Raw genomic sequence first — 113,245 nt, 5'->3', positions numbered from 1 at the left:
AGGAAGACGCCGAAGCCGGCGGGCGGCTGGGCGAGCCGGTCGACCTCTTCCTTGAGGGCCACGATTTGATCGCGGGCCTCGCGGAGGGTGTTGGCCAGCCGTTCGTTCTGGGCGGACACGCCGGCCAGGTTGGTCTGCAGCTCGACGATCCGCTCTTCGAGAATCCTCGTGTGTCGCGGAGAGTCGGCGAGCTTGCGTCGCAGGACGGCGATCTCCTGCTCAAGGTAGGCGATCTGCCCGGCCGGGTCGTCGGACCCTCGTCCCGGGCGGATGCCGCGGTTCATGTCGTCGTCGTGGGCTGCCACGGTCCTCACCTCCTCCAAGGGGAGCTGGACGCTTCCAGACCCTACCTGGGTGGGTGTCGATTGAAACCCCTAGATCACCAAGACTGTCAAGGTGTGTCGTCGGTCACCCGGTGCGCTCTCCCTCGCACGGAGGGGATACCCACTCAACGTGATGGGGAAGCAGCTTGTTCCGGGCATTGCGTGGTCAAAACCCTTCAGGACTGGCTGGAGTTGTCCGGTCGGGCCGGTGGGGCCTGTGCGCGGGCAGCACTCGGTGCGCTCGTACGATCGTTACGCAGAGCGACGGTTCGGGCGGGCGGTGTCACGGCCGGCTCGGCTTGATGTGGTGGGTGCCGGGACGGGGACGCCGTTGTTCTGGTCGGGCGCTGGTACCCGAGGGGGCGGGGGTGGAAACCCGTGGCGGTGGAGCGCGGGTGGAAGGCGGGCGGAGGTAGGGTCGGGGGTGTTCAACAGCCGCTGGTGCGGACCCGGCTGGCCCGTGCGGTGCCGGTTCCGTCCGGCGCATCGACGGCAGGAGAGGTGACCGTGCAGCAGGAGGCCCCGGGCGGGGAGGCGCTGGAGGTCTGGATCGATCAGGATCTGTGTACCGGTGACGGGATCTGCGCCCAGTACGCCCCTGAGGTGTTCGAGCTGGACATCGACGGGCTGGCCTATGTGAAGGGCGCGGACGAGGAGCTGTTGCAGGCTGCGGGGGCGACGGTGCCCGTGCCGTTGCCGCTGCTGGCGGATGTGGTGGATTCGGCGAGGGAGTGTCCCGGCGAGTGCATTCATGTGCGCCGGGTCGCGGACGGGGTCGAGGTGTACGGGCCCGACGCGGAGTGAGTCCCGGCCGGGCCCGGTGTCAGACGCTGTGGGCGTCGGCGGGGGTGGAGCGGATGAACGTGCTGCCGTTCCAGTGCCATGTGACCGGGGTCTTGAGGTCGGGGCAGCAGTTGGGGACGGCGTCGGAGGAGTAGCCGAGGAGGGTGGCGCCGACCGTCCGTGCGTGGAGGGAGAGGTCGGTGACGGTGAGCCGGTTCCCGGGGTCGACGAGGGTGGCGACGATGCGTGGTGTGCCGTTGCCGGTGGAGCGGGTGAGGACGTAGACGCCGTCGGGTGGGGTGCCCATGGCGGAGTCGCAGTGGACGACGGCGACGGTTTCCGGTGTGCCGTCGCCGTCGAGGTCTCCGGTGGCTTTCTTGGCGACCACGGCTTTGACGGGTCCGCACTGGAGCGGGAAGTCCACGCCGGTGGTGCTGGGCGGTGCGACGGCGGTGGTGGCGGATTTGGTGTGTGTGCCGGTGGCGGGCTGGGCGGCCGTGGCCGATCCGGGCTGTACGACGGAGGAGAGGGCCACGACGCCGGCGACTGCTGTGGCGGTGGCGACCCAGTGGATGGGCCGGGTGTGGGTGTGGGCGAGCTCCGGAACGGCGGATTGCTGCACTAGGAGTGTCTCCTGTGAGGGGGGCTGTGCCGGTGGGGTGGCCAGCATGGTGCCACACGTCACAGTGCGGGGGAACGGCGGGGTCCGGGGTTCCCGCAGGCGGGGGGCTCGCGGGCGGGGGGTGTTGGAGCCGTCGGGGGTGTGCGGTGTCCTGGTGTGGTGTCAACGTGCGGGCGCCGTGCCCGGGTTCCCGTGTGTGCGGGGGAACTCGGGCACGGCGCCCGTGCGTTGTGCTCTGTGTGGTGTGTGCGGTGGCGGGCCGGTCAGCGGCCGGTGCCGCCGTCGGCGTTGGGTCCGGCGTAGTCCTCGCCGTAGGCGCCCTTGGCGGGGCGGCGGCGGCGCATGGGGGGCTCGACTCCGTCGGCGAGGCGGCGGGCGGTGAGCAGGAAGCCGGTGTGGCCGATCATGCGGTGGTCGGGGCGGACGGCCAGGCCCTCGATGTGCCAGTTGCGGATCATGGTTTCCCAGGCGGTCGGCTCGTTGAAGCAGCCGATCTCGCGGATGGATTCCACGGTCCGGGCGAGCTGGGTGGTGGTGGCCACGTAGCAGCACAGGATGCCGCCGGGGACGAGCGCCTTGGAGACGGCCTCCAGGCATTCCCAGGGGGCGAGCATGTCGAGGATGACGCGGTCGACGTCGGTGTCGGACAGGTTGTCCTGGAGGTCGCCGACGGTGAGCTGCCAGGCGGGGTGCGGGCCGCCGAAGTAGCGCTCGACGTTCTGCTTGGCGATCTCGGCGAAGTCCTCGCGGCGCTCGTAGGAGTGCAGCATGCCCTGGTCGCCGATGGCGCGCAGCAGGAAGCTGCTGAGGGAGCCGGAGCCGACGCCGGCTTCGACGACGCGTGCGCCGGGGAAGATGTCGGCGAAGGCGAGGATCTGCCCCGCGTCCTTGGGGTAGACGACGGCTGCCCCGCGGGGCATGGACAGGACGTAGTCGGGGAGCAGGGGGCGCAGCGCGAGGTAGGCGACGTTGCCGGTGGTGCGGACAACGCTGCCCTCGGGAGCGCCGATCAGTTCGTCGTGCGGGAAGGAGCCCTTGTGGGTGTGGAAGTTCTTCCCGGCTTCGAGCGTGAACGTGTAGTGGCGGCCCTTGGGGTCGGTCAGCTGTACCTGGTCCCCGACCTTGAAGGGCCCGCGCCTGCGGGCGGCACCGGTCGGTTCGGACATGTGACCAGACTACCGGCAGCTGCGGGGGGCGCCGACCACTAGTGCCTGTCTGACAATTCCCGTCTGCCGCGCGACGCCATGCACGCTCCCCCGCTGCCTCAAGGGCGCGGGAGGTGCCCCCACTCGCCGCACCGGCCCCAGACCCAAGTACGTCCAGTACGAGGGTCTGGGGCCGGCACTCCCCCAGCCTTCGGCCGGGGGGACCCCCAGAGCACGCACCTGACGCCGCGCGGCCGCCCTTCGGGCGACGACGCGAATTGTCAGACAGGCCCTAGGCGGGCGGGCGGGCCATGGCCTTGACGAAGGCGCGTTCGACGTCTGCTGCGGACAGGACGCCGTAGATCTCGCCGGTTTCCTCGATGACGAGGTATTCGGTGGCGGGGGTGGCGCGCAGGACGTCGAGGAGTTCTTCTCCGGCGAGCTCGGCGGAGACGCGCATGCCGTCGGTCAGGTCCTGGGCGAGGCCGCTGACGGGGACCCAGGGGCGGCGGTGTTCGGGTACGCCGACGATGGCGGACTCGCGGACCAGGGAGAGGGGGTTGCCGTGGGCGTCGACGACGACGAGGGCGCGGGCTCCGGCGGCGTTGGCGCGGCGCAGGGCTTCGGAGAGCGGGGTGTCGGTCTGGACGGGCACGGCGCGCCGGGTGAGGGTGCGGGCGCGCAGGTCGGGGAGGTGTTCGCGCAGGCGGGCCATGCGCAGGCTGTTGCCGGCGCCGGTCCAGATGATCGCGGCGAGGATGGCGGCGAGCAGGGCGTCGGTGACGGTGTCCATGCCGCTCGTGTCGGTGCTGTCGCCGCCGAGGGCGCCGGACTGGTTGAGCAGGGGCAGGCCGATGAGAACGGCGACGGCGAGGGCGCGGCCGACCCAGGCGGCGGCGATGGTGCCGCTCATGGGTTTGCCGGTGATCTTCCAGACGACGGCGCGGAGCATGCGGCCGCCGTCGAGGGGCAGGCCGGGGAGGAGGTTGAAGATCGCCACGATGAGGTTGGAGATCATCAGGCCGGCCAGCAGGACGCCGGTGACGGTGCCGGGGTCGACGGGTTTCATGGCGAGGTAGAACAGTCCGGCGAGGACCAGGGAGAGCAGGGGGCCGACGAAGGCGAGGACGAATTCCCGGCCGGGGGTCTCGGCCTCTTTCTCGATTTCGGAGACGCCGCCGAAGAACTGCAGCTGGATGCGGCGGACCGGGAGCTTGAAGCGGATCGCGGCGACCGTGTGGGCCAGTTCGTGGACCAGGACGGACGCGTAGAAGGCGACGGCGAAGAACAGGGAGACCAGGTAGCGGGCGGCGCCCAGTTCGGGCAGGACGCGGTCGAGCTGGCCGCCGAAGACCCAGGTGATCAGGGCGGCGACGAGGAACCAGCTCGGCGCGACGTACACCGGCACGCCGAACGGCCGGCCCATGAGGATGCCCCCTCCGGGTTCCCTGGGGCGTGGCTGCGGCGGTTCGCCCTTGGCGATGCCGGAGGGGGCGGGCGACCTGTGCTCGGGCTCGGCACCGCCGCTGGTTGCGTCGGCGTCCGCGTCGGCGGTCCCGTCGCCGGTGTTCTCGGTGCCGGGCTCGGCGGCTGGGGGTGCCGGGGGTTCTCGGCGCTCCGGGCCGGCGGGGCGGGTGGGGCCGGTGGCCGGGGCCGTTGGACCCGCGGGGTGCTCGGCCGGCTCGTCGTTGCCGGACCCCGGTTGCCCGCTCCCGCCGCTCACGTCCACGGTGTCCCCTCGTTCGAAGCGTCTTCCGCACCTGCCGGACGGAAGGGTCTCCGGTCGATGGTATGCGGCCGTGGGGGCGTGTTCCGCCCCGGCTACCCGTTGTGTTCGCCGCGTGATCGCGCGGCCGGGCCGGGCGGCGGCTGGGTGACTGTCAGTGGCGGGCCGTAAGGTCTGTGGGCATGGACAGCAGCATCGAGGACGCGGGAGCCCTGCCGGACCGCGCCGAGCAGACGGATCCGGGCGAGGCACCGGCGACGGCGCCCCTGTCGGCTCCCGTGCCGGTGCCGAGCCCGTCGACGGCTGTGGAGGCGACCGGGGCGCCACCTCGCTCCGCGGACGCGTCCTCCGCTTCGGAGGCGTCCCCGGTGGTCGCGGAATGCCCCGGTTCCGAGGCGTCCTCGGCCTTGGAGGCGTCCCCCGAGTCCGGTGTGGTGCCCGTGGGGGCGGTCGCCGCCGGAGCTGGTGGTGAGCGTGTCGCCATGGCGCCCACGTCCCTGTCGCCTTCCCGGGCCGGCGATTTCATGCAGTGTCCGCTGTTGTACCGGTTCCGGGTGATCGACCGGCTGCCGGAGAAGCCGAGCGCGGCGGCGACGCGGGGCACGCTGGTGCACGCGGTGCTGGAGCGGCTGTTCGACGCGCCGGCGGCGGAGCGGACCGCGCCGCGGGCCAAGGCGCTGATCCCGGGTCAGTGGGACCGGCTGCGGGAGAGCAGGCCGGAGGTCACGGAGCTGTTCGCCGACGACCCGGAGGGGGAGCGGCTGGCCGGGTGGCTGGCGGAGGCCGAGCGGCTGGTCGAGCGCTGGTTCACGCTGGAGGATCCGACGCGTCTGGAGCCGGCCGAGCGGGAGTTGTTCGTGGAGACCGAGCTGGAGTCGGGGCTGCGGCTGCGCGGGATCATCGACCGGGTGGATGTGGCGCCGACGGGTGAGGTGCGGATCGTCGACTACAAGACGGGGAAGGCGCCGAGGCCGGAGTACTCGGAGGGGGCGCTGTTCCAGATGAAGTTCTACGCCCTGGTGGTGTGGCGGTTGAAGCGGGTCGTGCCGCGCCGGCTCCAGCTGGTCTATCTCGGCAGCGGGGATGTGCTGACCTACGACCCGGTCCTCGCCGATCTGGAGCGGGTCGAGCGCAAGCTGCACGCGTTGTGGGACGCCATCAGACAGGCCACGGAGACCGGGGAGTGGCGGCCGCGGCCGACGAAGTTGTGCGGCTGGTGCGACCATCAGGCGCACTGCCCGGAGTTCGGGGGCACTCCGCCGCCGTATCCGCTGCCGGTGCGGGCGCCCGAGTCCGGGACGGTGTGAGGCGGAGAGGCCGGGCAGGGCAGAATGGGCCGTGACTAGCGAAGGAGTGTCACGTGGCCATCCGTGTCCTACTTGTCGACGACCAGCCCCTGCTGCGTACGGGTTTCCGGATGATCCTGGAGGCCGAGCAGGACATCGCGGTCGTGGGCGAGGCCGGTGACGGCCTGCAGGCCCTCGATCAGGTGCGGGCTCTGCAGCCGGACGTCGTGCTGATGGACATCCGTATGCCGCGGATGGACGGGGTGGAGGCGACCCGGCAGATCACCGGGCCGGGCCGGGACGGTCCGGCGAAGGTGCTGGTGCTGACGACGTTCGATCTGGACGAGTATGTGGTGGAGGCGCTGCGGGCCGGGGCCAGCGGCTTTCTGCTGAAGGACGCGCCGGCCGACGAGCTGGTGCAGGCGATCCGGGTGGTCGCGGCCGGTGAGGCGATGCTGGCGCCGAGCATCACGCGCCGGCTGCTGGACAAGTACGCCACGCACCTGCCCTCCGGTGAGGAGCCGGTACCGGACACGCTGAACACGCTCACCGACCGTGAGGTGGAGGTGCTGAAGCTGGTGGCGCGCGGCCTGTCGAACGCGGAGATCGCGGCCGACCTGTTCGTCAGTGAGACGACGGTGAAGACGCATGTGGGGCATGTGCTGACCAAGTTGGGTCTGCGGGACCGGGTGCAGGCGGCGGTGTACGCGTACGAGAGCGGGCTGGTGCGTCCCGGCGCGCAGTAGGCGGACGGTTCGGTGACGACGCCGAAGGGCGCCCTTCCCGCGGGGAGAAGGGCGCCCTTCGGTGTCTGCGGCGGCCGCGCTGACCGCGGTGTCAGCTCTTGCTGAGTTCCCAGAACCGGAACACGGTGGAGGCGTCCAGGCAGTACTCCAGGCCGTAGACGCCGTCACGGACGACCGCGTACTGCTTGGCCTGCCAGACGGGCAGGACGGGCAGTTCGGTGGCGACGATCTGCTGCAGCCGGCTGAAGTCCTTGTCGGTGGCGGCCCGGTCGCTCTGCGCGGCGGTGTCCGGGATGAGGGTGCCGGAGATGGTGCGGTTGCTGTAGTTGTTGTCCAGCACGTTGCCCTTGCCGAAGAACGGCGCGGTGAAGTTGTCGGCGTCCGGGTAGTCGGGCACCCAGCCCTTGACGTAGACGCCGTACTTGCCGGCGGTGATGTCCTTCTCGTACTGGTCGAAGGCGACGGACTTGACGTCGGCGTCGAACAGGCCGCTGGCGTTGAGCTGTCCGGCGATGGCCTTCAGTTCCTCGTCGGTGGCGGGGCCGTAACGCGACGGCGTGGACCACAGGGTGAGCTTGACCTTGCCGGTGATGCCGTCGGCGCGCAGTGCGGCGGCAGCCTTGGCCCGGGAGGGGCGGGCGCCGTAGGTGTCGAAGAAGGCGGTGTTGTGGCCGACGATGCCCGCCGGGATGATCGAGTACAGCGGGGTGGCGGTGCCCTGGTAGACGTTCTTGATGAGGGCGTCGCGGTCGATGAGGTAGGCCATGGCCTTGCGGACGCCGAGTTTTCCGGCGACCGGGTCCTTCACGTTGAAGACCAGGTGCTGGACTTCGGCGCTGGTTCCCTCGATGACGTCGATGCCCTTGCTGCCGTCCTGCCGGTCGAGGCCGGCGACGTCGGAGGCGGACAGGCCTCGGTAGGCGAGGTCGATGTCGCCGTCGGTCAGGGCCTTCTTCAGGGCGGTGCGGTCGCCGTGGAAGAACTTCAGGGTGACGCCGGAGTTCTTGACCTTGGCGGTGCCCTGGTAGTTGTCGTTGACGGAGAAGACCGCCTGGTCCTTGTCGAAGGAGTCCAGCTTGTAGGGGCCGGAGCCGACGGCCTGGTGGTCGGTGCGCAGGCCGCCCGCGTCGTACTGGCGGTGGTCGACGATGGAGCCGGCACCGGAGGCGATCTTGCTGGGGAAGGTGGCGTCGGAGGTCTTCAGGTGGAAGACGACCGTCTTCGCGTCGGGGGTGTCGACGCTGCCGAGCATCGGGAACATGATCGCGGGCCCGGCGGGGTCGTTGATCTTCAGCATGCGGTCGAAGGAGAACTTCACGTCCTTCGAGGTGAGGGCGTCACCGTTGCTGAATTTCAGGCCGTTCTTGAGGACGCACCGGTACTCCGTGGCGCGGGAGTCGGTGAAGGAGCACTCCTTCGCCAGTTCCGGCTGGGGCTGGGTGCCGCCCTTGGGGAAGCTGAGCAGCGACTGGAAGACGTTGTCGAACAACAGCCAGGAGCCGGGGTCGTAGCCGGATGCCGGGTCCGTGGCGAGGACGTCGTCGGACATCCCCATCACCACGGAGGAGCCGGTACCCCCGGAATCACCGGTCTCCGAGCCGCAGCCGGTCAACAGGCCGGAGGCCAGACCCGCCACGATGGGCAGGACTGGCCACTGGTTGCGCATGTTCACTTGAAATGTGCCTTGTCGTCGGTTCGTCATCCCGGGGCCGCCGTCCTGGTCCCGGGTTGTCCCGGAGGCAGTGGTTCCTGGCCCCCGGATGAGAGAGCCGTCAGCCGCTCACACCGCGGCCGAGCTCCCACAGCTGAAGCGTCGAGGAGGAGTTGAGGGCGTAGGCGACACCGGTGATGTCGCTGCGCGCGGCGACGTACTGCTTGCCCTGCCACAGCGGCAGCACGGGGACGTCGTCGGCGACCGTGTCCTGGATCTCCGTCAGGCTCTTGGCGGCGTTGAGCCGGTTGGCCTCGCGGCGGGACTGAGGGATCAGGGTGTGCTGGATGGTGCCGTTGGAGTACGGCGAGCCGAGGAAGTTGTCCTTGTCGAGGAAGGGCGCGAGGAAGTTGTCGGCGTCCGGGAAGTCGGGGAACCAGCCCATGCCGTAGACGTCGTACTGGCCCTTCTTCTCCGCCGGGCGGAAGGTGTCCCAGGTGTGGCCCTGGATGGAGACGTCGAACAGGCCGCTGCTGTTGAGCTGCTGCTGCAGGACCTCGAACTCCTTCTTGGTGGCGGAGCCGTAGTGGTCGGTGGTGTAGTGCAGGGTCAGCTTGACCGGGGTGGTGATGCCGGCCCCGGTCAGCAGGCCCTTGGCCTTGGCGACGCTGGGGTTGCCGTACTTGTTGAAGAACGAGTTGGAGTGGCCGGTGACGGTGGCCGGGACCAGCGAGTACAGCGGCTCGGCCTGGGTGCCGTAGACCTTGGAGACGAGGGCCGCGCGGTCGATGAGCTGGGCCATGGCCTGGCGTACGGCCTTGGACTTCACCGTCGGCGCGTTGGTGTTGAAGGCCAGGTAGCGGATCTCCAGGCCCGGCATGTCGACCAGGTCGGCCTTGTCGTCGCTGCCGGCGTCCAGCTTCTGGATCTGGGCGGGCGACATGGTGCGGGTCATGACGTCGATGTCACCCTTGTCGATGGCGGCGCCCATGGCGTCGGCGTCGCTGAAGGAACGCAGTTCGACCTTGTCGTTGTTCACCGCCACGGCACCCTTGTAGGTGGGGTTCTTGGTGAAGGTGGCGGTGGTGATCGCGTTGCCGCTGACGTCGGCCTGGAAGGTGTAGGGGCCCGAGCCGTCGACGTCGAATCCGTCGCGCAGCTTGTCCTTCTTGTAGTCCTTCGGGTTGATGATGCCCGCGACCGGGGTGGACAGCTTGTACGGAAACGTGGCGTCGGCCGTCTTGAGGTGGAAGATGACCTCGCGGTCGCCCTGCGTCTCGATGGTGTCGATGGTGTTCAGCAGGGCGGACACGCCGCTGTCGGACTTGATGCGCAGGGCGCGCTCGATGGAGAACTTGACGTCCTGGGCGGTCACCGGGTCGCCGCTGGCGAACTTCAGGCCGTCGCGGAGCTTGCAGGCGTAGCGTTCGCTGCCGCTGTCGGTGAAGGAGCAGCTCTCGGCGGCGTCCGGGACGGGGTCTCCCTCACCCTTGGGCTGCGCCATCAGCGTCTGCACGGTCTGGCGCAGGATGTTCCAGGTGCCGACGTCGTAGGCGTAGGCGGGGTCGAGGGGCGCCGGGGCGTCGCTGGTGGCGGTGAACCGGTCCGTGGTGCCGACGACGATGGCGTCGCCGCTCTTGCTCCCGCTGTCGGATCCGCCGCACGCGGCGAGAACCGGGGTGAGCAGGCCGGCCACCGCCGGCAGCACCAAAGTCTTGCGGTTCATCGGGGAGTTTCTCCAGAGCTGTTCGTGTCCGTGTATCCGGCATGCATGGGTGGTGCGGCGGTCACGGGGGGTTGCGGCGATGTTCTCGCGACGAGATTAGTCCGCGCCCGCAGGGGGGTTCACAGCCGCGTGAGTTGACCCGCCATCACGCAGGGGAACCAGGTGCGGACACACCGAAAACCCGACAGCGGCAGGATTAGTGCAGCTTCCCACCAATCGGGACACAAAGACCCGACAGCCGGGCCCTAGCAAGGGTGATCAGCACACTTGGTCAGGATTGTCGAGCCCTTAGAGGGTGGCGAACGTCACAGTTCCAACTGTGTGACGAGTCAGCAGAATTTCGGCCGCACGGCCGACCGGAATTCCACTCGGGTGTACTTCCCCGGAAATTTGTCCAACCGGGCCAATGGACATGGCACCCAGTGTGAAGGGCTAGCGCATTTCCGTCATCAGGCCGCGTAGAAATGCCAGGTCGACCTGTTCCAGAGAGGTCACGACGGTGCGTCCCTCGGCCGGGGTGATGGGGGCGACGGAGGGTACGGCGACCACGCGGCAGCCCGCGGCCTCGGCGGCGGCGACGCCGGTCGCGGTGTCCTCGACCACCGCGCATCTCTCCGGCTCCGCACCGAGGCCGGCGGCGGCGAGCAGGTAGGGGTCGGGGAAGGGCTTGGTGCGGGTGACCTCGTCGCCGGCGATGGACAGGGCGAAGTGGTGGGGGCCCAGCACGCTCAGCACGCGGTCGATGATGCGCCGGTGGGAGGCCGAGACCAGGGCCGTGGGGATGGCGTGCTCGTGGAGTTCGGCCAGCAGGCGGGCGGCGCCCGGCATCATCGGCAGGGCACGGTCGATGCGGTCCTCGAAGCCCTCGTTGAGCAGCACGGTGAGTTCGTCGAGGGTGATGTCGGCGCCGGTGGCTTCCAGGAGGAAGCCCGCGCTGCGGGTCATGGGTCCGCCGACGACGACGTGCCGCCAGGAGTCGTCCAGGGGGTGGCCGAGGCCGGCGAAGACCTCGACCTCGACGTCCCACCAGAAGCCCTCGGTGTCCACCAGGGTGCCGTCCATGTCCAGGAGCACGGCCTGCAGGGCTGAGCCTTCCGCCGTACGGGTTCCGAGCGCGGGGACCGTGCTGGTCATCCGGGCGCACCTCCTTGAGGGACGAGCAGGCCGGTTCCCGGACAGGGAACCGGCCTGTAGTGGGCCGACAAGTGTACGCCGCCGACGCCGGAAACGCCTCGTATATCACTCGTGGCGTGTGGCACCCCGGCGCGAGGGCGCCCTCGGCCGACCCCCGGGAGGGCTCAGCGGGCGTTGAAGTACTTCGCCTCCGGATGATGGATCACGATGGCGTCCGTGGACTGCTCGGGGTGCAGCTGGAACTCCTCGGACAGGTGGACGCCGATCCGCTCCGGCCGGAGCAGGTCCGCGATCTTGGCGCGGTCCTCCAGGTCGGGGCAGGCGCCGTAGCCCAGGGAGAAGCGGGCACCCCGGTACTTGAGGGCGAACATGTCCTCGATGTCGGCCGGGTCCTCACCGGCGAAGCCGAGTTCGGAGCGGACCCGGGCGTGCCAGTACTCGGCGAGCGCCTCGGCCAACTGGACGGACAGACCGTGCAGTTCGAGGTAGTCGCGGTAGGAGTTGGCCTCGAAGAGCTTCGCGGTCTCCTCGCCGATGCGCGAGCCGACGGTGACGACCTGGAGGCCGACGACGTCGGTCTCCCCCGACTCCTGCGGGCGGAAGAAGTCGGCCAGGCACAGCCGGCGCCCGCGGCGCTGGCGCGGGAAGGTGAACCGGGTGCGTTCGTTGCCGTGCTCGTCGAGGATGATCAGGTCGTCGTCCTTGGAGACGCAGGGGAAGTAGCCGTAGACGACGGCCGCTTCGAGCAGGTTCTCCGTCTGCAGCCGGTCCAGGAGGCCGCGCAGCCGGGGCCGGCCCTCGCTCTCCACCAGTTCCTCGTACGTCGGTCCCTCGCCGGTGCGGGCCTGCTTCAGCCCCCACTGGCCCTTGAACAGCGCGCCCTCGTCGAGCCAGCTCGCGTACTCCTTGAGCTGGATGCCCTTGACGATCCGGGTGTCCCAGAAGGGCGGGGTCGGCACCGGGTTGTCGGTGGCCACGTCGGAGCGGACGTGCCCCTCCTCCGGGCGCTCCTCGACCACGCTGGCGGCCGTCGCGCGGACCCTGCGCTGCCTGAGTTCGGGCAGCTTGGCACCGGGCAGGCCGCGCTTGACGCCGATGAGGGCGTCCATCAGGCGCAGGCCCTCGAAGGCGTCGCGGGCGTAGCGGACCTCGCCCTCGTAGACCTCGTGCAGGTCCTGTTCGACGTAGGCGCGGGTCAGGGCGGCGCCGCCGAGGATGACGGGGAAGCGGGCGGCCAGGCCGCGCTGGTTCAGCTCCTCCAGGTTCTCCTTCATGATCACGGTGGACTTCACCAGCAGCCCGGACATGCCGATGACGTCGGCCCGGTGCTCCTCGGCGGCTTCCAGGATCGCGGAGACGGGCTGCTTGATGCCCAGGTTGACGACGTTGTAGCCGTTGTTGGACAGGATGATGTCGACGAGGTTCTTGCCGATGTCGTGCACGTCGCCGCGGACGGTCGCGAGGACGATGGTGCCCTTGCCCTCGGCGTCCGACTTCTCCATGTGCGGTTCGAGGTGGGCGACGGCCGCCTTCATGACCTCGGCGGACTGCAGCACGAACGGCAGCTGCATCTGCCCGGAGCCGAACAGGTCACCGACGACCTTCATGCCGTCCAGCAGGGTCTCGTTGACGATGTCCAGGGCGGGCCGCTCGGCGAGAGCGAGATCCAGGTCGGCCTCCAGGCCGTTGCGCTCGCCGTCGATGATGCGCCGCTTGAGGCGCTCCTCCAGCGGCAGCGCGGCCAGCTCCTCGGCCTTGCCGGCCTTGAGGGACTTGGCGGTGGCGCCCTCGAAGAGCTGCATGAGCTTCTGGAGGGGGTCGTAGCCCTCACTGCGGCGGTCGTGGATCAGGTCGAGGGCCGTCTGCACCTCTTCCTCGGTGAACCGGGCGATCGGCAGGATCTTGGAGGCGTGGACGATCGCCGAGTCCAGGCCCGCCTTGACGCACTCGTCGAGGAAGACGGAGTTGAGCAGGATGCGGGCCGCGGGGTTCAGGCCGAAGGAGATGTTGGACAGACCGAGGGTGGTCTGTACGGCCGGGTGGCGCCGCTTCAGCTCGCGGATGGCCTCGATGGTGGCGATGCCGTCCTTGCGGGACTCCTCCTGACCGGTGCAGATGGTGAAGGTCAGGGTGTCGATGAGGATGTCCTCCTCACGGATGCCCCAGTTCCCGGTCAGGTCGGCGATCAGCCGTTCGGCGATCTCGACCTTCTTCTCGGGGGTGCGGGCCTGGCCCTCCTCGTCGATGGTCAGCGCGATCAGCGCGGCGCCGTGCTCACGGGCCAGCCGGGTGACGCGCGCGAAGCGGGAGTCGGGGCCGTCGCCGTCCTCGTAGTTCACGGAGTTGATGACCGCGCGGCCGCCGAGCTTCTCCAGGCCCGCCTGGATGACGTCGACCTCGGTGGAGTCCAGCACGATCGGCAGGGTGGAGGCGGTGGCGAAGCGGCCGGCGAGTTCCTCCATGTCGGCGACGCCGTCGCGGCCGACGTAGTCCACGCACAGGTCGAGCATGTGCGCGCCCTCGCGGATCTGCTCCCGCGCCATCTCCACGCAGTCGTCCCAGCGGCCCTGGAGCATGGCCTCGCGGAACTTCTTGGAGCCGTTGGCGTTGGTGCGCTCGCCGATGGCCAGGTAGGAGGTGTCCTGGCGGAACGGCACCGACTGGTACAGCGATGCCGCGCCCGGCTCGGGACGCGGGTCACGGGCGGGCGGGGTGAGGTCCCTGACGCGGTCGACGACCTGGCGCAGGTGCTCGGGGGTGGTGCCGCAGCAGCCGCCGACGAGCGAGAGGCCGTACTCGCGGACGAAGGTCTCCTGGGCGTCGGCCAGCTCGGGCGCGCTCAGCGGGTAGTGGGCGCCGTCCTTGCCGAGGACGGGCAGGCCCGCGTTGGGCATGCAGGACAGCGGGATACGGGCGTTGCGGGCGAGGTAGCGCAGGTGCTCGCTCATCTCGGCCGGGCCGGTGGCGCAGTTCAGGCCGATCATGTCGATGCCGAGCGGCTCCAGCGCGGTGAGGGCCGCGCCGATCTCGGAGCCCAGCAGCATGGTGCCGGTGGTCTCGACGGTGACGGACACGATGACCGGAAGGTCCAGGCCGAGGGCATCGAGGCCACGCCGGGCGCCGAGGACGGCGGCCTTGGTCTGCAGCAGGTCCTGGGTGGTCTCCACGAGCAGTGCGTCGGCGCCGCCGGTGACCAGGCCCTCGGCGTTGCGCTGGTAGGCGTCGCGCAGGGTGGTGTACGGGGCGTGGCCGAGGGTCGGCAGCTTGGTGCCGGGGCCGATCGAGCCGAGGACCCAGCGGGGGCGGCCGTCCTGGGCGGTGAAGTCGTCGGCGACCTCGCGGGCGACCCGGGCGCCGGCCTCGGACAGCTCGTACACGCGCTCGGAGATGTCGTACTCGCCGAGGGCGGAGTGGTTGGCCCCGAAGGTGTTGGTCTCGACGCAGTCGACGCCCACGGCGAAGTACGCCTCGTGGACGGAGCGGACGATGTCGGGGCGGGTGAGGTTGAGGATCTCGTTGCAGCCTTCGAGCTGCTGGAAGTCCTCAAGCGTGGGTTCCTGGGCCTGGAGCATGGTGCCCATGGCTCCGTCGGCGACCACCACCCGGGTGGCGAGCGCCTGGCGGAGCGCGGACGCACGGGTCCGGCTGTCGGCGGAAGGGGACGGTGGCAACGAGGCCATGAAGGGGCTCCCTAGGTGCGACGGCTGTCGGCTATGCGGCTTCCCCGGCGGGCGGGGATGCCGCACGGCGCCAGAGTAACCGGCAGTGGGCTTGGATGGGCAGCGGCGTCCACAGGCCGGACGCGGGTGGCCCGTGTGCCACGGCCAGGTCACGTGTGATGTAACAGGTGGCGTCCGACCATTAGCGGGAGGTCGGCATGGACCGGTAGTGTTCGACATTGCCGAACGGCGGGTAACGGAACGGATGACGGTGCACGACAGGTCGTCACCGGCGGACGGTACGGCCGCGTTGGGCGGCAGTCGAAGGGGACGGAGGCAGGACGGCGATGGCACGGAACATCCAGTCGCTCGAACGGGCGGCCGCGATGCTGCGGCTGCTCGCGGGCGGCGAGCGACGGCTCGGCCTGTCGGACATCGCCTCGTCACTGGGTCTCGCCAAGGGCACCGCCCACGGCATCCTGCGCACCCTCCAGCAGGAGGGGTTCGTGGAGCAGGACGACGCCTCCGGGCGCTACCAGCTGGGCGCGGAGCTGCTGCGCCTGGGGACCACCTATCTGGACGTGCACGAGCTGCGGGCGCGGGCCCTGGTGTGGACGGACGATCTGGCCCGGTCCAGCGGCGAGAGCGTGTACCTGGGAGTGCTGCACCAGCAGGGCGTGCTGATCGTGCACCACGTCTTCCGGCCGGACGACAGCCGGCAGGTGCTGGAGATCGGCGCGATGCAGCCGCTGCACTCCACCGCGCTGGGCAAGGTGCTCTCGGCCTACGACCCGGTCGCGCACAGCGAGGCGCTGGAGGCCGACCGCAAGCCCTTCACGGACCGCACGGTGTGCGACATGGACGACTTCGAGCACCTTCTCGACATGACGCGCGCGCGTGGCTACGCGGCCGATGTGGAGGAGACCTGGGAGGGCGTGGCGTCGGTCGCCGCGCCCGTCCACGACCGGCGCCGTATGCCCGTGGGCGCGGTCGGTATCACCGGTGCCGTGGAACGGCTGTGCCGGGACGGTGAGCTGCGTTCCGAGCTGATCGCCGCGGTGCGCGACTGCGCCCGCGCGGTGTCCAGGGACCTGGGCGCGGGGCGGTTCTGAGGGGCTGAGCACTCCCCTGGGGGGTGAACCGGGACGCCGGGCGGCGTTCCGGTTGTCGCCATACCCTGAAAGTGGACATATCGGACCAAACCGTACGTCAGCGCGCGAAGAGTGATAACCGGCAGCGATCAATAACGATCCTGTTTTCGATAACAGAACCCTTGACGCATGCGTAACGCCGAAGCAGACTCCCGTCCATCGGTCGGCATTGTCGAACACCTACCGGCAATACGCGCTAGAGTGTGACAACGCCAAGGGCCGGCATCGCTCTCACCCCCGAGGGCGCCAGAACCCCCGGTGGGACCCGGGGTTCGGCGAACCCTGGACGAAGGACAAAGGAGTCGCGGGTGTCCAGCTCCGACATCTTCATCGGCGAGACCATCGGTACCGCCATACTCATCCTGCTCGGCGGCGGCGTCTGCGCGGCCGTCACGCTGAAGGCCTCCAAGGCCCGTAACGCCGGTTGGCTCGCCATCACCTTCGGGTGGGGCTTCGCCGTCCTGACGGCCGTGTACATCTCCGGACCGCTCTCCGGTGCGCACCTGAACCCGGCCGTCACCGTCGCCCTGGCCATCAAGGACGGCGACTGGACCAACGTTCCGACCTATCTCGCCGGCCAGCTGCTCGGCGCGATGATCGGCGCGACCCTGGTGTGGGTCGCCTACTACGGACAGTTCCACGCGCACCTGACCGACAAGGAGATCGTCGGCGGCCCGGGCGCGCAGGCCACCACGGCCAAGGCGGTCGAGGCCCAGGAGAAGGGCGCAGGACCGGTCCTCGGCATCTTCTCCACCGGTCCGGAGATCCGGAACGTGGCGCAGAACCTCGCCACGGAGATCATCGGCACCGTCGTGCTGATCCTGGCGGTCCTCACGCAGGGCCTGAACGACAAGGGCAACGGCCTCGGCACCCTCGGCGGTCTGATCACCGCGCTCGTGGTGGTGTCGATCGGTCTCTCCCTCGGCGGCCCGACGGGCTACGCGATCAACCCGGCCCGTGACCTGGGCCCGCGCATCGTGCACGCCCTGCTGCCGCTGCCCAACAAGGGCGGTTCCGACTGGGCCTACGCCTGGATCCCGGTGGTCGGTCCGCTGATCGGCGGCGCGATCGCCGCAGGCATATACAACGTCGCCTTCGCTTAGGAATCACCTCGAAGCACGCGCTGTACGTACCGCCCCCTCACCACGGATCTTTCAGGAGCACACAGTGACCGACGCCCACACCGCAGGCCCGTTCATCGCGGCGATCGACCAGGGCACGACCTCCTCGCGCTGCATCGTCTTCGACCGGGACGGCCGTATCGTCTCCGTCGACCAGAAGGAGCACGAGCAGATCTTCCCGAAGCCGGGCTGGGTCGAGCACAACGCGAACGAGATCTGGACCAACGTCCAGGAAGTCGTCGCCGGGGCCATCCAGAAGGCCGGCATCACCCGTGACGACATCAAGGCCATCGGCATCACCAACCAGCGCGAGACCACCGTGCTGTGGGACAAGAACACCGGTGAGCCCGTCTACAACGCCCTCGTCTGGCAGGACACCCGCACCGACGCCCTCTGCCGGGAGCTGGGCCGCAACGTCGGCCAGGACCGCTTCCGCCGCGAGACCGGCCTGCCGCTGGCCTCGTACTTCTCCGGCCCCAAGGCCCGCTGGCTGCTCGACAACGTCGACGGCCTGCGCGAGCGCGCCGAGGCGGGCGACATCCTCTTCGGCACCATGGACACCTGGGTCATCTGGAACCTGACCGGTGGTGTCAACGGCGGCAAGCACGTCACCGACGTGACCAACGCCTCCCGCACCCTGCTGATGAACCTGCACACCACGCAGTGGGACGAGAAGATCGCCGAGTCGATCGGCGTGCCGCTGCAGATCCTGCCGGAGATCCGCTCCTCGGCCGAGGTCTACGGCGAGGTCACCGGCGGCAAGCTGGGCGACCTGCTCGGCGGCATCCCGGTCGCCTCCGCGCTCGGCGACCAGCAGGCGGCCCTGTTCGGCCAGACCTGCTTCTCCGAGGGCGAGACCAAGTCCACCTACGGCACCGGCACCTTCATGGTGATGAACACCGGTGACAAGATCATCAACTCCTACGCCGGTCTGCTGACCACGGTCGGCTACAAGATCGGCGACCAGCCGACGGTCTACGCCCTGGAGGGCTCGATCGCCGTCACCGGCTCCCTGGTGCAGTGGATGCGCGACCAGATGGGCCTGATCTCCACCGCCGCCGAGATCGAGACGCTCGCGCTCTCGGTCGAGGACAACGGCGGTGCCTACTTCGTACCGGCCTTCTCCGGTCTGTTCGCCCCGCACTGGCGTTCCGACGCCCGTGGTGTGATCGCCGGTCTGACCCGGTACGTCACCAAGGCGCACCTCGCGCGCGCCGTCCTTGAGGCCACCGCCTGGCAGACGCGGGAGATCGCCGACGCCATGGTCAAGGACTCCGGCGACGAGCTGGTGACCCTCAAGGTCGACGGCGGCATGACCGCCAACAACCTGCTGATGCAGACCCTTTCGGACGTCCTGGACGCACCCGTGGTGCGCCCGATGGTCGCCGAGACCACCTGCCTCGGCGCCGCCTACGCCGCCGGCCTCGCCGTCGGCTTCTGGTCCAGCACCGACGAACTGCGCGCCAACTGGCGCCGGGCCGCCGAATGGACCCCCCGCATGGACGCGGCCACCCGCGACCGTGAGTACAAGAACTGGCTCAAGGCCGTCGACCGGACCATGGGCTGGATCGAGGACGAGAGCTGAGCGGCTCCCCCAGCTCAGCCATCTCTGACGAGGAGTAAGTACCCGACATGACCAGTCAGTCCACCCTGCAGACCGTGCCTGCCCTGGGGACGCACCCGGCCTCCGGCTCCAACCCGAGCCGCGCCGAGACCAGGGAGCAGCTCGCCAAGGCGTCGTACGACCTTCTGGTGATCGGCGGCGGCATCCTGGGCATCTCCACCGCCTGGCACGCCGCGCAGTCCGGCCTGAGGGTGGCTCTGGTCGACGCCGGCGACTTCGCCGGCGCCACCTCCTCCGCCTCCTCCAAGCTGCTCCACGGCGGTCTGCGCTACCTGCAGACCGGCGCGGTGAAGCTGGTGGCGGAGAACCACTTCGAGCGCCGTGCGGTCTCCCGCCAGGTGGCCCCCCACCTGGCGAACCCGCTCACCTTCTACCTCCCCGTGTACAAGGGGGGCCCGCACGGGGCGGCGAAGCTCGGCGCGGGCGTGTTCGCCTACTCCGCGCTCTCCGCGTTCGGTGACGGCGTCGGCCACCTGCTCTCGCCCGCCAAGGCGGCGCAGGACGTGCCCGAGCTGCGCACCGAGAACCTCAAGGCCGTGGCCGTGTACGGCGACGACCAGATGAACGACGCGCGCATGGCGCTGATGACGGTCCGCGCGGCCGTCGAGGCGGGCGCGGTCGTCCTCAACCACGCCGAGGTCACCGGCCTGCGCTTCACCAACGGCCGGGTCACCGGCGCCGACCTCAAGGACCGCACCTCGGGTGACGAGTTCGGGGTCAACGCCCGTCTGGTGCTGAACGCGACCGGCCCGTGGGTGGACCACCTGCGCAAGATGGAGGACCCGAACGCGGCGCCGTCCATCCGCCTGTCCAAGGGCGCGCACCTGGTCCTGAAGCGGACCTCTCCGTGGAAGGCCGCGCTGGCGACCCCGATCGACAAGTACCGCATCACCTTCGCCCTCCCCTGGGAGGACATGCTGCTGCTCGGCACCACGGACGAGGAGTTCGAGGGCGACCCGGCGGACGTGTCCGTCAACGAGAAGGACATAGCCCAGATCCTGGACGAGGCCGCGTTCTCCGTCCGGGACCAGCAGCTCAAGCGCGACCTGATCACCTACGCCTTCGCCGGCCTGCGGGTGCTGCCGGGCGGCCCCGGTGACACCGCCAAGGCCAAGCGCGAGACGGTCGTGACCGAGGGCAAGGGCGGCATGCTGTCCGTCGCGGGCGGCAAGTGGACGACGTTCCGCCACATCGGCCGTACGATCATGAAGAAGCTGGAGTCGCTGCCGGGCCACCCGCTCGGCGACGACTTCGAGCCGATCTCCTCGCTGCCGAAGAAGCTGCCGCTGCCCGGTGTCGCCAACCCGCGCGCCGTCGCGCACCGCCTGCTGGTGGACGGCCCGGCTCCCGGCCCGCGCATGGCCGCCGACACCGCCAAGCACCTGGCCACCCACTACGGCTCCCTGGCCTTCGACATCGCCCGCCTGGCCAACGAGAACCCGGAGCTGGCCGAGCGCGTCCACCCCGACGCCCCGGAGATCTGGGCGCAGGTCGTGTGGGCCCGCGACCACGAGTGGGCCGAGACGCCGGACGACGTGCTGCGCCGCCGTACGACGCTGACCATCCGGGGCCTGGCCACGGACGAGGTCCGGGCGAAGGTGCAGGACGTGCTGGACAAGAAGTAGACGTCGGTGTGGCCGGTCCGCCGTCCCGACCGGGACCGGCCACACCGAAGCGCCGGACCGCCGCACCGGGTCCGGACGACCGGGAGGGGCGGCCCCACGCCGATGGGGCCGCCCCTCCCGCCTGCCCGGGGGCGTTGCGCGCCGACCGCATAATGTGCTGAGACATCCGATGTCTGGGGCATGGGGCGGGCGACAGGAGGCCGGGCATGGCAGTCACCGACGAGGCGATCGAGAAGATCAAGGGCATGATCGTCTCCGGTGCGCTGCGGCCCGGGGACCGGTTGCCCAGGGAGAGCGAGCTGGCCGCCGAGCTCGGGTTGTCGCGGAACTCGCTGCGGGAGGCCGTGCGGGCCCTGTCGCTGATCCGGATCCTGGACGTGCGCCAGGGCGACGGCACGTACGTCACCAGCCTCGACCCGCAACTGCTGCTGGAGGCGATGAGTTTCGTCGTGGACTTCCACCGCGACGACACCGTGCTGGAGTTCCTGGAGGTGCGCAGGATCCTGGAGCCGGCCGCGACGGCGATGGCGGCCTTGCGGATCAGCGAGCAGCAACTGGACGCCCTGGCCGCTCAGTTGGACGCGCTGGGTGACGAACCCTCGGTGGAGGAACTGGTCGCCGCCGACCTGGAGTTCCATCGCGGCATCGTGCGCGGCGCCGGCAACTCGGTGCTGTGCTCGCTGCTGGACGGGCTGTCGGGGCCGACCACGCGGGCCCGGATCTGGCGGGGCCTCACCCAGGAGGACGCCGTCGGCCGCACCCTGCGCGAGCACCGGGCGATCGTCGCCGCGCTGCGCGACCGGGACGCGGAGGCGGCCCGCTCCTGGGCCACCGTGCACATCGCGAGCGTGGAACAGTGGTTGCGCAGCACCCTGTGAAAAGCCTGTGCGCAGCGGCCCCGGCTCCCTGTTGACGGGGGGTGTTCCCCGGTGGCGAACGGGGCAGTGATCCGTTCACTCCCCCACGCAGGGGGCTGCGGGCGCCCCCGCCGGACGCCGTAAGGTTGGTGAGTCAAGCGAGGGCACGTCGGAAGGAGGCACTGGGTGATCGAGCTGGAGGGGGTTCCCGAGCTGATCGACCCAGTCATGGTGGCCGCGTTCGAGGGCTGGAACGATGCCGGCGACGCCGCCTCCACGGCGGTCGCGCACCTGGAACGCGAGTGGAAGGGCGAGGTGTTCGCGGCGCTGGACGCCGAGGACTACTACGACTTCCAGGTGAACCGGCCCACGGTGTTCATGGACGGCGGAGTGCGAAAGATCACTTGGCCGACGACCCGGCTGTCGGTGGTCCGCGTCGGCGGCGAGAAGCCGCGCGACCTGGTGCTGGTCCGCGGCATCGAACCGTCCATGCGCTGGCGCTCGTTCTGCAACGAGCTGCTCGGCTTCGCGCACGAGCTGGGCGTGGAGCTGGTGGTCATCCTGGGCGCGCTGCTCGGTGACACCCCGCACACGCGTCCGGTGCCGGTCAGCGGGGTGACGTCGGACCCGGACCTGGCGCAGCGCATGGACCTGGAGGAGACCAAGTACGAGGGTCCGACGGGCATCGTCGGCGTCCTGCAGGAGGCGTGCACGCACGCCGGCGTCCCGGCGGTGTCGCTGTGGGCGGCCGTACCGCACTACGTCTCCCAGCCGCCCAACCCGAAGGCCACGCTGGCGCTGCTGAACCGGCTGGAGGACCTGCTGGACCTGCGGATCCCGCAGGGTGAGCTGCCCGAGGACGCGCGGGCCTGGCAGGTCGGTGTGGACCAGCTGGCGGCGGAGGACAGCGAGGTCGCCGAGTACGTCCAGACGCTGGAGGAGGCCCGGGACACCGCGGAGCTGCCGGAGGCGTCGGGTGAGGCGATCGCCCGCGAGTTCGAGCGGTATCTGCGGCGCCGGGACGGGGGTCCTCCGGGCGGTAAGCAGAGGCCTCCGGCGGGTGGCGGCGGGCCCAGGGAGGATGACGAGGACGGCTCGGAGGACTGAGCGTACGCAGAAGGGGCGGTTCCCCTGTCCGGGAACCGCCCCTTCTGCCTGTTGCCGATGCGCCAGGGGGTGGCCCTTCGGGCCGTGGCACGGCCGCGGGCCCGTCGTGGCCGGTCGCGCCGTTCCCCGCGCCCTACGGGGCGCTCCCCCTCGCGGTGCTCAGAGCGCCACCCCGAGCAGCGCGTCCACCGCGCGCGTCACGAGGCCCGGCGCCCCGGTGTCCGTGCCGCCCTCCTGCTCCTGCCGGGCCGCCCAGCGGTCCACCGCAGCAAGCGCGGCCGGGGCGTCCAGGTCGTGGGACAGGGCCTCGCGGATCTCCTCGACCAGGGCGTCGGCGGAGGGGCCGTCGGGGCGGGAGACGGCCGCGCGCCAGCGGCCGAGGCGGCTGACGGCGTCCTGGAGGACCTGGTCGGTCCACTCCCAGTCAGCGCGGTAGTGGTGGGCCAGCAGGGAAAGGCGGATGGCGGCGGGGTCGACGCCGTCCCGGCGGAGCCGGGAGACGAAGACCAGGTTGCCCTTGGACTTGGACATCTTCTCGCCGTGCAGGGCGACCATGCCGGCGTGGACGTAGGCCTTGGCCATGGGGAACTCGCCGGTGAGCACCTGGGCGTGCGAGGCGCCCATCTCGTGGTGCGGGAAGGCGAGGTCGGAGCCGCCGCCCTGGACGTCGAAGCCCATGCCGAAGTGGTCCAGGGCGATGGCCACGCACTCGATGTGCCAGCCGGGGCGGCCGGGGCCGAGGGAGGCGCCGTCCCAGCTGGGCTCGCCCTCGCGGGCCGCCATCCACAGCATCGGGTCCAGCGGGTTCTTCTTGCCCGGGCGGTCCGGGTCGCCGCCGCGCTCGGCGGACAGCAGCCGCATGGCGGCCGCGTCCAGGTTCGAGACCTTGCCGAAGTTCGGGTCGGACTCGACGGAGAAGTAGATGTCGCCCTCCAGCTCGTAGGCCGCGCCGAGGTCGCGCAGCCGCTCCACGAGCGGGACGATGCCGGGTATCGCCTCGACGGCGCCTATGTAGTGCTGGGGCGGGAGCAGCCGCAGGGCGGTCATGTCCTCGCGGAAGAGGGCCGTCTGCTGCTCCGCGAGGGCGACCCAGTCGACGCCGTCCCGCTCCGCGCGCTCCAGCAGCGGATCGTCGACGTCGGTGACGTTCTGGACGTAGTGAACCTGCCGCTTGGTGTCGAGCCACACGCGCTGAACGAGGTCGAACGCGTTGTAGGTCGCCGCGTGACCCAGGTGGGTCGCGTCGTACGGGGTGATGCCGCAGACGTAGATACGGGCGACGGGACCGGGGTCGAGGGTGACGAGGCCGCCGGTCGCGGTGTCGTGGATCCTCAGGTCGCGGCCCTGACCAGGCAGGGCGGGGACCTCGGAAGCGGGCCAGGCATGCATGTACATGAGCCTAACCGGCCGACAGCCGCGTATACGAATGGGATCGCGTCGGATGGCCGGTTCTGCGCTCTTGTACATCCGCGGCCGATGTGCTGCTGCCTACACGGGCGGCCAGGGGACGGCCGGCCACTCCCCGCTGGGCTCCGGGTGCACTCCCGTGGTGAGCAGTGCGCCGACACGCGCGCGGGTGGCGTCGACCTCGGCGGGGGTGATCAGTCCGCTCAACCGCTCGCCCAGCGGCCCGCCGAGGGCTTCCCGCAGCTCCTGGAGGACGTCGACGGCCTCGGCGGTCAGTGGCTCCCCGGCCCAGCCCCACAACAGGGTGCGCAGCTTGTTCTCGATGTTGAAGGTGACGCCGTGGTCGATGCCGTAGAGCCGGCCGTCGGTGGTGGGCAGCAGATGGCCGCCCTTGCGGTCGGCGTTGTTGATCACCGCGTCGAGGACGGCGAGCCGGCGCAGCCGCTCGTCGTCGGCGTGCACGAGGAGCGCGGTGCGGCCCTCGCCGACGTCGGCGAGGCCGATCGCCTTCCAGCCCGGCTCCGGTTCCTCCGCGTCGACGAGGGCGAGCAGTTCCGCGTCGGCCTGCACGTCGATCCACAGCTGGCACATGCCCTCGCCGTAGGGCCCGTCGCGCAGCACGGTCGGGGGGACGAGCCCCCAGCCGGTGGCCTCGGAGACCTCGTAGGCGGCCACCTCGCGGCCGGCCAGGGTGCCGTCGGGGAAGTCCCACAGCGGGCGCTCCCCGGCCACCGGCTTGTAGATGCAGGAGGCTTCCTGTCCGTCGAGGGCGACGGTGCAGAACAGCGCGGCGTTGGACGCCTCGCGGATCCGGCCGCGTACGGTCAGCTCACCCCGTACGAGCAGCTCGGCGACGGCCGAGTCGGCTGCGGCGTCGGTGGGCGTCACGCTCCGCGGCGGTATCCGTTCTGGCGCGGACATACGTGTCCTTCCGGATCGAGCGGGAGGCTGCACAGCGGGCACGGCGGCCGCCCGGCGTTGACGACGTCGAGGGCGCGCTTGGCGAAGGCCCTGGCCTGCGCGCCGGTCAGCCGGACCCGCAGCATCGGGGGCCCGTTCTCCTCGTCCTGGAGCAGCCGCTCCTCGGCCTCGGCGAGGTCTTCCTCGGTGTCGGCGTCCAGCTCCACGAGAGCCTGCGCCTCGACGATCATGCGCTGTTCCTCGCCGTCCCAGGCCAGCGCCATGGTGCCGACGCGGAACTCCTCCTCGATGGGGGTTTCCAGCGGGGCGGTGTCGGCGATCTCGGTGGGTGCCACGGCGGGGACGGCGGCGCTGCCGCCACTACGCCGTACGACCTCGTCGAGCAGTTCGTCCATGCGCTCGGCGAGCGCGGCCACCTGGGTCTTCTCCAGAGCCACGCTGGTCACCCGGGAGCCTGCGGTGGCCTGGAGGAAGAACGTACGGCGTCCGGGCAGTCCGACCGTGCCGGCCACGAAGCGGTCCGGCGGGTCGTAGAGGAACACCTGACGGGACACGTCCTGTCTCCATTGAGAGTGAGTTCGGCGAATGGGGGTCGAGGGTTGCGGCGGTGCGGGCCGTCACGTGAGGGGCGACGGTGCGGACCGCTTCACCCTACTGCGGCCGACGATCACGGTGCGCCCGCACCACCCCCGACCGGTGCGTCACCCTCACCAGGATCCTCGCGTGGGGCGAGCGAAGCGAAATCGCCGGTGTCGCCGAGGCGAACGAGAAACGGCCGCAGGCGGGTGTAGCGGATCGCGGTGACGGAACACGGTTCCACGGAGATGCGCTGGAAGAGGTCGAGATGGAGTCCGAGGGCATCGGCGACCAGGGATTTGATGATGTCACCGTGGGAGCACATGAGGTAGACGGCGTCGGCGCCGTGATCGCGCTCCACGCGCGCGTTCCACTCGCGTACGGCCTCGGCCGCGCGGGTCTGCATGGCGCGCAGGGACTCACCGCCGGGGAAGGCGGCGGCCGACGGGTGGGCCTGCACTACCTCCATCAGCGGCTCGTCCTTCAGCTCGGCCAGCTTGCGGCCGGACCAGTCGCCGTAGTGGCACTCCCCGATCCGCTCTTCGGTGTGGACGCGCAGGCCCGGGCGGGCCTCCAGCAGCGGCCGTACGGTCTCCTGGCAGCGCTGGAGGGGACTGGTGACGACCTCTGAGACCGGCAGTGCGGCGAGCCGTGCGGGCAGCGCGGCGGCCTGGGCGGCGCCGCGCTCGTCCAGGGCGACGCCTGGCGTCCACCCGGCGAGCACCCCGGAAGTGTTGGCGGTGGAACGTCCGTGCCTGACGAGGATCAGCGTGGGCATGCGGCCCAGGGTAGGCGTATCAGCACATGCACCGGGGACCGGACGAAGGGAGAATGCGCTCCGTGATCGTCGACTGCGCCATCTACCGGCACGGGCTGCGCACCGAGGGCCCGGAGGACCTGTCCGACGCGCTCGCCGAGGCGCGGGCCGAGGGCGGGTTCGTGTGGATCGGCCTGTACGAGCCGTCCGAGCGGGAGTTCGACCTGGTCACCCAGGAGTTCGCGCTGCATCCGCTGGCGGTCGAGGACGCCCTGAACGCGCATCAGCGACCCAAGCTGGAGGTGTACGACGACTCGCTGTTCATGGTGCTGAAACCGGTTGCGTACGAGACGAAGAGCGACACCGTCTCGGCCGGCGAGATCATGGTCTTCATCGGCGACTGTTTCGTGGTCACCGTCCGCCACGGCGAGATCTCGCCGCTGGCGGCCGTGCGGCGCCGGCTGGAGGAGGAGCCGGAGATGCTCGACAAGGGCCCGACCGCCGTGCTGTACGCGGTCGCCGACGCCGTCGTCGACCACTATCTGGAGGTGGCGACGGAGCTGGGCACCGATCTGGAGGAGCTGGAGGCGGAGGTGTTCCGGCCGGAGGGCGGCGGCTCGCGCCACACCGCGTCCCGGATCTACGGCTTCAAACGGCAGGTCCTGGAGTTCCGCCGGGCCACCGGTCCGCTGGCGCTGCCGCTGACCCGGCTGGCGGCCACGGGACAGTTCGGCGGCGGGGTGCCCTTCGTGCACGACAAGGCCCGCCCGTTCTTCCGCGACGTGGGCGACCACCTCATGCGGGTGAACGAGTCCGTGGAGGCCCTGGACCGGCTGGTGTCCGACGTCCTGTCGGCTCATCTGGCGCAGATGAGCGTGCGGCAGAACGACGACATGCGGAAGATCTCCGCCTGGGCGGCGATGGCCGCGGTCCCCACGATGATCGCGGGGATCTACGGCATGAACTTCGACCACATGCCGGAGCTGCACTGGATGTGGTCGTATCCGGCGGTGATCCTGGTGATGGCCGCACTGGAGGTGCTGCTGTACCGGCTGTTCAAGGGGCGCGGCTGGCTGTGAGGCCGTCTTCCGCGGCTCAGGCGAACTCGGGGGCGGGGGTGGCGGGGCCGCCGAGGGCGTCGCGGCGCTCGGGCATGCGCAGGCTGACCATGCGCCGCCAGCCGCCGAGGCGCTCATAGGCGTACGCCGCCCGCATGCCGGCCGCGAGCAGCGCGCGCTTGGCCCTGGACCAGCCCAGGATGCGGCCCATGCGGGCCATCACGGCGAGGCCGACGTCCCGGTGGACGCGGATCTCGGCCAGGGCGCACGTGCGCAGGGTGCGCCGGATCAGCCGGCCGTGCCCGGCGGCGGCGAACCGCAGCAGTTCCTCGTGGGTGTAGGCGAGGTGGTTGTCCTCGTCGTGGGAGATCATGCGGACGGCCCTGCCGATCTCCGGGTGGTCGGCGAAGTCCCGGAGGAGCATCACCATCTGGTCGGCGGCCCGCTGTTCGGTGACCCGGCTGTGGGCGAGGTAGACGATGATGTCCGGCACGGTGAGCGGCTCGTCCCGCCTGAGCCTGTCGTGGGCGAGGCCGATGCCGCGCCGCTCCAGGAGCATGGTGTAGTCCGTCTCGGGCGGTACGGCGACGGGGGTGAGCCCGCGCTTCTTGAGCAGGGCGGTGAAGATGCGTCCGTGCTTGTCCTCGTCGGCGCCGTGGCGGGCGATCTTCGGGGCCAGCGCGCGTTCGCTCCGCGGTACCAGCGCGGCGATCCGTCCGTTCTCCCAGCCGCCCTGGGACTCCCCGCCGGCGGCGATGGAACAGAAGAGCCGGAACGACTCGTCGTTGTCGAGGATCTCCTGGAACAGACTCTTGGCCGAAAGCATGAAACGAGTCAAGTGCGAACGGAAAAGGGTCGCAACAGCTGTCGGCCTCCGCTCGACCGGAAGACGGAACACGAGCGTCGTAACCGCGCGGCGCCGGGCGCGTTGTTCCCGGTGACGGCCGTGGCGGGGAAGACCCCCCGAGCCCCCACCACGGCCGCTGGAATCCCCTAGGCCAGACCGGCGCGTTCCAGGGCCTCGCTGCCGGCCCGCAGGGAGGCGATCCGTTCCTCCAGGGTGAACCCGGCCGGGTTCAGGCTGAGCGTGGTGACACCGGCGGCGGCGTAGGCCCGCATCCGGTCGGCGATACGGTCCACGGAGCCCAGCAGTGTCGTCTTGTCGATGAGGTCCTGCGGGACCGCGGCCGCGGCGCCCTGCTTGTCGCCGGACAGGTACTTCTGCTGGATCTCGGCGGCTTCCTTCTCGTATCCCATGCGCTGGGCGAGCTGGTTGTAGAAGTTCTGCTTGGCGCTGCCCATGCCGCCGACGTACAGCGCGGTGTAGGGGCGGAAGGTGTCCGCGAGGCGGGCCACGTCCTTGTCGTCGCCGACGGCGATCGGCAGGGTCGGGCACACGTCGAACCCGTCGAGGGTGCGGCCGGCCTTCTCGCGCCCCGCGCGCAGGTACTTCAGGGTGGTCTCCTCCAGGTGTTCGGCGGCGGGGAAGATCAGCAGGGCGCCGTCGGCGATCTCACCGGTCTGCTCCAGGTTCTTCGGGCCGATCGCGGCGATGTACAGCGGGATGTGCTCGCGCTGCGGGTGCACGGTCAGCTTGATCGGCTTGCCCGGGCCGCCGGGCAGCGGCAGCGTCCAGTGCTCGCCCTCGTACGTCAGCCGCTCCCGCGTCATGGCCTTCCGTACGATCTCCACGTACTCACGGGTGCGGGCCAGCGGCTTGTCGAACTTGACGCCGTACCAGCCCTCGGAGACCTGTGGGCCGGACACCCCGAGCCCGAGCCGGAAGCGGCCGCCGGACAGCGAGTCGAGCGTCGCGGCCGTCATCGCGGTCATCGCGGGCTGGCGGGCCGGGATCTGGAAGATGGCCGAGCCGACGTCGATGCGGTCGGTCTGGGCGGCGACCCAGGACAGCACCGTCGCCGCGTCGGAGCCGTAGGCCTCGGCGGCCCAGCACACGGAGAAGCCCAGCCGGTCGGCCTCCTGGGCCACGGCCAGATTGTCCCCGTCCATTCCGGCACCCCAGTAACCGAGGTTGATCCCGAGCTGCATGGCCGAATCCCCTTACCCGTGAGTAACGTCGCTGTCGGGGTGACCTTAGCGTGGATACGCAGCAGCGGCACCGGGCGCCGGCGTCCAGGTCGGTTGTCCACAGGCAACCCACCGCAGCGGTCATGGCCAGTAATCTCGCCCGCATGGAGCAGAGGCATCTCGGCCGTACCGGCCTGCGCGTGTCCCGCATCGGGCTCGGCACCCTCACCTGGGGCCGGGACACCGACGAGCACGACGCCGCGGACATGCTGAAGACGTTCTGGGAAGCCGGCGGAAGCCTCGTCGACACCGCCGACGTGTACGGCGACGGAGAGGCGGAGTATCTGCTCGGGCAGCTGATGGACGGCCTGGTGCCACGCCGGGACCTGGTGATCTCCACCAAGGCGGGCAGCGTCCCCGACCCCGACCGCCGCTTCGACGGTTCCCGCGGCCATCTGCTCGCCGCACTCGACGCGTCCCTGGCCCGCCTGGGCACGGACCACGTCGACCTGTGGCACGTCCACGCCTACGACCCCGGCACCCCGCTGGAGGAGACGCTCCAGGCCCTCGACCTTGCGGTGAGCAGCGGCCGCGCCCGCTACGCCGGCGTCTCCAACTTCTGCGGCTGGCAGCTGGCGAAGGCGGCCACCTGGCAGCTCGCGGCGCCCGGCACGAGAACCCGGCTGGCCAGCACGCAGATGGAGTACTCGCTGCTGCAGCGGGGCGTGGAGCGCGAGGTGCTGCCCGCCGCGCTGGACCTCGGCGTGGGCCTGCTGCCCTCCTCCCCCCTCGGCCGGGGCGTGCTCACCGGCAAGTACCGGCACACCACTCCCCCGGACTCGCGCGGCGCCTCCGAGCACCTGGCCCCGTTCGTGGAGCCGTATCTGGACGACACGGCCACCCGCATCGTGGACGCGGTGACGACCGCCGCCGACGGGCTCGCCGTCACCCCGCTCCAGGTGGCCCTCGCCTGGGTCCGGGACCGGCCCGGTGTGGCCGCGCCGATCGTCGGAGCGCGCACCGCGCAGCAGCTCACGGCCGCATTGTCAGTGGAGGCCCTTAGTCTTCCTGACGAGATCTGCAGGGCGCTGGACGATGTGTCGGCGCCCGTGCACCGCTATCCCGATCACGACTGGAGCACGCTGTGAGCACGGAGCCGGAGACCACGGAGGAAGCCGGGCCGGGGACGCCGGACACACCCGAGACCCCGGACCGGGACACCGCGCCCGCGGAAAGCCGTGCGGACGGCGACGGCGGTGCGGACGGCGCGGACGCGGCCCGGTTGTCCGAGGCGGAGGCCGAGTTGGCCGCGCAGCGGATCGAGCGGGAGCGGATCGAGCGGCGCAAGGCCGAGAAGAAGGGCCCGGTCCAGAGCGGCACGAAGCTCAGCGGCAAGGCCGCCGACCTGCTCGCGGCGGTGCGGGCCGTGGAGAGCGGCGAGAAGCCGGTGGCCACGGTGTTCGCCGAGCCCGCGCCGGCCCCGCGCCGACCCGCCCCGGAGCCCGTGCACCGGCCGCGGCCCGCGCCCGCCCCGGCCGCCGCCGCGCCCGCCGCTCCGGCACCGCACACGGTGGAGGGAGTCCGCCGGGTGCTGGCCGAGGGCGGTGCGCCCGAGGCTCTCGCCGCGCAGGTGGCCGCGGCGCTCGGCGAGGGAGCCGACGCGGTACTCCGCGCGGACCCCTGGCAGTTGCTGCGGATCAGCGGGGTACGGCCCGAGCAGGCCGACGGCTTCGCCCGCGCGCTGCTCGGCGCCGCCTGCGGCCCCGGCGACGAGCGGCGGGGCCGTGCGGTCACGGTGTGGCTGCTGGAGCAGGCGGCCCTGGCCGGGCACACCGCGCTGGACCTGCCCGCGCTCACCGCGGCGCTGGGCCGGCAGGGCGTGCCGGACCCGGACGCGGCGGTGCAGGGCACGCTCGCGGAGGGCGAGGCGCTGGCGTTCCAGGACGCCCTGGAGGGAGAGGCCGGCGCCCCGGCGCCCCAGGAGACCGAGGAGGAGGAGCAGGAGCGGCCGGTGCGGGTCCTCGTCGGCCTGGAGCGGTACGCGCTGGCCGAGGAGAGCCTCGCCGACGGTCTGGCCCGACTGGTCAACTCGTTGTCCAAGGAGACCGAGCAGGCCTGGCGGACCGCCGCCGAGTCGGTCTCCGGCGGGGCTGCCGAGCTGGTCCGCGCTGCCGCCGGGCACGGCCTGGTGCTGCACACCGGCGGGGAGGCGGCCCGCGCCGAACCGGCCGCGCTGCTCGGTGCGGCCCGCGCCGCGGGCCTGCGGGCGTTCGCCGTCTGTCACACGCCCTGCGGCCGCCGCCACCTCGCCGCCGCCCCGTCCGGCGCGGACCCGGCACAGCACCGCGCGGAGACGGACGCCGGCGCCACGCCCGACGGCCCCCACCGGCCCGCCGCCCATCCCGGCACGGACCCGGCGGAGCAGGGCGTGGGCACGGTCGCCGGTCTGCTGTCCGGCGCCGAGGGACCGGGCCGGGACGCGGACGGCGCGCTGGAACTGGACCTGCTGATCGTGCTGGACGCCCCGCAACTCGACGTGGAGAGCGCCGCGATGCTGGTGGAGTCGCTGCCCGACGGGGCCCGGCTGGTGCTCAGCGGCGACCCGGCGGTGCTGTGGTCGGCCGGTCCGGGGCGGGTCTTCGCCGATCTGCTCGCCGCCCGTGTCTGCCCGCAGATCGTCTCCCGTGTCCCCGACCCGGGACCGATCGGCGAGCTGGTCTCGGGCATCGGCATCGGCGAGCTGAACCAGGTGGCCGCTCCGGGCAAGGAGATCGTCATCGTGCCGGTGCGGGACGCGGGGGAGGCCGTGCACCGGACGGTCCAGCTGGTCGCGGACTCGGTGCCGCGGGTGATCGGTGTCCCGGCCGACCAGACCGTGGTCATCACCCCGGGACACGGCGGCGCCGCAGGCACCCGCGCCCTCAACTCCGCGCTGAAGGAACGCCTCAACCCCGGACCCGGCCGCTTCGGCGGCTTCGACCCCGGCGACCGGATCGCCTACTCCCCCGCTCCGGGCCGTACGGTCCCGGGCGTGGTCGTGAAGGCCGACGCGGACGGGCTGCACCTGTCGTGTGCGCAAGCCCCGGTGGTCGTACCGCGCGAACAGGTGGAGGGCACCGTACGGCACGGCTGGGCACTGACCGCGCACCAGGCGGTGGGCGCCCGCTGGCCGGCGGCGGTCGTGGTGCTGCCCGGCGATGCGGCGCAGGCCCTCAGCAGGCCCTGGGTGTACACGGCGTTCGGCCGGGCGGAGCGGCATCTGTCCGTGGTCCACGGTGTGGAACAGGCCCTGCCGAAGGCGGTGGCGGAAACCCCGGCCAAGCCCCGGACGACCCGCCTGCAGACACTTCTGCGCACGCAGGTACCGACGAGCTGAGCACCCTGGCGGTGCCGGCCCCAGGCGCCACGGCACCGCCGGCCCCGCTCACTTCTCGGTGTCCAGCGGCTCCAGACCCTCGTCCTCGACCTCGTCCTCGACGTACTCCAGCTCCTCGTCCTCGTCCGCGTCCTCGTCGTCCTCTTCGTCCTCGTCGAAGACGGCGCTGACATCGAACCGGCACACGACCTGCTGCGGATCGACGTGCTCGAACGGCGTCTCCAGCCACTCCCCGGCCTCGGGCGTCTCGTCCGCGGCGGTGACCCAGAGCGTGGAGTCGCCCTCCTCCAGGCCGAACTCCTTGTGCCGGGACGCGATCTCGTCCGGCTCGAACTCGCCGAACAGGATGCCGAGCGCCCCCGGAACCGTACCGGCGGCATCCTCGGCCAGACCACCGGCGGCCGAGTACTCCGCCGCCTCGACCCGCTGGGCCTGCGCCAGCAGCCGCTGGGGTTCCGCCACGGCGTAGTCGCGGCGGATCAGCACGCTGATCGCGTGGGGTTCCTCGGGGCCCGCGTACGGCGGCAGCTCCTCCGCACCGGGGATCTCGAAGGGCGTGACCTCGTCGTAGCGGTCGTAGAGCAGCTCGTCGTACGCCTCGGCGGCCGCGGCCAGCTGGTTGAACGCCTCCAGGACGGCCGGGTCGTCGTCTCCCGACCTGCGTTCGACCGCGGCCAGATGACGGTCGAGCGCGGTCTTGACCGCCTCGGCGGCGGCGCGTACCTCGGCAGCGGTGGGCTGCGCAGCATCAGACATAGTGCAGACGCTATCCGTACCGGGCCCCAGCCCGCACAATAGATGCGATGCCGGAATACGAATTTGTCGACGTGTACGTACCTCGCGGGGTGTCCCGCAAGGAGGCGACGCGTCTGCTGACCGACCATGCCGAGTACGGACACTGGGAGTTGGACCGACTGAGCCTGTTGCGCGACGGCAGCCGCAGGGTGCGGTTGCGCCGGCGGATCATCCGCCAGGTGCGTGCCACGTGGTGATGCCGGCGACCTGAACCGGAGCGGGCCCCGTCTGACATGGCGGGGCCCGCTCCGTTCACTGCATCCCCGGCCGGGGCTTCCGGCTACGCCGTGGCCCGCGCCTTGCGGTAGAGCACCGCGCCCGCGAGCAGGGCGCCCGCGCCGACCGGCAGCACGAGGTCCAGCGGCAGCTCACTGCCGGTGTGCGCGAGCTGGTCGTTGGTCAGCGGCTGACCGGAGCGGCCGCCGTGCTGCGTGACCTGGGTGGACCCGTGAGGCCCGTGGGGCGTGTGACCGCCCTTGCCGGGCGGGGTCGTCGGGCTTCCCGGATGGCCCGGCTGACCGGGGTGTCCCGGGTGACCGGGGTGGCCGGGGTGTCCCGGGTGACCGGGGTGGCCCGGGTGACCGGGGTGGCCCGGGTGACCGGGGTGGCCCGGGTGACCGGGGTGGCCCGGCTGACCCGGCTGTCCGGGCGGCTGGGTGTGGTCGCCGCCACCGCCGTTGGCGCAGTCGTTGCCCGCGGCGTCGTTGCCGACTCCGACGACGTTCACGCTGTTGCCGCACACGTTCACCGGGACGTCGATCGGCACCTGCACCGTGTTGCCGGAACCGACGCCCGGAGAACCGCCGGTGTGGCCGCCCGCGTGCGAGCCGCCGTGTACACCGGAGCCGCCGCCCTCGTTGACGCAGGTGTTGCCCGCGGCGTCGTTGCCGACTCCGACGACGTTCACGGTGTTGCCGCAGACGTTCACCGGGGCGTCGATCGGCGCCTGCACCGTGTTACCGGACCCGACACCGGGCGAGCCGACGGAACGGCCGCTCGCGTGCGAGCCGCCGGAGCCGCCGTGTCCCCCGGAAGCGCCGCCGTGGTTGGCGCATGAGTTGCCCGCGGCCGGGTTGAGCAGCCCGATGACGTTCACGGTGTTGCCGCAGACGTTCACCGGCGCGTGCACCGGCACCTGCACCGTGTTGCCGGACAGTACGCCGGGTGAGCCGGCGGCGGCGCCGGCCGCGCCCGCGTCGGCGTGGGCATAGCCGCTCGCGGCGGCGATCACACCGGTGGCCGCAGCCATCGTCATCAGGCCCTTGCGGGTGCCCTGTCGCATTCTGATTTTCCCCTGCCTTCGATCCTGCTGTGCCTCGCGATTGCGACCTCGCGGATGATGACTCCGCGCAAGAGGCCGGTCGGCCCCGGAGCGCATGGCGCGCGCTCCGGGGCCGACGGCTCGAAAATGACGCCCCCCTCAGGAGGTCGTCGTCACTTGTTGATGCAGGTGTTGCCGAAGGCGGGGTTCAGGAGCCCGATCACGTTGACCGTGTTGCCGCAGACGTTCACCGGGACGTGCACGGGCACCTGAACGACGTTGCCGGAGACGACACCCGGGGAGTGCACGGCGGCACCCTGGGCTCCGGCGTCGGCGACAGCGAGGCCCGCGCCCGCGAGAACCAGCCCACCGGTGGCAGCCGCAGCAGCGACGACCTTCTTGATCATTATTCCTCCTTGTTGGCAAAGCGACTCCAAGGTGCGGAGTCACATCACCTGTAACGAGGAGGAACTAATGAAGCTACGAACCGATCGTCGCATTCACCCGTTCCAGTCGGTCTCGTACGGGAGGCCGAATACCTCGGCCCAGGACCTCACGACGCGTCGATGAACCGGTCCAGCACGCGCACCCCGAACCGCAGCCCGTCGACCGGCACCCGCTCGTCCACGCCGTGGAACATGCCGGCGAAGTCCAGCTCCGGCGGCAGCTTCAGCGGGGCGAAGCCGAAGCCGCGGATGCCGAGGTCGTCGAAGGACTTGGCGTCGGTGCCGCCGGAGAGCATGTAGGGGATCGCCTTGGCGGTCGGGTCCTCGGCGAGCAGCGCGGACTGCATGGCCTCGACCAGCGCCCCGTCGAAGCCGGTCTCGACGGCCTTGTCCGCGTGCACGTCCTCGCGGCGGACGTTCGGTCCGAGCAGCCGGTCGAGGTCGGCGAGGAACTCCTCCTCGTAGCCCGGCAGGAACCGTCCGTCGATGTGCGCGGTGGCCTCGCCCGGGATGACGTTGACCTTGTATCCGGCGTTCAGCTGGGTGGGGTTGGCGGTGTTGCTCAGCGTCGCGCCGATCAGCTTGGCGATGCCGCCGAGCTTGGCGAGGGTGGACTCCATGTCCTCCGGGTCCAGCTCGGTGCCGAGCGCGTCGCCCAGTTCGTCGAGGAAGGCCCGGGTGGTCTTGGTGACCCGTACCGGGAACCTGTGCCGGCCGACCCGGGCCACGGCCTCGGACAGCTCGGTGATGGCGTTGTCCCGGTGGATCATGGAGCCGTGCCCGGCGGTGCCGGCCACGGTCAGCTTCATCCAGTGCATGCCCTTCTCGGCCGTCTGGATCAGGTAGAGCCGGCGCTGCTCGTTCACCGTGAAGGAGAAGCCGCCGACCTCGCTGATCGCCTCGGTGACGCCCTCGAACAGCCCGGGGTGACGGTCGACCAGGTGGCGGGCGCCGTAGGTGCCGCCGGCCTCCTCGTCGGCGAGGAAGGCGACCACGATATCCCGCGGGGGCCGCCGCCCGCTCCTGAGCCGGTCCCGCACGACCGCGAGGGTCATGGCGTCCATGTCCTTCATGTCGACGGCCCCGCGCCCCCACACGCACCCGTCGGCCACCTCGCCGGAGAACGGGTGGTGGGTCCAGTCGTCCGCGTTGGCCGGCACGACGTCCAGGTGGCCGTGGATCAGCAGCGCGGGCCGGGACGGGTCCTCGCCCTCGATGCGGGCGACCGTCGAGGCGCGGCCCGGGTGCGACTCGTAGATCTTCGGCTCCAGCCCGACCTCGGCGAGCTTCTCGGCCACCCACTCGGCGGCGTGCCGCTCGCCGGGTCCGGAGTGGTCGCCGTAGTTGCTGGTGTCGAACCGGATCAGCTCGCGGCAGAGGTCCACGACCTCGTCCTCGCCGGTGACGCCCCTGGCCGTGTCCGTCTCGCTCACGTGCTTCCTCCCGCGCTGTCGCTGCTGGTGGTCCTCCTCATCCTCCCTCTCCCCCGCCCGCGGCCCAAGACCGGTCCCGGCCCGTCACAGACCGTTCACGCGCGACCGGCCGCACGGCCGGGGGGTGATCAGACACCCCGGAAAGCCTGGTAATGTTTCCTTCGTCGCCGCGAGGGAAACCCCGCCGAAAGGGCTCCCCCGCACGACAGACACCTTGTCCGGGTGGCGGAATGGCAGACGCGCTAGCTTGAGGTGCTAGTGCCCTTTATCGGGCGTGGGGGTTCAAGTCCCCCCTCGGACACCAGCGAGGCCCCTGCTCAGCAGGGGCCTTTTGCTTCTCCACGCGGCCGGGTTCCACACTTGAGGGGTGGCCCGGCCCAATGAGGAGGTCGAGGCGCTCCTTCAGGAGTACGCGGACCTCATCGCGATCACGGGAGGCGACGCCTTCAAGGCGCGCGCCTACGAGAAGGCGGCGCGTGCCATCGGCGGGTATCCGGCCGACATCGCGAAGCTGGACGCGAGCGGGCTGAGGGAGATCCCGAACGTGGGCCGGTCGATCGCCGACAAGGTGGCCGAGTACCTGCGCACCGGGAAGATGGCGGTGGTCGAGGAGCGCCGGGCGAAGATCCCCGCCGGGGTCCGGGAGCTGATCACGATCCCCACGCTGGGCCCGAAGAAGGCGCTGCGGCTCTACGAGGACCTGCACATCTCGTCGGTGAGCGAGCTGGCCGCGGCGATCGAGGCGGACGCGCTGGCCGATCTGAAGGGCTTCGGCGAGAAGACGCAGGACAACATCCGGCACGGTATCGAGCTGCTGCAGCGGGCGGGCGCCCGGGTGCCGCTGTCGCTGGCCCTGGACACCGCCGAGCAGATCGTCGCCGAGCTGTCGGGGGTGACCGGCTGCAAGCGCTGCGGCTACGCCGGTTCGCTGCGCCGGATGCGGGAGACCGTCGGCGACCTGGACGTCCTGGTCGCGGCGAAGCGGTCGGAGCCCTTCATGGCGGCGCTGTGCGAGCTGCCGGCCACCGCGGAGGTCGTCGCACGGGGCTCGAAGAAGACGTCGGTGCGCACGGCCAAGGGACTCCAGGTGGATCTGCGGGTGGTGCCGCCGGAGTCGTGGGGTGCCGCGATGCAGTACTTCACCGGCTCCAAGGGGCACAACATCCGCACCCGCACCATCGCCGTGCACCAGGGCCTGAAGCTCTCCGAGTACGGCCTGTTCGACGCGGAGCGCGGGGACTCGCTGGCCTCCCGTACCGAGGAGGAGGTGTACGCCCGGCTCGGGCTGCCGTGGATCGCGCCGACGCTGCGGGAGGACCGCGGGGAGGTCGAGGCGGCCCTGCACGGCGAGCTGCCCGAGGTGGTGACCGAGAAGGACGTCCGCGGCGACCTGCACACCCACACCGACCTCACGGACGGCCTGGCCCCGCTGGAGGAGATGGTGGCGGCGGCGGCCGAGCGCGGTTACGCGTACTACGCGGTCACCGACCACGCGCCCAACCTGTACATGCAGCGCATGACCGAGGAGAAGATCCTCGCCCAGCGGGAGCGGCTGCGGGAGCTGGACGGCGCCCACCGCCGGATGCGGCTGCTGCACGGCACGGAACTCAACATCGACCCCGAGGGCGACGTGGACTGGCCGGGCGAGTTCCTGGCCGGTTTCGACCTGTGCGTGGCCTCGCTGCACTCGCACTTCGACCTGGGCCGGGAGGCGATGACCCGGCGGCTGGTGCGGGCCTGCGAGAACCCGTACGTCAATGTCATCGGGCACCCGACGACCCGGCTGATCGGCAAGCGGCCGGGCGTCGACGCCGACTGGGACGAGGTGTTCGCGGCGTGCGCGCGCACCGGCACCGCGCTGGAGGTCAACGCCCAGCCGGACCGCCTCGACCTGCGCGACGAGGACATCCTGCGCGCCAGGGAGCACGGGGTGAAGTTCGCGGTGAACACCGACGCGCACTCCATCCCGCACCTGGCGCAGCTGCGCTACGGGGTGGGCACCGCGCAGCGCGGCTGGCTCACCCGGGACGATGTGATCAACACCTGGCCGCTGACGAGGCTGCGCCGCTTCCTGCGCAAGGGGCGGTGAGGGGCGTCATTCCCGGTCCATCCACAGGGGTGACAGGTCCTCCTCCGTGTCGGCCGCTCCCACCGCCTTGATGTCCCCGTCGGCGGCGCGCAGCAGCCTCCGGCCCATCGCGATGAGCGCCCGGCCGGCGGCGAGTTCGTCGCCGATGTCCGGCACATCCGGGTCGTACGGGTTCCTGCGGGCCTCCGCGTGGCTCTCCAGGACGTTGTCGCCGGTGTCCAGGATGATCCGGGCGGTGGTGTCGGGGTCGTGCTCGGAGAGGTACAGGTTCAGCCGCCATTCCTTGATGGCCGGGGGATGGCTGGCGGGACGTCGGTTCATCGTGCGCCTCCCTGGGCTGCGCTGCCCTTCCACTGTGCACCCGGCCCCCCGTCGACGCCTCCCCTGGTACGGGCAGAATGTGGGCCATGACCTCGCGCGCCTGCCCCTGCGGACTCCCCCGGCCCTACGACGCCTGCTGCGGCCGTTTCCATGCGGGGACCGCCGCCGCGCCGACCGCCGAGGTGCTGATGCGGTCGCGGTACAGCGCGTTCGTGACGGGGGACGCGGGGTATCTGCTGCGCACCTGGCATCCGCGGACCCGGCCCGAGCAGCTGGACCTGGACCCCCGCATGAAGTGGACGGGCCTGGAGATCCTGGATGCCACCGGCGGGTCCGCCTTCCACACCACGGGCACGGTGACCTTCCGGGCGTCCTACCGGGGCGGTTCGCTGCATGAGCGGAGCCGCTTCGAGCGGGTCGACGGCGCGTGGGTGTACGTGGACGGGGACTTCCTGGAGTGATCCTGCTAGGGCGCCAGGATGTCCAGTTCCTGGAGGGCGCCCACGGTGATCTCCCTGGTCAGTTCCTCCGCGCGGACCGCGTCGCCCGCGCGGACCGCCTCCGCGACCCGCACGTGCAGGGTGACGGCCGCCGGGTCGGGGTCCTCGAACATGACCTCGTGATGGGTGCGGCCGGCGAGGACCTCCGCGACGACGTCGCCGAGCCGGGCGAACATCTCGTTGCCCGAGGCGGCGAGGACGACCCGGTGGAAGGCGATGTCGTGGACCAGGTACTCCTGCAGCCTGTGGCCGCGCGAGTTGGCCACCATGCCGAGCGCGCACTCGGTGAGCCGCGCACACTGCTCCGCCGTCGCGTGCCGGGCGGCGAGGCCGGCCGCGACCGGTTCGACGGCCGAGCGCAGCACGGTCAGCGAGCGGAGCTGGTGCGGACGGTCGGCGCCCGCCAGACGCCAGCGGATGACCTGGGGGTCGTAGACGTTCCACTCGGCCTTCGGCCGGACGGTCACGCCGACCCTGCGGCGGGACTCGACGAGGTGCATGGACTCCAGCACACGGACCGCCTCGCGCATCACGGAGCGTGACACCTCGAAGTGCTGTGCGAGTTCGTCCGTGCGCAGCACGCTGCCCGGCGGGTACTCGCCCGCGGTGATCGCGGGGCCGAGGGTGTCCAGTACATGGCCGTGCAGCCCCCGGCCCGGTGTGGTCATGCACTCAGCGTACGGCGTGGATCACGGAGCCATAAAGTCAGACTTATATGTCACAGGCTCTTGAATTCGTCGTACCTAATGGGTTTCAGTGTGGCGACGCCGCCGTGGCGTCGGATGTCGAGGAAGACAGCGAGGCAGTACATGCGAACCCCCCAGGTCGTCGTCGTGATGGGCGTCGCGGGGACGGGCAAGACCACGATCGGTCCGCTGCTCGCCGCGCGGCTGGGCGTCCCGTACGCCGAGGGCGACGACTTCCACCCCCAGGCCAGCATCGACAAGATGTCGGCCGGCATCCCGCTCGACGACGCCGACCGGTGGCCCTGGCTGGACGCCATCGGCCACTGGGCGCACGGGCGGGCGGGGCTGGGCGGGGTGGTCAGCAGCTCGGCGCTGAAGCGGTCGTACCGCGACCGGCTCAGGGCCGCCGCGCCCGGAGTCGTGTTCGTGCACCTGACGGGCGACCGGAAGCTGATCGAGGACCGGATGACGCAGCGCCGGGGGCACTTCATGCCGACCGCGCTGCTGGACTCCCAGTTCGCCACCCTGCAGCCGCTGGAGCCGGACGAGGCGGGAGTCGCCGTGGACGTCAGCGGCAGCCCGCAGGAGATCACCGAGCGTGCCGTGCGGGCGCTGGACTCGCTTGCCCTCGCATCCGAGTAACACCTCATCCCCGTCCCCCGTCACCACAAGGGAATCCCCGTGACCAGACTCAGCGTCGAGATGCTGGCAGCGGACGCGCCTCCGCCGATCACCTCCGCCGGACACGCCCAGCTGGGCCTCGCCGTCCTGGTGGGCATCGCCGTGATCGTCCTGCTCATCACCAAGTTCAAGCTCCACGCCTTCCTGGCGCTGACCGTCGGGTCGCTGGCGCTCGGGGCGGCCGCGGGGGCGCCGCTCGACAAGGCCATCACCAGTTTCACCACCGGGCTCGGCTCCACCGTGGCCGGCGTGGGTGTCCTGATCGCGCTCGGGGCGATCCTGGGCAAGCTGCTCGCCGACTCCGGTGGTGCGGACCAGATCGTCGACACGATCCTCGCCAGGGCCGGGGGCCGTGCGATGCCCTGGGCGATGGTGCTGATCGCGTCCGTGATCGGTCTGCCGCTGTTCTTCGAGGTCGGCATCGTGCTGCTGATCCCGGTCGTGCTGATGGTCGCCAAGCGCGGCAACTACTCCCTGATGCGCATCGGCGTCCCGGCCCTGGCCGGTCTGTCCGTGATGCACGGTCTGATCCCGCCGCATCCGGGCCCGCTGGTCGCGATCGACGCGGTCAAGGCGAACCTGGGCGTGACCCTGGCGCTCGGCATCCTGGTCGCCATACCGACGGTGGTCATCGCGGGTCCGCTGTTCTCCAGGGTCGCCGCCCGCTGGGTGGACGTCCCCGCCCCCGACCGGATGCTGCCGCAGCGCGCGTCGGACGAGCTGGAGCGCCGCCCCCGCTTCGGCACGACGCTGGCGACGGTGCTGCTGCCGGTGGTGCTGATGCTGGCGAAGGCGCTGGTGGACATCGTCGTCGACGACCCGGCCGACAAGACCCAGCGGGTCTTCGACGTCGTCGGCTCCCCGCTGATCGCGCTGCTCGCCGCAGTGATCGTCGGCTTCTTCACGCTGGGCCGGCCGGCCGGCTTCAGCAAGGAGCGGCTCCAGCAGACCGTCGAGAAGGGCCTGGTGCCCATCGCCGGCATCCTGTTGATCGTCGGCGCGGGCGGCGGCTTCAAGCAGACGCTGATCGACTGCGGCGTGGGCCGGATGATCCTGGACATCTCCAGGGACTGGTCGATACCGGCGCTGCTGCTGGCCTGGCTGATCGCGGTCGCGATCCGGCTGGCGACCGGTTCGGCGACGGTGGCGACGGTCTCGGCGGCGGGCCTGGTCGCTCCGCTCGCGGCCGACATGTCGACCACGCACACCGCCCTGCTGGTCCTCGCGATCGGTGCCGGCTCGCTCTTCTTCAGCCATGTCAACGACGCCGGTTTCTGGCTGGTGAAGGAGTACTTCGGGCTGAGTGTCGGGCAGACGGTCAAGACCTGGTCGGTGCTGGAGACGATCATCTCGGTGGTCGCCGGCGGCCTGGTCCTGCTTCTCTCCCTGGTCGTCTAGGGCGTCTGCGGCCGGCATGTCCCGGTGACCCGGGCCGGGTCACCCACGCCACAAGGGGTGTTCCCGTTCGGCCCACTCCCTGCTCACCGTTCCCGTGCGCAGGCCCCGTCTCGCCTCCGGGTCGCCCAGGGCCATGCCGATGTGGCCGGCCAGGACCACGCCGATGGTCAGGGCGAGCCAGTCGTGCACGAAGGTCGCCGACGTGCGCCACATCAGGGGCGTGAGGTGGGTGAACCACATCATCAGGCCGGTGCCGAGCATGACCAGCGCGGCGCCGGCGATCCACGCGGCGTAGATCTTCTGGCCGGCGTTGAACTTGCCCGCCGGACGGGAGGAGCGGCGCTTGTCCCGGCTCAGCGCGGCCCACAGCCACACGCGGTCGTGCGGGCCGAACCGGTTGAGGAAGCGCAGGTCGGCGCGGAAGGCGCGGGAGGCGAGGCCGAGCAGCACCGGCACCGGGAGGGCGATCCCGGCGCACTCGTGGACGCGGACGACCAGTTCACGGCGGCCGACCATGATCGCCAGCTGGGGGATGTAGAGGACGGCCGCCGTGACCACGCAGACGCCCATCAGCGCGGCCGTCGTGCGGTGCACCCAGCGCTGGGCCGGGCCGAAGCGGCGGATGCGGGCGCCGGGCGGGGCCGGGGTGTCAGCTCGTAGGCTCATCGGTCCGTCCGTTCGACCGGCCCACCCAGGCGTCGACGTCGTAGCCGAGGTGCTCCCAGTAGCCGGGTTCGACCCGGTCGGTGACCGTGATGCCGGAGAGCCACTTGGCCGACTTGTAGAAGTACATGGGGGCGACGTAGAGGCGGACCGGGCCGCCGTGATCGTGGGAGATGTCCTTGTCCTGCATGCGCAGCGCGACCAGGATGTCGGGGCGGCGGGCCTGGGCGAGGGTGAGGCTCTCGGTGTAGGTGCCGTCGAAGCAGGTGAAGCGGATCGCCTTCGCGGTGCCGCGCACCCCGGCCAGGTCCAGCAGACGGGAGAGGCGGACGCCTTCGAAGGGGGTGCCGGGGACCCGCCAGCCGGTGACGCACTGGACGTCCTTGACCAGCCGGGTCTGCGGCAGGGCACGCAGGTCGGCGAGGGTGTAGGTGCGCGGCCGGTCCACCAGTCCGTCGATCCTCAGCTGGTAGTCCGCGGCGTTCTTGCGGGGTACGGAGGCGGCGACGGAGTAGTAGCGGAAGCCGCCGCCGTTGGGCAGCAGGCCGGTCAGGCCGGTGGGGTCCTTGCCGGCGACGGCGCCGAGGAAGCCCTCCATGCCGCGTTGCAGCGCGGGCGCGGCGACGATGCCGAGCGCGCCCAGGCCGAGGGTGCCGAGGAAGACGCGGCGGCCGACGGGTGTGCCGTGCTGGTCCTCGGACTGTTCAGGGTTCACGTTGTCATTCGAGCACTCGGGGCCTTGTGGGGCCAGGGAACCGGGTCACTGGTCAGACTTCCGTAATCAGTTCTCACGTCGGTCTCGGAAAGCCATACGGCTGGGCCGGCCCGGCTGTTCAGTGCCCCAGTGCGCGGGTGCGGGCCGCCCGGAAGGCCGCCAGGGGGTCGCTGTGGACGAAGGACCAGGGGGCCGGGGTGGCGTGCCGGCCGATGCGCTGGAACAGGGCCGCCGCCTCGGCCGGGCGGCCGGCGCAGGACAGGGCGAAGGCGAGGTGGTTGAGGTCGATGTGGCGGCGGGGGTGTTCGTCGTGCTCCCACTCCAGCCACCAGTCGAAGCCGGCGCGCAGGATGCGGCGGGCCCTCGGGCCGGACCAGTGTCCGCAGGCGGCGGGGGCCGGGCCGGCGGCGGCTGGTGCCCCGGCAGGCAGCGGTTGCCCGTCGGGGAGCGGCGCCCGGTGCGTGGTTCCGGCGTGCCGGCTGGAAGTCCTCGTACCCGACGTGCTCGGGCTTCCGGCCGGTGCGGCGGGAGGGCGTGCCGGCCGTCGCGACGGGGCGGGCGTTGCCCGGTGGGGCACCAGCACCCGGTGCCGCTCGGCGAGTGCGACGACCGGCAGGAGGGCGAGCGGGGAGTCGGCCGGGGCCTCGGCGGCGGCCAGCTCGGCGAGGTCGTACACCTCGTGGTCCTCGGCCGCCCGGCCTCCGGAGGGCCGTTCGGCCAGGCGGGCCAGGAGCAGATGGTGGGCGTGGTGGTGTTCGGGGTGGCGGCGGCTCAGCTCGGCGAAGGCGCCGAGCACCTCGCGCTCCGGGCCGAGGGCGCGGGCCAGCTGGAGCAACCCCAGCCAGGGGGTGGGGTCGGCGGGGGCGAGCGCGGCCGCTTCGGCGCAGGCGTCGCGCGCCCGGTCGGGATCCTCCTTGCCGCGCAGGGCGCGCTGGACCTGGGCGAGGGCGTAGAGCGTGGCAGCGTCGGCGGAGCCGGGTTCGGCGTGCAGCCACTCGCCGGCCCAGGCCACGGCGTACGGTTCCCGGGCGAGTACGGTGAGGCGGTGGCCGCGGCGGTCCCAGTCGTCACCGGTGTGCAGCAGCAGGGAGCGGGCGGCCTGGCGTCGGCCCTGGGCCAGGGCGGCGCGCGCGGTGTGCAGCTCGGCGTCGTCGAGGGCGTCGTCGAAGGCGCCGGAGCCGTCCGGGGCGGTGTCACCGGACTGGTCCGAGCGGGTACGGCGAACGCCGAGCACAGGGGGGAGAGAGGGCACCGCGGGACTTCCTGTTTCTCGGGCTGCCATCGACCGATCACGCACAGCAAACCCCCAGCCAAGGGTCGCGTCAAGCGGAACGAGACGATTGACCCCTTCAACTACCTTTGAGGGCTGGGTACTTGGCGGACTCCGCGCAGGTGGGCCGTTGCGTCGCCCGGGTCCAGGCGGACGGCTGTGGCGTACGCCATGGCGCCGGGCGGACGGCTGTGGCGTACGCCATGGCGCCGGGCCGCTCCCCCACGGACCATGGCGAGTCAACCGCCCGGTTCCGGGCACTTCCGGGTACATGTGGTCCCGGGAGCGCTACAGTCGGCCACTACGCACCCGTGGTCCGGCCGGATGATCGAGGTACGCAGCGTGTCCGTTCTGGTTCTCCTTCTCGCCGTGAGTGCGGCCTGCTGTCTGGGCTTCGGATTCGTCCTCCAGCAGAACGCCGCGGAGAAGGCGCCGCTCAGCGACTTCCTGTCCTTCCGGCTGCTGCTCGACCTGATGCGGGTGCCGCGCTGGCTGGGCGGGCTCGGCCTGATGGTGGCCGGCATGGTGCTCGGCGCGATCGCCCTCGGCGAGGGCGAGATCTCCCTGGTCGAACCGCTGCTCGCGACCAACCTGCTGTTCGCGCTGGCCCTCTCCCGGCACCAGACCAGACAGCCCCTGGGCCGCCAGGGCTGGGCGGGGCTGCTGCTGCTCGCGGGCGGGGTGAGCGCGTTCATCATGGCGGGCGAGCCGCGCGGCGGCCATGCGATCGCCGATCCACTGCGGCACTGGCTGATCATCGGCGCGATGGTGGGCGCGGCCCTGGTGCTCACGACGTACGGCAAGCGCTCACGGCTGAGCTGGGGCCCGGTGCTGCTGGCCACCGCCGCCGGGCTGCTGTACGGCGTCCAGGACGCGTTGACCCGGGTGAGCGGCACCCGTTTCTCCGAGGGCGGCTTCACCGAGCTGTTCACCGGCTGGCAGCCGTACGGCGTGCTGGCCTGCGGGGTCACCGGGCTGGTGCTGGTGCAGAGCGCGTTCGAGACGGCCCCGCTGCGCATGTCGCTGCCCGCGCTGACGGCCGCCGAGCCGCTCGCCGGGATCCTGTGCGGCGTCGGATTCCTCGGCGACCGGCTGCGCACCGACACGGGGGCGCTGGCCTGGGAGGCGGCCGGGCTCGCGGCGGTGGTGGCGGGGATCATGCTGCTCGGGCTGCACCCGGCCATGCCGTGCGGCACGACGGAGGCGGAGGCGTCGGCCCGGGACCTGCAGCGGCGCTGAGCGGGCCCCTGGTTGGATGGGCGTCATGAACCCCGCTGAGGAAATCCTCGACGTCGTCGACGAGAACGACCAGGTGGTCGGCCGGTACCCGCGCGGTGAGGTGTACGCGAAGGGCCTGCGCCACCGCTGTGTGTTCATCCAGGCCCGGGACGCGGCCGGCCGGCTCTTCGTGCACCGGCGCACGGCCACCAAGCTGGTCTTCCCGGCCCTGTACGACATGTTCGTCGGCGGGGTCGTCGGGGCGGGCGAGTCCTACGACGAGGCGGCGCTGCGGGAGGCCGAGGAGGAGCTGGGCGTGCGCGGGCTGCCGCAGCCGGCCTTCCTCTTCAAGTTCCTGTACGACGACGGGGCCGGGAACAGCTGGTGGTCGGCGGTGTACGAGGTGCGCTGCGAGCTTCCCGTGCGCCCCCAGGTGGAGGAGGTCCAGTGGCACGGCTTCCTGCCCGAGGAGGAGGTCGAGCGGCGGCTCGGCGCATGGGAGTGGGTGCCGGACGGGCTGGCGGCGTACGAGCGGCTGAAGGCGTTCCGGGCGGGCCGGTGACCGCCCGGTAGGGTCGGCCGCGTGAGCGAATTCGTACGGAACATCCGGCTGTGGTTCGCGCCGGAGCAGGTGCGCGAGGAGGGCGGCACGCCCGACTACCGGTTCTCGCTGGCCAACGAGCGCACCTTCCTGGCCTGGCTGCGCACGGCGCTCGCGCTGATCGGCGGCGGATTCGCGGTGGACCAGTTCCTGCCGGACCTGCGCTGGGCGTGGCGGGCCGGTCTCGCGCTCGCGCTGCTCGGGGCCGGGGTGCTGTGCTCGCTGCGCGCGGTGAACCACTGGGTGCGCTGCGAGCGGGCGATCCGGCGCGGCGAGGACCTGCCCGCCTCCCGGTTCCCGGTGCTGCTGAGCCTGGTCGTCGCGGTGGTGGCCGTGTCGATGGTCGTGGTGGTGCTGGTCGGATGGGAGGGGTGAGCACGGCCGGGCGTGACCCGGGGCTGCAACCGGAGCGGACCCGGCTGGCCTGGCGCCGTACCACCCTGTCCGCCGCCGCGGCCGCCGTGCTCGCCGTGCGGGCAGCGCTGCACGGCGGGCCCTCGGCCGGCCGGGTCGTCGTGTGCGCGGTGTGCTGCGCCCTGTGGCTGGGCTTCCTGCGCGTGGCCCACCTCCGCATCCGGGCCCTGGCCTCCGGGGCCCGGCCGCCCGCGCTCGCTCCCCGGCACGCGACGGCGGCGGTGCTGTACGCGGTGGCACTGGCGCTCTGCGCCGCCGTACTCGTCGCCTAGGCCCTGCCGTCACCTCCCCGCCTGCGCCGCGACGCCTTGCAGGCACTCCCCCGCAGGGGGCACCCCCGGCCGCGTTGCCGACGGGACCTAGCCGTGTGCCTCCTCCCGGGTCTCCCAGTCCACCGTGACCACGATCTTCCCCCGGGTGCGGCCCTCCTGGTTCAGCCGGTGCGCGTCGGCCGTCCGCTCCAGCGGGAAGGTCTCCTGGACGTGCACGGAGACCGCCCCCGCCTCCGCCAGGCGGGTCAGTTCGGTGAGGTCCTCGGCGTCGGGGCGGACGAAGCAGTAGCGGCCGCCGTGGCCGACCACCTCCGGGTCGGCGATCGAGGCCAGCCGGCCCGCCGGCGCGAGCAGCTCGGCCGAGGCCGTCAGGGTGTCGCCGCCGATGGTGTCGAAGACCGCGTCCACGCCCTCCGGGACGAGCCCGCGCACCCGCTCGACCAGGCCCTGGCCGTAGGTCACCGGCTCGCCGCCGAGGCCGCGCACATAGTCGTGGTTGGACTCGCTCGCCGTGCCGATGACCCGGGCGCCGAGGTGGGCGGCGATCTGGACGGCCACGGAGCCGACCCCGCCGGCCGCCGCGTGCACCAGCACGGTCTCGCCGCGCTTGACCTCCAGCGCCCCGACGAGCACCTGGTAGGCGGTGAGCCCGGCGAGCGGGAGTCCGGCGGCCTCCTCGAAGGAGAGGGTGCGCGGCTTGCGGGCCAGCGTGCGCACGGGCGCGGCGACGTACTCGGCGAAGGTGCCGCGGGAGAGGAAGTCCTCGCGGCAGTAGCCGATGACCTCGTCGCCGACGGCGAACTCCGTGACCGCGGCGCCGGGCTGGACGACCACCCCGCTGACGTCCCAGCCGGGGACCACCGGGAAGACGGCGTCGAGGACCGCGTCGAGATGGCCCTCGCGGCACTTCCAGTCGACCGGATTGACGGCCGCCGCACGGACCTTGACCAGCACCTGGTCGGGGCCGACCTTCGGGTCGCGCACCTCGCCGTACTCCAGCACCTCGGGTCCGCCGTAGTGGCTGTAGCTGATGCCCTTCATGTCGTAGACCCTCCGGGGTACTCGCACGCCACGCAACCGGTATGCACCGATATGCACCGTCCGCGCGCGTAGCCTGTCGTCGCCACATCCCCCGTACCCCCGCAGGCACCCCCCGCACTTCCGAAAGCGAGCACCATGACCACCCTTCACCAGGAACACACCGAACACGGCACGCACCGCCACGGTCCGGGCTGCGGGCACCACGCCGTGCCGCACGGCGACCACCTGGACTACGCGCACGACGGACATCTGCACCGCGAGCACGAGGGCCACTGGGACGAGTGCGAGCCGTCCGGGCACACCGTCCACGAGCACCACGAGCACGTGCACTACGACGAGTGCGGACACGCCCAGGTACCACACGGCGACCATGTCGACTACCTGCACGACGGACACCGTCACGCCGAGCACGACGGCCACTGGGACGACCACTGACCGGCCGTACGGCAGGGGCCGGCGGCTCCCCGGGCGGCGCGCCGGGGAGCCGCCGGCCTTATCGTGGCTCCGGTCACGTTTGACCTCCTGTTGCGCGGGCGCACTGGACTACATACCGACCGGTCGGCATCATGAGTCGGGTCCTGTTCACCCGTTCGTAGGAGTGATGTATGAGCGCCGACCACCCGCCCGGACTCGACCTGGACCGGCTGCGCGCCCTCCTCGACCGCGAGCGCCCCGGTCTGGTGACCGGCCCCCTGACCGGCCGGCTGATCGAGGGCGGACGGTCGAACCTCACCTACGCGCTCTCCGACGGCACCTCGAAGTGGGTCGTCCGCCGGCCCCCGCTCGGCCATGTCCTGGCCACGGCGCACGACATGAAGCGAGAGCACCGCGTCATCAGCGCCCTGCACCCCACCTCCGTGCCGGTCCCCCGTCCGGTGCTGCTGTGCGAGGACGAGGACGTACTCGGGGCGCCGTTCTACGTCATGGAGTTCGTCGCGGGCACCCCGTACCGCACCGCCGAACAGCTCGCCCCGCTGGGCGCCGAGCGCACCCGGAACGCGGTGCTGTCCCTGGTGGACACACTGGTCGAGCTGCACGCGGTGGACCCCGCCGAGGTGGGCCTCGCGGACTTCGGCCGGCCCGAGGGCTTCCTGGACCGGCAGCTGCGCCGCTGGGGCAAGCAGCTGGACGCCTCCCGCAACCGGGAGCTGGCCGGCATCGACGAACTGCACGCGGCCCTTGGCCGGTCCCTGCCCGTCTCCCCCGCCCCGGCCGTCGTCCACGGCGACTACCGGCTCGACAACGTCCTGATCGGTGACGACGACCGGATCAAGGCGATCCTCGACTGGGAGATGTCGACCCTTGGCGACCCGCTCACCGACCTGGGCCTGCTGGTGATGTACAGCCAGCCGCTCGGCATGCCCGACTCCCCCGTGTCGACGACCGCGGGAGCCCCGGGGCACCCGTCCCCGCAGGAGCTGATCGAGCGGTACGCCGCGCGCTCGGGGCGGGACGTGTCGGCCGTCTCCTGGTACACGGCGTTCGCCTGGTTCAAGCTCGCCGTGATCCTGGAGGGCATCCACTACCGGTACACGCTGGGCCAGACGGTCGGCCGCGGCTTCGACCGGATCGGCGATCTCGTGCCCGTCTTCATCGACCACGGACTGACCACTCTTCAGGAAGGCTGACCGGACATGGACTTCGCGTTCGACGCGCGCACCGAGGAGCTCCGGGCCAGGCTGCTGGCCTTCATGGACGAGTACGTCTACCCGGCGGAGGCGGTGGCGGAGGAGCAGCGGGCCGCGCTGGCCTCACCGTGGGACACCCCGGCCGTGGTCGGGGAGCTGAAGGCCGAGGCCCGCAGGCAGGGCCTGTGGAACCTCTTCCTCCCCGACGCCGGGTACGGTGCCGGGCTGACGAACCTCCAGTACGCGCCGCTCGCCGAGATCACCGGCCGCTCCCCGCATCTGGCGCCCACGGCGACGAACTGCGCGGCGCCCGACACCGGGAACATGGAGGTGCTGGCGCAGTTCGGCAACGAGCAGCAGAAGAAGCAGTGGCTGGAGCCGCTGCTGGCCGGTGAAATCCGCTCGGCGTTCGCGATGACCGAGCCGGAGGTGGCCTCCTCGGACGCCACCAACATCACCACGCACATCGAGCGGGACGGCGACCACTATGTCATCACCGGCCGCAAGTGGTACATCTCCGGCGCGATGAACCCGGACTGCAAGATCTTCATCGTGATGGGCAAGACGGACCCGGACGGCGACGACATCCGCCGCCAGCAGTCGATGGTCCTGGTCCCCCGCGACACACCGGGTGTCACCGTCAGGCGCGCGATGCAGGTCTTCGGCTACGAGGACCACTCCCACGGCGGCCACGCCGAGGTGGTCTTCGACCACGCGCGCGTGCCGGTGTCGAACCTCATCGGCGAGGAGGGCGGCGGCTTCGCCATCGCGCAGGCCCGGCTCGGCCCGGGCCGCATCCACCACTGCATGCGGTTGATCGGCATGGCCGAGCGGGCGATCGAGCTGATGTGCCGCAGGGCGGTCTCCCGCACGGCCTTCGGCAAGGCGCTGGCCCAGCAGGGAGTGGTCCAGAACTGGATCGCGGACGCCCGGGTCACCGTCGAGCAGCTGCGGCTGCTGGTGCTGAAGACGGCCTGGCTGATGGACACCGTCGGCAACAAGGGCGCCCACACCGAGATCCAGGCCATCAAGATCGCCACTCCGCGTGCGGTGGTCGGCATCCTCGACCGGGCCATCCAGCTGCACGGCGCGGGCGGTGTGAGCCAGGACTTCCCGCTGGCCGAGCTGTACGCGAGCGCCCGCACCCTGATGCTGGCCGACGGCCCGGACGAGGTCCACCAGCGGTCGCTGGCGCGGCGGGAGCTGAAGAAGTACCTGTAAGGGGAGCGCGTGTAAGGGGCGGTCGCCCAAGGCGGCCGCCCCTTACACGGTTGCTTTCACGGGTTACGCGGTTGCTTTCACGGACGCAGCGCCCGCAGCAGCAGGTCGGCGAGGTGGTCGGCGACCTGCTGAGGGGTGAGGGGGCCGTCCGGGCGGTACCAGGTGGACAGGTGGTGGACGGAGCCGAAGTGGTAGTCCACCACCAGGTCGGCCGGGGTCGCCGTGGAGAAGACGCCCGCCTTCTGGCCCTCCTCGATCAGCGCCCGGAACCGTTCGTGGTAGCGCCGGCGCTCGGCGCGGACCTGCTTGTTCTTCTCCGGGCTGAGGTGGTGCATGGACCGGAAGAAGATCATCGCGTCGTCGAGGTTGTCGATCGTCGTGACGACCACGTCCGCGGCGGCGGCTCTGAGCCGCTCCTCCACCGGCGCGTCCATGCCGGCGAAATGGTCCAGCCGCTCCTGCTGGATGCGCAGCACGCGCGCGTACACCTCGTGCAGGAGGTCGTCCTTGGAGCCGAAGTAGTGGTACAGCGCCCCCTTGGTGACGCCGGCCGCCTCCACGATCTCCTGCACGGAGGTGCGGTCGTACCCCTGCTCGGCGAAGAGCCGGGTGGCGGCGGCAAGGAGCCGCTGCGGAACAGGTGCTCCATCCCCGTCCGTCGTCCTGGGCACTGCCGCCACCTGCCTTTCCTTGATGTTCATTCGGTGTTCCGGGAACGCAGTTCCCGACGGAGGATCTTCCCACTCGCCGTCTTGGGCAGGTCGGGCAGGATCTCCACCTGACGCGGATACTTGTAGGCGGCCAGTCTCTCCTTGCAGTACACCGCGAGTTCATCCGGGGCCGCCTCCGCGCCCGGCCGCAGGCTGATGTAGGCCTTGACGGTCTCGCCACGATAGCCGTCGGGGACGCCGACGACGGCCGCCTCGCGCACCGCCGGGTGGGTGTACAGCACGTCCTCGACCTCGCGGGGCCACACCTTGAAGCCGGACGCGTTGATCATGTCCTTCTTGCGGTCGACGACGTACAGCCAGCCCTGTGCGTCCATGAAGCCGATGTCGCCGGTGTGCAGCTCGCCGCCGGGGAAGGTCTCGGCGGTGGCGTCGGGCCGCCGCCAGTAGCCGGGGACGACCTGGGGCCCGCGTACGACGATCTCGCCCTGCTCCCCGAAGGGCACCTCGGCGCCCAGCTCGTCCACGATCCGCACGAGCGTGTCGGCACCGGGCACGCCCACCGACAGCGTCCCGGACACCGGGTCCACGGGGGCTTCCAGGCCGGGCGGGACGGCGGCGCACGGGCCGGAGCACTCGGTGAGGCCGTAGCCGACGCGGATGTACGGCCCGAAGCGCTCGCGGAAGCTCTCCACCAGGGCCGGCGGCACGGGCGCCCCGCCCGAGGACAGGTTCACGAAGGAGGCGAAGTGTTCCCGGGTGGCGTCCGGGTGGGCGGCGAGCGCCATGTAGGCGGTGGACGGGCCGACCGTGTAGTGCGGGTGGTGCTCCGCGAAGGCCTCCAGGACGAGCCCCGGCTCGAAGCGGTAGGCGAGCACCAGGGTGCCCGCGCTGTTCAGGCAGGCCGCGAACTGGCACACCATGCCGGTGATGTGGAACAGCGGCGCGAGCGCGTAGTAGACGGGCGCCTCGGGCAGCGCGAGCCCCGTCCGCTGCCGCTCGGCGTTGTGCATGATGTTGCGGTGCGTGTTGGTGGCGCCCTTGGGTGTGCCGCTGGTGCCGGAGGTGTAGCTGATCAGCGCGATGTCGTCCGGGCGCGGAGCGCGCCCCTCGGGCGCTTTTCCGCCCTGCCGGGCGACGGTCACGAGGTCGTCGGCGTCCGGCGCCTGGGGCAGCCGCTCGAAAGCGAGCACGCGCGCGTCGTCACGGGTCTGGAAGTCCAGCTCGCAGGCGGTCAGGACGGCCTTGACGGGCGAGTCGGCGGCCGTGGAGCGCAGATACGACTCCCATGCCCGGTCCGAGCAGACCAGCGCGGCCACCTCGCCGTCCCGCAGGACGTGCCCGACCTCGCCCGACTTGTACATCGGGTTGACCGGGACCACGGTCGCGCCGGCCTTCCAGGCACCGAGGACGGCGAGCACGAAGTGCGGGGAGTTCTGCAGCAGCACGGCCACCCGGTCGCCGCGCTCCAGTCCGCGTGCGGCGAGGTGGGCGGCGACGGAGTCGCTCAGCTCGTCCACCTCGCGGTAGCCGAGCCGGGCGTCGAAGTAGGCGAGGAAGGTACGGTCGGGCGCCTCGGCGGCGGCGGTCCGCAGGGCGTGCACGACGGAGTCGGCGGGGTGGACCGGGGCGCGCTGGGCGTCGTCGAGCAGGGCCAGCCAGGGCCGGTCCGCATACCGGGCGGTGCTCACCGGGTCTCCTCCCACTTGCGCTGGAGGTGGTTCATGCCGCTCAGCCAGCGATCCGGTTCGGCGGCCCGCGCCTGGTAGTACCCGGCCACCTCGGGGTGCGGCAGGATCAGGAAGCGGTCCTCCGCGATACCCCGGAACAGGGCGTCGGCGACGGCTTCCGGCTCGATCGCGGTGGGGTGGAGCACCAGGTCCCCGGCACTGCCGGTCGCGGCCAGCATGTCCGTGCGCACGCCCTGGGGGCAGATGGCGTGCACCTTCAGACCCCGGTGGCGGTACGTCAGGGACAGCCACTCGGCGAAGGCGAAGGCGCCGTGCTTGGTGACGCTGTAGGAGGGGGCGCCGATCATGGTGAGGAGTCCGGCGGCCGACACGGTGGACACGAACCGCCCGGCGCCCCGCTCCAGCCATCCGGGCAGCAGCTCGTGCGCCGCGCGGACGTGTGCCATGACGTTCACGTCCCAGGACACCGCCCAGGACCTCTCGTCGAGCGGCCCGCCCGCGCCGCCGTCCTCGAAGGCGACACCGGCGTTCGCGCAGTAGACGTCGACGGTGCCGCCGAGCGCGTCCCGGGCGTCGCCGACGATGGCGGAGGCGTCGCCCGGCACGGCGATCCCGCCGATCTCCCCGGCCACCGCCTTGGCCTTCTCGGCATCCAGGTCGTTCACGACCACCCGGGCCCCCTCGGCGGCGAACCGCCGGGCCAGCGCGGCCCCGATCCCACCGCCGGCCCCGGTGACGACCACTCCCGCATCCTGCACGGCTTCCACCATCGGTCTCCTTCGACACGACTTCGCGCGGCGCGCATCGGCTCCTGCCGGCCCAGACTAACCGGTCGGTATGTGTGAAGGAAGGGCCGCCGCACCAACCTCCAGCCATGGACCTGTCCCGACGGAACCTCCTCGCATCGGCAACCGCGGCCGCCCTGCCGGGCGCACCCGGACACCGTGAAGAACTCCGCACCGGCTTCGAGAGGCTCGCAGCCGGCGGCTACTCCCTGCTGAAGGGCCGGCGCGTCGGCGTCGTGACCAACCCGACCGGCATCACCAGGGACACCACCCACATCGTCGACGTCATGCACCGGGACCCCCGCGTCAGGCTGACGGCGGTCTTCGGACCCGAACACGGCTTCAGAGGCACCGCGCAAGCCGGCGGCTCCGAGGGGCGCTACGACGACCCGGCGACGGGCCTGCCGGTCTACGACACCTACCTGAAGAGCGGCAAGCCGCTCGCCGACATCTTCACCGCCGCCGGCGTCGACACGGTCGTCTTCGACATCCAGGACGTCGGCGCCCGCTTCTACACGTACATCTGGACGCTGTACGACTGCATGGAGGCCGCGCAGCTCGCGGGCAAGCGGTTCGTCGTCCTCGACCGGCCCAATCCGGTGACCGGCCGCGAGGCCCAGGGCCCGGTCCTGCACAGGGAGTTCGCCTCCTTCGTCGGCCGGCAGCCGATCGCGCAGGCGCACGGGATGACCGTCGCGGAGCTGGCGCGGCTCTTCAACGGGCAGTTCCTGGGCAAGCCGGTCGCGCTGGACACCGTACTGATGACGGGCTGGAACCGGACCCGGTTCTACGACGCCTCCGCACTGCCCTGGGTCCCGCCCAGCCCGAACATGCCGACCCCGGACACGGCTCTCGTCTACTCCGGCACCTGCATGTTCGAGGGCACCAACGTCTCGGAGGGCCGGGGCACGACCAGGCCCTTCGAGCTGCTCGGCGCCGAGGGCGTCGACGGCCGCTGGGCCGCCGCCGCGAACGCGCTCGGGCTGCCCGGGGTGCGGTTCAGGGAGGCGTACTTCGCGCCCACCTTCTCCAAGTTCCAGGGCAGGACGGTCGGCGGAGTGCAGATCCATGTGACCGACCGGGCCGCCTACGACCCCGTACGCACCGGCATCGCGCTGCTGGTGACCGCCAGGAAGGTGTGGGCCGGCTTCGCCTGGCGCCCGGACCACTGGATCGACAGGCTCACGGGGTCCACGCGCGTGCGCACGATGATCGACGCGGGGGCGGGCACCGACGAGGTGACCGGTGCCTGGCAGGAGGAGCTGGCCGCGTTCCGGCGGACCCGGAAGGAATATCTCCTGTACAAGTGAGGCGCGGTGTATGGCCAACTCTGTCCCGGAGCAGGACGATACGTCCGCGACGCATCGTTTCAGGGGGGACGAGGGAGCCTGGCATGGCGGATCCTGGGATGAGCGTGACTCCCTACTGGGAGCTGACCTTCGACGCGGACGGGGACGTGGAGGGCCCCGAACGCGACCGGCTGATGGCGCAGGTCACGGAGCACGGCGTCCGTGACCTGGTCGTCTTCGCGCACGGCTGGAACGACGACCGCTCGGGCGCGACCGCGCTGTACCGCCGTTTCTACGCACCGTTCCCGGCGCTCGCCCCACGGGCCCGCCTCGGCTACGTGGGCGTGATCTGGCCGTCGATGCGGTTCAGCGACGAGCCGATCCCGGACTTCCCGAAGTCGGTGGCGGCCGCGGCGGCACAGGCGGCACCGGGCCCGGCGCTGGACAAGGACACCCGGCGCGCGCTGCTGGCGACCTTCCCGGGCCGCGCGTCCCTGATCGACCAGCTGGCCCGGATGCTGGACGAACGGCCGGGCGGCGCCGCGGGGTTGCCGGAGTTCGGGCGTCTGGTGCGCCTGCTGGTGGACGCGGAGCCGCCCGGGGTGGCCGACACCGGCGAGGAGGGCGAGCCGGCCGTGTTCACCGGGGACCCGGCGACCGCCTGCGAGGCGTTCGCCGACGCGCTCGCCGCGGTCCGGTCGCCCGGCGCCCAGGCCGGGTTCGGCCTCCCGAACCCCTGGGAGGGCGCCAAGGAGCTGCTGCGGCAGGCGACGTACTACACGATGAAACGACGTGCGGGGACGGTGGGCGAGCACGGACTCGGGCCGGTGATCGGGCAGTTGGCGCGGACGGCACCCGGGGTGCGGGTGCATCTGGCCGGGCACAGCTTCGGTGGACGGCTGGTGTCGTTCGCGCTGCGCGGGCTGCCCGACGGAGTGCGCGCGGTGAAGTCCGTGACGCTCCTGCAGGGCGCCTTCTCGCACTACGCGTTCGCGGACGGGCTGCCGCAGGATCCGGACAAGGCGGGCGCGCTCAGGGACCGGCAGCGGTGGATCGACGGTCCGCTGGTGTGCTGCTACTCGCACTTCGACTCGGCCCTCGGCACGTTCTATCCGCTGGCCTCCCGGCTGTCCGGGGACGACCGTTCGTGTGCGGGCAGCGAGATCGCGGCCGTGCTGGGTCCGCGGTGGGGTGCGATGGGCCATGACGGGGTGCAGGCGGTGCCGGGGACCGCCCGGCTGGACCTCGCGGCGGCCCTCACCGGAGGGCTGCCGGCGTCGGGGTGCGTGAACGTCGACGCGTCGGCCGTGGTGCGGCGCGGGGGCCCGCCGACCGGGGCGCACAGCGACATCGTGCACCCCGAGCTGGCCCGGCTGCTGCTGGCGGCGGGCCGTATCACCTGACCCGCCGCCGGCGGCCGCCGGCCTACCTGTGCGAGGTGTACTCCACCACCTGCTGGAACGTCGGCCGGTTCTGCCAGCTGATCCTGCCGTGCTTGATGCCGCCCAGGGTGCGCTGGACGATGGAGTCGGCGCACCACTGGTCGCCGGCCGAGCACTGGTCGTCACCCGGGTAGACCTGGGCGGCGGTCGTGCCGGCCGCCTGCTTGAGGGTGCCGATCAGGATGTCCCGGCAGGCGCCGAGGCTGCCGCCGCCGCAGTACTTCTCGGCGAGCCCGCCCCGCACGTTCTCCCCGAGCACGGCCCGGATGTCCTTGTCGACATAGCTCCACCAGCCGTACTGGAAGGCGCTTCCGGCGTGCGAGCCGGTCGGGCCGTGTCCGGCGGAGGGGGTCTCGTCGATGGGCGCGTTGCCCGTGAAGGCGGTGTACAGGTCGCTGCCGAGGCCCGGTTCGAACTCCGCCTTGACCAGCAGCGGCCACCAGGCGTCCAGGAGGCGGATCGCGTCGGCGTCGGCGTAGGTGTGCGAACCGGCGGAGGTCTCCGTGCGCCTGGCGCCCGCGGCCACCCACGCCTGGAGCTTGTTCACCGCGTCGGCGGCCGTGGAGTCGGTCACCGGCGAGGAGTTGACCACCTTGAGCAGCTTGGGCAGCACGTCCTCGGCGCGCAGGTCGGCGAGGGCCGCGTCGGCCATGGCCTGCACCAGCTTGGCGCGGGTCACCCCGCCCGCCGCGACCAGCTTCTTCACCCGGTCGTCGAGCAGGTTGCCGCGGTGCACGGAGCCGTCCGCCCAGCCCGCCGCCGCGTAGTCCTTGGCCTGCTTGTTGTTCCAGGAGACGTAGTAGTCCTGGTCGACGGAGTGGGGGTGGGCCGAGGCCGGGGTGTAGTCGGCCGTGTTGGCGGCCGGGTCCCAGTTCCGCCACTCGTACGCCTGCTGCGCCCAGACCGGGAAGTCGGCGTCGACCCCGTCGGCGCGGACCGGGTTGTCGCCGCTGTTGTAGTACGCGGTGTGCCGGGAGTCGGCGTAGAACCAGTTGAAGGTGTAGTTGATGTGCTGGGCAGCGCTCTGGAAGTCCTGGGGGCCCTTGACGTAGTCGGGGTCGTTCAGCATCTGGAAGCCGATGATCGAGTCGGCCTCGTGCAGGTAGGAGGAGCGTAGTGAGGTGTAGGCGACCTTCTTGCCGCCCACGGTCGCGCGGTACTCCACCGGGCCGTACTTCGTCCGCCACACCCGCATCGTGTACGACCCCGCAGGCGTGCTGTCGGCCATGGTCGGTGACCAGGAGTTCTTCTGCTCGACCTGGTCCATGGCCGTGCAGGTGCCGTGGTACAGGTAGTGGTGGTCGTCCTGGCACAGTTCGACGGCGTAGGTGTCGATGATGTCCTGGCCGGACGTGGTCGCACTCCAGGAGTAGTCCTGCCCGCGGCCGAGTTCGACGTACATGCTCAGGCCCGCGAAGGAGGCGCCGCGCGCGCTGATGCCCGGTCCCTGGATCTCCTGGAGCATGAGCAGCTGCGGGGCGAAGTAGCCCGTCTGCGGTCCGAAGACCGCGATCGGATGGCCGCTCGCGGTGTACTTGCCGCTGACCACGAGGGCGTTGGACATGCCCCGCCTGGCCGAGCTGAGCGCGGTCTTCGCGGCAGTGGCGGAGGTGCTCCTGGCGGCGGCCGTGGCCGCGCTGCCCGTACGGTCGTAGACCAGCGGTTCCTGGGTGACCGAGCCGGCGTCGGGCAGGGCCTCGCCCTTGGCCTCGGCCGGCTTGGCGCCGTACGGGAAGCTCTCGCCGTCGTGGACGGTCAGGACGGCCTCGGGATCGTTGCGCTCGCGGAAGGACTCCCAGACCTTGGTGCCCTCCTCGACGCCGTACTTGGACTGGGCGGCGATCAGCGAGAGCGCGTTGCCGACCTCGCCGCCTCCCCCGGAGCCGAACAGCGAGCCGATCACGGAGGCCAGCGCCACGAGGTCGGTGACCTTGAAGTGCTCGATGGTGCCGGCGTTGGTGATCGGGTCCTTGTGGCCGGTCAGGTCGTACTCGCCGGGGAAGTAGCGTCCGCTGTCGGAGGTGTCGATGTAGGCGTTGATGCCGTCGAGGTAGGCCTTGACGTCGGCGAGGGCCTGCTGGCCGCGGGCGCCGTTCTTCGCGACGGCGTTGTCGATCTGCGCCTGCAGGTCGGCCTCGGTGTAGGGCGCGTTGCGGTAGAACTCCTGCTCCAGGCCCTGGTTGGCGGCGGCGCCGCCGGCGAAGGAGGTCAGCCGGCCGCGGCCGACGTGCCGGAAGACGTCCATCAGCCACAGCCGGTCCTCGGCCGCCGCGTAGCCCGCGCCGTACTCGGTGCCGTACCGGGTGGTGCCGGTGATGTGCGGCACACCGGTCTTCTTGTCCCGGACGATCGTCACGTCGCCGCGTCCGCCCGGCTTCTCGGTGGAGGCGACCTGGTCGGACGGCACACCGAAGGAGGAGTCGTTGAAGAAGTTGTTGATCGTGGCGTCGGTCAGGCCCGAGGAGCCGCTCGCCAGGTTCGCGTACGGGCCGAGCTGGTCCTCGGCGTGCGCGGGCTGGGTGCCGAAGGCCTGGTTGAGCAGGATCTGCGCGAGCGTCGCGTTGCCGTTCTCACCGGGCGGCAGGATGTCCGAGCACTGGCCGCCGCAGTAGTCGTTCGAGGCGATGGCCTGGGCGGCGGCCGGCGTCTGGGTGAGGGGAGAGAGAAGTCCGGCGACGAGCACGCATATCGACGCGGACTTCAGGAACCCGGTGAAGCGGCGGGACGTTCTCAGTCTGTGGAGGGCGGTACGTGGGGTGCGCCTATGTGGGGTTCGCCGTGGCATGGCAGCTCCTAGCGACAGGGGTGGCCGAAGGTTACCGCCGGTATCCCCAGCTTTAAAGATGAACATGCGTCACTTTCCGGAGTGCACAAGCAGGACCACGGCAAGAGCACGAGAAGAGATGGAGCCGAATCGCCTGTCGATACGTCTATTCGGCGACGTCCGTGCGACGACGCCGAAGTGACCGAAGTACAGGTGCAGGTGTGACGGAGGTGCAGGGCGATGGCCGGTTTCCGGAGTCTGGCGAGACAGGTACGCGATCCGGACTGCGATCTGGCACTGCGGCGGTACTCGCTGCGCAAGTGCCTTGAGAAGTTCGCCCCTTACGGGCATCGGGCGACCTGGGACCATCTGTGCTCCCGGGCGGGCTTCGGTCCCGAGGACCGCTCCCCCGACCCGGCGCGGCTCGTGGCCGCACTGGAGGAACTGGAGGAGGCCCGGTCCGTCTGGCTCGCCTACGAGATCGAGTTCACCGAGCGGCGCAGGAAGGAGAAGCACGACGGGCTGCGCAGGCCGGGCAGCGTGGACGACTGGCACCGGCTGACCTGGGGCGGCTTCGGGGTCGCCTGGTGCGACGACCCGCGGGTCCACCCCGCCGAGCCGCTGGCGGAGGTGCTGCGCCGGCTGATAGCCGCCCTGGAGCGGGAACCGGGCGCGGGCTGCCCGGTGTGCGGCGCCGACCGCCTGGTCTGGCGCTACGGTCTGGACCATGAGCCGTCGTCCGGCCCGGTCTGCACGGACTGCGGGATCCTCGTGCCGCGTCCGGTTCTCACCCCGCAGGCACTGGAGTTCGCAAGGCGGGGGCGGCTGCTGATGTCGGCCTGAGTAGTGGTGTCAACGGGGGGCGTTCCGGGGGGTGCGCAGGGGATGCCGCGCCCCCTGCTGTGCGGCGGCCGGGGGCCGTTGTCCGTGGGGGCTGGCACCATCGGGGCATGGTGCAGGTGTGTCTGAACGGGAGCCGTTCCGCGGCGGACGGTGTGCGCGTGCCGATGTCGCCGCAGGACCTGGCCCGTTCCGCGGCGGAAGCCGTGGCCGCCGGGGCCACGTCCGTCCATGTCCACCCGAAGACGCCGTGCGGGCACGACAGTCTCTCCCCGCGCGTCCTCGCGCCGGCCCTGGAGGCGATCCGGGCGCGGGTGTCGGTACCGGTCGGGGTGACGACCGGCGCCTGGGCCGAGCCCGACCCGACGGCAAGACTCGCCCGGGTGCGCAGCTGGTCCGTGCTGCCCGACTTCGCCTCGGTCAACTGGCATGAGCCGGGCGCCGAAGCGGTCGCCGAGCACCTGCTCGGCAGGGGCGTGGGCGTCGAGGCGGGCGTCTGGTCCGGCACCGACGGAGCGGCCCGGTTCGCGGCCTCGCCGTTCGGGCCGAGGGTGCTGCGGGTACTGGCCGAGGTCACCGACCCGGACCCGGCGACCGCCGAGGCTTCGGCGCGGGCCCTGCTGGCCGAGCTGATGCCCCGGCAGGTGACGTCTGAGGCAGCGGGGGAGAGTGCCGGGCGTCGCGACGGGGCGAACGTCGGCTGTCACGGCCGGCCGGTGCTTCTGCACGGCGAGGAGGGCGGCACCTGGCCGGTGCTGCGGCTGGCCGGACGGCTGGGCCTCGCCACCCGGATCGGGCTGGAGGACACGCTGTTCCTGCCGGACGGCCGACGGGCGGCGGGAAACGCTCAGTTGGTCGCGGCGGGGCTGGTCCAGTACGGGTCGTTCCAGCGGTCGTCGTAGGGCAGGCCCACCAGCTCGGACCGGACCGCCAGGTCGGTCTCCCCCCGTGCCCGGAGCCGGGCGGAGGCGTGCCGGGCGAGCCAGGACCGCAGTTCGCCGACCGCGGCGGCCCGGTCCTCCGGCTCCCACCAGGTGACCGGCAAGTCGTCGTTGACCAGGTCGTACATCCAGGAGCGGGCACAGCCGACGAGATGAGCGCCGGCGACCGGACCGGGGCCCCACCCGTCGAGCAGCGGGGTCATCGTGCGCAGGATCGAGGCGCAGGTCTCGAAGACGTCCTCGGCGGGATACGGCGCCGTGGGCGTGGCGAGCACGTCCTGCCACCAGGCGAGCACGAACGCCTCGACGGCCGAGGCCTGCTCGGGCGGCCAGGATCGCCAGTGGACCCGGCTCAGCCCGTGCGGCGCCCAGCCGATGCCGTCGAGGGTGCCGTCCGCCATCGCGTGCGCGCACTGCGGCAGCAGGCGCCGCATCACGGCGGCGTGGTCCTCGGTCTCGGCGGGGCTGGCGAAGCCGTTGAACACGGTGTCGACGTCCGCGAGAGCGGCGGCGAGTGCGGGCGTGGGCATGGAGGGTGGCCCCGTTCGGTACTCCGTGCGCGGCGGCGGGGCCGGCCGAAGAGGGCGACGCTACCAGCCGTAAATCGGCTCGCTCCACCCGATTCCCGTCCGGACAGTGGAGCCGATGAAACCGAACCGATGAACACGGGGAGTCCCATGTCCACGCTGCGGGTCACCGCGGAAGTGCTGACCGTCCACGAGCATCCGAACGCCGACGCGCTGGAGCTTGCCCAGGTGGGCCTGTACCGGGCCGTCGTCGCCAAGGGCGCGTACCGCACCGGCGAGGCCGCCGTCTACATCCCCGAGCAGTCCGTGCTCCCGGCCGGGCTGATCGAGGAGCTGGGCCTGACCGGACGGCTGGCGGGCGGTGAGGCCAACCGGGTCAAGGCGGTGCGGCTGCGCGGCGAGCTGTCGCAGGGCATCGTGTGCCGGCCGAAGGCACTGGCGGACGTCGACCTGGCGCGGGCGGCGGCCGAGGGCACGGACTTCGCGGAGCTGCTGGGCATCACCAAGTGGGTGCCGCCGATACCGCCGACCATGAACGGCGAGGTGGAGTCGGCGCCGGACCTGCTGCCCTGGGTCGACATCGAGAACGTCCAGCGCTACCCGGACATCTTCACGCCGGGCGAGCCGGTCGTCCTGACGGAGAAACTGCACGGTTCGGCGTGCCTGCTGACGTATGTCGCCGGCGAGGGACGGGTGTACGTGTCGTCCAAGGGGTTCGGCGCCAAGTCGCTGGCGCTGAAGGAGGATCCGCGGAACCTGTACTGGCGGGCCGTGCGCGGACATGGCGTCGCCGAGGTCGCGGCGCGGCTGGCCGAGCGGCTCGGGGCTCGCCGGGTCGGCATCTTCGGCGAGGTGTACGGCGCGGGGGTCCAGGACCTGTCGTACGGCGCGGACGGGCGGCGGGACACGCTGGGGTACGCGGCGTTCGACGTCTCGGCGGAGGTGGACGGCGCCGTGCGGTGGCTGGACGCGGTTCAGCTGCTGGAGGGGGAGCTGCCGGTGGTGCCCCGGCTGTACACGGGGCCGTACGAGATCGGGCGGGTACTGGAGTTCGCGAGCGGGCGGGAGACGGTGTCCGGGCGGGGGCTGCATCTGCGGGAGGGTGTGGTGATACGGCCCGCGGTGGAGCGGTACAGCCCGGTGACCGGGGGCCGGGCGATCGCGAAGGCGGTCAGCCCGGCGTACCTGACGCGCAAGGGCGGCACCGAGTACGAGTAGGGCGGAGCTCAGCGGCCCTCAGCCAGCAGCCGGGACCCGGTGAGGCGGTCGCCGAACACGTCGTCCGGGTTGGACAGGACGCAGTTGTCCAGGGACAGGCATCCGCAGCCGATGCAGTCGGTCAAGTGGTCGCGAAGGCGGTTCAGCTGCTTGATGCGTTCGTCGAGCTCCGAGCGCCACTTCTCGGACAACCGCGCCCAGTCCTCCCGGGTCGGCGTCCGTTCCTCGGGAAGCTCCGCCAGGGCGTCCCGGATCGTGGCCAGCGGGATGCCGACCCGCTGCGCCGCACGGACGAAGGCGACCCGGCGCAGGGTGTCACGGCTGTAGCGGCGCTGGTTGCCGGACGTGCGGCGGCTGCTGATCAGGCCCTTGGACTCGTAGAAGCGCAGCGCGGAAACGGCGGCGCCACTGCGCGCGGACAACTGGCCGACGGTCAGTTCATGGATCTTCTCGGGAATCTGCGGCACCCCTCAGAGCCTAGGGGCTGTCGTCACATTCCCGTCTGCCTGGCGGCGCCATGCACGCTCCCCCGCTGCCTCAAGGGCGCGGGAGGTGCCCCCACTCGCCGCACCGGGCGCGGACCCGAGTACGTCCAGTACACGGGTCCACGCCCGGCACTCCCCCAGCCTTCGGCCGGGGGGACCCCCAGAGCACGCACCTGACACCGCCAGGCCGCCCTTCGGGCAACGACGGGAATGTGACGACAGCCCCTAGTGCCCCGGCGTCGTTGTGGTCCGTTGACAGGCGCCTCTCGCGCGACCATGCTAAGCAGTCGCTTAGAGATGCCGGTGAGATGCGAGCGAGAGGCCGGGAACATGGCAGAACCGAGGACCTTCACCTCCCCCGACGAGCTGCGGGCGGCCGTCGGCGAGCAGCTGGGGTACACCGACTGGCTGGAGGTCGACCAGAAGCGCATCGATCTGTTCGCCGAGGCCACCGGCGATCACCAGTGGATCCACGTGGACCCGGAGAAGGCCGCCGCGGGGCCGTTCGGGACCACCATCGCCCACGGTTACCTGACCCTGTCGCTGCTCCCCCTCTTCGGCCCGCAGCTGATCCGGGTGGAGGGCGTGAAGATGGGCGTGAACTACGGCACGAACAAGGTCCGCTTCCCCTCCCCCGTCCCCGTCGGCTCCCGGCTGCGCGCCACCGCGAGGATCACCGGCGTCGAGGACGTCACGGGTGGTGTCCAGGTGACGGTCGCCTTCACCGTGGAGCGCGAGGGCGGCGACAAGCCGGTGTGCGTCGCGGAGTCGGTGGCCCGGTACTACCTCTGAGCCGGGGCGGGCCGCTACTTCGCCCCCACCATCCGGAGCACGAGGTCGGCGTAGAGCGCGCCGACCTCCTCGGGGGTGAACGGACCGTCCACGGTGAACCAGCGGGCCACGTCGATGCACAGCGACAGCACGGCGAGCGTGGTGCCCTTGACGTCCAGCACGTCGAACTCGCCCGAGGCCACGCCGTCCTCGATGATCCCGCGCACCTCGGCGTCGACCTGGCGGCGCAGCGCGACGATCTCGGCGCGGGCCTCGGGGCCGAGCGCGTCGAGTTCGTACTGCACGACCCGCGCGGTGGTGCGCCGGCCCGCGTGCCAGCGGACGAAGGAGCTGACCGCGCCGGCCAGCCGCTCGGCCGCGGTGCCCTCCCGGCGCGAAGCCGTGCGCAGGATGTCGAGGGCCTTGTCGTGACCGATCCGGCTGATCCGGTGGAGCAGCTCTTCCTTGGTCTTGTAGTGGATGTAGAGCGCGGCCGGGCTCATGCCGGCGCGGCCCGCGATGTCGCGGGTCGTCGTCGCGTGGTAGCCGCGCTCGGCGAAGGCCTCCACGGCGGCGACGAGCAGCCGCCGGGCCGCGTCAGGGGTGACCTCTTCCCACGGCTCCACTTCGCCGCCGGTCGGCTCCTCCGCCGTACTCATCGCTCACTCGCCCCTCTCGATGGCAGGAGCACCACCATACCGCCGACGGTGAGCGAGCGCTTAGTGCAGCCGTTCAGAGCTTTTCGAAGGGGTCGTGTTCCGCGAGCAGCTTCTCCAGGCGCGCCTGGTCGACGCGACTGACGATCTGCCCGGCCTCCTGCCGGTCCCGGATCACCTTGGCCAGGGTGAAGGCGGAGGTGACGAGGTACAGGACCGCGATCGCGAGGAAGGCCCGGACCCAGGCGTTGGCGTCCAGCTGGTAGATGCCGACGGCCGTGGCGGCCATGGCGACCGAGAACGAGGCGACGGCCTGGCCGTAGAACGCGGCCGTGCCCTGCTGCTTGACCGGTGTGTCACTCATGACGGACAGCATGGGCGGATGTGGCCCGCGCCACATCCGCCGAAGTACTCAGACGCATACTCAGCCGGAGGCGTCCTCAGAACGCCGAAACCCCGGTCAGGGAGCGGCCGATGAGCAGTTTCTGGATCTGACTGGTGCCCTCGTAGAGGGTCATCACGCGGGCGTCGCGCAGGAGTTTGCCGGCCGGGTACTCGTCGATGTACCCGTAGCCGCCGAAGACCTGGAGGGCGTTGTTGGCGGCGCGGACGGCGGCCTCGGAGGCGAACAGCTTGGCCTTGGAGGACTCGACGGCGAACGGCTGCCCGCGGTCGATCAGGTCGGCCACACGCCAGGTGAGCAGCCGGGCGGCGTCCACGTCGACGGCGATGTCGCTGATCAGCTCCTGCACCAGCTGGTGACGGGCGATGGGCTTGCCGAACTGCTCGCGCTCACCGGCGTACCGCACGGCCGCGTCCAGCGCCGCCTGGGCGATGCCGACACAGCCCGCGGCCACCGACATCCGCCCCTTGGCCAGCGCGGACATGGCCACCGAGAAACCCTTGCCCTCCTCCCCGAGCAGCGCGGAGGCGGGCACCCGGACGTCCTCCAGGGCGAGTTCGGCGGTGGCCTGACCGCGCAGGCCCAGCTTGCCGTGGAGGGGGCGGCGGGTCAGTCCGGGGGTGTCGGCGGGCACGAGGAAGGCGGAGACCCCCTTGTGGCCCGGGGCGTCGGTGGAGCGGGCGAAGAGGAGGACGACGTCCGCCCAGGTGCCGTTGGTGATGAACATCTTGGTGCCGTTGATGACGTAGTCGTCTCCGTCGCGTACGGCACGGGTGGTGAGGTTGCCGGCGTCGGAGCCGGTGCCGGGTTCGGTGAGGCCGAAGCAGCCGACGTACGCGCCGGCCGTCAGCCCCGGCAGCCAGCGCCGCTTCTGCTCCTCGTCACCCCAGGCGGCGACCGACTTGGCAACGAGTCCGAGGGACACGGACACGATCCCGCGCACGGAGGAGTCGCCGCGCCCCAGCTCCTCGGTGACCAGGCAGTACGCGAGATGGTCGCCGCCGGAGCCGCCGTACTCCTCGTCGATGGTCAGCCCGAGGAATCCGACCTCGCCGAGCTTCTTCACGATGCCGCGGTCGACCTCCTCGGCGCGGTCCCATTCCACCACGTGCGGGGCGATCTCGCGCTCCACGAAGTCGTGGGCGAGCCGCCGTACGGCGGCCTGCTCCTCGCTCAGTTCCAGGTTCACCACGCGATCACCCCGCTTGAAATCCGTACATTTAAATTAGCACTGCTAGTTTCTGTTTACGGCCCTACTATGTGCGCCATGGCCCGACCGCGCAAGCCCCTCCTCAGCACCGACCGGATCGTCGAGACGGCCCGGGAACTCGTGGACCGGGAGGGACTGGCGGCCGTCTCCACCCGTCGGCTCGCCGCCGAGCTGGGGGTGAGCGGGCCCTCGCTCTACAACCACTTCCGCACCAAGGACGACATCCTGGAGGCGGTCGCCGACTCGGTGAGCGGGCTGGTGGACCTGTCGATGTTCGAGGACGGCCGCGAGTGGCGGACCGCGCTGCACGACTGGGCCGTCTCCTATCGGGCGGCCCTGCGTGACCACCCGAACATCGTTCCGGTGCTGGCCAGGGGCCCGGGGCGGCGGCCGGCCGCACTGCGCCTGGCCGACGCCGTGTACGGCGCGATGGTCGACGCCGGCTGGCCGCCGGCCCAAGCGACCTCCATCGGCGCGCTGATGCGGTACTTCATCATGGGCTCCGCACTCGGTTCGTTCGCCGGAGGCTTCGTGGACGACGCGAGCGCGTACGACCCCGCCGACTATCCCCACCTCGGCCAGGCCCATCTGCTCGCCGAGCAGCAGGAGAAGATCGACGAGCGGGCGTTCGAGACGGGACTCACGGCGCTGCTGGACGGGCTGGCGCAGCAGTACGAGCAGGTACGGCAGAGCGTCCAGCAGTAGTTCGGTGCGTGCGGACGTGTCCGTGCCGCACGCATCTGCCGGGTGCGGGTCGTTCGTGGTCGCTCGCGCAGTTCCCGGCGCCCGTCACGGGGTGCCCCACCGCACTGTCCGATATCCGCCAGCCACGACACCACCCCCTGCCTAACCTCGGGAGCATGATGAACGCCGTCCCACGTCACCGCCTCCTCCCTGCCGGCGCAGCCGTCGTCACCGTGGTCCTCTGGGCGTCTGCCTTCGTGGCGATCCGGAGTGCCGGGCAGGAGTACTCCCCCGGCGCGCTGGCCCTGGGACGGCTTGCGTCGGGTGCGCTCGCGCTGGGGGTGATCTGGGCCGTACGCCGGGAGGGACTGCCGCCGAGGGCCGCCTGGCGCGGGATCCTGCTGTCCGGACTGCTGTGGTTCGGCTTCTACATGGTCGTCCTCAACTGGGGCGAGCAGCAGGTGGACGCCGGTACCGCCGCCCTCGTGGTGAACGTCGGCCCGCTGCTGATCGCCCTGCTCGGCGCCCGGCTGCTCGGTGACCCGATGCCGCCGCGGCTGCTGGCCGGGATGGCCGTGTCGTTCGCGGGCGCGGTGACCGTGGGGCTGTCGATGTCGGGCGGCGGCCGCAACTCCGTACTCGGCGTGGTGCTGTGCCTGCTCGCCGCCGTGGCGTACGCCGCCGGCGTCGTCGCGCAGAAGCCGGCCCTGGGACAGGCGAGCGCCCTGCAGGTGACGACGTTCGGGTGTCTGGTCGGGGCGGTGGCGTGTCTGCCGTTCGCCGGGCAACTGGTGCACCAGGCCGCGCACGCGCCCCTGCCGGCCACCCTGGGCATGGTCTACCTGGGCGTCTTCCCGACCGCGCTCGCCTTCACCACCTGGGCCTACGCCCTCGCCCGCACCACCGCCAGCCGGATGGGCGCGACGACGTACGCCGTACCCGCGCTGGTGGTGCTGATGTCGTGGCTGGCGCTCGGCGAGGTGCCGGGCGTGCTCACACTGGCCGGCGGTGTGCTGTGTCTGGCGGGTGTGGCGGTGTCCCGGTCCCGGGCGCGCGGTGGCCGGACGGTGCGGGTCGCGGCCGGAGACGAGCCGCGACCCGAGAGGTCCGAGACGGTCACCTGAGGTCTCAGAACACCACCAGCGCCCGGCCGCCCTTGCCCGCGAGCATGTTCTCGAAGGCGGCCGGGATGCCTTCCAGGGCGATGCGCTCGGTGACCAGCGCGGAGAGGTCCAGGCGGCCCTCCCGTACGTGTTCGGCGAGCACGGGCAGGTCGCGGGCCGGGTCGGTGTTGCCGTAGACGCAGCCGGACAGGGTGCGGCCCCAGTGGAAGATCTCCAGGGCGTTGAAGGTGACCTGCTGGTCCTTGCCGCCGATGCCCACGACCGTCGTACGGCCGCCCCGGCGGGTGGAGTCCCAGGCCGCGCGGATGGACACCGCCCGGCCCACGCACTCCACCGCGACGTCCACGCCCTGCTTGCCGGTGAGGGCGCGGATCTCGCGGGGGGTCGTGTCGGAGGCGAGTACGTAGTCCGTCGCGCCTGCCGCCCGGGCCAGCTCCTCCTTCTCCGGGGAGACGTCGACGGCGATGATCCGGGACGCGCCCGCTATCCGGGCCGACTGGAGCGTGGCGAGGCCGACGCCGCCCGCACCGAAGACGGCCACCGTCTCGCCCGCGCGGACCCGCGCCGAGTGGTGGACGGCGCCGTAGCCGGTGAGGACGGCGCAGCCGAGGAGGGCGGCGTCCACCAGCGGCACCCCGTGCGGGAGGGGCAGGACGCAGGACGCCGGCACCACCGTCTCCTCGGCGAACGCGGCCACGTTCAGGCCGGGGTGCAGGTCGGTGCCGTCGGTGGTGCGGGCGTAGACGTCGGCGGCGCCGTTCAGCGCGTTGGCGCACAGCCAGACCTCGCCGAGCGCACAGGCGGGGCAGCTTCCGCAGGACGGGGCCCAGTTGAGGACGACCGGGTCGCCTTCGGCGACGTGCGCGACGCCCTCGCCGACGGCCACGACCGTGCCGGCGCCCTCGTGGCCGAGGACGGCCGGGACGGGCACCCGCATGGTGCCGTTGGACAGGGACAGGTCGGAGTGGCAGACACCGGCGGCGGCGAGGCGGACCCGGACCTGCCCGGGGCCCGGGTCGGGCAGCTCGATGCCGGTGATCTCCAGGGGTGCGCCGATGGCGGGCAGGACGGCGGCTCGTACGGCCATGACTCGCGTACTTCCTTAGAACTGGAGGGACTTGGTCTGCAGGTACTCGGCGAGTCCGTGCGCGCCGAGTTCCCTGCCGACCCCGGACTGCTTGTAGCCGCCGAAGGGGGCGAGGGGGTTGAACCGGCCGCCGTTGATGTCGACCTGGCCGGTGTCCATACGGCGGGCGAAGGCCACCGCCTCGGCCTCGTCCCCGGCCCATACGGCGCCCGCGAGGCCGTACACGGTGCCGTTGGCGATGCGCAGGGCGTCCTCCTCGTCCTCGTAGCGGAGGACGGACAGGACCGGGCCGAAGATCTCCTCCTGGGCGATCGTCATCCCGGGCGTCACGTCGGCGAAGACGGTCGGAGTGATGAAGTAGCCGCTCTCGCGCGGGGATCCGGGGCCGCCGGCGACCAGGCGGGCGCCCTCGGCGATGCCCTTCTCGATGTAGCCGCGCACCCGTGCCTGCTGCTTGGCGCTGACCACGGGGCCGATGCGGTCGGCGTACCTGGCGGCGGCCGTCGCGGCCAGCTCGACGGCCTCGTCGTACTGGTCGCGGTGGACCAGCATGCGGGTCCAGGCGCTGCACGTCTGGCCGGAGTTGGACATCACGTTGGCGACCCCCACGTTCACCGCCTTGGCGAGGTCGGCGCTCGGCAGGATGACGTTGGCGGACTTGCCGCCGAGTTCGAGGGCCACCTTCTTGACGGCCGCGCCCGCCACCGCGCCGATCTGCTGGCCGACCGCCGTGGAGCCGGTGAAGGAGACCAGGTCCACGCCCGGGTGCTCGGCAAGGGCCTGGCCGGCGACCGGGCCGAAGCCGGTGACCAGGTTGAACACCCCAGCCGGTACGCCCGCCTCGTGGACGGCCTCGGCGAACAGCTGGGCGGTGAGCGGGGTGTCCTCCGCGGGCTTGAGGACGATCGTGCAGCCCGCCGCGAGTGCCGGGGCGGCCTTGGCGACGATCTGGTGGAGGGGGTAGTTCCAGGGGGTGATCGCGCCGACCACGCCGATCGGCTCGTGCAGCACCGTCGAGTTGCCGACCTTCTCCTCGAAGGAGTGGGTCGCGGCCAGCTCGGCGTAGGAGCCGGCGACCGCGATCGGCACGGCCGCGTGCACGGCCTGGGAGAACGGGAGCGGGGCGCCCAGCTCGGCGGTGACCGTCTCGGCGATCTCGTCCTTGCGGGCCACGAGGACGTCACGGAGGGCGGCGAGGCGTGCGGCGCGCTCGGCCGGGGGCGTGGCGGCCCAGGCGGGCAGGGCGGCGCGTGCCGCACGGACGGCGGTGTCGACGTCCAGCGCGCCGCCCGCCGGGACCCGGGCGATGACCTGCTCGTCGGCCGGGTTCACGACCTCGATGACATTCGTGCTCCCGGCGGGGCGCCAGGCGCCGTCGATGTACAGGCCGTCGTGTGCCTTCATGCTGCTTCCTCCCGGCGGATCCGCGTCGTCCGGCACACAAACTAGCGGCGTTAGTTTTTCCGCGCCAGACGTACCAGGACATCATCGCCGGGGCCTTCCGCGCTCACACACCGGGTCGGGCGGCCCGCCGGGGACCCGGTCGCGGCCGGGCGCGTCACCCGGTCGCGGTCAGGTGGGCGAAGACCACCACGTTGCTGGTGTAGCCGGTCCGCCGGCTGTAGAGGCCGCCGCAGGTCAGCACCCGCAGTTCCGGCCGCCCGACCGGTCCGTAGACCTCCTTGTCCGGGAAGCCCGCCTTGTCGAAGACCCTCATCCGGTCCACGGTGTAGACGGCGGTACGGCCGTCGGCGCGCTTGACCTCGATGAGCTTGCAGGGTTTGACCTGGGCGAGCGCGGCGAAGACGGCCGGGCCGGTCAGGGTGTCCCGGTGGCCGACGGCGATCGCGGTGCCGGACTCGCCCGGCGTGGGGCCGCCCTCGTACCAGCCGACCAGCTTGGGCCTGTCCACCGGCGGGGTCTCCAGCCGCCGTTCACTGTCGAGCCCGAGGCCCGTGACCGGGGCGTCGACACCCAGGGAGCGGATGCGGAAGGACGTCGGCCGGGACCGGGGCAGCGGTCGGGGCGGGGGGCCGGAGGGAGGCTTGCAGGATTGCTCGCCGCCCGCGCCCCCCTGGCCGGCGGCCGCCACCGCGTCCGGGTCGTCCGCCCGGCCAGGCCCGGCATGCCCGCCCCACCACCGGTTCCCCGCCGTCACCAGGACGGTCACCAGCAGGGCCGTCCTGGCGAGGCGGTAGGCACGGGTCCGGTACCAGGGCCTGCGTCTGCGCCTACGCGGCACCATGGGGCCGCCGGCGGATCAGCCGGACATACGCGACGCCACTGACCGCGACCAGGCCCACGGCCGCCGCGGCGGCCAGCGGCGAGTACCCCGCGGCCGTGTCGATGAGACCGCCACCGCCCGCGTGCACACCGCCCTTCGGCGGGTCGTGGTCGCCCCCCTGGCCCCAGCCGGGACCGTCCTGCTGGTGACCGTCCTGGTGGTCCTGGTGGCCCTGGTGGTCCTCGATCTGCCCGTTCGGACCATGCGCCGGGTCGTTGTGTTCGTCGTGGCAGTTGACGCGGAAGAGCTTCTCCTTGACGGCGCCCGCCGCGACCCAGGTGAGCCTGTACTGACCGTCGGTCAGGCCGATCGGGTCGGTGTGCCCGGCACCCTCGGCGAGCTGGATGATGCCGGTGACGGTGGACGCCGAGGGCAGCGGGGGCTGCGCCTGGATGATGTAGGCGATGTTCGGCAGGATGTCGAAGTTGACGGCGTCGAGGTAGAACCTGCAGACCACCGGGTCGTCCTTCGAGACACCGTAGGGCACGCCCTCGCGGTGCACCCGGATGTCACCGTTCGCCCCCTGGGCCACCGCGTTCGGCGCCGCTACCCACGACGCACCCGCCACGGCGAGGGCGGTGAGGACGATTGTGGCGCCCGCGCGGGAGCCGACGGCACGTGGGAGTGTCAGGCTGGGCATGCGCAATCCTCCGCGAGTTCAGACGATTTTCATACAAATCGCTCTTTCGTCTGAACTCTCCGTCATACACACCGCCGGCCCGGGCAGCGAGGCCCGGCGCGCCGTCAGATATCGCTCGTGCGGCGCAACACCGGGCTTCCGGCCGCTCCCGCGCGGCGCCGCCGGGCCGTTCGGGCCGCCCCGGCCACCGCGGCACCACGCCCGCCGCCGAGCAGGTGGAGCAGCGGGCTGAGGGCCCTTGAACATCTCACCTGGGGGTCGTCACAGGCTTGCGGTGAGCTGTACGGGGACTCCGTTCAGGACAGCGTTGCCGGAGAGCGGGTCGAGCAGGCTGCCGTCGAGGAGCTGGTTGACGTTGACGCCAGGGGTCTTCGTGGCGTGGCTCATCCGGACGCCGGCGCGGTCGTGGCCCCAGCCGTGCGGCAGGCTCACCACCCCGGGGCGTACGGCGTCGGTGACCTCGGCGGGGGCCACGACCTCTCCCCCGGCGCCCTTGACCCGTACGTCCGCGCCGTCCCGGACGCCGAGCCGGGCCGCGTCCTCGGGGTGGATGTGCAGGGTGCAGCGGTTGGAGCCGCCGGTGAGGGCGGGCACGTTGTGCATCCAGCTGTTGTTGGAGCGAAGGTGGCGGCGGCCGACGAGGACCAGCCCGTCGGGGCGCTCCCCCAGGGCCGCACGCAACCGGGGCAGGTCGGCGGCGATCGGCTCGGGCAGCAGCTCGATCCTGCCGCTCACGGTCTTCAGCGGCTGGGGCAGGCGCGGCCGCAGCGGGCCGAGGTCGATGCCGTGCGGGTGGGCGAGCAGCTTGGCGAGGGTCAGCCCGTCGGGGCGTACGCCGAAGCCGTCGCCGTACGGGCCGAGGCGGAGCATCAGGTCCAGCCGCCGCTCGGGGCCGGTCACGCCGGTGAGCTGCCCGGCGAGTTCGTGCGGGTCGCGGCCGTGCACCGGCGAGTGTTCCTCGCGCACCGCCTTGCCGAGGGTCTGGTCGATGACCATCGCGTCGACGGCGGCCGGGTCGGCGCCGTGCATGCCGGTGGCGGCGAGGACCAGCCGGGCGAGGATCTCGCTCTCGGCCATGCGCCCGGGCTCCAGCGGGACGGCGGGGCGGGTGTAGCGGACCTGGTTGCGCACGGCGAGGGTGTTGAAGGCGAAGTCGTGGTGCGGGCTCTGGGAGGGCGGGGGCGGGGGCAGTACGACGTGGGCGTGGCGCGAGGTCTCGTTCAGGTACGGGTCGACGCTGACCATGAAGTCCAGGGACTGGAGGGCCTTGTCGAGGCGGTCGCCGTCGGGCGCGGACAGCACCGGGTTGGCGGCCACGACGATCAGCGCGCGGACCCGCTCGCCCTCGTCGGTGGGGGTGTCGATCTCCTCGGCGAGCGCGGAGAGCGGCAGCTCGCCCTTGGCCTCGGGCAGTCGGCGTACCCGCGAGTGCCAGCGGCCCAGCGCGAAGCCGCGGCCGGGACCAGCGGGGCGGGGTGTCCGGTCGGTGGCGGCCTGCGGGAAGAGGGCGCCGCCGGGGCGGTCCAGGTTGCCGGTGAGGATGTTGAGGACGTCCACCAGCCAGCTGGCCAGGGTGCCGTGCGCGACGGTGCAGCTGCCGATGCGGGCGTAGACGGCGGCGGTGGGGGCGGCGGCCAGTTCGCGGGCGAGGGTGCGGATGACGTCGGCGTCCAGGTCGCAGGCCCCGGCGACGGCTTCGGGGGTGAAGTCCCGCAGTGCGGCGCGCAGTTGCCCGACCCCGACGACATGTGCGCCCAGGTCCTTCAGGTCGGCCAGGCCCTCCTCGAACAGCACGGTCGCCATCGCGGCGAGCAGCAGGGCATCGGTGCCGGGGCGGATCGCCAGGTGCCGGTCGGCGAGCTTCGCGGTGCGGGTGCGGCGCGGGTCCACCACGGTCAGGTGTCCGCCGCGGGCCTTGAGCGCCTTGAGCCTGCCGGGGAAGTCGGGGGCGGTGCACAGACTGCCGTTGGACTCCAGGGGGTTGGCACCGATGAGGAGCAGGTGGTCGGTGTGGTCCAGGTCCGGTACGGGGATGGCGTTCGCGTCACCGAAGAGGAGTCCGCTGGAGACGTGCTTGGGCATCTGGTCGACCGTGGAGGCGGTGAACAGGCTGCGGGTGCGCAGGCCGGCGAGGAGGACCGGCGGGTAGAGGGCGCCGGCCACGGTGTGCACGTTGGGGTTGCCGAGGACCACGCCGACGGAGTCCGGTCCGCAGGCCTCCACGACCGGGCGCAGACCGGCGGCGACCGCGTCGAAGGCCTCCTGCCAGGTGGCCTCGCGCAGTTCGCCGTCCCGGCGGACGAGGGGGGTGCGCAACCGGTCGGGATCGGAGTCGACGGCCGCGAAGGAGGCGCCCTTGGGGCAGATGAACCCCTTGCTGAAGACGTCCTCGCGGTCACCGCGGGCGCCGGTGACGCGGGTGCCCTCGATGGTGAGGGTCAGGCCGCAGGTGGCCTCGCACAGGGGGCAGATGCGCAGGGCGGTGCGGGACACGGGTCCTCCCGGTGGGTCGGCGGCGGTGCCGGGCGAGCGTGGGTGTGACAGGCTCGGCCGAGCATACCGACCGGTATGCACGGAGGGGAGGTCTCTGCGGTGACCGTCAGTCGAGCACGCGGGCCAGGTACGCCCGCAGCAGCTCGCGCGTCTCCGTGATGATCGCCTCGTCCCCGTCCGGGTCGGTCCGGAAGGCCAGCTGGACGAGGGTGTCCGCGCTCTCCACGGCGACCAGGAAGACCCGGCGCAGCCCGTCGTCGGGGGTGCGGTCCAGATAGCCGGAGAGCAGCCGGGTGAGCCGGTCGGCGACGCGGGTGTTGGGCTCGGCCTTGCGGACTCCGACCGGTATCTGGTTGCCGAAGTCGACCAGCGAGAAGCCGGGCGCGGTGCGCTTCATGGCCAGGTACTCGTCGAGGACCGCGTCCATCGCGGCTCGCCAGTCGCCCGGGTGCGCCTTCTTCAGCCGCTCGGTGACGCGCTCGGTGTACCGCTCCAGGTTGCGCTGGGCGAGGGCGTCGGCCATCTGCCGCTTGTTGCCGAAGAACCGGTAGACGGAGCCGATCGGCACACCGGCGCGCAGGGCGACCGCGCGGGTGCTCAGGGCGTCGTAGCCGACCTCGTCGAGGAGTTCGGCGCAGGCGTCGAGGATCCTGGTCAGCCGTTCGGCGCTGCGCCGCTGGACGGGCGCGCGGCGGAGCGATGTCGCATGGGGCACGGGCTTCATGATGCCTCTCCGCCGCGGTCCGGTGAACCTCGCCCTCCCGTACGGACAAGAGTGGCCGGTGCACTCATTTCCCGGCGGCCGGGGCCGTCGTACCGGCCGCCGGCCGGGCCGTCACCGGCGGCTCTTCCGGGGCCGTTATGTCGGCGGTGCTCTGCACCGGTCTGCCGTGCACGGCCCACACGGTGCCGTCGTCGGCGTACAGGCGCGCGGTGACGTGGTGGGTGCCGTGCGGGACGAGGCGGTCGGGCAGCTGGTACCGGGGCGAGCGCAGCCGGGTGACCCGGCGGCCGTCGACGAAGAGGTGGGCGAGCCCGCGTCCGGTGACCGCCGACGGCCGGGCGCCGGGCGCGGAGCAGCGGAAGTGGTGGAACGTCAGCCGGACGTTCCAGCCGCCGCCCGGGTGCGGTGTCACCTCGACACCGACCTGCGGCGCGCTCTTCGGGTCGACCTCGCGCAGATGCCGGCCGGTGCCGTCGGTGGCGTCCAGGACCTCGCCGACGGGCGAGGAGGAGACGGCGCCGGCACCGGTGTGACCGCTCGTGCAGCCCGCCGCGCCGAGCGGCAGCAGGACGCACGCCGTGAGCGCGGCGAGCGTGCTGCGGATCCAGGACGTCATGAGCATGCCCGGGAGAGTAGAGCAACGCTCCGGTCCGCCGAATCCGCCTCAAGTCGGGTTCCGGCCAGCCCACGGGATCCCTCGGACGTAGTACCCGTCCCCCCTTGCGCCCACCTCCGCGCATTCCTACGGTGTTGCATAGGAATCAGGAAGCGCAAGGGAGCGATCATGAGCGGGGACACACGGAAGGCCGCCGAGGGGCTGTCGTACCTGACCGGCTTCGGCAACGAACACGCCTCCGAGGCGGTGCCGGGCGCCCTGCCCGAAGGCCGCAACTCGCCGCAGCGGGCGCCGCTCGGGCTGTACGCGGAGCAGCTGAGCGGTACGGCGTTCACCGAGCCGCGGGCGCACAACCGCCGCTCCTGGCTGTACCGCATCCGCCCGTCGGCCGCCCACCCGGCGTTCACCCGCACCGACAACGGCGCGATCCGCACGGCCCCCTTCACCGAGACCGTGCCCGACCCCAACCGGCTGCGCTGGAACCCGCTGCCCGAGCCGCCCGAGGGCACCGACTTCCTGGCCGGCCTGTGGACCCTCGGCGGCAACGGCGACGCGACCCAGCGCACCGGGATGGCCGTGCACCTGTACCACGCCAACGCGTCGATGGAGCGCGTCTTCTCCGACGCCGACGGCGAACTGCTGATCGTGCCGGAGCGCGGCGGGCTGCTGCTGCACACCGAGTTCGGCCGGCTGCATGTGGAGCCCGCACATGTGGCGCTGATTCCCCGTGGGGTGCGCTTCCGTGTGGAGCTGCTCGATGATTCCGCTCGGGGCTATGTGTGCGAGAACTATGGGGCGCCGTTCCAGCTGCCCGACCTCGGGCCCATCGGCGCCAACGGCCTCGCCAACGCCCGGGACTTCCGGGCGCCGGTGGCCGCGTACGAGGACGTGACCGGCCCGGTGGAGGTCGTGAACAAGTACTGCGGCAACCTCTGGACGGCCACCTACGGCCACTCCCCGCTCGACGTGGTCGCCTGGCACGGCAACCATGTGCCGTACGTCTATGACCTTCGCCGTTTCAATGTGATCGGGACCATCTCCTACGACCACCCGGACCCTTCCATCTTCACCGTCCTCACCTCCCCTTCGGACACTCCCGGTCTGGCCGGCGTCGACTTCGTCGTGTTCGCGCCGCGCTGGCTGGTGGGCGAGGACACCTTCCGGCCGCCGTACTTCCACCGGAACGTGATGAGCGAGTACATGGGCCTGATCGAGGGCGCGTACGACGCCAAGGCGGAAGGGTTCGTGCCCGGCGGCGGCTCGCTGCACAACATGATGTCGGCGCACGGACCGGACCGCGAGACGTTCGACCGGGCGAGCGCGGCCGAGCTGGAGCCGCAGAAGATCGACGACGGGCTGGCGTTCATGTTCGAGACCCGCTGGCCGGTGACCCTCACCCCGCACGCGGCCGGCGCCGACCACCTCCAGCAGCGCTACGACGACGTGTGGCAGGGACTGGAGCGCCATTTCCGGGTGTGACGCCGCCTCTGTTGCGCCGCACGTTCATCGACAGGTACGGATAGCCGCGTGACCTCTTTCGCCCCGGATTCGATCGTCCTGAACCGCAAGCTGCCGCTGTGGTACCAGGTGTCGCAGTCGCTGCGCGCCTCGATACTCGGCCGCTCCCCCGAGGACCCGCTGCGGCTGCCCACGGAGGAGCAACTGGCGGGGCACTACGGCGTGAGTGTGCTGACCATGCGGCAGGCGCTGAAGGAGCTGGAGGACGAGGGGCTGATCAGCAGGCACCGGCGGCGCGGCACGTTCATCGTGCCGGACGCCCGGCAGGGCGCACCGGTCCGCCTGCTCGGCTCGGTGGACGCGATCGTGGCCCAGCAGTCCGGCATGACGACGGAACTGCTGGACCACGGCCCGGTGCCCGTGCCACCCGGTCTCGCCGAGTACTTCCCCGACCTCGCGGAGGTGGCCGCGTACCACCGGCTGCGCTGCGACGAGAAGACCGGCGAGCCGACCAACCACGCCGTCAACCACATCCGCCCCGAACTCGCCGCGCGCATCGACCTGGACGACCTGATCCGCTGGCCGATGACCAAGGTGCTGCGGGACGTCGTACGGGCGGGCATCAGCCGGATCACGGACACCGTGCAGGCCCGCCTCGCCGACCCGGAGACCGCCCGGCTGCTCCAGGTGCCGCTGCTCAGCCCGATCCTGCACTACACGGGGGTGACGTACGACGCCGAGGGCAGGGTGCTGGACGTGGCGGTCATCCACTACCGGGGGGACCGGTTCTCGTTCACGGTCACCCTCGACGCGACCTGACACCGGTTCCCGGTCAGGTCGTACGATGCCCTGCGTGACGCACGACGACGCTCCGCTGCTGGCGGACCTCATGCCGTGGTCCGTCGCACCGCTGCGGCCGGGCCGTACCTGGCCGACGGCTCCCGACCCGGGCTCGCTGAAGGCCCGCTGGGACGCCCTCCTGAAGGCCGAGGGACCGGACCGGCAGGCCCTGTTCGAGGCGACCCGCTCCCGGACGCTCGACTCGGCGGTGGGGCAACTGCCCGGCCAGTCCACCGGCACCGAGCGGCTGGCCCGTGCCGAGGGTCCCTGCGCGGAGCCGGTCCGCGTCCTGGCGGCCCCCTTCGACGAGCAGTGGCTGATCCCGGACCACCGGCTGATCGACACGGCCCGCCCGGAGCTGTGGCGGGTGGCGGACGCGCACCAGGTCTTCACGGTGGAGACGGGCGACGCGGACACGCCGCTGCTGGCCACCTCCCGCCTGCCCGCTCTCCGCCCCGGCCGCGTCCGCCCCCTCTGGCGCCGCCCCGGCGGGACCGAACCGAACCTGGCCCCGGGCCTGCTGGACCACCTCTCCGCCCGTCTGTCCGACCGCCCCACGGCGGCGGACGTGCTGGCCTGGATCCTGGCGACGGTCCGTCCGGACCTCACCGTGCCGCTCACCGACGACAGCGAACTGTGGCGGGCCGGCGTCGCGTCGGGCCACCGCATGCTGTGGCTGATGCGCCGGGACGGCGAACGCCCCAAGCTGCCGGGGGGCCGCCGCCCCTACGTCCGCGCACCGCTGCCGGCCCGGCCGCTCACCCTGCACTACGACGAGGACGAAGAAACCCTTCACCTGGACGAGGGCCGCATCTCCCCCGTGCCGCCACAGGCCTGGGACTACGAGGTGGCCGGAGTCCGGGTCCTGGAGTCCTGGTTCACGGCCCGCACCGCCCCGGCCGACCCCGGCACCCTCGCCGCGATCCGCCCGGCGACCTGGCCGCAGCCCTGGACGTCGGAACTGCTGGAACTGATCACGGTCCTGACCCTGCTGGCGGAACTGCGGCCGCGGCGGGCGGGCTTGCAGGCGGTGTCAGCGGTCACGGCGGGCGAGCTGCGCGAGGCGGGCATCCTTCCCCCACCGGCCTCCGCCCGCCGCCCCGCCTCGGTCCTGGACCACCACGAGGAGGGCCCGGAGGGCCAGTTCGCCCTGATCTAGGCTGGCGCCCCGCCCTCACCGCGGTGTTCCTGCCGCTCGCGGTGCGCCGGTACGCGCGGAGCGCCGCAGAAGCGCTGAGGGGCGTCGGGCTGCTGACAAAACCGCCGGTCGCAAGCCATGATCCGGCCATGGAACAGCCCACGGATCAGCCCACGCCCCAGCAGCCCCTGCCCCTTGCGGGCATCACCGTCGTCGCCGTCGAACAGGCCGTGTCCGCGCCCTTCGCGACCCGGCAGCTCGCCGACCTGGGCGCCCGGGTCATCAAGGTGGAGCGGGTCGACGGCGGCGACTTCGCGCGCGGTTACGACACGGCCGCCCGCGGTCTCGCCTCGCACTTCGTGTGGTGCAACCGCGGCAAGGAGTCCCTGGCGCTGGACCTGAAGGACCCGCGCGGCCTGGCCGCCGTACGCCGGCTGATCGCGGACGCGGACGTGTTCGTGCAGAACCTCGCGCACGGGGCGGCGGCCCGCCTCGGTCTGGACGCGGCCACGCTGTGCGCGGCGCACCCGCGGCTGATCGCCGTGGACATCTCCGGATACGGCCCCTCAGGGCCGTACGCGGACAAGCGGGCCTACGACATGCTCGTGCAGTGCGAGGCGGGCCTCGTCTCGGTGACCGGGACCGCGGAGCAGCCGGTGAAGGCGGGGATCCCGGCGGCGGACATCGCGGCGGCCATGTACGCGTTCTCGGGCGTCCTGGCGGCGCTGGTACGGCGGGGGACGACCGGGCGGGGCGGGCCGGTGGAGGTGTCGATGCTGGAGGCGCTCGCGGAGTGGCTGGGGCATCCGCTGCACCATGCGATGCACGGGGGTGAGCCGCCGGCGCGCACCGGCCTCGCGCACGCCGTCATCGCGCCGTACGACGCCTATCCGACGGCGGACGGCGGGCGGGTGCTGCTGTCCGTGCAGAACGACCGCGAGTGGCGGCGGCTGGCCGAACAGGTCATGGGACGCCCGGAACTGGGGAGGGATCCGGCGTACGCCACGAACGCGGCACGGGTCGCGCACCGGGAGCAGACGGACGAGCTGGTCGCGCGGGCGCTCGGCGCACTGGACGCCGACGAGGCGCTGGCGCGGCTGGAGACGGCGGGCATCGCCTGTGCCCGGCTCAGGGATGTGCGTGAGCTGGTGGAGCATCCGCAGCTGGCGGCCCGTGAGCGGTGGCGTGAGGTGGGATCGCCGGTCGGGCCGTTGAAGGCGTTGCTGCCCCCCATCACACTGCCGGGCGGGGACGAGGCGCGGATGGGTGAGGTGCCCGCGCTCGGGCAGCACACCGAGGCACTGCTGCATGCCGTGGGGATGACGGACGACGAGATCGCAGCGATGCGCCGGGACGGTGTGGCGGCCTGAGCGCCGACACTCGGCGAGCGGACTCCGGGGGCGGCTCGGGGCCGCTCAGTGTCCGCCGAACAGCGAGCGACGCAGCCTGCGCAGCGGCGCGAACAGGGAGACACGGCTGACCCGCTTGCCCCGGTCGCTGCGCTGGTGCGGCCTGTCACGCGCCGTCAGCTCGCGCATCAGCGAGGTCGCCTCGATCGTCTCCCGCTGCGGTATGGCGGGACCCGCCAGTACCGACAGATGGCGGTCGAGGCGCGAACTGGTCGCGCTGCTCCCGCAGGTGATCGCAGGGACCCTGGCCCTGCTGCGCACTGTTATCTGTTCCATGTCACTCCCCACCCGTACGAGTCCACCCGGCCCGGGCAGGGTAACCCTATCGCCCCGGTGGGGCACGCGTGTATCTCGGCCACAGGATTCACCTTCCCTGTAAGGCGGTTGACCATCCCTCGCTGACTACTCTCCGAATCCGACCGATTTCAGGGTGAGTTGGACAAGGGGCCGGCCGGTGGGCTGCGCTGATCCACCGTCAGGTTCGACGGTTACAGCGAGTGACGTGGAGGAGGTGTCGAGCCCCTGCGCGACCAAGGGCGTGTCGCCCGTGAAGAGCCCGAGGGAGCGCGGCCCCGCGCCGGGGCGCACGAGCCAGAGCTGGCGGACGCGGCCGCCGGGCGGGGGGCCGTATCCGCTGAGGGTGACGACGGCTTCCCGCTCCGATGCGGAGGCGATCACTCCGATACCGCGGCCCCGGGCGTCCTTGCTGGTGGTGGCCCGGGCGTCGGGTGCCGCCAGAACGTGGGCGATCTCACGTCCCCGGGACCGCTCCGCGTCCAGCCGGTCCTGGCTGCGGTGCGCCTGGAGGGCGAAGAGGGAGGCGACGACGAGGGCCGCCGCCGCGGTGGCCGTGGCGAGCGGCACGAACAGGGGGCGCGTGCGGGGCGTACGGGTGCGTCCCGGCGGGGGCTGGTTTCCCCAGACGTGCGGCGGCAGCTGGGGCGTGCGCTCCCGGACCGGTGCCCGCGCCGGCTCCTGCGGGGTGGTGCGCACGGCGGCCAGCACCCGCTCGCGCAGTCCGGCGGGCGCCGGGGCCGCCGCGGACCAGGCGAGCCGCACGGCGTCCTCGGCGAGGTCCCGCACCTCGGTGGCACAGCGGTCGCAGCCCTGCAGGTGTTTGGCGAACCTGCGCCGCTCGCCCGCGTCGAGGGCGTCGAGCGCGTAGGGCGCCGCGAGGGAGTGCGGGTCCTCACGGCGCAGCAGCCTGCCGAGGATGCTCATGCGGCGCCTCCCAGGCACTGGCGGAGCCGGGTGAGCCCGTCGCGCATCCGCGTCTTGACCGTGCCGAGGGGCAGCGAGAGCCGCTCGGCCACCTCACGGTAGGTGTAGCCGTCGTAGTAGGCGAGGGTCACGGACTGGCGTTGCAGGTCCGTGAGCCGGCGCAGGCAGCGGCGCACCCACTCGCGCTCCATGCCGGCCTCGACCTCCTCGGCGACCTGGTCGAAGGCGGGCTCCCCGGCGCGCAGGGCCTCCCGCTGCTCGCGTTCGCCGGCCGCGCGGGCGCTGCGCACCCGGTCGACGGCGCGGCGGTGGGCGAGGGTGAGGATCCAGGACAGCGCGCTGCCCCGGCCCGGGTCGTACCGGGCGGCCGAGCGCCACATCTCCAGCAGCACCTCCTGGGCGACCTCCTCGGACTGGGCGGGGTCGCGCACCACCCGTCGTACGAGTCCGTACACCGGCCCGGACACCAGTGCGTACAGGTCCTCGAACGCCCGCTGGTCGCCGCCCGCGACGAGCACCAGCAACTCGTCCGCCTGCATGCGGGTCCCCTCTCCGTGGCCGCAGCCGGCCCCTCCGCGCACTCCACGCATCCGCACGAACGCACACCTCCGGCGGGTGATACGGATCGGCGGGCCGAAAACGCGGGCCGGGAAGGGCCCAAAATTTTTTCTCCGGCCGACCCATCCGATCCGCGGTCCCGCTCCGTATACCCCTCCGTCAAAGGCAAGTCGGCACTGAGGACGGACGGCATGACACCTCTCTTCTCCAGGAGCGGCACGGGACGCGGCGGCCTGGTCACGCTCATCTGCGGTGCGCTGGCCGCCGGAGGGCTCACCGCCGCCGGCACCGCGGCGCTGGCACCCGGGACGGCCGCCGCCTCCTCGCACCGGGAGGCCCCGCTGATCTCGGGCACCCCGCAGTACGACAACACCGACCTGTACGCGTTCGTCAGCCCGGACAAGCCCGACACCACGACGATCGTGGCCGACTGGATCCCGTTCGAGGAGCCGGCGGGCGGGCCGAACTTCTACACGTTCGCCGACGACGCCCAGTACGACCTGCACATCGACAGCAACGGTGACGCGCAGGACGACCTGGTGTTCCGCTACACCTTCACGACCCACACGAAGAACGGGAACACGTTCCTGTACAACACGGGGCCGGTCACCAACCTGGCGGATCCCGACCTCAACATCACGCAGACGTACGACATCGATCTGCTCAAGCTCAAGCACGGGCACGCGGTGTCGAAGACGAAGGTCGCGGACGATGTGCCGGTGGCGCCGTCGAACGTCGGCAAGGCGTCCATGCCGTACTACGGCAAGCTGCGCGACCAGGCCGTCTACAAGGCGGCGGGCGGCACCACGACCTTCGCCGGGCAGGCGGACGACCCGTTCTTCGCGGACCTGCGCGTCTTCGACCTGCTGTACGGCGGCAACCTGAGCGAGGTCGGCCGGGACACCCTGAAGGGCTACAACGTCAACACCATCGCCCTGCAGGTGCCGAACGACCTGATCCGGGAGTCGGCCGGACAGCCGGTCGTCGGCATCTGGTCCACCACTCAGCGCCGCAACGCGCAGGGCTACTACACACAGGTCTCGCGCCTCGGCAACCCGCTGGTCAACGAGGTGGTCAACCCGCAGAAGGACAAGGACAGGTTCAACGCCTCGCAGCCCGCGTACGACGCGCAGTTCCTGAAGAACGTCACCAACCCGGAGCTGCCGAAGCTGATCGAGTCGATCTACAAGATCAAGGCACCGGCCGAGCCGCGCAACGACCTGGTCGACGTGTTCCTGAAGGGCGTGAAGGGCCTCAACCAGCCCCCGAAGGTGCGCCCCGCGGAGGAGCTGCGCCTGAACACCTCCATCAAGCCGAGCATGCACCCCAAGCGGCTGGGCGTCCTGGACGGTGACAACGCGGGCTTCCCGAACGGGCGCCGGCTCACCGACGACGTGATCGACGAGGCGTTGCAGGTCGTCGAGGGTGAGCTGGTCGGCTCGAAGAACGACCTGGGCGACGCGGTGGACAAGAACGACAAGGGCTTCGAGAAGTCCTTCCCGTACGTCGCCGAGCCCACCTCCGGTTCGCGCGGCCCGCTCGCCAAGGGGACGACCGCGGGCACGGACGTGCGCAGCCAGCTGGGCGACGCCCTGCAACCGGCGGGCTCCTCCTCCGGTGGCTCCGGCAACACGGTGCTGATCGCCGCGTCGGCGGCCTCGGGTGCGGCCGGGATCCTGCTGATCGGCGCCGCCGTCGGGTGGTGGCGCCGGCGCATCCGGCGCGCGTACTGACCCCCACCCACCCCGATCCGGCGCGGCCCGTGTCCCCCCCTCCCCCCACGGCGGGCCGCGCCTTCCCCTTCCGACCAGCACAGGCGACCGAGGAGAGGGCATGTCTCCGCGTACGAACGACGACGAGGCCGGCGAGCGGCAGGTGAACACGGAGGAGGGCGAGACGGCGCCACGGCCCACCGCGGCCGCCGGCACGTCCGGGACGGCCACCGAAGAAGGCAGGGCCGGCTCCGACAAGCCCTCGCCCGCCGGTGGCGACCGCGTGCCGCCCGAGTCCGGGGAACCCTCCGCCCGCGCGGGCACCCGCCCCACCGTGAACGTCGCCGTGAAGGCGGGCGCCGCCCCACACGTCACGCCCGGGGTTGCGCACCCCTCGGCCGGCCACACCGAGCACGAGACGCCCGGGGTCGAGGAGTCCTCGGCCGGCGACAGCGGGGACGCGGCACCCGGCTCCGTACGACCCTCGGCCTCCCTCCCAACAGAGCCCCCGGCCCAGGAAGTCCCCGAACCCGTGACACCCGGCCCCGAGAAGCCCCCGGTTGCCGCTCACGACCACGCGACCCCCGACTCCGCGGAACCCTCCGCCCGCGACGCCGGGCATATGACACCCGACTCCGGGGAACCCTCCGTCTGCGACAGCGAGCCCATGGCGCCCGAGTCCGAGCACCCCACGGCCGACGGCGCCGAACCCGTGGCAGCCGGGGCTGAAGGGTGCCCGGCCCCCGGCTCCGACGGGCGCGTGGTCGCCCTCCGGCGGTTCGCCGCCGCCGGGCGGCGTTGGCGGGGCGTTCAACTCGTCGGCTCCGCAGCCCTGCTGGCGGTCGCGCTGACCGGCGGGGCGATCGCCGTCGGGGCGGACCGGGCGCCCGCATCGGTGCCGGCCGCCTCCACCGCCGTGGACCCCGGTGTCCTGGGCGGCGGCGACCTGGACGCGAGTATCGCCGCACTGCAGAGCCATCTGCGCACCCAGCCCAGGGACTCCGGCGGTTGGGCCACCCTGGGCCTGGCCTACGTCGAGCAGGCACGGACCAAGGGCGACCCCTCCCGCTACCCGCAGGCGGAGCAGGCGCTGAAGCGGTCCCTCGCGCTCGCCCCGGACAGCGACCAGGCGCTGGCCGGCAGCGCGGCCCTCGCCGCGGCCCGGCACGACTTCAAGGACGCCCTGACCTACGCGGACCGGGCCCTGCGGCAGAACCCGTACAGCGAGCGCGCACTGTCCTCCCGTATCGACGCCCTGGTCGAACTCGGCCGGTACGCCGAGGCGTCGAAGGCGGCCGAGACCGCCGACGCCCGCAAGCCGGGCGTTCCCGTCTTCACCCGGTACGCGTACGTGCACGAGCTGCGCGGCGATGTGACGACGGCACGCCGGGTGCTCGAACAGGCCCTGGCCGGCGCCACTTCGAAGGGCGACGTCGCCTACGTGGCCGCCCAGCTGGGCCAGCTGGCGTGGAACCAGGGCGACTACAGGACCGCCCTCACCCACTACGCCCGCGCCCTCGCCGCCGACGACACCTACCTCCCCGCACTGGAGGGCCGGGCGCGGGCGCAGGCGGCCAGTGGTGACCGCGCGGCGGCGATCAAGGGGATGGAGACGGTGGTGTCCCGCTACCCCCTGCCCGGTCCGCTCGTCGAACTCGGTGAGCTGTACGAGGCACGGGGCGCCGCCGGCGACCGGACCAGGGCGCGGCAGCAGTACGCCCTGGTGGACACCTGGATCGTGCTGGCCCGCGCCAACGGCGTCAACGCCGACCTCGACACCGCGCTGGCGGCCGCCGACCACGGCGACAAGGCGGCCGCCCTGCGCGCGGCCCGCGCCGAGTGGGCCCGCCGCCACACCGTGCACACCGCGGACGCCCTGGCCTGGGCGCTGCATGTGAACGGCCGCGACGCCGAGGCCCTGCCGTACGCCCGCCGGGCCACCGCCACGGGTTACCGCAGCGCCGCCTTCCTGTACCACCGCGGCACGATCGAGCTGGCCACGGGCCACCGCACGGCCGGCCGCGCCTCCCTCACCTCCGCCCTGCGCCTGAACCCCGGCTTCTCGCCGCTCGGCGCGGCCTGGGCCCGCAAGGCACTGGAGGCCGCGGGGTGAAGCCACGTCTCGTCTTCCTCCTGCTGGTCACCAGTGCCCTGGCCCTCCTTCCCGGCGGCACGGCGAGCGCGCATCCGCTCGGGAACTTCACCGTCAACCGCTACGACGGCCTGGTCGCCGCCCCCGGACAGCTCCGCGTCGACCATGTGGAGGACCTCGCCGAGATCCCGGCGACCCAGGCCAAGCCGGACATCGAGCGGCTGGGCATGACGCAGTGGGCCCGGCAGCGCTGCGCGCAGGCCGCTCGGGGCAGCGAGGTGACGGTGCGCGGGCACGGGGTCCCGCTCACGGTGCAAGGCAGCAGGGCCGCTCTGCGCCCCGGGCAGGCAGGCCTCAACACCCTGCGCGTCGAGTGCCGTTGGACCGCTCCCCTGCCCCGGGCCGGCTCGGTCTCCCTCGGCTTCCGCAGCGCGACGAACTGGTCCGGCCCCGGCTGGCGGGAGATCACCGCGCGCGGCGACCGCGTGACGCTCACCGCGACGGACGTCCCGAGGACGTCGGTCTCGCACGAACTGACCACGTACCCGAAGGACCTGCTGTCCTCCCCGGCCGACACCACCGCCGCCTCCGTGCGGCTGCGTCCCGGCGGCCCCGCGCTCGCCGAGGAGCGGCAGGAGGCACCGGGCGCCGCCGTCCTGCCGCGGGGCGCCGACCGCTGGACCCGGGCGCTGGACGACCTCGTGGCCCGGCACGACCTCACCGTCGGCTTCGCCGCGCTCGCGCTTCTCGTCGCGGTCGTCCTCGGCGCCCTGCACGCGCTCGCGCCGGGCCACGGCAAGACCCTGATGGCCGCGACGGCGGCGGCGCGCGGCGGCCGGGCCCGCCCACGGGACGTGCTGCCGCTGGCCGCCTCGGTCACGGTGACCCACACCCTCGGTGTGGTCGCCCTGGGCCTGCTCGTCACGGCCGGCTCGGCGGCCACCCCCTCGGTGATCGCCTGGCTGGGTCTGGCGAGCGGCGCCCTGGTGCTGGCGGCCGGCGCCAACCTCGTACGGCGGGCGTGGCGCAACCGGACCCATGCGCATACGCATGCCCACCATGGTTCCGACCATCACCATCACCACGGTCCCCATGGGGAGCACACCCATGGGGAGCACACCCATGGAGAGCACACTCATGGGGAGCACACTCATGGGGAGCACACCCACACGCACGGTGGCCATACCCACTCCCACCCCACCGCCCCCACCGTCCGCGGCACGATCCTGCTCGGCTTCGCCGGTGGGCTCGTGCCCAGTCCGTCCGCCGTGGTCGTCCTCGTCGGCGCCGCCGCGCTCGGGAAGGCCTGGTTCGGGCTGCTGCTCGTGGTGGCCTACGGTGCCGGGCTCGCGCTGACCCTCACGGCCGCCGGGTTCGCCGTGGTCCGGCTGGGCTCGGGCATGACCCGGGTGCTGGAGCGGCGTCCGCGCTGGACCGCGCACCCGGTGGCCGCCCTGGTGCGCCGGTCCGTGCCGCTCGTGTCCGCACTGGTCGTCCTCGCCCTGGGCGCGGGACTGGTGCTGAAGGGGGCGGCATCCGCGCTCGGCTGAGCTACTTTGGGGAGACATCGCGCGACTTGCCTGGGGGGCGCCCGTGTCCGAAGAGCCGGGCCGCGACCGTGTGATCGCGGGCCGCTACCGTCTGCTGTCCCCGCTCGGCGAGGGCGGCATGGGCACCGTGTGGCGCGCCCGGGACGAGGTGCTGCACCGCGAGGTGGCCGTCAAGGAGGTGCGGGCCCCGGCCGGGCTGCCGGCCTCCGACGTGGAGCGGATGTACGCGCGCCTGGAGCGGGAGGCGTGGGCGGCGGCCCGGGTCTCGAACCGCAACGTGGTCACGGTGTACGACGTGGCGCTGGAGGCGGGCCGGCCGTGGATCGTGATGGAGCTGGTGCGCGGGCTGTCGCTCGCCGACCAGCTGGAGGCGGAGGGCCCGCTGTCGCCGCAGCGGGCCGCGCACATCGGCGCCGAGGTACTGGCCGCGCTGCGCGCCGCGCACGCCGCCGGGGTGCTGCACCGGGACGTGAAGCCGGCCAACGTGCTGCTCGCGAACGACGGCCGGGTGGTGCTGACCGACTTCGGGATCGCCTCCGTCGAGGGCAGTTCCGCGCTGACCATGACCGGCGAGGTGATCGGCTCGCCCGAATTCCTCGCGCCGGAGCGGGCGTTGGGCCGGACGCCGGGACCGGAGTCGGATCTGTGGTCGCTGGGCGTGCTGCTGTACGCGGCCGTGGAGGGCGTCTCGCCGTTCCGGTACGACACCCCGCTGAGCACCCTGCGGGCCGTGGTCGAGGACGAGTTGCCGCCGCCGCGCGGGGCCGGGCCGCTCGCCGGTGTCATCGAAGGGCTGCTGCGCAAGGATCCCGCCGAGCGGCCGGCCGCCGCGCGGGTGGAGGACGAGCTGCGGATCGTCGCGGCCGGCGGCGCCCCCTCTGGGGGAGGAGCACCCTGGACTGCCCCGGTGCAGGTGCCGCCGGACACCGCACCGACGACCGCGGGCCGGTACCGGGAGCCGTCCTCAAGGCCCTCCCCCGCACCTCCGGTACCCCTGCCGGGCAGCACGGCGTCCGAGGAGCCGGAACGCTCCCGGCGGACCGGTGCGGTGCTGGTGGCGGGGGTCCTCGCGGTCGTACTCGCGCTCGCGGGACTGACGTACGCCTGGCTGAACCGCGACCACGGCGGCGGTCGGGTGGCGGAGGGCGGCGGCCGGGCCGGCGGAAGCGCGCACGCGCCGGCCGCACACCGCAGCACCGACTCGGACACCGGGACACCGTCGGCCCCGAGCGGCAGTACGTCGTCGAGCGCCCCGCCGGCGCAGTCCGTGCACGTCACCCTGGCCGGCACGCACACGACGTACTCCGGGAGCTGTCCGCCGCCGGCCGCGCAGGCGCCCGCCTTCACGGCGACGTTCACGGTGGGGCGGGTGCCCGCGCAGGTGGAGTACCGGTGGGTGACGACGCGCGGGTCGGTGTCGGATCCCGGGTGGCGGACACTGTCGTTCCCGGACGGCGGCGGGAAGAGCCGGCAGGTGCGGGTGACCCTGACGGTGTACTCCGGCGCCGGCACGACCACGGACCAGGTCGGGGTGAAGGTGCGCGGTCCCGTGCGGACCGCGTCGGACACGGTCCCGTTCTCGGTGAGCTGTACGACGGGCACGCCGACGGAGACCCCGTCGGGCGGGGCCTCCGCTTCGGCGTCGGGCTCACCGGAGAATTCACCCTGAAGGGTGAGCCCGCTCCCTCACGCGTTGTTCGTGAGCACCGGCAGATAGCCGCCCGACTGGCCGGCCGCGGTGGGGTGGTACGACTCGCCGATGTCGAGCCAGTTGACGCTGTGCAGCCAGGAGTCGCCGGAGCAGATCTCATGGCTGGCGAACGCGGTGCGGACGTCGCCGAAGACGAAGCCGTGAGCCTGGGCGCGCTTCTGGACGGCGGCGTCGATGTAGTCGGCCGCGCCGTTGATCGCGGACCGTTTGGTGTCGGAGAGCCCGAGGCAGGTCTGGCCGAGCAGGTAGAAGCGGGGGTAACCGAGCACGACCACCCGGGCGTTCGGGGCCTTGGCGCTGATCGCGTTGTAGACGGTGTCCAGCTTGCCGGGAAGCGTGGAGTCGACGTACGCCTTCGCGGTGTTGATCCGGTCGAGGCAGGCGCTGTCGGACTGGATCACACAGGTCGTCATGACGTCGGAGAATCCGGCGTCGTTGCCGCCGATGGTGACGGACACCAGTGAGGTGGAGGAGTTCAGGGGGCCGAGCTGGTTCGCGAGGACGTCGTCCGTCTTCGCGCCCGAGCAGGCGTTGAAGGCGAACGAGGACGGGCTGTGGGCGGCGTTCCACAGGTAGGGGTACGCCTTGGTGCTGCGGTCGCAGCTGCCGCTGGAGCTGATGTAGCTGCCGGCGCCGACTCCCGAGGAGTAGGAGTCGCCGAGGGCCACATAGCCGCCGGCCGCGGCCGTCGAGGACGCCTGCGCCGAGGCGGCCCCGGTGAGACCGAGGCCGGCGGCGAGGAGGAGCGAGGCAACGAATCCGGTAAGTCGGGAACGTCTCATGGAACCTCCCTTTAGCAGGATCTCTGCCACAACTGTCGTAGCAACTACGCGTGTTGACGGGAAGTGTTCATGCCAAGACTATTCGGGTCTCAACAGGATCAACCAGAAACATTCACGGCTCATCTATTGCGTGTCCATGCCATGTCTGTTGACGGTTCGACAATCGCCTTCTTGACGACCCCCCTCGGTCCGCGCCACAGTGAAGCCCGGCATCCGGCGCGTCGGGGGGCAAAGTCGCCAATGCAGACCTTAGGCATCAAGTCACCTTCACCAGACGGCAGCGCCGAGGACTCCGGTACGACGCGGAGCGGGCCGGGGAGGGCCCTGTCACCGCTGCTCGCCGGGGCGGCGACCGCCATCGGCGGTGTCGGCGCGCTGCTCGCGCTCGTCGACGCCACCTCCGTACTGCGCGGACCGTGCGCCCTGTTCTTCCTGCTCGGGGCGCCCGCCATGGCGCTCGCCGTGGCACTGCGCGGGCTGGATCCGTTCGGCAGGGCGCTCTGCGCGCTTGCGGGCTCGGTCGTGGTCACCATGCTGGTTGCCCAAGGCATGCTCGCGGTTCACCGCTGGTCGGTCCGCGGCGGGGTGCTCGCCGTGACCGCGCTCAGCGCGCTGCTGCTGCTCACCGTCCTACTTCGGGAACGGATTTCCGAAAAACGTACACAAGGCCGAGCAACACCGGCCAAAGTTGTGTAACGGCCAAACCAACAAAAACGTGAGGGAGCCCTTCAGGGGTTGCCTTTCGGGTTCAATCGTCAATACCGTCGTACATCTCACCCGCACCGGCACGTCGGCACACGGCTCCAGGGGAGGGCTCAGGGCCGCGGCGTCACCGGCGCGGGGCGCGGTAGGGGGGTGCCGTGCTCGGTGACCGCAACTGTGACCGAGCCGTGCCGCGCGACCGGCTGCCGTATTTCCCGGACAGACCGGCCAGCTTTGCCAGCTCATCGGCGTGCACGGAGATCAATTCCCAGATCGATTTCCCGTGCCGAAGATGAGAACCCCCCTTTCGAACCGGACACAGAGCCGGACCGCCCAGGGGCGGGCGGTCCACCGGACGAGAGGGAAAACACTCGTGAGTTCCGTGCTGCGCCCGCCGAGTTCGGGCCAAGATCCGTTCATTGAGGCCCACTACCGGCCCATCTCCTCTCACCTGGCGATAACCCCGCCGGTGAGCGTGGTGATTCCCGCCATGAACGAGGCGGAGAATCTCCCCTACGTCTTCAAGTCGCTCCCGGACTGGATACACGAAGTCGTTCTCGTGGACGGCAACTCCACGGACGACACGGTCGGCGTGGCCCGCTCCCTGTGGCCGGACGTCAAGGTCGTCGGACAGCGCGGCAAGGGCAAGGGGGACGCCCTGATCACCGGGTTCGAGGCGTGCAGCGGCGACATCATCGTGATGGTCGACGCGGACGGCTCGGCCGACGGCGGCGAGATCGTGTCGTACGTCTCCGCCCTGGTCTCCGGCGCCGACTTCGCCAAGGGCTCGCGCTTCGCCAACGGCGGCGGCACCGACGACATGACCTTCATCCGCAAGCTCGGCAACCGGGCGCTGTGCGCGGTGGTCAACCGCAAGTTCGGGGCGCGCTACACCGACCTCTGCTACGGCTACAACGCGTTCTGGCGGCACTGCCTCGACAAGATCGACCTCGACTGCACCGGCTTCGAGGTCGAGACGCTGATGAACATCAGAGTGGTCAAGGCCGGCCTGAAGGTCCAGGAGATCCCGAGCCACGAGTACCTGCGCATCCACGGCACCAGCAACCTGCGGGCCGTCCGCGACGGCATCCGGGTGCTGAAGGTGATCCTCAAGGAGCGTTCCAACCGGCGCGAGCTGCGCCGCCACGAACGCCACTCGCCGCTGCTCGACACGGTCGGGGGAGAGGTGTCTTGAGAGATCCCGGCATCTCCGTCGTGATCTGCGTCTACACCGAGGACCGCTGGGAGGACATCCTCGCGGCGGTCTCGTCGGTGCGCGCGCAGTCGTACCCGGCGCTGGAGACGCTCCTGGTCGTGGACCACAACCCGGCCCTGAAGGACCGGCTGGAGCGCGAGTACAAGGAGAGCGCGGGCGTCCGGGTGCTGGCCAACGCGGGCCCGCGCGGCCTGTCCGCCGGCCGCAACACCGGCATCGCCGCCTCCCACGGCGAGGTCATCGCCTTCCTGGACGACGACGCCGTGGCCGAACGGGACTGGCTGCGCCGGTTCGCCGACGGGTACGCCGACCCGCGCGTGATGGCGGTCGGCGGCCGTACGGAACCGGTCTGGGCGTCGGGCCGGCGGCCGGCCTGGTTCCCGCGCGAGTTCGACTGGGTGGTCGGCTGCACCTACCAGGGGCTGCCACCGGGCCGGGTCCGGGTCCGTAACGTCCTCGGCGGAAACGCTTCCTTCCGGCGTACGGCGTTCGAGGCGGCGGGCGGTTTCGCCACCGGCATCGGCCGCGACGGCGACCGCCGCCCCCTGGGCTGCGAGGAGACGGAACTGTGCATCCGCCTCACCCGGGCCCGCCCCGACGCCGTCCTGCTCATCGACGACCGGGCGGTGATCCACCACCGGGTGCCCGCCCCCCGCGAGCGCTTCGCCTACTTCCGCACCCGCGCCTACGCCGAGGGCCTGTCCAAGGCGCTGGTGGCGAAGAGCGTCGGCGCGGACAAGGGCCTGGAGTCCGAACGCCGGTACACCACCCGGGTACTGCCCGCCGGCGTCGCCCGCGGCCTGCGCGACGCCCTGCTGGCCCGGCCCGGCGGCGCGGGGCGCGCGGGCGCGATCGTCGCGGGCGTGTTCGCCGCGGCGGGCGGCTACGTGGTGGGCAGCGTGCGGGCGCGGCGCGGCGGTACGACGTTCTCGGTGGCGCCGGTCGAAGGGGGCACAGGTGAGTGAGACTCCGGTACCGATCCTCATGTACCACTCCGTCGCCACCGCGCCCAACGACGCCACCCGCGCCCTGTCGGTCGCACCCGAGGCGTTCGCCGAGCAGATGGCGCTCATCGGCGACCTGGGCCTGACCCCGGTCACCACCGCCGCCCTCGCGGCCCGCTGGCGCTCCGGCCGCCCGTTGCCGGCACGGCCGGTGCTGATCACCTTCGACGACGGCTACGAGGGCGTGCACCGGCACGCGCTGCCCGTCCTCGCCAAGCACGGCTTCCCGGCCACGCTGTTCGTGTCCACCGGCTGGATCAGGGGCGCGTACGACACCGGGGGCGGCCTGGACACCATGCTCGACTGGCCGCAGGTGCGGGAACTCGCGGACGCCGGCGTCGAGATCGGCGGGCACAGCCACACCCACCCGCAGCTCGACCAGCTCGGCGAGGAAGCGCTGCGCACCGAGCTGACCCGCTGCACGGAGATCGTCACGGACGAACTCGGCGCCCGACCGGTGTCCTTCGCCTATCCCTACGGCTACTCCGACCGCAGGGTCCGCGGGGCCGTGCGCGCGGGCGGGTACGCCCAGGCGCTCGCCGTCGGCAACGCCCTCGCCCGCCGCCGCCAGGGCCCGTACGCGCTCCAGCGGGTCACCGTCCGGCGCGGCACCGGCGTGGAGGAGTTCGAGCGGCTGCTCCACGGCCGCGCCGTCACCCGCACCTTCGCCGGGGACCGCGCCCTCACCAAGGGGTACGCCCTCGTCCGCAGAGCCCGCCAGGTCCGCCGGAAGGCCATCCGTTCCCGTGTCTGACACGACCACCACGACCGAGGCCGCGACGACCGCCGCCGAGGCGCCCGGGAAGTCCGGGCGCCGCCTCCGGCTGCCCGGGACGGGCCGGTCCGCCGGCGGCAGCCCGCTGTTCCGCAACGCCTACGCGCTGATGCTCAACACCGGCATCTCCGCCGTGCTCGGCCTCGGCTTCTGGCTGGCCGCGGCCCGCTACTACTCCGAGGACGCGGTCGGGCAGGGCTCGGCCGCCATCGCCGCGATGAAGTTCCTCGCCGGACTCACCGCGGTCACCCTGACCGGCGCCCTGGCCCGGTTCATCCCGGTCGCCGGGCGGCACACCGGCAAGCTCATCTTCCGTACCTACGCGGGCAGTTCCCTGCTGGTGGCGCTCGCGGGGGGCGTCTTCCTGGTGACGCTGGACACCTGGGGGCCGTCGTACCGGTTCCTGCACGGGACGGTCAACGGGCTCGGCTTCATCCTGGCCGTCGTCGCCTGGAACGTGCTCACCCTGCAGGACGGTGTGCTGACCGGGCTGCGCAGCGCGACCTGGGTGCCGGTGGGCAACACGGTGTTCTCGGCGGTCAAGCTGGCCCTGCTCGTCGCGTTCGCCGTCGCCATCCCGACCAGCGGTGTCTTCGTCTCCTGGGTGGCCGCGATCGCCACCTCGGTGGTGCCGCTGGGCTGGCTGGTGTTCCGGCGGCTGGTGCCCCGGCACGTCGAGGCGACCGAGGGCCACACCGAGCCACCGACGCTGCGGCAGGTCGGACGGTTCCTGGCCGGGGACTACACCGGCTCGCTGTTCTCGCTCGCCGTGATCTACCTGGTCCCGGTGATCGTCGCCGCGCAGGTCAGCTCCGCGGAGAACGCCTACTTCTACATCGCCACCACCATCGGCGGCACGACGGACCTGCTCGCCATCAACATGGGCGCGTCCCTCACGGTCGAGGGCTCGCACGACCCGGCGCGCCTGGCCGCCCACACCCGGGCCGCACTGAAGCGGATGGCCCGGATCATGCTGCCGATCGCGGCCCTGTGGATCATCGGCGCCCCCTGGCTCCTCGGCGTGTTCGGCCAGGGCTACGCGGGCGCGGCGACCCCGCTGCTGCGCTGGCTCGCGGTCGGCTCGGTGCTGCGGGTGGTGATCGAGACGTACTTCGCGGTACTGCGCGCACGCAGCCGCACCGCTCCACTCGCCTGGCTGCAGGGCCTGTTGTGCGTGCTGGTGCTGAGCCTGACGCTGCTGCTCCTGCCCCGGATGGGGCTGACCGGCGCGGGCGTCGCCGAAGCCGCCAGCCTCGCGGTGATCGCGGTGATCGCCGCGCCGAAGCTCCGCAAGACGATCCGGGCCGCGCCCGCCGCCGTACCCGACACGGTGGCGCCCGACGGGGACCTCGCCGACCTGGGCACGCCCGAGGCCCCGGCCCCCTCGCCGGTACGCCGGCTCGGCCCGGCCTGGGCGCTGGACTCCGACACCCTGGCCCTCGGCATCCACGTCGACTTCGACCATGTGGAACGCCGGCCGGACGTCCGCCCGGGGCCCGGCACACCGCCCGCCGGTACACCGGTGCCTCCGGCGGGGCTTCCGGTCGGGTCTCCGGTGGGGCTTGCGGTGGGTCTTCCGGTGGAGGAGAGGAAGCCCGGCAGCGAGGCGTCGCTGGGCCCGGCCGAGGCCGAACTGCTACGGGAGGCGGAGATGGCGGAGGTGGACGCGCCGTTCACGGAGGAGGAACGGGCGGCGTCCTTCGACCGGCCCGCCCAGTCCGCGCCCGGCACCGCCGTACCGGACGAGACCGTCGCCGAGGAGCCCGTGCCCGAAGAGCCCCCGGTACCGGTCCCGCTGCGGCAGCGGCTGCTGCCCACCCGCTCCGGTGTCGTCCTCGGCTGTCTGCTGATCGCCGCGCTGCTGCTGTACTGGGTGCCCGCGCTGCGGCTCGGCGAGGCCGATCTGGACCGGATGGGCGGCCTCGGGCTGATCTCCGTGCTGCCGCCGCCGACCCTCGTCGGAGCCGCCCTGCTGGTGACCGTCTTCGCCGCGCTGCTGTGGCTGCGCCGGGAGCACCGGGCGCTGCTGCTGCTCACGCTGGTGGCGACGGTCGTCTCGCTGCACGCGCTGCCCGCCGTGATCGAGACCGAGCCGCGGTTCCCGACGGCCTGGCAGCACCTCGGGTTCCTCGACTACATCGACCGCACCGGGTCCGCCGTACCGGACCTGGACGCCCGCTGGAGCTGGCCGGGCTTCTTCGCGGTGGCCGCGTTCGTCGGCCGGGCCTGCGGGATCACCGACTTCACCGAGGTCATCCGCTGGTGGCCGACCGCGATCCAACTCGCCTATCTGGCACCGGTGTTCCTGCTCACCCGGTCGCTGCGGGCGAGCTGGCGGGCGAGGTGGACCGGTGTCTGGCTGTTCGTGCTGTGCGGCTGGATCGGCCAGGACTACTTCTCGCCGCAGGGCTTCACCTATCTGCTGTACCTGGTGTTCGTGGCGATCCTGCTGGTCTGGTTCTGCCCGCCGCGCGTGATCTGGACGAGGCTCCGTCCGGGCGAGGCGGAGGCGGAGCCGGTGGACCGGCGCACGCGGGCGGTCCTGCTCCTGGTGCTGATCGGTCTGTACGCGGCGAGTGTGCCCGCGCACCAGCTCACCCCGTTCGTCATGCTCGGGGTGCTCGCGGCCCTCGTCCTGCTCGGCCGGTCCGAACTGCGCGGCCTGCCGCTGCTCTTCGCCGTGCTGGTCGCGGTGTGGGTCGGTTTCATGGCCGAGCCGTACTGGTCGGGGCACTTCAACGACCTGTTCGGCGGCGTCGGCGGGGTCGGCAGCAATGTCTCGACCTCGGTCTCCGGCCGGATCCAGGGCGGCAGTTCGACACACAAGCTGGTGCTGTACGCCCGGGTACTGCTGGCGGGCTCGGTGCTGGCGTTCGCCTGCTGGGGCTGGTGGCGCCGCCGCTTCCACCGCTACCGCGAACGCTCCCTGCTGGTCCTGACCTTCCTGCCGTTCCTGGGCTTCGGCATGCAGTCGTACGGCGGTGAGATGGCGCTGCGCGTCTTCATGTTCGCGGTGCCCGGCGCCGCCCTGCTGGGCGCCCTGGCCCTCTTCCCGCGCACCGGCGCGACGGCCGAGGAGCGCGAGAAGGACCGCATCAGCCTCGCCCCGCTGGCCGCGCTGCTGGCCGGGCTGCTGCTCATGGGCGGCTTCCTGGTGGCCCGCTGGGGCAACGAGTCGTTCGAGCGGGTCCGGCCCGGCGAGGTCGCGGCCATGAACTGGGTGTACGCCCACGACAGGCCGACGGTACGGCTGCTGTGGCTCACCCAGGACACGGTCAACGACGTGACCCCGGCGATGCCGTGGGGCGCGCGGGACATGGAGCGGGTGAACTATGTGCCGACGCTCGCCCCGACCGACCCGGTGCTGGTGTCGGGCCTGGTCAAGGCGCTCAAGGACGCCGGCCCGAACTCGTATCTGATGGTCAACCGGAGTCAGGTGACCTATCTGCAGCTGGACGCGGGCTACTCGGCGGCCTGGGAGCCCCGGCTGATCGAGAACCTGGACGACCGGCAGGAACTGACGAAGGTCCTGGTCAACGATGACGTCACCGTGTTCGCCCTGCGCAGGCAGCCGGCGGGCGCGGTGCCGGAGCCGCACCCGGGCCCGATCGGGCCGCGGGTGACCTGGACCCCGTGGTCGGTGGTCGGCGCGCTGTCCGCCGTCGTCCTGGTCCTGCTGCTGGCCGCACGGGAGGTGGTACGGGTGGGGGTCCGGCCCGGTGTGCGCCAACTGCGGGCGCTGCAGGGCACGTTCTGGTTCTCGCTGCCGCTGCTGGCGGTGGTACTGGCCTCGCTGGTACAGCGGTTCCTGACCCTGAAGTGACGGGTGTGGGGTGGCTCAGCGGTCGAGCCACTTCACCTCGTACGGCCCCATGTCGAACCGCTTGCCGTCGACCTGGGCGCTGATCGTCCGGTTCTGTGTGTTGACCACCAGGACCGTCCTGCTGCTCGCGAGGACCCGGACGTTCGGCTGGTCGTCCCGGGCGACGGACACCGTCTCGTACCGCGTCCCCGGCGGGAACGCCCTGGCGAACCGGGACACCAGGCCGTACATGGGCAGGGCCCTGCCTCCGCCGGCGCTGTCGGTGGGGGTCCACAGACAGCCCGCGCAGCCGGTGCCCGTCCTGTCCTCCGGGTTCCAGTAGAAGCCGGAGCCGGCGCCGCCCTCGACCATGGCGATCATCCCGGTGGCCTGGACGGCGACGCGGTGCGGCTCGGACCAGCCCTTGCGGTCGTCGTTGCCGTCGCCGGGCTCCACGTAGTACTCGGCCCACCACAGCGGCAGGCCGCGGGTCTGCCGCCGCACCCACGCGCTGACCGCCGTGAGCTTGTCGGTGGCCGTGAACTCGTCGGGCAGCAGTGCGTCGTCGCGGGTGTAACTGGAGCCGTCGACCACGGTGAAGTCGGCGCCCGCCTTGTGCGCGTTCCAGTACGAGAAGGCGTCGAGCACCCGCTGGTCCATGGCGCCCCAGGGCCCCCGCAGTGCGCTGGAGGCGTCCTTGTCGCGCGGGTCGACGCTGTCCATCACGAGGTAGGGCCCGCCGACCATGATGTCCTTGTCGACCTGCTTCAGCGCCTTGTACACCAGGTTGTACATCCTGGTGTATCCCTCGTAGTCCCAGCGGGACCCGGCGTCGTTCCAGAAGCCCTTGAACTCGTTCCAGACGATGAAGTGCTTCACGTCCGGGTAGCGCCGGGCGATGGTGGCGGCGAGGTCGGCGAAGTCCTGGTAGTGGCCGGGGGTGGGGGCGGTCTCCAGGGCGGCCTGGCTCCAGTTCGTGCTGTCGGCCCCGGCCTTGCCGCCCTTCATCCAGTCCGGGGAGCAGCACAGGGTGATCACCGGGGTGCCGCCGGAGGCCCGCATGAAGTCGATACGGCGGTCCAGCGCGCCGAAGTCGTAGTGCCCGCGGACCGGTTCGGGGTTGTCGGCGCCCCAGCCCATGATGTGCTGGTTCTGCGCCAGCCCGCCGTTCCGCCCGAGCAGTTGCCGCACGCGCGAGGTGGCGGCCGGGGCACCCTCGTCGGCGCTGTACTGGGTGTGGGTGAAGCCCCAGCCGACATACGGCTCGGGTTTCCCGCGGGGCGTGGCGGGGGTGCCGTGCACCTTGTCGCCGTCGCGTGTGGTGCCCGCCGTACTGGCCCCGCCGGACAGCGTGCCGAACAGGGTCACCGCGAGGGCCAGCACCGCCGCACCGACCCCGAGCAGAGCGGTGAGCCGCCACCGCCGAGCATCCGAATCCCACCCATGACGTGCCATCAAGGACAACAGTACAAGCGCCCCGAAGGGGCGCGGGGCTGTTTCGATATGCGGCTCCGCCGCGTGCGCGCGACCGGCCCAAGACGGCCGGCACCCGGAGAACAACGCATCCACCGCCGCGAAATGCCGTGCGCACAGCACGCCCGTGCCGGATCATGGCCCCATGTCTGCGAACCCACACGACGCTCTGCCGATCCGGCTCCACGTCGACGACTCCGACTCGCCGTCCGACGTCGTCGACGCGCTGTTCCTCGGCCGCTTCGCGACGGGCGAGCAGCCGTACTCGCACGCGGCGAACATCGACCGCGTCCGCTCCGGCGCGAACCTGCTGCCCGACGGCGCCCGGGTACTGCGGGTCGCCCGCGACGACGACCGCAGCGCCACCCTCGCCGAGGGCGACGGCTGGACCCTGCTGGTCTCCCGCTGGAACCGCGGCGCGGACGTCACGGTCACCGCGACCAGCGCCGAACTGGCCAAGCGGGTCCTCGACCAGGCCACGGACGGCGCCGCCGACGAGCCGGAACCCCAGCCCGAGAACGTGACGATGGGCTTCTGGTACGTCTCCCCGAGGCGTGGCCCGCACCGCACCACCCGCCAGATCTCGGCGGGCACCTGGGACGAGGTGCGGCCCAACTACACGGCGCCGGTGGCGGACGCGATGGACCGCCTGATGAGGACGACACCGGAGGACATCGCCGGCCGGCTGCTCCTGCTGCACGGCCCGCCCGGCACCGGCAAGACGTCCGCCCTGCGCACCCTGGCCCGCTCCTGGCGCGACTGGTGCCAGGTGGACTGCGTCCTGGACCCGGAGCGGCTCTTCTCGGACGTCGGCTATCTGATGGACATCGCGATCGGCGAGGAGGACTCGGCGGGCAAGGGCCGCTGGCGCCTGCTCCTCCTGGAGGACTGCGACGAGCTGATCCGCGGCGAGGCCAAGCACACGGCCGGCCAGGCCCTGTCCCGGCTGCTGAACCTCACCGACGGCCTGCTCGGCCAGGGCCGCAACGTCCTGGTCGGCGTGACGACCAACGAGGACCTGGAGCGCCTGCACCCGGCCGTGGTCCGCCCCGGCCGCTGCCTGGCCCGCATCGAGGTGGGCCCGCTGACCCGCCGCGAGGCGGTGAACTGGCTGGGCACCGAGGAGGGCGTCGGCCGCGAGGGCGCGACGCTGGCCGAGCTGTACGCGCTGCGCCGGGGCACGTCCCCGACGTCGGTGCCGGGGGCGCGGGACGGCGCGGACGCGGGCCTGTACCTGTAGTGCTTTGATGGTGCTGTGACCTTGTTCGTCGGCACCTCCGGGTGGCAGTACAAGGACTGGCGGGACCTGGTCTATCCGGCCGGGGTCCCGGCACGGCTGTGGCTGGAGGAGTACACGCGGCTGTTCGCCACGGTGGAGATCAACAACGCCTTCTACCGGCTCCCGACGTACGACACCTTCACCGCCTGGCGCGACCGCGTCCCCGCGGACTTCGTGGTGGCGGTGAAGGCCAGCCGCTACCTCACGCACATCAAACGCCTGAAGGACCCCGAGGAACCGGTTCACCGCCTGATGAGCCACGCGGCGGGCCTCGGCGACCGGCTGGGCCCGGTCCTGCTCCAGCTCCCGCCCACCCTGCGCGTGGACCCTTCCCTCCTGGACGCCTGCCTGGCCTGCTTCCCGCCCGGTACGAGGGTCGCGGTGGAACCCCGCCACGACTCCTGGTGGACGCCCGAGGTGCGCGAGGTGCTGTCGGCCCGGGGCGCGGCCCTGTGCTGGGCGGACGTCCTGGCCCGCCCGGTCACCCCGCTGTGGCGCACCACCGGCTGGGGCTATGTCCGCTTCCACCAGGGCCGGGCCCGGCCCTGGCCCCGCTACGGCCGCCGCTCCCTGGAAACCTGGGTGGACCGGATCGCGACGACGTGGCCGGACGGGGAGGACGTGTACGCGTACTTCAACAACGATCCGGGCGGGGCGGCGGTGGCGGACGCGGTGGTGTTCGGGAGGGCGGCGGGCAGGGCGGGGCTGGCGGTGACCAGAACACCGGAGCCGTTGGCACGCCGGTGATGTGTCACGCCGGTGCCCCTACTCCCCGTAAGCCGCCCGCAGGGCGTCCCGCACGGCGGCCAACGCCTCCGGCTCCCCCAGCCCCAGCCTGCGCACCCGCTCCGCGTACGCCTGAGCGGCCAGGGAGGCCTCTCGTTCGGCGGCCGAGCCGGCGGCGGCCACGAACGTGCCGTTGCGCCCCCGCGTCTCGATCACCCCGTCGTTCTCCAGCGCCCGGTACGCCTTGGCCACGGTGTTCACGGCGAGGCCGAGGGATTCGGCCAGCCCCCGCACGGTCGGCAGCCGGTACCCCACCGGCAGCGCCCCGGACCGTGCCTGCTCGGAAATCTGCGCCCGCACCTGCTCGTACGGCGGCGCGCTGTCATCGATGCGGATCTTCAGGCTCACACGGTGATTGTCCCGTACGCGCCGGAAAATGAGAGGCATCCCCGGTGCCCCTCCGCCTACTGTGCCTGCTCATGACAGTGATCGTGCGCGACCTGCGCCCCGACGTGCCGGCCGACGCCGAAGGCTTCGCCCGGGTCCGCCGGCTGGCCCTTCCGTACATCCTGTTCACCTCGGACTCGATCCGCCACGACGCCCTCCGCATGCCGGCCGGCGCCCGCTACCGCCCGCTGGTCGCGGAGGAGGACGGCGAGGTGATCGGCACGGCTCAGGCGCACCTGGCCCACGACAGCACCGAGCCGGGCCAGGGCCTGCTGAACATCTACGTCCGGCCGGACCGGACCGGTCGCGGCGCCGGCCGGCTCCTGCTGCGGGCGGCCGAGGAGTACCTCACCGCCCGGGGCGCGACCCGGCTGCTCACCTGGGTCCTCGACGAACCGGCCAACCGCGCCTTCGCCGAACGGCACGGCTATCGCGGCAGCCGGTCCGCCCACTTCCTGCGCCTCGACCTGACGGGCTCCGCCCTCCCGCCCCTCCCCGGCACCCCGCCGGGCGTCGAGCTCCGTACGGCCGCGGACTTCGCGGACGATCCACGCCCGCTGTTCGAACTGGACGCGGAGACGATGCGGGACGAACCGGGTGACGTCGCCTACGAGTTCTCCGACTACGACGCCTGGATCGAGCAGTACTGGAACCATCCGCTGCTGGACCGCGACCTGACGGTGGCCGCGTGTGTCGCGGGCCGCCCTGTGGCCTTCAGCGTGGCGTACACCGACGGCACCACCCGCTACAGCACGGCGATGACCGGCACGGCCCGCGCCCACCGGGGACGCGGACTGGCCAAGCTGGCCAAGATCCACTCTCTGTACCGGGCGCGGGCGACCGGCGTCACCGAGGCGTTCACGGGCAACGACACCGGGAACGCCCCGATGATCGCGGTCAACAAGTGGCTCGGGTACGAAATCTGCGCGACGGAGGTACGCCATGTCCGCGAACTCGGCTGACACAGCGGCGGGGTTGGTGGTCGTCCTGGTCAAGGCCGGACGGACGAAGATCCGTTATCCGGCCGAACTGCTCCAGGACGACGGCACCCGGATCGCCGTACGCGCGCCCTGGGCGGGCTCCGGCATCCGCGACTTCGGCTTCGTCCGCTTCGAACCCGGGGACGTCTTCACCGAGTACTACTGGCGCGACCGCTGGTACTCGGTGAAGGAGGTCCGTGCCGCGGACGGCACGGTGAAGGGCTGGTACTGCGACATCACCCGGCCGGCGATCCGCGACGACGGTGAGCTGGTCGTGGAGGACCTCGACCTGGACCTGTGGCGCTCCGCCGACGGCACGGACGTACGACGCCTGGACGAGGACGAGTTCGCCGAGAGCGGGCTGGCGGAGACGGATCCCGAGGCCGCGTCCGCCGCCGTGGCCGCCCTCGGGGAACTGGAGACGCTGGCCCGCGCCGGCGGCTTCGCGGAGCTGCTGTCCTGACACCCCCTGCCCCGCGGGCCCGGTGTCACACGGTGGCCACCACCGCGTACCGCTCGTCGGCCACGGCCCTCCCCCGCAACTGAGGGTCGTCGGACAGTCTCTCCACATGTATGCCGGAGCTCAGCGGTGCCACGAACGCGGTGAGCCGGTCCGCGGGTATGCCGACCACCGCGTCGCGCCCGGCGAGCTTGGCGCGGGCCGGCTCGGCCATCGCCGGGGAGGAGTCCACGCCCGTCACGGGGTGCCCCTGTTCGGCCGCGAGGAGCGACAGGGACAGCCGCAGCCCCCATGTTCCCCGTCTCTTTCGTCATGCGCCAAGAGTGACACCCGCCACTGACAACCCGGCTCCGATGAGGAACTCTCCCCACAAGCGACTATCTCCGTACCAACGCGGAACCCGGTAGGCGCTGAAGGAGGCAGCCATGCGCCGCGTGACCGTGCAGAAGCCCCTGAAGAAGACGAACACCCGCCGGATCCGCGAAGACGCGGACGGGCGCCCCACGGGGCGCCCGGAAGTGCGCAAGGACATCGCCCGCACCTGGTGGCCCGACGGCTGACCGCCGGGGCCGTCAGTCCAGCCGCTTGCGGTAGTGAATCCGGTCGTAGGGCCCGTCCACGCGGCGTTCCACGACCTCGTATCCGTACTTCGGATAGATCTCCTGGTTCTCCCACATCAACGCGTTCGTGTAGAGCCTGATCTCCCCGAGCCCCAGCTCACGCGCGCGTGCGTCGACGAAGTGCAGCAACCGCCGCCCGACGCCCGCGCCGTGGGCGTCGGGGCGGACGGCGATGCTGTCCAGGAAGAGGTGGCCGGCGAACGCCTCGATCACGACCAGCCCGACCACGGGTTCCCCGGTGACGAACACCTTGCCGCCGGCCACGTCCGCCGCGTGGTCCGCCTCCATGGGCTGCGGCACCACGCCGATGCGCTCGATGTAGTGCCGGTAGGCCGCGTCCGTCACCGCCTTGACGGCCGCCACATCGTCGGCGACGGCCGGCCGGACGCGCTCCTGCTCCTTGTGGATCATGGACGCACGCTACCTGCCTGAGCGCCATCCGAGTACCCGCGTGTCCGAACGGACCGCCGGGTCCGCCGGATCGAGGAGTCATGGGGCTTCGGCGCTCATTCGACCTGGGCGACCTTGTAGGCGATCCCGCCTTCGATGAGGTAACCCGCTCCGACGCAGACGATGTCGTTCAGCCATGCGTACTCCTGCGATCCGGTCTCGAAGAGCGGGTTGGTGCGGAAGTAGTACCGGGACGGGTCGATGTCGTACCTCTTGGCCGGATCGGCGATGTCGGCCCGCAGTCCGGGCGGGGTGACCCAGCGGCCGCCGTAGGTCATGTACACCAGGGCGCCGTCGTGGGTGCGCAGGGTGAGGCGCACGTCCAGTGACAGCGTCCCGTCGGGGCGGAGCAGCGCCCAGTCGCCGCCGATCGGGAGCACGTCGCCGTGCAGGCGCGGTCCGTGGAAGGTGCCTCCCGTGTCGCCGAAGAGGGTTCTGCGGCCGAGCGGGCCGGTGCCGAAGTCCAGTCGGGGGCTCAGGTCGATGACGAGGTCGAACAGGTGGCGCGTGGTGATCTCGCCGAAGGCTTTCGTGCGGGGGTCGGGGGTCATGCGCTGCCTCCCAGCAGGGTGTGCCGGACCTGGTCGGTGGAGACGCCCGACTGGGCGCACAGCTCCGCGAGGTCGAGGAAGAACCGCTCGCCGGCGATCAGGCCGTCAGCGAAGGTGAACTGGAGGAACACCGGCAGTTCGGCGCGCCTGCCGTTGGGCGTCACGCCGAACCGGTCACCGGTCATGGTCATGCGTGCCGTTCCCCAGCAGGCCAGGGTGTCGTCGTTGCCGGCGTGCCCGTCGAGGGTGACCTCGTAGTCGGGGAAGGACGCGAAGAAGCGTGCCAGCGCCTTCTCATTGTCGGGCAGGCCGCGGGCCCTGGTGCCGAAGGGCGGCGACTCCAGCAGTACGTCCTGGTGCAGGAGCCGGAGCGCCGCGGGCAGGTCCTGACGGCTCTTGGCGTGCGCCAGTGCCTGGGCGAGTTCGAACATCTGATGGGTGTCCACGCAGAAAACGTACGGTCGTACGTACGTTTTTTGCAAGGGGGTGGCACAATGAGGCCGGTGAGCGAGGATGTGCAGGACGGGCGCCTGCTTCGAGGTCTGCGGTCGCGACGGACGATCGTGCGGCACGCCGTCGACACGGCGTCGCTGGAGGGGCTCGACGGGCTCAGCTTCGGTCGGCTCGCGACGGATCTGAACGTGGGCAAGAGCAGCATCCAGACGCTCTTCGCCACGAAGGAGAAGCTCCAGCTGGCGGTGATCGAGGCGGCGCGCGAGGCCTTCGAGGAGGCCGTGATCCGCCCCGCGCTGGCCCGGCCCCGGGGCGCCGAGCGGCTGCGCGCCCTGGTCGAGCACTGGCTCGCCTACGCCGAGCAGCCGCTGTTCCCGGGCGGCTGCTTCTGGGCGGCGAACCTGCCCGAGTTCGACAGCCGGCCGGGCCCGGTGCGGGACATGCTGGCCGGCCAGCAACGGGCCTGGCGCGACCGCATCGCCGCCGAGCTGCGACACGCCGTCGATGATGCGGGGACGAGTGCCGGCTTCGATGCCGACCTCACAGCGTTCCAGATCGACGCCGTGCTCACCGCCGCGAACACCGCGATGCGCCTGGGCGACGACACGGCGGCCGCGAAGGTCCGCCGCGTCGTCGACAGCCTCCTCGCGCCGCTCGGCGCGCCCGGCTGAGAAATGATCACCGGCGAGGCGGGCGGCCTGGCGAGGCAGCTGGCTGCTCGCGCCGCCGGGAGCCAACCGGGGAGCCAACCGAGGCGTCCGGCGGCGAACGGACCCGAACCGACGCGGACAGTCGCGCTGCTCGGACGCAGGCGGGCCACCGGGTTCCCGCTCCCCTTCCTGAGCCCTCGGTTAGTCCGGCCTTAACGGCACCATAAGAATCCCGTCCACCCGCCTCCGGCAGCCGATCTCGCGGCCACTCGGGGCTAGCTTCGGATCACCCCACGCGCAGCGCCGGTGAGGGTTCCAGGGCCTGTCCGGCGGCTCAGGTCGGACAGGCCCCGGCGGCACGTCAGCTGAAGGCCGACGCGCAGGTGGTGGCGGTGGCGTGGGCCGGGTCGAGCGCGTTGGCCACCTCGTGGAAGGCGATGCGGTCGAACAGGCCGATCGCGACGTGCTCGGAGAGGTCGAGCGGGCACAGGTCCTGGAGCAGGACGTTGTGGACGTCCGAGCCGCTCAGGTACTGGCTCCGCCACGGGGTGGCCACCTCGTCGTACTTGGTGGCGATGACCGTGTAGTGCACCCCGGGGACGGTGTCGCCGCCCGTGTTGAGCTTGGTGAGGAAGCCGGAGCCGGGGATCTGGTCGGCGAGGCCGGGGGTGGTGGCCTTGATCAGGTCGCCGGCGCCGGGGAAGTACGGCAGCAGGCTGGTGAGGCCGCTCAGGGTGGCGCCGTGGCTGTCCGGGGCCAGGCCGACGAGGGCGTTGACCTTGTCGGCTCCGCCGAGGAACTTCAGGTAGTAGCGGGGCATCAGGCCGCCCTGGGAGTGGCCGACGAGGTCGGCCCGGGTGGCGCCGGTCGCGGCGAGCACCCTGTCGACGTAGGCGGACAGCTGCTCGGCCGACTTGTCGATGGGGCCGAGGCCGTGGAAGAAGGGGACTCCGGCCAGTTGGCCGTAGTCGAGGGAGAAGACGCAGTATCCGCGGTCCTTCAGATACGGGGCGAGGGACAGCCAGTTGTCGATCGAGTTGCCGAGGGTGCCGTGGACCAGGACGACCGGACGGGGATGGGAGGCTGAGGGCTTGCAGGAGTAGTCGTTCCATCCACTGCTGGGCGCGGCGTCGGCGGCGTGGGCGGTGGCGGCCGGGACGGCGGCGACGGCGGTGGCGAGGAGCAGCGCGGCGAGGGGTCTGAGCACGCGCTTCCAGGGCAGCATCGTGTGATCTCCTTGCGGCTCAAGGGAGGTGGGGGCCTTACCCTGTGATCCGGATCACGAGGATGCTGTTCACTTGTCAAGTTACGAGCGAGTAGCGCCAGTGAGAAGTTACGCGTCAGTAAAAACTTCCAGCGCTAACCACGGCGCCCGTATCACGCCGCCCTGGGCCAACTGACCGACGTGGCGCCGCCGCCGCGCCCCAGCGCCCCCGGCATCACCGCCCTGGGCCCGAACTTCGCCCGCGCGCGGTCCGCGACCTCCTCGATACGGCGGGCCTTCTCGTCCACGGGGTCGAAGGTGAGCTGGTGGCAGGCCTGCTCGGCGGGGGCCAGGTCCTCGGCGCGCAGGGTGAGCGCGCGGACCCGGGCGCGCTGCAGGCCGAGCGCCTCGTACATGCCGTAGGCCGCCTTCGTCAGGGCCGCGGAGTGCGCGGTCGGCTCCTTCAGGGTGCGGCTGCGGACAGTTGCGGAGCGGTCGGCGTAGCGCACGGTGAGGGTCAGGGTGCGGCAGATCTTCTGCACCGCGCGCAGCCGGGCGCCCAGTTCCTCGGCGGCGGACAGCAGCGCCCTGCGGTGCCGGCCGGGGTCCAGCTCGTCGAGGCCGAAGGCGCGTTCCGTCGCCAGTGACCGCGAGACGGCGTTCGGCACGACCCGGCCCCGGTCGACGCCACCCGCCTTCTCGTGCAGCTCGCGGCCGGCCTTGGCGCCGATCAGCCGCTGGAGCGTGGACAGCGGCGCGGCGGCGACCAGGCCCAGGGTGTCCAGGCCGTACTCGCCGAGGGTGCGGGCGGTCGCGGCCCCCACCCCGGGCAGCGCGGCGACGGGCTTGTCGGCGAGGAACTCGGCGACGGCGTCCTCGGGCACCGCGCAGGTCACCCCCGGCCGGGCCTCGCGCAGGGCCACGCGGGCCAGCATCGGACCCGGACCGGCGCCGATCGCACAGTCGACGCCGTACCGCGCGAGGGCGCGCACCCGGATCACCGAGGCCAGCTCCACCGCGCTGCGCCCGAAGTACCGCTCGGCACCGCGCAGATCGGCCAGCGCCCCGTCCGGGGGCAGCGCCTCGACGACCGGGGTGAACTCCTCCAGCAGGCCGAGCAGTCCCGGCAGGGCCGCCTCGTACATCGGCGGCAGCTGGAAACGTACGCAGAGAATGGTCATCCCGCACTCCCCGGACTCTGGTGCCACAACTTCCGTATCGCCGAGGGCGCTTGTGCGGCCTCCTGGCCCGCGGGCCGCAGATCGGCCCACGGATGCATCTCGTATCCGGTCGGCAGCTGGATCCGCCGGCCGCCGGTCGGATCTCCGTCCGCGGCCCGGGCCGCCGGCTGCGCGAGCCGCGCCGCCACCTCGTCCAGGCCGCCCTCGGTGCGCAGTTCCACCAGTTCGGCGAGGTTCCAGGCGGCCGAACCCACCACGCTCAGGCTGCGCGGTCCACGCCGCTGCACCACGCCGCGCACCAGCAGCAGCCACGAGTGGAAGACGGTGTGCGCGCAGGCGTCGTGCGAGTCGTCGAAGAACGCCAGATCGACCAGGCCCGTGCCGTCGTCCAGAGTGGAGAAGATGACCCGCTTGCCGGAGCGGATCGGCGGGGTCTGGGTGGCCGCCTTGGCCCCCGCGACCAGTACCGTCTCGCCGTGCCGCAGCTCGCGCAGCCGGCGCGCGGAGACCACGCCCAGCTCGTCCAGGAACGTGCGGTAGTCGTCCATCAGATTGCGCGAGGCGTCCATGGACAGCACGCCCAGTTCGGCACTGAGCCGCTCCGCCGACGTCAGGTCCGGCAGACCGGCCGGGGCGGTCCTGCGCCCGCCGGCCAGGGGAAGCTGTCCGCCGCCACCGACCCGGGCACCCCGGTGCAGCTCGGTCAGATGCAGCTGCAGATCCCGCCGGTTGGCGCCGAAGGCGTCCAACGCCCCCACCTGCGCGAGCCGCTGCGCCAGCGGACGGCTGGGCCGCGCCCGCTCCCAGAAGTCCACCAGCGAGGAGTACGGCTGCCCGTCCGCGATCCGCTCGGCCTCGGCCTCGCTGATGCCGTGCACATCGGAGAGGGCGAGCCGCAGCCCCCATACCCCCGACTCGGACACCAGTTCGATACGGTGGGCGACCCCGGACCCGTTCACGTCCAACGGCAGGATCGGCACCCCGCGCCGCCGCGCATCGGCCAGCAGCAGCCGCTTCGGATACATCCCGGGGTCGTGCGTGAGCAGCCCGGCGTAGAAGGCGGCCGGGTGATGCGCCTTCAGCCAGGCCGACTGGTACGTCGGTACGGCGAAGGCGACGGCGTGTGCCTTGCAGAACCCGTAGGAACCGAACGCCGCCACGATCTCCCAGGTCCGCCGAATCGTTTCCGCGCTGTAGCCCCGAGCCGCCGCGGCCTGTGCGAACCACACCTTGATCCGCCCCTGCGACTCCGGCTCGGACAAGCCGCGCCGCACCCGGTCGGCCTCGCCCCGCCCGCAGCCGGTCATGATGGCGACGATGTCGATGACCTGCTCGTGGAAGACGACGACCCCGTACGTCCCCTTCAGCGACTCCTCCAGGTCCGGGTGGGGGTAACGCACCGGCGCCCGGCCGTGCCGCGCCTCGATGAACGGCCGCACCATGTCGGCGGCGACGGGCCCGGGCCGGAACAGCGAGATGTCGACGACCAGATCGTGGAACGTACTCGGCTGCAGCCGTCCCACCAGATCGCGCTGCCCCGGCGACTCGATCTGGAAGCACCCCAGCGTCTCGGTGGACCGGATCAGCCGGTACGTCTCCGGGTCCCCCTCCGGCACCGCGTCCAGCTCGATCCGCTCCCCGGTCACCCGCTCCACCTCGGCGACCGCGTGCGCCATGGCCGACTGCATCCGCACACCCAGCACATCGAGCTTGAGCAGCCCGAGGTCCTCCACGTCCTCCTTGTCGAACTGCGACATCGGCAGCCCCTCACCGCTGGTCGGCACCACCGGCGTACGGGCGAGGAGCGAGGCGTCGGACAACAGCACCCCGCACGGGTGCATGGCGACTCCGCGCGGCAGGGCGTCGAGCGCCTCGACCAGCTCCCACAGCCTGCCGTACCGCGCCCCGTCCCGCTGAAGGTCCCCCGCGAGCCGCTTCAGCTCGGGCAGCTCCGCCAGCGCGGCCCGCGCGTCCCGGGCCCGGATGTGCGGGAAGGACTTGGCGATCCGGTCGATCTCGGCCGGGTCCATGGACAGGGCGGCGCCCACGTCCCGGATGGCGTGCCGCACCCGGTAGGTCTCCGGCATGGACACGGTCGCGACCCGCTCGGTGCCGAACCGGTCGATGATCGCCCGGTAGACCTCCAGCCGGCGCGCGGACTCCACATCGATGTCGATGTCCGGCAGCACGACGCGCTCCTTGGACAGGAAGCGCTCCATCAGCAGCCCGTGCTCGACCGGATCGGCGTGCGCGATCCCCAGGAGGTGGTTGACGAGGGAGCCCGCGCCGGAACCGCGGGCAGCCACCCGGATCCCCGTCTTCCGTACGTCGTCGACCACTTGGGCGACCGTGAGGAAGTAGGAGGCGAAGCCGTGGTGGGCGATGATGTCCAGCTCGTGGTGCATCCGCTCCCAGTACGCGCGCTTCCCGCCGTACCCGAGCCGTACCATCCCCGCCACCGCCCGCGAGGCGAGGGCCCGCTGGGCGGTGCGGCGGCCGGCGCCCACCAGATGCGCCTCGGGAAAGTGCACGCTCCCGATACCGAGATCCCCCTCGGGGTCGACCCGGCACTCCTCGGCCGTGGCCAGGGTCTGCTCCATCAGCCGCAGGGCGGTGTCCCGCCGGTACCCGGCGGCCTCCACCACCCGCTCGGCGGCTTCCGCCATCGCCCGCGCGTCCTTCAGCCACGCCTCCCCGGAGTCCAGCTCCCCGCGCGGGTCGACCGGAACCAGCCGGCGGGCGGCATCCAGCACATCGGCGACCGGCCCCGCGCCGGGATCGGCATACCGGACGGCGTTGCCGAGCACCGGCCGCACTCCCTGCTCGGCGGCGAACCCGACGGTACGGGCGGCCAGCCGCAGGGACCCGGGGCCCGTACCCGTACGACCGTGCCACACAGCCTCCAGCCGCAGCGCGTCGCCGTAGACCTCACGCCACGCCCCGAGAAGCTTCGCGGCCAGGTCGGGACGCCCCGCGGCGAGGGCCCGCCCGACGTCCGATCCCGGGCCGAGCAGCACGGTCAGACCGTCGCCGCGCTGGTCCGCCCAGGGCAGCAGGGGCACACCCCCTCCCGCGTGCGCCGCCGTGATGATCCGGCACAGCTCGGCCCACCCCCGCGCCCCGTCCCGGGCGAGAAAGACCGCACGCGGAGCCGACTCGTCCACGAAGGCCCCACCCCGCACCGGCGCCTTCCGCCGCGCCTGCCGTACGGCCTCGGCCTCGGCCTCGGCCACCGCCAGATCCACCCCGAAGACCGGACGCACCCCCACCCCGGCACAGGCCTTGGCGAAGCGCACCGCGCCGGCGACGGTGTCACGGTCGGTGAGGGCGAGGGCGTCCATCCCCCGCTCCGAGGCGCGCTCGGCCAGCCGCTCCGGATGGGATGCCCCATGTCTCAGGGAGAACCCGGAGACGGTGTGCAGATGCGCGAAGCCCGGCACACGCACCTCCCGCACTCGCGAGCCCCGAACAGCTCTCGAACATCAGTTCCCTACTTCCACCCCCACCATACCCCCATTCCCGAACATGTGTACGACATCCTTGAGGGCGCCCCTCACCTGCGCAAACAGACCGCGAGCCCCGCCCCCACAGGGGGACGGGGCTCCGGGAACGCGGCGCAGCCGAACGCGTCAGCCGATCTTCGCTCCCGTGGCGGACAGTGCGGCGGTGACCGGCTGGAAGAACGTCTCCCCGCCGGAGGTGCAGTCACCGCTGCCCCCGGACGTCAGTCCGATGGCGTTGCTCCCCGAGAACAGCGAGCCGCCGCTGTCACCGGGCTCGGCGCACACATCGGTCTGGATGAGACCGCTGACGCTGCCCTCCTGGTAGTTCACCGTGGCGTTCAGCCCGGTGACCGTACCGTCGTGCACATGGGTCGTCGACCCACTGCGCGTCACCTTCATCCCGACCGTCGCCTCGGCGGCCCCGGTGATCTTCTGCGTGGACCCGTTGTACAGGTCGACCTCGCTCGGGTGGTCCACCTGCGACGTGTACTTCACCAGGCCGAAGTCGGTCCCCGGGAAGTGGGACTCCGCGTTCTGCCCGATCTCCTTGCCGCTGGAGTCGGCCCAGCTGGAGATCTCCGCGGTGCAGTGCCCGGCGGTCAGGAAGTACGGCTGCCCGTCCTTGACCACGTTGAAGCCGAGCGAGCACCGCCCGCCCGACCCGCTGATCGCGTCACCACCGGCGATGAAGGGCTTGAACTCCCCCTTCGACCGCTTCAGCTCGGCCTTGCCGCCGAGTCCGCCGACCACCTTGCTCAGCTTGGCCCACCGCGCGCCGGAGACCGTCTTGTCGGCGGTGACGACGACCTTGTTGCTGACCGGGTCGATCGCCCACGACGTCCCCGGAATGGTCGCGTCCTTCTTCAGCGTCGTCCGGGCGCCGTCGAGTGCGGC

104 protein-coding genes, 1 tRNA gene and 1 pseudogene (2 of these 106 only partly in view) are annotated in these 113,245 nt (G+C 72.0%); 52 read left to right on the top strand and 54 right to left on the bottom strand.

What is annotated here, in order from left to right:
• On the bottom strand, positions 1–305 hold the 5' portion of the coding sequence (gene arc / locus ABT171_RS12370) for a proteasome ATPase (RefSeq protein ID WP_351242649.1). It extends 1,462 nt beyond the left edge of the window; 305 of the gene's 1,767 nt are visible here — the first part of the coding sequence; its start codon is at positions 303–305; its stop codon lies off the left edge, out of view.
• Positions 306–824: 519 nt separating this feature from the next.
• On the opposite strand from arc, the gene ABT171_RS12365 reads away from it, so the two are divergent.
• A complete protein-coding gene (locus ABT171_RS12365) occupies positions 825–1,127 on the top strand; it encodes a ferredoxin (RefSeq protein ID WP_351242647.1) in 303 nt (100 codons plus the stop codon).
• A 19-nt stretch (positions 1,128–1,146) separates the two neighbouring features.
• On the opposite strand, the gene ABT171_RS12360 is transcribed toward ABT171_RS12365, so the two are convergent.
• The 3 genes from ABT171_RS12360 to ABT171_RS12350 form a co-directional block, all read right to left on the bottom strand.
• Positions 1,147–1,728: a hypothetical protein gene (locus ABT171_RS12360; protein WP_351242645.1), complete on the bottom strand. Its 582-nt coding sequence runs from the start codon at positions 1,726–1,728 to the stop codon at positions 1,147–1,149.
• Between the two features lie 263 nt (positions 1,729–1,991).
• Entirely contained in the window at positions 1,992–2,894 is a 903-nt protein-coding gene (locus ABT171_RS12355; RefSeq protein WP_069781830.1) for a tRNA (adenine-N1)-methyltransferase, read from the bottom strand.
• Positions 2,895–3,165: 271 nt separating this feature from the next.
• Positions 3,166–4,602 (bottom strand): site-2 protease family protein, encoded by a 1,437-nt coding sequence (locus tag ABT171_RS12350; RefSeq protein WP_351242643.1) that lies wholly within the window; start codon positions 4,600–4,602, stop codon positions 3,166–3,168.
• Positions 4,603–5,006: 404 nt separating this feature from the next.
• Between ABT171_RS12350 and ABT171_RS12345 the strand changes: the two genes are divergently transcribed.
• Together ABT171_RS12345 and ABT171_RS12340 are read left to right on the top strand one after the other, a co-directional pair.
• Positions 5,007–5,906 carry a RecB family exonuclease gene (locus ABT171_RS12345; protein ID WP_503075103.1) on the top strand — a complete coding sequence of 300 codons (900 nt, stop codon included), beginning with the start codon at positions 5,007–5,009 and terminating at the stop codon, positions 5,904–5,906.
• A gap of 53 nt (positions 5,907–5,959) precedes the next feature.
• Positions 5,960–6,631, top strand: a complete 672-nt coding sequence (locus ABT171_RS12340) for a response regulator (RefSeq protein ID WP_351242639.1) — start codon at positions 5,960–5,962, stop codon at positions 6,629–6,631.
• A gap of 91 nt (positions 6,632–6,722) precedes the next feature.
• Here the strand turns inward: ABT171_RS12340 and ABT171_RS12335 are convergent, their stop codons facing one another.
• The 4 genes from ABT171_RS12335 to metH form a co-directional block, all read right to left on the bottom strand.
• Positions 6,723–8,303 carry an ABC transporter substrate-binding protein gene (locus ABT171_RS12335; protein ID WP_351242637.1) on the bottom strand — a complete coding sequence of 527 codons (1,581 nt, stop codon included), beginning with the start codon at positions 8,301–8,303 and terminating at the stop codon, positions 6,723–6,725.
• Between the two features lie 100 nt (positions 8,304–8,403).
• Positions 8,404–10,008: an ABC transporter substrate-binding protein gene (locus tag ABT171_RS12330; protein ID WP_351242635.1), complete on the bottom strand. Its 1,605-nt coding sequence runs from the start codon at positions 10,006–10,008 to the stop codon at positions 8,404–8,406.
• A 432-nt stretch (positions 10,009–10,440) separates the two neighbouring features.
• The gene (locus ABT171_RS12325; RefSeq protein ID WP_351242633.1) at positions 10,441–11,142 is read right to left on the bottom strand and encodes an HAD family hydrolase; all 702 of its coding nucleotides are present in this window, start codon (positions 11,140–11,142) and stop codon (positions 10,441–10,443) included.
• 164 nt (positions 11,143–11,306) lie between these two features.
• The gene (metH, locus tag ABT171_RS12320) at positions 11,307–14,822 is read right to left on the bottom strand and encodes a methionine synthase (protein WP_351242631.1); all 3,516 of its coding nucleotides are present in this window, start codon (positions 14,820–14,822) and stop codon (positions 11,307–11,309) included.
• A 326-nt stretch (positions 14,823–15,148) separates the two neighbouring features.
• Here metH and ABT171_RS12315 point away from each other — a divergent pair, with 326 nt between their 5' ends.
• The 6 genes from ABT171_RS12315 (at position 15,149) to ABT171_RS12290 (ending at position 22,286) form a co-directional block, all read left to right on the top strand.
• Positions 15,149–15,913 (top strand): IclR family transcriptional regulator, encoded by a 765-nt coding sequence (locus ABT171_RS12315; protein WP_351242629.1) that lies wholly within the window; start codon positions 15,149–15,151, stop codon positions 15,911–15,913.
• Between the two features lie 347 nt (positions 15,914–16,260).
• Entirely contained in the window at positions 16,261–17,055 is a 795-nt protein-coding gene (locus ABT171_RS12310; protein WP_351242627.1) for an MIP/aquaporin family protein, read from the top strand.
• A gap of 64 nt (positions 17,056–17,119) precedes the next feature.
• Positions 17,120–18,658: a glycerol kinase GlpK gene (glpK, locus tag ABT171_RS12305; RefSeq protein WP_351242625.1), complete on the top strand. Its 1,539-nt coding sequence runs from the start codon at positions 17,120–17,122 to the stop codon at positions 18,656–18,658.
• A 47-nt stretch (positions 18,659–18,705) separates the two neighbouring features.
• Positions 18,706–20,322, top strand: a complete 1,617-nt coding sequence (locus ABT171_RS12300) for a glycerol-3-phosphate dehydrogenase/oxidase (RefSeq protein ID WP_351242623.1) — start codon at positions 18,706–18,708, stop codon at positions 20,320–20,322.
• Between the two features lie 206 nt (positions 20,323–20,528).
• Complete coding sequence (locus tag ABT171_RS12295; RefSeq protein WP_351242621.1) at positions 20,529–21,200, top strand: FadR/GntR family transcriptional regulator; 672 nt, start codon at positions 20,529–20,531, stop codon at positions 21,198–21,200.
• 165 nt (positions 21,201–21,365) lie between these two features.
• Positions 21,366–22,286, top strand: coding sequence for a PAC2 family protein (locus ABT171_RS12290; protein WP_351242619.1), 921 nt, complete (start codon positions 21,366–21,368; stop codon positions 22,284–22,286).
• Between the two features lie 159 nt (positions 22,287–22,445).
• Here ABT171_RS12290 and mshC read toward each other — a convergent pair whose 3' ends face one another.
• The 4 genes from mshC to ABT171_RS12270 all read right to left on the bottom strand — a co-directional run bounded on the left by mshC (position 22,446) and on the right by ABT171_RS12270 (position 25,968).
• A complete protein-coding gene (mshC, locus tag ABT171_RS12285) occupies positions 22,446–23,675 on the bottom strand; it encodes a cysteine--1-D-myo-inosityl 2-amino-2-deoxy-alpha-D-glucopyranoside ligase (protein WP_351242617.1) in 1,230 nt (409 codons plus the stop codon).
• A gap of 99 nt (positions 23,676–23,774) precedes the next feature.
• Positions 23,775–24,614, bottom strand: a complete 840-nt coding sequence (locus ABT171_RS12280; protein ID WP_351242615.1) for an SCO1664 family protein — start codon at positions 24,612–24,614, stop codon at positions 23,775–23,777.
• Complete coding sequence (locus ABT171_RS12275) at positions 24,578–25,168, bottom strand: DUF3090 domain-containing protein (protein ID WP_351242613.1); 591 nt, start codon at positions 25,166–25,168, stop codon at positions 24,578–24,580. The genes ABT171_RS12280 and ABT171_RS12275 overlap by 37 nt, the downstream gene beginning before the upstream one ends.
• A 113-nt stretch (positions 25,169–25,281) precedes the next feature.
• Positions 25,282–25,968, bottom strand: a complete 687-nt coding sequence (locus ABT171_RS12270) for a histidine phosphatase family protein (protein ID WP_351242611.1) — start codon at positions 25,966–25,968, stop codon at positions 25,282–25,284.
• Between the two features lie 62 nt (positions 25,969–26,030).
• On the opposite strand from ABT171_RS12270, the gene corA reads away from it, so the two are divergent.
• Entirely contained in the window at positions 26,031–27,026 is a 996-nt protein-coding gene (gene corA, locus ABT171_RS12265; RefSeq protein WP_351242609.1) for a magnesium/cobalt transporter CorA, read from the top strand.
• Between the two features lie 16 nt (positions 27,027–27,042).
• Here corA and ABT171_RS12260 read toward each other — a convergent pair whose 3' ends face one another.
• Both ABT171_RS12260 and ABT171_RS12255 read right to left on the bottom strand, forming a co-directional pair.
• On the bottom strand, positions 27,043–27,831 hold the full coding sequence (locus tag ABT171_RS12260) for a ferritin-like domain-containing protein (protein ID WP_351242607.1): 789 nt from the start codon (positions 27,829–27,831) through the stop codon (positions 27,043–27,045).
• 167 nt (positions 27,832–27,998) lie between these two features.
• Positions 27,999–29,054, bottom strand: coding sequence for an LLM class F420-dependent oxidoreductase (locus tag ABT171_RS12255; protein WP_351242605.1), 1,056 nt, complete (start codon positions 29,052–29,054; stop codon positions 27,999–28,001).
• Between the two features lie 143 nt (positions 29,055–29,197).
• Between ABT171_RS12255 and ABT171_RS12250 the strand changes: the two genes are divergently transcribed.
• Together ABT171_RS12250 and ABT171_RS12245 are read left to right on the top strand one after the other, a co-directional pair.
• Positions 29,198–30,181 carry an aldo/keto reductase gene (locus tag ABT171_RS12250; RefSeq protein ID WP_351242603.1) on the top strand — a complete coding sequence of 328 codons (984 nt, stop codon included), beginning with the start codon at positions 29,198–29,200 and terminating at the stop codon, positions 30,179–30,181.
• Complete coding sequence (locus ABT171_RS12245) at positions 30,178–32,409, top strand: helix-hairpin-helix domain-containing protein (RefSeq protein WP_351242601.1); 2,232 nt, start codon at positions 30,178–30,180, stop codon at positions 32,407–32,409. The genes ABT171_RS12250 and ABT171_RS12245 overlap by 4 nt, the downstream gene beginning before the upstream one ends.
• Before the next feature lie 48 nt (positions 32,410–32,457).
• Here ABT171_RS12245 and ABT171_RS12240 read toward each other — a convergent pair whose 3' ends face one another.
• Positions 32,458–33,165, bottom strand: coding sequence for a hypothetical protein (locus ABT171_RS12240; RefSeq protein ID WP_351242599.1), 708 nt, complete (start codon positions 33,163–33,165; stop codon positions 32,458–32,460).
• Between the two features lie 47 nt (positions 33,166–33,212).
• Between ABT171_RS12240 and ABT171_RS12235 the strand changes: the two genes are divergently transcribed.
• Complete coding sequence (locus tag ABT171_RS12235) at positions 33,213–33,401, top strand: DUF5703 family protein (protein ID WP_014671721.1); 189 nt, start codon at positions 33,213–33,215, stop codon at positions 33,399–33,401.
• Positions 33,402–33,484: 83 nt separating this feature from the next.
• Here the strand turns inward: ABT171_RS12235 and ABT171_RS12230 are convergent, their stop codons facing one another.
• The 3 genes from ABT171_RS12230 to ABT171_RS12220 form a co-directional block, all read right to left on the bottom strand.
• On the bottom strand, positions 33,485–34,486 hold the full coding sequence (locus ABT171_RS12230; RefSeq protein WP_351242597.1) for a chaplin: 1,002 nt from the start codon (positions 34,484–34,486) through the stop codon (positions 33,485–33,487).
• Between the two features lie 152 nt (positions 34,487–34,638).
• A complete protein-coding gene (chpH, locus tag ABT171_RS12225) occupies positions 34,639–34,872 on the bottom strand; it encodes a chaplin ChpH (protein WP_055703640.1) in 234 nt (77 codons plus the stop codon).
• Between the two features lie 146 nt (positions 34,873–35,018).
• Positions 35,019–36,344, bottom strand: coding sequence for a M20/M25/M40 family metallo-hydrolase (locus ABT171_RS12220; RefSeq protein WP_351242595.1), 1,326 nt, complete (start codon positions 36,342–36,344; stop codon positions 35,019–35,021).
• Positions 36,345–36,560: 216 nt separating this feature from the next.
• On the opposite strand from ABT171_RS12220, the gene ABT171_RS12215 reads away from it, so the two are divergent.
• Together ABT171_RS12215 and polX are read left to right on the top strand one after the other, a co-directional pair.
• Positions 36,561–36,648, top strand: a tRNA-Leu gene (locus ABT171_RS12215).
• A gap of 63 nt (positions 36,649–36,711) precedes the next feature.
• Positions 36,712–38,433: a DNA polymerase/3'-5' exonuclease PolX gene (gene polX, locus ABT171_RS12210; RefSeq protein WP_351242593.1), complete on the top strand. Its 1,722-nt coding sequence runs from the start codon at positions 36,712–36,714 to the stop codon at positions 38,431–38,433.
• A 6-nt stretch (positions 38,434–38,439) separates the two neighbouring features.
• Here the strand turns inward: polX and ABT171_RS12205 are convergent, their stop codons facing one another.
• Positions 38,440–38,754 carry a dsRBD fold-containing protein gene (locus ABT171_RS12205; protein ID WP_351242591.1) on the bottom strand — a complete coding sequence of 105 codons (315 nt, stop codon included), beginning with the start codon at positions 38,752–38,754 and terminating at the stop codon, positions 38,440–38,442.
• 86 nt (positions 38,755–38,840) lie between these two features.
• Between ABT171_RS12205 and ABT171_RS12200 the strand changes: the two genes are divergently transcribed.
• Complete coding sequence (locus ABT171_RS12200) at positions 38,841–39,215, top strand: YchJ family protein (RefSeq protein WP_351242589.1); 375 nt, start codon at positions 38,841–38,843, stop codon at positions 39,213–39,215.
• 5 nt (positions 39,216–39,220) lie between these two features.
• Here ABT171_RS12200 and ABT171_RS12195 read toward each other — a convergent pair whose 3' ends face one another.
• On the bottom strand, positions 39,221–39,922 hold the full coding sequence (locus tag ABT171_RS12195) for a FadR/GntR family transcriptional regulator (RefSeq protein ID WP_351242588.1): 702 nt from the start codon (positions 39,920–39,922) through the stop codon (positions 39,221–39,223).
• Between the two features lie 141 nt (positions 39,923–40,063).
• On the opposite strand from ABT171_RS12195, the gene ABT171_RS12190 reads away from it, so the two are divergent.
• Both ABT171_RS12190 and ABT171_RS12185 read left to right on the top strand, forming a co-directional pair.
• Positions 40,064–40,582, top strand: a complete 519-nt coding sequence (locus ABT171_RS12190) for a gluconokinase (RefSeq protein ID WP_351242587.1) — start codon at positions 40,064–40,066, stop codon at positions 40,580–40,582.
• A 39-nt stretch (positions 40,583–40,621) separates the two neighbouring features.
• The gene (locus tag ABT171_RS12185; protein ID WP_351242586.1) at positions 40,622–42,019 is read left to right on the top strand and encodes a GntP family permease; all 1,398 of its coding nucleotides are present in this window, start codon (positions 40,622–40,624) and stop codon (positions 42,017–42,019) included.
• Between the two features lie 39 nt (positions 42,020–42,058).
• On the opposite strand, the gene ABT171_RS12180 is transcribed toward ABT171_RS12185, so the two are convergent.
• From ABT171_RS12180 to ABT171_RS12170, 3 genes are all read right to left on the bottom strand, one after another.
• Positions 42,059–42,685, bottom strand: a complete 627-nt coding sequence (locus ABT171_RS12180) for a cytochrome b/b6 domain-containing protein (RefSeq protein WP_351242584.1) — start codon at positions 42,683–42,685, stop codon at positions 42,059–42,061.
• Positions 42,669–43,397 carry a molybdopterin-dependent oxidoreductase gene (locus tag ABT171_RS12175; RefSeq protein ID WP_351242582.1) on the bottom strand — a complete coding sequence of 243 codons (729 nt, stop codon included), beginning with the start codon at positions 43,395–43,397 and terminating at the stop codon, positions 42,669–42,671. Before ABT171_RS12175 ends, ABT171_RS12180 begins: the two co-directional genes overlap by 17 nt.
• Positions 43,398–43,515: 118 nt before the next feature.
• Positions 43,516–44,649 carry a hypothetical protein gene (locus ABT171_RS12170; protein WP_351242580.1) on the bottom strand — a complete coding sequence of 378 codons (1,134 nt, stop codon included), beginning with the start codon at positions 44,647–44,649 and terminating at the stop codon, positions 43,516–43,518.
• Positions 44,650–45,009: 360 nt separating this feature from the next.
• Between ABT171_RS12170 and ABT171_RS12165 the strand changes: the two genes are divergently transcribed.
• The 4 genes from ABT171_RS12165 to ABT171_RS12150 are packed head-to-tail and all read left to right on the top strand — an operon-like array spanning position 45,010 to position 47,172.
• Positions 45,010–45,906, top strand: a complete 897-nt coding sequence (locus ABT171_RS12165) for a DMT family transporter (protein WP_351242578.1) — start codon at positions 45,010–45,012, stop codon at positions 45,904–45,906.
• 25 nt (positions 45,907–45,931) lie between these two features.
• The gene (locus ABT171_RS12160) at positions 45,932–46,447 is read left to right on the top strand and encodes an NUDIX domain-containing protein (RefSeq protein ID WP_351242576.1); all 516 of its coding nucleotides are present in this window, start codon (positions 45,932–45,934) and stop codon (positions 46,445–46,447) included.
• Positions 46,448–46,468: 21 nt separating this feature from the next.
• Complete coding sequence (locus ABT171_RS12155) at positions 46,469–46,861, top strand: YidH family protein (protein ID WP_351242574.1); 393 nt, start codon at positions 46,469–46,471, stop codon at positions 46,859–46,861.
• Positions 46,849–47,172: a DUF202 domain-containing protein gene (locus ABT171_RS12150; RefSeq protein WP_351242572.1), complete on the top strand. Its 324-nt coding sequence runs from the start codon at positions 46,849–46,851 to the stop codon at positions 47,170–47,172. Before ABT171_RS12155 ends, ABT171_RS12150 begins: the two co-directional genes overlap by 13 nt.
• An 87-nt stretch (positions 47,173–47,259) precedes the next feature.
• Here ABT171_RS12150 and ABT171_RS12145 read toward each other — a convergent pair whose 3' ends face one another.
• Positions 47,260–48,213, bottom strand: a complete 954-nt coding sequence (locus ABT171_RS12145) for an NADP-dependent oxidoreductase (RefSeq protein WP_351242570.1) — start codon at positions 48,211–48,213, stop codon at positions 47,260–47,262.
• Between the two features lie 135 nt (positions 48,214–48,348).
• On the opposite strand from ABT171_RS12145, the gene ABT171_RS12140 reads away from it, so the two are divergent.
• The 3 genes from ABT171_RS12140 (at position 48,349) to ABT171_RS12130 (ending at position 51,062) form a co-directional block, all read left to right on the top strand.
• Positions 48,349–48,648, top strand: a complete 300-nt coding sequence (locus ABT171_RS12140; protein WP_351242568.1) for a hypothetical protein — start codon at positions 48,349–48,351, stop codon at positions 48,646–48,648.
• Between the two features lie 170 nt (positions 48,649–48,818).
• Positions 48,819–49,841, top strand: coding sequence for a phosphotransferase family protein (locus tag ABT171_RS12135; RefSeq protein ID WP_351242566.1), 1,023 nt, complete (start codon positions 48,819–48,821; stop codon positions 49,839–49,841).
• Positions 49,842–49,847: 6 nt separating this feature from the next.
• Positions 49,848–51,062 (top strand): acyl-CoA dehydrogenase family protein, encoded by a 1,215-nt coding sequence (locus ABT171_RS12130; RefSeq protein ID WP_351242564.1) that lies wholly within the window; start codon positions 49,848–49,850, stop codon positions 51,060–51,062.
• Between the two features lie 77 nt (positions 51,063–51,139).
• On the opposite strand, the gene ABT171_RS12125 is transcribed toward ABT171_RS12130, so the two are convergent.
• From ABT171_RS12125 to ABT171_RS12115, 3 genes are read right to left on the bottom strand one after another with little or no spacing between them, the layout of a single operon-like run.
• Positions 51,140–51,733: a TetR/AcrR family transcriptional regulator gene (locus ABT171_RS12125; RefSeq protein ID WP_351242946.1), complete on the bottom strand. Its 594-nt coding sequence runs from the start codon at positions 51,731–51,733 to the stop codon at positions 51,140–51,142.
• 26 nt (positions 51,734–51,759) lie between these two features.
• Complete coding sequence (locus tag ABT171_RS12120) at positions 51,760–53,421, bottom strand: class I adenylate-forming enzyme family protein (RefSeq protein ID WP_351242562.1); 1,662 nt, start codon at positions 53,419–53,421, stop codon at positions 51,760–51,762.
• On the bottom strand, positions 53,418–54,191 hold the full coding sequence (locus ABT171_RS12115) for an SDR family oxidoreductase (protein ID WP_351242560.1): 774 nt from the start codon (positions 54,189–54,191) through the stop codon (positions 53,418–53,420). The genes ABT171_RS12120 and ABT171_RS12115 overlap by 4 nt, the downstream gene beginning before the upstream one ends.
• A gap of 104 nt (positions 54,192–54,295) precedes the next feature.
• On the opposite strand from ABT171_RS12115, the gene ABT171_RS12110 reads away from it, so the two are divergent.
• Both ABT171_RS12110 and ABT171_RS12105 read left to right on the top strand, forming a co-directional pair.
• A complete protein-coding gene (locus ABT171_RS12110) occupies positions 54,296–55,516 on the top strand; it encodes an exo-beta-N-acetylmuramidase NamZ family protein (protein ID WP_351242558.1) in 1,221 nt (406 codons plus the stop codon).
• Between the two features lie 83 nt (positions 55,517–55,599).
• Positions 55,600–56,898, top strand: a complete 1,299-nt coding sequence (locus ABT171_RS12105; RefSeq protein ID WP_351242556.1) for a serine-threonine protein kinase — start codon at positions 55,600–55,602, stop codon at positions 56,896–56,898.
• 22 nt (positions 56,899–56,920) lie between these two features.
• Here ABT171_RS12105 and ABT171_RS12100 read toward each other — a convergent pair whose 3' ends face one another.
• Entirely contained in the window at positions 56,921–59,722 is a 2,802-nt protein-coding gene (locus ABT171_RS12100) for a penicillin acylase family protein (RefSeq protein ID WP_351242554.1), read from the bottom strand.
• A 219-nt stretch (positions 59,723–59,941) separates the two neighbouring features.
• Here ABT171_RS12100 and ABT171_RS12095 point away from each other — a divergent pair, with 219 nt between their 5' ends.
• Positions 59,942–60,544, top strand: a complete 603-nt coding sequence (locus ABT171_RS12095; protein WP_351242552.1) for a hypothetical protein — start codon at positions 59,942–59,944, stop codon at positions 60,542–60,544.
• Between the two features lie 107 nt (positions 60,545–60,651).
• Complete coding sequence (locus ABT171_RS12090; RefSeq protein WP_351242550.1) at positions 60,652–61,443, top strand: 3-keto-5-aminohexanoate cleavage protein; 792 nt, start codon at positions 60,652–60,654, stop codon at positions 61,441–61,443.
• Here ABT171_RS12090 and ABT171_RS12085 read toward each other — a convergent pair.
• Entirely contained in the window at positions 61,389–62,012 is a 624-nt protein-coding gene (locus ABT171_RS12085; RefSeq protein WP_351242548.1) for a hypothetical protein, read from the bottom strand. The two genes, ABT171_RS12090 and ABT171_RS12085, sit on opposite strands and share 55 nt — an antisense overlap.
• A gap of 147 nt (positions 62,013–62,159) precedes the next feature.
• On the opposite strand from ABT171_RS12085, the gene ABT171_RS12080 reads away from it, so the two are divergent.
• Complete coding sequence (locus tag ABT171_RS12080) at positions 62,160–63,227, top strand: RNA ligase (ATP) (protein WP_351242546.1); 1,068 nt, start codon at positions 62,160–62,162, stop codon at positions 63,225–63,227.
• Positions 63,228–63,235: 8 nt separating this feature from the next.
• On the opposite strand, the gene soxR is transcribed toward ABT171_RS12080, so the two are convergent.
• On the bottom strand, positions 63,236–63,694 hold the full coding sequence (gene soxR / locus ABT171_RS12075) for a redox-sensitive transcriptional activator SoxR (protein WP_351242544.1): 459 nt from the start codon (positions 63,692–63,694) through the stop codon (positions 63,236–63,238).
• Positions 63,695–64,042: 348 nt separating this feature from the next.
• Here soxR and ABT171_RS12070 point away from each other — a divergent pair, with 348 nt between their 5' ends.
• Positions 64,043–64,504, top strand: a complete 462-nt coding sequence (locus ABT171_RS12070) for a MaoC family dehydratase (protein ID WP_351242542.1) — start codon at positions 64,043–64,045, stop codon at positions 64,502–64,504.
• 14 nt (positions 64,505–64,518) lie between these two features.
• Here ABT171_RS12070 and ABT171_RS12065 read toward each other — a convergent pair whose 3' ends face one another.
• The 3 genes from ABT171_RS12065 to ABT171_RS12055 all read right to left on the bottom strand — a co-directional run bounded on the left by ABT171_RS12065 (position 64,519) and on the right by ABT171_RS12055 (position 66,731).
• Positions 64,519–65,142 carry a TetR/AcrR family transcriptional regulator gene (locus ABT171_RS12065; RefSeq protein ID WP_351242540.1) on the bottom strand — a complete coding sequence of 208 codons (624 nt, stop codon included), beginning with the start codon at positions 65,140–65,142 and terminating at the stop codon, positions 64,519–64,521.
• Between the two features lie 73 nt (positions 65,143–65,215).
• Positions 65,216–65,503, bottom strand: coding sequence for a YiaA/YiaB family inner membrane protein (locus ABT171_RS12060; protein WP_351242538.1), 288 nt, complete (start codon positions 65,501–65,503; stop codon positions 65,216–65,218).
• 76 nt (positions 65,504–65,579) lie between these two features.
• A complete protein-coding gene (locus tag ABT171_RS12055) occupies positions 65,580–66,731 on the bottom strand; it encodes an acyl-CoA dehydrogenase family protein (RefSeq protein WP_351242944.1) in 1,152 nt (383 codons plus the stop codon).
• 78 nt (positions 66,732–66,809) lie between these two features.
• On the opposite strand from ABT171_RS12055, the gene ABT171_RS12050 reads away from it, so the two are divergent.
• Positions 66,810–67,457 (top strand): TetR/AcrR family transcriptional regulator, encoded by a 648-nt coding sequence (locus ABT171_RS12050; RefSeq protein WP_351242536.1) that lies wholly within the window; start codon positions 66,810–66,812, stop codon positions 67,455–67,457.
• Positions 67,458–67,612: 155 nt separating this feature from the next.
• Positions 67,613–68,560: a DMT family transporter gene (locus tag ABT171_RS12045; protein ID WP_503074908.1), complete on the top strand. Its 948-nt coding sequence runs from the start codon at positions 67,613–67,615 to the stop codon at positions 68,558–68,560.
• A gap of 4 nt (positions 68,561–68,564) precedes the next feature.
• On the opposite strand, the gene ABT171_RS12040 is transcribed toward ABT171_RS12045, so the two are convergent.
• From ABT171_RS12040 to ABT171_RS12010, 7 genes are all read right to left on the bottom strand, one after another.
• Positions 68,565–69,647 (bottom strand): Zn-dependent alcohol dehydrogenase, encoded by a 1,083-nt coding sequence (locus tag ABT171_RS12040; protein ID WP_351242534.1) that lies wholly within the window; start codon positions 69,645–69,647, stop codon positions 68,565–68,567.
• A gap of 15 nt (positions 69,648–69,662) precedes the next feature.
• Positions 69,663–71,051 (bottom strand): aldehyde dehydrogenase family protein, encoded by a 1,389-nt coding sequence (locus ABT171_RS12035; protein ID WP_351242532.1) that lies wholly within the window; start codon positions 71,049–71,051, stop codon positions 69,663–69,665.
• 154 nt (positions 71,052–71,205) lie between these two features.
• Positions 71,206–71,892 carry a class F sortase gene (locus ABT171_RS12030; RefSeq protein WP_351242530.1) on the bottom strand — a complete coding sequence of 229 codons (687 nt, stop codon included), beginning with the start codon at positions 71,890–71,892 and terminating at the stop codon, positions 71,206–71,208.
• Positions 71,879–72,571 carry a hypothetical protein gene (locus ABT171_RS12025; RefSeq protein WP_351242528.1) on the bottom strand — a complete coding sequence of 231 codons (693 nt, stop codon included), beginning with the start codon at positions 72,569–72,571 and terminating at the stop codon, positions 71,879–71,881. The genes ABT171_RS12030 and ABT171_RS12025 overlap by 14 nt, the downstream gene beginning before the upstream one ends.
• Before the next feature lie 261 nt (positions 72,572–72,832).
• The gene (locus tag ABT171_RS12020; protein ID WP_351242526.1) at positions 72,833–75,064 is read right to left on the bottom strand and encodes a molybdopterin oxidoreductase family protein; all 2,232 of its coding nucleotides are present in this window, start codon (positions 75,062–75,064) and stop codon (positions 72,833–72,835) included.
• A 106-nt stretch (positions 75,065–75,170) separates the two neighbouring features.
• Positions 75,171–75,788, bottom strand: coding sequence for a TetR/AcrR family transcriptional regulator (locus ABT171_RS12015; RefSeq protein ID WP_351242524.1), 618 nt, complete (start codon positions 75,786–75,788; stop codon positions 75,171–75,173).
• 64 nt (positions 75,789–75,852) lie between these two features.
• Entirely contained in the window at positions 75,853–76,410 is a 558-nt protein-coding gene (locus ABT171_RS12010) for a hypothetical protein (protein WP_351242522.1), read from the bottom strand.
• Between the two features lie 162 nt (positions 76,411–76,572).
• Here ABT171_RS12010 and hmgA point away from each other — a divergent pair, with 162 nt between their 5' ends.
• From hmgA to ABT171_RS11990, 4 genes are all read left to right on the top strand, one after another.
• Positions 76,573–77,883 (top strand): homogentisate 1,2-dioxygenase, encoded by a 1,311-nt coding sequence (hmgA, locus tag ABT171_RS12005; RefSeq protein ID WP_351242520.1) that lies wholly within the window; start codon positions 76,573–76,575, stop codon positions 77,881–77,883.
• Positions 77,884–77,931: 48 nt separating this feature from the next.
• The gene (locus tag ABT171_RS12000) at positions 77,932–78,681 is read left to right on the top strand and encodes a GntR family transcriptional regulator (protein WP_351242518.1); all 750 of its coding nucleotides are present in this window, start codon (positions 77,932–77,934) and stop codon (positions 78,679–78,681) included.
• Between the two features lie 25 nt (positions 78,682–78,706).
• Positions 78,707–79,861: a type ISP restriction/modification enzyme gene (locus tag ABT171_RS11995; protein ID WP_351242516.1), complete on the top strand. Its 1,155-nt coding sequence runs from the start codon at positions 78,707–78,709 to the stop codon at positions 79,859–79,861.
• A gap of 128 nt (positions 79,862–79,989) precedes the next feature.
• A complete protein-coding gene (locus tag ABT171_RS11990) occupies positions 79,990–81,210 on the top strand; it encodes a CaiB/BaiF CoA transferase family protein (RefSeq protein ID WP_351242514.1) in 1,221 nt (406 codons plus the stop codon).
• Between the two features lie 45 nt (positions 81,211–81,255).
• On the opposite strand, the gene ABT171_RS11985 is transcribed toward ABT171_RS11990, so the two are convergent.
• The 3 genes from ABT171_RS11985 to ABT171_RS11975 all read right to left on the bottom strand — a co-directional run bounded on the left by ABT171_RS11985 (position 81,256) and on the right by ABT171_RS11975 (position 83,009).
• Complete coding sequence (locus ABT171_RS11985) at positions 81,256–81,525, bottom strand: hypothetical protein (RefSeq protein WP_351242512.1); 270 nt, start codon at positions 81,523–81,525, stop codon at positions 81,256–81,258.
• Positions 81,526–81,651: 126 nt separating this feature from the next.
• A complete protein-coding gene (locus tag ABT171_RS11980) occupies positions 81,652–82,470 on the bottom strand; it encodes an anti-sigma factor (protein WP_351242510.1) in 819 nt (272 codons plus the stop codon).
• Positions 82,467–83,009, bottom strand: a complete 543-nt coding sequence (locus ABT171_RS11975) for a sigma-70 family RNA polymerase sigma factor (protein ID WP_351242508.1) — start codon at positions 83,007–83,009, stop codon at positions 82,467–82,469. Before ABT171_RS11975 ends, ABT171_RS11980 begins: the two co-directional genes overlap by 4 nt.
• 210 nt (positions 83,010–83,219) lie before the next feature.
• On the opposite strand from ABT171_RS11975, the gene ABT171_RS11970 reads away from it, so the two are divergent.
• The 4 genes from ABT171_RS11970 (at position 83,220) to ABT171_RS11955 (ending at position 90,051) form a co-directional block, all read left to right on the top strand.
• A complete protein-coding gene (locus ABT171_RS11970) occupies positions 83,220–84,761 on the top strand; it encodes a DUF4331 domain-containing protein (RefSeq protein ID WP_351242506.1) in 1,542 nt (513 codons plus the stop codon).
• A gap of 100 nt (positions 84,762–84,861) precedes the next feature.
• The gene (locus tag ABT171_RS11965; RefSeq protein WP_351242504.1) at positions 84,862–86,853 is read left to right on the top strand and encodes a tetratricopeptide repeat protein; all 1,992 of its coding nucleotides are present in this window, start codon (positions 84,862–84,864) and stop codon (positions 86,851–86,853) included.
• A complete protein-coding gene (locus tag ABT171_RS11960) occupies positions 86,850–88,382 on the top strand; it encodes a HoxN/HupN/NixA family nickel/cobalt transporter (RefSeq protein ID WP_351242502.1) in 1,533 nt (510 codons plus the stop codon). The genes ABT171_RS11965 and ABT171_RS11960 overlap by 4 nt, the downstream gene beginning before the upstream one ends.
• A 43-nt stretch (positions 88,383–88,425) precedes the next feature.
• The gene (locus tag ABT171_RS11955; RefSeq protein ID WP_351242500.1) at positions 88,426–90,051 is read left to right on the top strand and encodes a serine/threonine-protein kinase; all 1,626 of its coding nucleotides are present in this window, start codon (positions 88,426–88,428) and stop codon (positions 90,049–90,051) included.
• 17 nt (positions 90,052–90,068) lie between these two features.
• Here ABT171_RS11955 and ABT171_RS11950 read toward each other — a convergent pair whose 3' ends face one another.
• Positions 90,069–90,875 (bottom strand): SGNH/GDSL hydrolase family protein, encoded by an 807-nt coding sequence (locus tag ABT171_RS11950; protein ID WP_351242498.1) that lies wholly within the window; start codon positions 90,873–90,875, stop codon positions 90,069–90,071.
• A gap of 171 nt (positions 90,876–91,046) precedes the next feature.
• Between ABT171_RS11950 and ABT171_RS11945 the strand changes: the two genes are divergently transcribed.
• From ABT171_RS11945 to ABT171_RS11925, 5 genes are all read left to right on the top strand, one after another.
• A complete protein-coding gene (locus tag ABT171_RS11945) occupies positions 91,047–91,571 on the top strand; it encodes a hypothetical protein (protein ID WP_351242496.1) in 525 nt (174 codons plus the stop codon).
• 379 nt (positions 91,572–91,950) lie between these two features.
• Positions 91,951–92,772: a glycosyltransferase family 2 protein gene (locus ABT171_RS11940; RefSeq protein ID WP_351242494.1), complete on the top strand. Its 822-nt coding sequence runs from the start codon at positions 91,951–91,953 to the stop codon at positions 92,770–92,772.
• A complete protein-coding gene (locus ABT171_RS11935) occupies positions 92,769–93,758 on the top strand; it encodes a glycosyltransferase family 2 protein (RefSeq protein ID WP_351242492.1) in 990 nt (329 codons plus the stop codon). Before ABT171_RS11940 ends, ABT171_RS11935 begins: the two co-directional genes overlap by 4 nt.
• Positions 93,751–94,551 carry a polysaccharide deacetylase family protein gene (locus tag ABT171_RS11930; RefSeq protein ID WP_351242490.1) on the top strand — a complete coding sequence of 267 codons (801 nt, stop codon included), beginning with the start codon at positions 93,751–93,753 and terminating at the stop codon, positions 94,549–94,551. The genes ABT171_RS11935 and ABT171_RS11930 overlap by 8 nt, the downstream gene beginning before the upstream one ends.
• On the top strand, positions 94,544–98,395 hold the full coding sequence (locus ABT171_RS11925) for a polysaccharide biosynthesis C-terminal domain-containing protein (protein WP_351242488.1): 3,852 nt from the start codon (positions 94,544–94,546) through the stop codon (positions 98,393–98,395). Before ABT171_RS11930 ends, ABT171_RS11925 begins: the two co-directional genes overlap by 8 nt.
• Before the next feature lie 15 nt (positions 98,396–98,410).
• On the opposite strand, the gene ABT171_RS11920 is transcribed toward ABT171_RS11925, so the two are convergent.
• Positions 98,411–99,829 (bottom strand): GH39 family glycosyl hydrolase, encoded by a 1,419-nt coding sequence (locus ABT171_RS11920; RefSeq protein ID WP_351242486.1) that lies wholly within the window; start codon positions 99,827–99,829, stop codon positions 98,411–98,413.
• Positions 99,830–99,992: 163 nt separating this feature from the next.
• Here ABT171_RS11920 and ABT171_RS11915 point away from each other — a divergent pair, with 163 nt between their 5' ends.
• Both ABT171_RS11915 and ABT171_RS11910 read left to right on the top strand, forming a co-directional pair.
• Positions 99,993–101,087: a DUF5925 domain-containing protein gene (locus tag ABT171_RS11915; RefSeq protein WP_351242484.1), complete on the top strand. Its 1,095-nt coding sequence runs from the start codon at positions 99,993–99,995 to the stop codon at positions 101,085–101,087.
• 15 nt (positions 101,088–101,102) lie between these two features.
• Entirely contained in the window at positions 101,103–101,873 is a 771-nt protein-coding gene (locus ABT171_RS11910; protein ID WP_351242482.1) for a DUF72 domain-containing protein, read from the top strand.
• Positions 101,874–101,891: 18 nt separating this feature from the next.
• On the opposite strand, the gene ABT171_RS11905 is transcribed toward ABT171_RS11910, so the two are convergent.
• The gene (locus ABT171_RS11905; RefSeq protein ID WP_351242480.1) at positions 101,892–102,260 is read right to left on the bottom strand and encodes a GntR family transcriptional regulator; all 369 of its coding nucleotides are present in this window, start codon (positions 102,258–102,260) and stop codon (positions 101,892–101,894) included.
• Between the two features lie 71 nt (positions 102,261–102,331).
• Here ABT171_RS11905 and ABT171_RS11900 point away from each other — a divergent pair, with 71 nt between their 5' ends.
• Together ABT171_RS11900 and ABT171_RS11895 are read left to right on the top strand one after the other, a co-directional pair.
• Positions 102,332–103,261: a GNAT family N-acetyltransferase gene (locus ABT171_RS11900; protein ID WP_351242478.1), complete on the top strand. Its 930-nt coding sequence runs from the start codon at positions 102,332–102,334 to the stop codon at positions 103,259–103,261.
• On the top strand, positions 103,242–103,742 hold the full coding sequence (locus ABT171_RS11895) for a ribonuclease FAU-1 family protein (RefSeq protein WP_351242476.1): 501 nt from the start codon (positions 103,242–103,244) through the stop codon (positions 103,740–103,742). The genes ABT171_RS11900 and ABT171_RS11895 overlap by 20 nt, the downstream gene beginning before the upstream one ends.
• Positions 103,743–103,767: 25 nt before the next feature.
• On the opposite strand, the pseudogene ABT171_RS11890 reads toward ABT171_RS11895, so the two are convergent.
• A pseudogene (locus ABT171_RS11890) lies at positions 103,768–104,016 on the bottom strand (class I SAM-dependent methyltransferase); the annotation flags it as partial.
• Between the two features lie 148 nt (positions 104,017–104,164).
• On the opposite strand from ABT171_RS11890, the gene ABT171_RS11885 reads away from it, so the two are divergent.
• Positions 104,165–104,299, top strand: a complete 135-nt coding sequence (locus ABT171_RS11885) for a hypothetical protein (protein WP_351242474.1) — start codon at positions 104,165–104,167, stop codon at positions 104,297–104,299.
• A 12-nt stretch (positions 104,300–104,311) separates the two neighbouring features.
• On the opposite strand, the gene ABT171_RS11880 is transcribed toward ABT171_RS11885, so the two are convergent.
• The 3 genes from ABT171_RS11880 to ABT171_RS11870 form a co-directional block, all read right to left on the bottom strand.
• On the bottom strand, positions 104,312–104,770 hold the full coding sequence (locus ABT171_RS11880; protein WP_351242472.1) for a GNAT family N-acetyltransferase: 459 nt from the start codon (positions 104,768–104,770) through the stop codon (positions 104,312–104,314).
• Between the two features lie 95 nt (positions 104,771–104,865).
• The gene (locus ABT171_RS11875) at positions 104,866–105,360 is read right to left on the bottom strand and encodes a DUF3237 domain-containing protein (RefSeq protein WP_351242470.1); all 495 of its coding nucleotides are present in this window, start codon (positions 105,358–105,360) and stop codon (positions 104,866–104,868) included.
• A complete protein-coding gene (locus tag ABT171_RS11870) occupies positions 105,357–105,806 on the bottom strand; it encodes an ester cyclase (protein WP_351242468.1) in 450 nt (149 codons plus the stop codon). The genes ABT171_RS11875 and ABT171_RS11870 overlap by 4 nt, the downstream gene beginning before the upstream one ends.
• Before the next feature lie 57 nt (positions 105,807–105,863).
• Between ABT171_RS11870 and ABT171_RS11865 the strand changes: the two genes are divergently transcribed.
• Positions 105,864–106,484, top strand: a complete 621-nt coding sequence (locus ABT171_RS11865; protein WP_351242466.1) for a TetR family transcriptional regulator C-terminal domain-containing protein — start codon at positions 105,864–105,866, stop codon at positions 106,482–106,484.
• A gap of 340 nt (positions 106,485–106,824) precedes the next feature.
• Here ABT171_RS11865 and ABT171_RS11860 read toward each other — a convergent pair whose 3' ends face one another.
• The 4 genes from ABT171_RS11860 to ABT171_RS11845 all read right to left on the bottom strand — a co-directional run.
• Positions 106,825–107,688 (bottom strand): esterase/lipase family protein, encoded by an 864-nt coding sequence (locus tag ABT171_RS11860; RefSeq protein WP_351242464.1) that lies wholly within the window; start codon positions 107,686–107,688, stop codon positions 106,825–106,827.
• Between the two features lie 152 nt (positions 107,689–107,840).
• The gene (locus ABT171_RS11855; RefSeq protein WP_351242462.1) at positions 107,841–108,848 is read right to left on the bottom strand and encodes a DNA polymerase Y family protein; all 1,008 of its coding nucleotides are present in this window, start codon (positions 108,846–108,848) and stop codon (positions 107,841–107,843) included.
• Positions 108,845–112,288, bottom strand: a complete 3,444-nt coding sequence (locus tag ABT171_RS11850) for a DNA polymerase III subunit alpha (RefSeq protein WP_351242460.1) — start codon at positions 112,286–112,288, stop codon at positions 108,845–108,847. The genes ABT171_RS11855 and ABT171_RS11850 overlap by 4 nt, the downstream gene beginning before the upstream one ends.
• A gap of 189 nt (positions 112,289–112,477) precedes the next feature.
• On the bottom strand, positions 112,478–113,245 hold the 3' portion of the coding sequence (locus ABT171_RS11845) for a S1 family peptidase (RefSeq protein ID WP_351242458.1). The gene runs 315 nt beyond the window's last position; the window shows 768 of its 1,083 coding nt (coding positions 316–1,083); its start codon lies off the right edge, out of view — the gene reads right to left on this strand; its stop codon occupies positions 112,478–112,480.

The organism is Streptomyces sp. NPDC001851, from assembly GCF_040297165.1.
Taxonomy (GTDB): Bacteria; Actinomycetota; Actinomycetes; order Streptomycetales; family Streptomycetaceae; genus Streptomyces.
The sequence above is the reverse complement of the archived record's forward strand: the minus strand, read 5'-3'. Positions and strand labels throughout refer to the sequence as shown.

Bases quoted from the DNA above. Each gene is read 5' to 3' on its own strand.
- ABT171_RS12355 (WP_069781830.1), bottom strand. From the start codon at position 2,894: ATGTCCGAACCGACCGGTGCCGCCCGCAGGCGCGGGCCCTTCAAGGTC.
- ABT171_RS12330 (WP_351242635.1), bottom strand. From the start codon at position 10,008: ATGAACCGCAAGACTTTGGTGCTGCCGGCGGTGGCCGGCCTGCTCACC.
- ABT171_RS12325 (WP_351242633.1), bottom strand. From the start codon at position 11,142: ATGACCAGCACGGTCCCCGCGCTCGGAACCCGTACGGCGGAAGGCTCA.
- metH (WP_351242631.1), bottom strand. From the start codon at position 14,822: ATGGCCTCGTTGCCACCGTCCCCTTCCGCCGACAGCCGGACCCGTGCG.
- ABT171_RS12315 (WP_351242629.1), top strand. From the start codon at position 15,149: ATGGCACGGAACATCCAGTCGCTCGAACGGGCGGCCGCGATGCTGCGG.
- ABT171_RS12300 (WP_351242623.1), top strand. From the start codon at position 18,706: ATGACCAGTCAGTCCACCCTGCAGACCGTGCCTGCCCTGGGGACGCAC.
- ABT171_RS12295 (WP_351242621.1), top strand. From the start codon at position 20,529: ATGGCAGTCACCGACGAGGCGATCGAGAAGATCAAGGGCATGATCGTC.
- mshC (WP_351242617.1), bottom strand. From the start codon at position 23,675: ATGCATGCCTGGCCCGCTTCCGAGGTCCCCGCCCTGCCTGGTCAGGGC.
- ABT171_RS12280 (WP_351242615.1), bottom strand. From the start codon at position 24,614: ATGTCCGCGCCAGAACGGATACCGCCGCGGAGCGTGACGCCCACCGAC.
- ABT171_RS12270 (WP_351242611.1), bottom strand. From the start codon at position 25,968: ATGCCCACGCTGATCCTCGTCAGGCACGGACGTTCCACCGCCAACACT.
- ABT171_RS12260 (WP_351242607.1), bottom strand. From the start codon at position 27,831: ATGCTTTCGGCCAAGAGTCTGTTCCAGGAGATCCTCGACAACGACGAG.
- ABT171_RS12255 (WP_351242605.1), bottom strand. From the start codon at position 29,054: ATGCAGCTCGGGATCAACCTCGGTTACTGGGGTGCCGGAATGGACGGG.
- ABT171_RS12250 (WP_351242603.1), top strand. From the start codon at position 29,198: ATGGAGCAGAGGCATCTCGGCCGTACCGGCCTGCGCGTGTCCCGCATC.
- ABT171_RS12240 (WP_351242599.1), bottom strand. From the start codon at position 33,165: ATGTCTGATGCTGCGCAGCCCACCGCTGCCGAGGTACGCGCCGCCGCC.
- ABT171_RS12235 (WP_014671721.1), top strand. From the start codon at position 33,213: ATGCCGGAATACGAATTTGTCGACGTGTACGTACCTCGCGGGGTGTCC.
- ABT171_RS12230 (WP_351242597.1), bottom strand. From the start codon at position 34,486: ATGCGACAGGGCACCCGCAAGGGCCTGATGACGATGGCTGCGGCCACC.
- chpH (WP_055703640.1), bottom strand. From the start codon at position 34,872: ATGATCAAGAAGGTCGTCGCTGCTGCGGCTGCCACCGGTGGGCTGGTT.
- ABT171_RS12205 (WP_351242591.1), bottom strand. From the start codon at position 38,754: ATGAACCGACGTCCCGCCAGCCATCCCCCGGCCATCAAGGAATGGCGG.
- ABT171_RS12200 (WP_351242589.1), top strand. From the start codon at position 38,841: ATGACCTCGCGCGCCTGCCCCTGCGGACTCCCCCGGCCCTACGACGCC.
- ABT171_RS12195 (WP_351242588.1), bottom strand. From the start codon at position 39,922: ATGACCACACCGGGCCGGGGGCTGCACGGCCATGTACTGGACACCCTC.
- ABT171_RS12190 (WP_351242587.1), top strand. From the start codon at position 40,064: ATGCGAACCCCCCAGGTCGTCGTCGTGATGGGCGTCGCGGGGACGGGC.
- ABT171_RS12180 (WP_351242584.1), bottom strand. From the start codon at position 42,685: ATGAGCCTACGAGCTGACACCCCGGCCCCGCCCGGCGCCCGCATCCGC.
- ABT171_RS12160 (WP_351242576.1), top strand. From the start codon at position 45,932: ATGAACCCCGCTGAGGAAATCCTCGACGTCGTCGACGAGAACGACCAG.
- ABT171_RS12150 (WP_351242572.1), top strand. From the start codon at position 46,849: ATGGGAGGGGTGAGCACGGCCGGGCGTGACCCGGGGCTGCAACCGGAG.
- ABT171_RS12145 (WP_351242570.1), bottom strand. From the start codon at position 48,213: ATGAAGGGCATCAGCTACAGCCACTACGGCGGACCCGAGGTGCTGGAG.
- ABT171_RS12140 (WP_351242568.1), top strand. From the start codon at position 48,349: ATGACCACCCTTCACCAGGAACACACCGAACACGGCACGCACCGCCAC.
- ABT171_RS12135 (WP_351242566.1), top strand. From the start codon at position 48,819: ATGAGCGCCGACCACCCGCCCGGACTCGACCTGGACCGGCTGCGCGCC.
- ABT171_RS12130 (WP_351242564.1), top strand. From the start codon at position 49,848: ATGGACTTCGCGTTCGACGCGCGCACCGAGGAGCTCCGGGCCAGGCTG.
- ABT171_RS12115 (WP_351242560.1), bottom strand. From the start codon at position 54,191: ATGGTGGAAGCCGTGCAGGATGCGGGAGTGGTCGTCACCGGGGCCGGC.
- ABT171_RS12110 (WP_351242558.1), top strand. From the start codon at position 54,296: ATGGACCTGTCCCGACGGAACCTCCTCGCATCGGCAACCGCGGCCGCC.
- ABT171_RS12105 (WP_351242556.1), top strand. From the start codon at position 55,600: ATGGCGGATCCTGGGATGAGCGTGACTCCCTACTGGGAGCTGACCTTC.
- ABT171_RS12100 (WP_351242554.1), bottom strand. From the start codon at position 59,722: ATGCCACGGCGAACCCCACATAGGCGCACCCCACGTACCGCCCTCCAC.
- ABT171_RS12095 (WP_351242552.1), top strand. From the start codon at position 59,942: ATGGCCGGTTTCCGGAGTCTGGCGAGACAGGTACGCGATCCGGACTGC.
- ABT171_RS12090 (WP_351242550.1), top strand. From the start codon at position 60,652: ATGGTGCAGGTGTGTCTGAACGGGAGCCGTTCCGCGGCGGACGGTGTG.
- ABT171_RS12085 (WP_351242548.1), bottom strand. From the start codon at position 62,012: ATGCCCACGCCCGCACTCGCCGCCGCTCTCGCGGACGTCGACACCGTG.
- ABT171_RS12080 (WP_351242546.1), top strand. From the start codon at position 62,160: ATGTCCACGCTGCGGGTCACCGCGGAAGTGCTGACCGTCCACGAGCAT.
- ABT171_RS12070 (WP_351242542.1), top strand. From the start codon at position 64,043: ATGGCAGAACCGAGGACCTTCACCTCCCCCGACGAGCTGCGGGCGGCC.
- ABT171_RS12065 (WP_351242540.1), bottom strand. From the start codon at position 65,142: ATGAGTACGGCGGAGGAGCCGACCGGCGGCGAAGTGGAGCCGTGGGAA.
- ABT171_RS12060 (WP_351242538.1), bottom strand. From the start codon at position 65,503: ATGAGTGACACACCGGTCAAGCAGCAGGGCACGGCCGCGTTCTACGGC.
- ABT171_RS12050 (WP_351242536.1), top strand. From the start codon at position 66,810: ATGGCCCGACCGCGCAAGCCCCTCCTCAGCACCGACCGGATCGTCGAG.
- ABT171_RS12045 (WP_503074908.1), top strand. From the start codon at position 67,613: ATGATGAACGCCGTCCCACGTCACCGCCTCCTCCCTGCCGGCGCAGCC.
- ABT171_RS12040 (WP_351242534.1), bottom strand. From the start codon at position 69,647: ATGGCCGTACGAGCCGCCGTCCTGCCCGCCATCGGCGCACCCCTGGAG.
- ABT171_RS12035 (WP_351242532.1), bottom strand. From the start codon at position 71,051: ATGAAGGCACACGACGGCCTGTACATCGACGGCGCCTGGCGCCCCGCC.
- ABT171_RS12030 (WP_351242530.1), bottom strand. From the start codon at position 71,892: ATGGTGCCGCGTAGGCGCAGACGCAGGCCCTGGTACCGGACCCGTGCC.
- ABT171_RS12025 (WP_351242528.1), bottom strand. From the start codon at position 72,571: ATGCCCAGCCTGACACTCCCACGTGCCGTCGGCTCCCGCGCGGGCGCC.
- ABT171_RS12015 (WP_351242524.1), bottom strand. From the start codon at position 75,788: ATGAAGCCCGTGCCCCATGCGACATCGCTCCGCCGCGCGCCCGTCCAG.
- ABT171_RS12010 (WP_351242522.1), bottom strand. From the start codon at position 76,410: ATGCTCATGACGTCCTGGATCCGCAGCACGCTCGCCGCGCTCACGGCG.
- hmgA (WP_351242520.1), top strand. From the start codon at position 76,573: ATGAGCGGGGACACACGGAAGGCCGCCGAGGGGCTGTCGTACCTGACC.
- ABT171_RS11995 (WP_351242516.1), top strand. From the start codon at position 78,707: ATGCCCTGCGTGACGCACGACGACGCTCCGCTGCTGGCGGACCTCATG.
- ABT171_RS11990 (WP_351242514.1), top strand. From the start codon at position 79,990: ATGGAACAGCCCACGGATCAGCCCACGCCCCAGCAGCCCCTGCCCCTT.
- ABT171_RS11985 (WP_351242512.1), bottom strand. From the start codon at position 81,525: ATGGAACAGATAACAGTGCGCAGCAGGGCCAGGGTCCCTGCGATCACC.
- ABT171_RS11980 (WP_351242510.1), bottom strand. From the start codon at position 82,470: ATGAGCATCCTCGGCAGGCTGCTGCGCCGTGAGGACCCGCACTCCCTC.
- ABT171_RS11975 (WP_351242508.1), bottom strand. From the start codon at position 83,009: ATGCAGGCGGACGAGTTGCTGGTGCTCGTCGCGGGCGGCGACCAGCGG.
- ABT171_RS11970 (WP_351242506.1), top strand. From the start codon at position 83,220: ATGACACCTCTCTTCTCCAGGAGCGGCACGGGACGCGGCGGCCTGGTC.
- ABT171_RS11965 (WP_351242504.1), top strand. From the start codon at position 84,862: ATGTCTCCGCGTACGAACGACGACGAGGCCGGCGAGCGGCAGGTGAAC.
- ABT171_RS11950 (WP_351242498.1), bottom strand. From the start codon at position 90,875: ATGAGACGTTCCCGACTTACCGGATTCGTTGCCTCGCTCCTCCTCGCC.
- ABT171_RS11920 (WP_351242486.1), bottom strand. From the start codon at position 99,829: ATGGCACGTCATGGGTGGGATTCGGATGCTCGGCGGTGGCGGCTCACC.
- ABT171_RS11915 (WP_351242484.1), top strand. From the start codon at position 99,993: ATGTCTGCGAACCCACACGACGCTCTGCCGATCCGGCTCCACGTCGAC.
- ABT171_RS11900 (WP_351242478.1), top strand. From the start codon at position 102,332: ATGACAGTGATCGTGCGCGACCTGCGCCCCGACGTGCCGGCCGACGCC.
- ABT171_RS11895 (WP_351242476.1), top strand. From the start codon at position 103,242: ATGTCCGCGAACTCGGCTGACACAGCGGCGGGGTTGGTGGTCGTCCTG.
- ABT171_RS11885 (WP_351242474.1), top strand. From the start codon at position 104,165: ATGCGCCGCGTGACCGTGCAGAAGCCCCTGAAGAAGACGAACACCCGC.
- ABT171_RS11880 (WP_351242472.1), bottom strand. From the start codon at position 104,770: ATGATCCACAAGGAGCAGGAGCGCGTCCGGCCGGCCGTCGCCGACGAT.
- ABT171_RS11875 (WP_351242470.1), bottom strand. From the start codon at position 105,360: ATGACCCCCGACCCCCGCACGAAAGCCTTCGGCGAGATCACCACGCGC.
- ABT171_RS11860 (WP_351242464.1), bottom strand. From the start codon at position 107,688: ATGCTGCCCTGGAAGCGCGTGCTCAGACCCCTCGCCGCGCTGCTCCTC.
- ABT171_RS11855 (WP_351242462.1), bottom strand. From the start codon at position 108,848: ATGACCATTCTCTGCGTACGTTTCCAGCTGCCGCCGATGTACGAGGCG.